Raw genomic sequence first — 105,612 nt, forward strand, 5'->3', positions numbered from 1 at the left:
CCACGCCGTGCGGAGCGGGGACGGCGACGATGCCGCCCGGGCCGCTGGGGGTCGCCGGAGCCGGCGTCCGCGCGGGCGCGGGGGCGGGCTGCGCGAGGTCGAGACCGGCCGCGCCGCGCCCCACCGCGGCACCCGTGAGCCCGGCGGCGAGCAGGTACAGGAAGCCCCGGCGGTCCACGCGCCGGACGCTAGGAGGGGGCCCCGGCGCGTCCCGGTCAGCGACACCAGCCCGCTCGCGTGCCCGCCACGCTCCGTGGCCTGCCGACTACGTCGCCGCGACGAGGCCCGCCTGCTCGATGAGCCGGGCCTGCTCGCGGCACCACGGGGACCAGGCGTCGCGCTCGGACTCCTCCTGCCGGCGCCGGAACTCGGCCCATCCGAGCAGCTCCCACTCGCCCACCTCGCGGGGATCGGGGTCGGGCGTGCCGGTGTAGCGGCCGAGGTAGACCGGGCAGACCTCGTTCTCCACCACGCCGCGGAACTCGGCGCGGTAGCGGTACCCGGGCAGCGCCGGGCGCAGGTCGGCCACCTGCAGCCCGAGCTCCTGGGACGCGCGGCGGGCGATCGCGGCGGCGTCGTCCTCCCCGGGACCGGGGTGGCCGCAGACGGTGTTGGTCCACATGCCGGGGAAGGTCTGCTTGTCCGCCGCACGGCGGGTGACCAGCAGCCGGCCGTCGTCGGCGAACAGGTAGGCCGAGAAGGCCCGGTGCAGCGGCGTCTCGCCGTGGTGCACCAGCGGCTTGGGCATGGTGCCGATGGGCGTCCCGTCGTCGTCGACGAGCACGATCAGCTCCGCTGCGGTCACCGTCACCGGCCCATCCTCCCCCGGTGCGCGGTTCCGGCACACCTCCCCCGGGCAGGGAAGGGGGCATGCGGCAGTTCCAGAACGACGGCCTCACCTTCGACGTCCAGGACGGCGGCCCGCCCGACGGCGAGCCCGTGGTGCTCCTCCACGGCTTCCCCCAGGACTGCACGGCCTTCGACCGGATGGCGCCGCTGCTGCACGACGCCGGCCTGCGCACCCTCGCGCTCGACCAGCGCGGCTACAGCCCCGGCGCCCGGCCGAGCGGGCGCGGTTCCTACCGGCTGCGCGCGGTCACCGGCGACGTCCTGGCGCTGCTCGACGCCGCCGGGCTGGAGAGCGCACACGTCGTCGGCCACGACTGGGGCGGCGCCGTGGCCTGGGCGCTGGGCGCCTGGCACCCCGACCGGGTGCGCACGCTGACGGCGCTGTCCACCCCGCACCCGGCCGCGGCCGGCCGGGCGGTGCTCACCAGCGACCAGGGGCTGCGCTCGTCGTACATGGCCGCCTTCCAGGTGCCGGTGGTGCCCGAGCGGCTGCTGCTCACCCGCGACGGCGCCGCGCTGCGCGGCGTCCTCGAGAACGGCGGCCTGCCCCCCGACGCCGTCGCCCGCTACGTCGACCGGATGCGCGAGCCGGGCGCGCTCTCGGCCGCGCTCGGCTGGTACCGGGCCATCCCGCTCGCCGCGCGGGACGGCGTCGGGCGGGTGTCCGTGCCGACCCTGCACGTGTGGAGCACCGGCGACGCCTTCCTCGGGCCGGCCGCCACCGCCATGACCCGTCGCCACGTCACCGGGCCCTACCGGCTCGAGGTGCTCGACGGCGTGCCGCACTGGATCCCGGAGCTGGCCGCCGAGCGCACCGCCGAGCTGGTGGTCGAGCACGTCCGGACGGCGGTCGGCGCCGCTCGCTGACCACCGCCGCGGAGGGTCACCTCGTCGGGACACGGCCCGACCCGCGCCGATCACGACCGCGAGCTGTCCCCCCGTGCGGTGGCCCCGGGGCCGCGGGGCATGGCCGACCGCCCGGGCGGGCACCCCTCCCGGGAACGTTCCGGAACAGGAGGAGCAGCCATGTCGACCACCACCACCCGCCGCCGCTGGCGCCTGGCCGCCGTCGGCCTCGCGCTCGCCCTCTCGCCGGTCACCGCCGCCTGCGGCTCCGACGTCGTCGACGACGGGGTGGAGCAGGAGGTCGAGGAGGGCGTGGACGAGGCCGAGCAGGAGGTCGAGGACGCCACCGACGGCGAGGACTCCGACGGATGACGGACGATGATGCAGAGACCTCTTTGCAAAGAGGTCTCTGCATCTTAGTCTGAGGGCGTGACCGAACTCCCGCCCGAAGCCGTCGTCGACGTCACCGACCCGCGGACGCTGCGCGCGCTGGCCCACCCGCTGCGCACCGGCCTGCTCGCCCTGCTGCGCTCGGAGGGCCCGTCGACGGCCTCCCGGCTGGGACAGCGGCTGGGCGAGAGCAGCGGCACCACCAGCTACCACCTGCGCCAGCTCGCCGCCCTCGGCTTCGTCGAGGAGGTGGCCGGCGAGGGGACCGCGCGGGAGCGTTGGTGGCGGGCCCGGCACCGCAGCACCCGCTGGCGCACCGAGGACCTCGTCGACCAGCCCGGCGGCCGCGAGGTCCTCGAGGAGCTCACCCACCAGTCGCTGGGGCGGCAGCGGCGTGTGCTCGCCGCGCACGCCGAGCAGCGGGAGTCGCTGGACGACGTCTGGCGCGACGCCGTCTCGCTCAACGACTGGGCGCTGCACCTGTCCCCCGCCGCCGTCCGGGAGCTGACCGAGGAGCTCAACGGGGTGCTGGCGCGCTGGCGCGCCGAGCGCGAGGAGCCGGGCGAGCCGCTCGTGCACGTCCTGCTCGACCTGTTCCCGCTGACCGAGGACCCGGCGTGAGGGCTCCGCTGTCGGTGCACTCGGCCGGCCGGCGGTTCGTCGGGCTCACCGCGCTGCGCTGGCTGCCGGTCGGCATCTCGGCGCCGGTCACGGTGCTGCTGGCCTCGTCGCGCGGGCTCTCCCCCGCCGACATCGGGCTGGTGCTGGCCGTCTACTCGGTGGTCACGCTGGTGCTGGAGCTGCCGACCGGCGGGCTCGCCGACGCGATCGGGCACCGGCCGGTCCTGGTCCTGTCCGGGCTGCTGGGCACCGCGTCGCTGCTCACGATGGCCGCCGCGGACTCCGTGCCGCTGTTCGCCCTGGCGTGGGGGCTGCAGGGCGCGTCGCGGGCACTGGACTCCGGCCCGCTGGAGGCCTGGTACGTCGACACCGTGCACGCCGCGGACCCCGACGCCGACCCGGCGTCGGGCCTGTCGCGAGCCGGCGCCGCCGACGGCCTGGGGCTGGCCCTGGGCGCCGCGCTCGGCGGGGCGCTGCCGCTGCTGGCCGAGGGCCGGGGCAGCGCCGCGCTCGTGCTGCCGCTGCTCCTGGCCGCGGCGCTGGTCGCGGTGTCGGTGGTCGCCGTCCTCGCGCTCGTCGTCCCCCTGCCGACGGCGACCTCGGGCGGGCTGCGCGCCCTGGCCGGCGGGGTCCGGGAGGTGCCGGTGGTGGTCCGCGACACCGTGCGGCTGGCCGCGCGGCACCGCGTCCTGCGCCGGCTGCTGGCCATCTCGTTCCTGACCGGCACGGCGCTGACCACCCTCGAGGTGCTGGGCCCGCTGTGGTTCGCCGAGCTCGGCGGCGGCCTCGACCGCGGGGCAGCGGTGTACGGGGTGGTCATGGCCGCCTCGTTCGCCGCCGCCGGGCTGGGCGCCCTGCTGGCACCCGCCGTCCGCCGGCTCGCCCGGGGCTCGGTGGCCTGGGCCAGCCTGGTCACCGCGGTGCTCGGCGCGCTCGCCGTCGCCGCGGTCGCGGTGGCCGGGCACGTGGCGGTCGCCGCCGCCGCGTTCGTCGTCTTCTACCTGGCCAACGGCGCCGGCTGGCCGCTGCGCCAGGCGCTGCTGCACGAACAGGTGAGCGCCCCCCAGCGGTCGACGACGGTGTCGGCCAAGTCGCTCGCGCTCATGGTCGGTGGCGGCCTCGGCAGCCTGCTGCTGCCCCGCCTGGCCGACGCCGCCGGCCTGCCGGCCGGCTTCCTCGCCGGGGCGGCCGCGCTGCTCCTCATCGCCGCGGTCTCCCTCGGGCTGCGCCCGCGGGACGAGGAGCTCGCGGCGCCGGACGCGGTGCCGGCGCCGGCGGTGCGCTGATGTGACGCACCCCGTCGGGTTGCGCACGGCCACCGGGGGTAGCGGCGGGACATGGCTGAGCTCCCCCAGGCGCATCTGCAGGGCCTCAAGGTCGCCGTCACCGGCGCGAGCGGCAACGTCGGCACCGCGCTCCTGCGGCGGCTGACCGCTCCCGGCAGCGGCGTGGCCGAGGTCCGCGGGCTGGCCCGCCGGGAGCCGCCGGACCGGGAGCCGTACTCGTCGGTCACCTGGTACACCGCCGACCTCGGGGACACCAGCAGCGAGCAGGCGCTGACCAACCTGCTCGAGGACGTCGACGCCGTCGTCCACCTGGCCTGGGTGCTGCAGCCGGGGCGGCGGTCCGACGAGCTGCGGAAGGCCAACGTCGACGGCACCCGCCGGGTCATGCGCGCCGCGGTGGCCGCCGGCGTGCAGCACGTGGTGCACATGTCCTCGCTGGGGGCCTACGCGGCGGGCGGCGGCGACCGTCCGGTCACCGAGGACTGGCCGGTGACCGGCATCCCGAGCTCGCAGTACAGCCGGCAGAAGTCCGAGGCCGAGCGGGTCGTGCGCGAGGTCGTCGGCCGGCGGTCCGACGTCACGCTGACCGTCGTCCGGCCGACGCTGGTGCTCCAGCCGGAGGCGGCCAGCGAGATCGGCCGCTACTTCCTCGGCCCGCTGGTGTTCGGCGCGGTGCGCCTGGTGCCCGGGCAGATCGCCTCCGTCCTGCCCCTGCCGCTGCCGTCGCTGCGGGTCGGCTTCGTCCACGCCGACGACCTCGCCGACGCGATCACCCGCATGCTCGACCGGCGCGTCCCGGGACCGTTCAACGTCTCCGCCGACCCGGCGCTCGACGCCGACGGGATCGCCCGCGCGCTGGGCACCACGCGGATCCCCGTCCCGGCGGTGCTGGTCCGGACCGGGCTGACGGCGGCCTTCCGCGCGCACGTCGTCCCCACCGAGCCCGGCTGGCTCGACCTGGGCCTCCGGTCGCCGGTGCTCGACACCACCCGCGCGCGCACGCAGCTGGACTGGCAGCCGGCCCACCGTGGGGACGACGTCCTGCGCCAGTTCGTCACCGCCCTCGGCCGCGGTGAGGGTGCGCCGGGGCCGCTGCTGTCCCCCACGGGCGGCCGCGAGTACGACCCGGCCGGCGACCCGGCCAACGTGCCGAACCGCCGTCCGGACTGAGCGGCTCTGCCCGGTCCGGGTTTCGTCACTCCGGCACCGGGCCGCAGCCGGGCGCCGTCGGACGCCGTGGCCGCGCGGGACCAGACGCCTCACCTGCAGATCCGCCGTCCACAGGACTTGCCCACTCAGCTGTTCGAACGTATGATCGAATCTGTGACGGAAACGCCGGCGGTCGACGAGCCCCCAGTGGGGTGGGCGTCGGGGCCGCTGGGTGAGGTCCAGGCCGCCGACCGGGAGGCGTCCCGGCAGACGGCGCGGCGCTACCGGGCGATCGCGGCCTTCGCCGCCACCCGTCCCGCCTCCGTCGACCGGCAGCCCGGGGAGCCCGGCTCCATGTCAGCCGAGCGGTGGGCGGCCCGGGCCGAGGTGCTGCGGCCGGTCAGCGAGTGGGCCGCGCACGAGTTGTCGATCGCGTTGGACCTCACCGCGCAACGCGCCGAGGAGGAGCTGGCGCGGTCGCTGACCCTGGTGCACCGGCTGCCCCGGGTGCTCGGTGCGCTGGAGTCCGGGTTGCTGCACGCCGGGCACCTGTGGTGCCTCCTCGAGCACGTGGCCCCGATCGCCGATGACGCGCTGCGCGCCCGCATGGAGGCCGAACTGCTCGCCTGGGTGGCCACCCGGCACCAGGTGACCACCCCGGCGCAGCTGGGCGACCGGGTGCGTCGCGTGGTCGCCCGGCACAACGCCCGCGACGCCGCCCGCGACCTGGACCGGGCACTCGAGCAGCGCGGCGTCACCGTCCGCCCGGATCGCACCGCCGGGATGAGTGTGGTCTCGGCGCTGCTGACCACCCCAGAGGCGCACGCCCTCGTCGCGACCCTGGGCGCCCACGCCGACGCGCTGCCCACCGATCCGGCGGACACGCGCACCCGCGGGCAGAAGATGGCCGACTGCCTGCTCGACCTGGTGCTCCGGCCCGGCGAGACCGGTCTGCCGCCGGTGCAGGTGGCGCTGACCGTGGTCGCCCCGGTCGGCGCACTGTTGGGCGGGGATCAGCCGTGTGAGGTCGACGGGCAGGTGGTGCCCGCCGAGCTGGTCCGCGCGCTGCTGGCCGCCCTCACCGGCTACCCGGTCGACGCCGCACCCGCCACCACCGGCCCTGCCGCGACCGACACCGAGCCGACCGACACCGCTCCTCCCGGCGGGCCGGCGCGTCCGGTCCTGAGCGAGGAAGAGGACTTCGCGCTGTGGTCGGAGGAGATGGAGCGCCGAGTGCTGGCCGGCGAGTTCGACGCCGAGCCGCCACCCTGCTACGTCGACGATGACCCGCCACCGGATCCCGGGCCGCCGCCGGCCGACTGCGCAGCACCGTTCGACGCGACCTCCGCCGCGCCCGTGCCCGATGGCTGGTGGGCCCGCGCCGACCGTGCCGTGGACGACGCCGGCACCGCGCTGCTCGGGCTCGAACGCGCGCTGGGCCACGCCCGCCGCACGGTGGCCACCGCGCAGCGCGCCGACGCCGCCGACGAGGCCGCCTGGGCGGCGAGTCCCGCCGGCCGGGTCACCGCCGCCAGTGACGTCCTCACTCAGCTCACCGCGGCTACCGACCAGGCCCGGGAGACGCTGGCCGCCCTGCTCGCCGCCACCGGCGGCGGCGGGCTGGACGACCGGCCCCGGATCGCGCTCACCGGCGCGGCCGGCGGTGCGCTGCTGGCCCTCACCGACCTGCCTGCCCTGCACCGCGCCCGCCAGAGCGGCACCGGCCTCGGCGCCCCTGCCGCCGGCGCCGGCTACCGGCCCGGCGCCGCCCTCGACCGGCACGTCCGCGCCCGCGACCGCCGCTGCCGCTTCCCCGGCTGCCGCCGCCGCGTGCCCCGCGGCGGCGAGCTCGACCACAGCGTTCCCTGGCCGGCCGGGCCCACCGCCGCGGCCAACCTCACCGGCTACTGCACCGGCCACCACCGCGGCAAGCACCAGGCCCCCGGCTGGCGACACACCCTCGCCGCCGACGGCACCCTCACCGTCACCACCTCGTCCGGCCTCACCGCCACCACCACCCCACCGCCGTACTAGAGGAACCCCGCCGGGCGCGGGGCCACCGCGTCCTGGAGGCCCGGGGGTCGCGTCGAACTCGGCTCCGAGTGGTGACACGTCCCAGAGCCGGCGTGGGCGGGAGCCGGCAGCGGCACCTCGATGCCGAGCCTCGGTCCACTCCCGGTCGCGCGTGAGTGGGCCGCGGCCGGGGCTGGGTCCGTCGCGCAGACGGATCGCGCTGGGGCGAGCGGTGACCGCCGCGCCATCGCCGGCCTCGGGGAGAGCACCTGACGACCGGCTCGAGCACGTCCTCGTTGACCACCTCGACGCCCGGTAGGAGAGTCCCGGCCCTCGGACGGGCACCAGCCCCGGCACCATCAGCCGGGCTCCTCGAGGAGTGGCACCATGCGCCGTTTCCGGTTCCTCCTGGTCCTCCTCCTCGCGCTCGCGGCGCCGATCGTCTCCGCTTCCGCTGCGGCCGCTCAGACCACCGTGTTCGTGAGCATGACCTTTGCGGAGCCGGTTCACCCGAACACGGACTGTCCGGCCTTCCCCGACTCCTCCTGCGGGTCCGGTCAGGTCATCCCGCTGGGCCGGGCGACGTCAGAGATCGTGTTCGGCGCCGGGTGCGGCGGGACCTGTGACATCCGGACCATCTACCTGGCCGATGGGACGATCATCCTCGAAGAGACGTCCAGCCCCGGCGAGTGCGTCGCGGAGCCGGCGTGCTTCCCCGGTCCGATCGAGGTGCGCCGCAGCACCCTCACGAGCGTCGTCATCGGGGGCACAGGGGCTTATGAGGGTGTGACGGGGACGCTGACAGGCACCGTCAGGTTCTCGATCAGCAACGCCCGGCCCGCCGGCGCGGCCATCGTCAAGCTCTCGGGCACCATCAGCTACTAGCCGGGCCAGGCCCGTCGACCGGCCTCCCGTGGAGCCCGAGAGTCCTTGCCGTGTCCCCGAGCGGGCGGCTGACGAACGCCATGGGCAGTCGCGACGCGGAGGATCTGCAGGAGGAACCCGTCCGCCGGCCGGCCCGGCGCCCGCGGGACCCTCAGCCCCGGCGTGTCCAGGCGCCGACGGTCCGGCCGGTGGCGGCGAAGACGTCGGCGGCCTGCTCGCTGCGCAGCGCGACGAACAGGCCCTCCGCCTCGGCCAGCACCACCTCGGGGCTGTCCTCGGCGACCAGCCGGGCGTGTGCGGTGGTTCGCCGGCCGTCGCTCTCACCCATCTCGGCGGTGAGCAGCAGCGGCACGCCGAGGTGCACCGGCCGGCGGTAGCGGACGGTCAGCGTGGCGGTCAGCCCGCCGCGGCCGGCCGCGCGGAGCGCGCGGGCCAGCACGTGGTCGAGCAGGGTGGCCACCACCCCGCCGTGCACCAGCCCGGGCGGCCCCTCGTGCGCCTTGCCCACGGTGACCCGGCCGGTGGCCCGCCCGTCGGGGCTGTCCGATGCCACCAGCGGCGGCGCCACCGGGCTGCCCGGCCCGTACACCGGGCTGTACCAGCGCTCCCCGGTCTCGGGGTCGTCGACGCGGGCGATCTCGTGCAGCTCCCGGCCGGTGGCCCGCAGCCGGGCGGCCAGCTCCCGCGCGGCGACCACGGCCGCCGCGAGCTCCTCCTCCCCCACCTCGGTGCGCAGGGCGGCGTCGACCAGCTCGCGCAGCGCCTCGCCCAGCTCCCCGACCGCCACCCGCCGCGCGGCCCGCGCCTCCGGGGACAGCGGCTCAGCCACGCGGCATGCCGGCCGCGCGCAGCAGCCCTCCACCGACGATGACCCGCTGCACCTCACTGGTGCCCTCGTACAACCGGTACAGCCGCGCGTCGCGGTAGAAGCGCTCGACGGGCGTGGTCCGCAGGTACCCCAGCCCGCCGTGCACCTGGACGGCGCGGTCGGTGGCCCGCCCCACCATCTCGCTGCACCACAGCTTCGCCGCCGACGGGCCGATCGAGGTGTCCTCACCGGAGTCGTACCGGGCGGCGACCTCGCGCACCATCGCCCGCCCGGCCAGCAGCTCGGCGTACATGTCGGCGATCAGCGCCTGCACCAGCTGGAACCGCCCGATCGGGGCACCGCCCTGCTTCGCCGTCGCCGCGTAGGCCACCGACTCGTCGAGCACCCGCTGCGCCATCCCCACGCACAGCGCCGCGATGTGCAGCCGGCCGCGGGAGAGCACGGTGAGCGCCTTGGAGTACCCGCGCCCCTCCTCGCCGACCAGCGCGTCGGCGGGCACGCGGACGCCGTCGAGGAAGACCTCCGAGGTCCAGGCGCCGGACTGCCCCATCTTCTTGTCGCGCGGGCCGAGCGTGACCCCCGGCGTCCGCGCGTCGACGACGAAGCTGGAGATGCCCCGGCCGCCCTCCTCCTGCGGGTCCGTCCGGGCGAAGACGACGAACAGGTCGGCCAGCGGCGCGTTGGTGATGTAGCGCTTGGCGCCGTCGAGCACCCACCCGTCGCCGTCGCGGCGGGCGCTGGTGCGCAGGCCCGCGGGGTCCGAGCCCGCCTCGGCCTCGGTCAGCGCGAACGAGCCGATGAGCTCACCGGAGGCCAGCCGCGGGAGGTAGGTCTTCTTCTGCTCCTCGCTGCCGAACCGCGCGATCACCTGCCCGGCGATGCCGTTGTTGGTGCCGAACAGCGAGCGGAAGGCCGGCGTCGTGTAGCCGAACTCGAAGGCCAGCTCGACGTCCTCCCGCATGTCCACGCCCAGCCCGCCGTACTCCTCGGGCAGTGCGTAGCCGAACAACCCCATGTCGGCCGCCGCCCCGCGCAGCTCCTCGGGGATGCGGTCGTCGAGGTCGATCTCCTCCTCGCGCGGCACCACCACCTCCCGCACGAGCCGGCGCACCGCGTCCCTGACGTAGGTGAAGTCCTCGGCGTCCACACCCTCATCGTGCCGTCCGCGACGAGAGCGCGGCGACCGGGACCGGCCTCCCCGGCAGGTGCGATGAGCGACCGTACGAGCACGCCCCGTTGTGGGGCGGGGTCGGCAGCACTACGGTCGGGGGCGGCGCCCGAACCAGCGGCGCCGCTGTCCCCCGGAGTCGCCGTGCACCTCTCCGTCGCCGTCGTGCCAGCCCCTGCGCAGGTCGTCGTCCGTCTCACCGGCGACGCCGGGCGCGCGACCCTCGACCGCCTGGCCTCGGCGCTGACCCGTGCCGCCGGGCACGGCACCGGCAGCGTCGTCGTCGACGTGGCCGGGGCCCGCTTCGCCGACGGCACCGCCCTGCAGGCCCTCGCCGGTTTCAGCGACACCCTCGCCGCGGCCGGCCGCCGCTGCCGGCTGGTCGGCGCGCCCGCCGCGGTGCGCCGGCAGGTCACCGAGGCGGGCCTCGCCGGCCGGCTCGAGCTCGACGGCCCGCTCACCGGGCAGGACCCCGTGCGGCCGCGTCCGCGACCGGACCGCGAGCCCCCGCCGGTGGCCTGGGTGCCGCCGGCGCGCGAGGAGCGGCGCCGTCCCCGGGCGGAACCGCCGTCGGTGCACGGCCCCGACGGCGCCGGGCGCCCCGTCACCCCGGTCGCCCTCGACCGCTGGCGCTGAGGCCTCCGGTACCGGAGGGTCGGCGGCAGCGGCCGCCGTCCCCGACGATGCTCCTGGCGGTGGGACCGGCCACCCCGTCAGGAGGAGACGGCATGGGCGAGATCGTGGTGCTGCGGCACGGCGCGACCGAGTGGAGCCGCAGCGGCCAGCACACCGGTGTCACCGACCTGCCGCTGCTGCCCGAGGGCGAGCAGCGGGCCCGCGACATCGCGCCGGCGCTCGCCCGGCGGGACCTGGTCGAGGTGTGGGTCAGCCCGCGGCAGCGTGCCCGGCGCACCGCCGAGCTGGCCGGCCTCACGCCCACCGCCGTCGACGAGGACCTCGTCGAGCTCGACTACGGCGGCTACGAGGGCCGGACCACCGCGGAGATCAGCGAGGAGCTGGGCCGGCAGTGGTCGGTCTGGCGGGACCCGGTCGTGCCCGGGGAGACCCCCGGCGAGACCCTGGAGGACGTCGGACGGCGGGTCGACCGCGTCCTGGAGCGGGCCCGGCCGCGGCTGGCCGACGGCGACGTCGCGCTGGTCGCCCACGGTCACGTGCTGCGCGTCCTGACCGCGCGCTGGCTCGGCCTGGAGCCGGCCGCGGGCGCGCTCTTCGCCCTGCCCGCCGGGGCCTACGGCGTCCTCGGCCACGAGCACGCCCGCCCGGTGCTCACGCGGTGGGGCCTGGACTGACCTCCGCCGGCTCGGACGCGCCGGCGGGCGCCTCGGGGCGGCCGAACAGCCAGCCCTGGCCGAGGTCGGCGCCCAGGGCGGTGACCTCCTCGGCGGCCTGCTCGGTCTCCACCCCCTCGGCCACCACGACCGCGCCGAGCCGGTGGGCGTGCCCCGCGACGGTGCGCACGACCGCGCGGGCGCCGTCGTCGGGCAGCGCGGAGACCAGTGCCCGGCCGAGCTTGACCACGTCGGGCCGGACGACGTCGAGCAGCGAGGCGCTCGACCACCCGGCGGCCACCTCGTCCAGCGCCACCCGCCAGCCCCGCGCGCGGTAGGCCTCCAGGACGGTGAGCAGGTGCCCGCGGTCGGCGACGGCGGCCCGCTCCCCCACCTCGAGCACCAGCTGCCGCGGCCGCAGTCCGGCCAGCTCCAGCGCCTCGGCCGTGCCGGCGAGGTCGTCGTCGGGCCGCAGCACCGACGTCGGGTGGGTGTTGACGAACAGGTCGGCGTCGCCCAGCCAGCCGGCCGTTCCGGCGATCGCGCACTCGCGACCGACCCGGTCCAGCCGCGGCAGCCACCCGGCGGAGTCGGCCACGAAGAACAGGTCGCCGCCGTCGACGGCGCGCCCGTCGGAGTCGCCGCGCAGCAGCGCCTCGTAGGCCACCACCGAGCGGTCGGCGAGGTCGACGATCGGCTGGTAGGCGGACCACAGCTCGGCCTCGGCCAGCACGCCGACCTCCGCGGTGACGCCCCGCCGGGCCAGCTCCTGGGCGAGGGTCGGCGCGGTCAGCAGCGCCCGCACCAGCGCCGTGTACTCGTTGGCCGGGTCGGTGGCCACCCGCACCGCCTCGGCCTCCGCGCCGGTCAGCGCCCGGGAGATGCGGTCGAAGAACAGCTCCACCCGCAGGCCGTCGTGCTCGTCGGCCAGGTCGAGCAGGCCGGGCGCGGCGAAGACCGACAGGCCCACCGCCCTGGCGACCGTCGCCACCGCCGGCAGCACGTGCTCGGCCGCGCTGGCCAGGAGGACCCGGGTCGCGGCCTCGGGCAGGTCCCACTCCTCGCGCCGGCGGGCCGCGCCGGTCGTGCTCACCACGCGCAGCAGGATGACCGACCCGGCCGGACGGCACGGGCAGGCGCGCGGGCGGCGCGAAGAGGTGGCCGCACCGCGCAGCGGAGCGCCGTCGAGGGGCCCCGGAGGTTCTAGGGTCCCTCCATGGCAGCTGCCCTCGTCACCGAGCAACCGGCACGCACGGGCCGCGGGGGCCGACCGCGCGACCCCAGCCGCGACGACGTCATCCGGGCCGCGATCCTGCGCCTGCTCGGCGACGTCGGCTACGGCGCCCTCACCATGGACGCGGTCGCGGCCGAGGCCGGCGTCGGCAAGGCCACCATCTACCGCCGGTGGCGCACCAAACAGGACCTCGTCATCGACACCGTCTCCGAGCTCAACCGGTCCTGGACCGTCGACGCCGACACCGGGTCGCTGGAGGGCGACCTGCGCCAGCTGGTGCACCGGATGGTCGAGATGATGGCCAGCCCGGTCGGTGCCGCCACCCGCTCGCTGCTGGCGGCGATGCAGCACGAGCCGGCACTGATCGAGGCCTTCCGCGAGGGCCCGATGGCGGTCTGGCGGCGGGCGTTCGCCGACATGTGGTCGCGGGCGCAGGTGCGCGGCGAGGTGGGTCCGGGCATGCCGCAGTCGATCCCGGCCGAGGCCTCCACCGCGCTGCTGGTGCAGCGCTGGCTGGTCACCCGGGAGCCGGTGGACACCGCCTACGCCGACGCCGTGCTCGAGCGGGTCGTCCTCCCGCTGGTCCGCCGGGAGGGCGCGGCCAGCCGGGAGAACTGAGCCCGCGGGGCGCCCGGGTCACCAGCCCAGCGTGCCCGGCTCACCCTTGAACGGCCCGACGACGTCGTCGGTGATCCAGCCGCCGTAGAAGTCGCCGGCCTGGGCGCGCACCTGCTCCCCGTCGACGGTGGCTCGGTCGACCCGGCTCGGGTAGAACGCCACCGCGCCGCGCAGGTGCTCGTACCCGGCGGTGGGCTGCTCGTAGGACCAGGCGACCGCCGGCCGGCGGGTCCCGTCGACGACGGCGTCCCAGTAGGTGGCCGCGCCCTTCCACTCGCACCACGACGACCCGGCCGCCCGCTCGAGCACCCCGGCGGCGACGTCCTCACGGGGCACGTAGTAGACCGGCGGGTGGCTGGTCTCGCAGACCCGGACCGCGCGGGTGGTGTCGGCGACGGCCCGCCCGCCGATCTCCACGACGACGCGGCGCGGGGTCACCTCGGCCGAGGGCGGTCGCGGGTAGTCCCACACCGACTCCTGGCCGGGGCCGACCGGGTCGCGCCGCGGCGGGCGCACGTCAGCGCGTGCGGCGCTGGACCGGCCGCTTCGCGGCCCTGCGGTGCCGGACCTTCTGGACGAGGACCAGCGACACCAGCAGGCCGAGGCCGCCCACGGTGGCCCGGCCGGCCGGCGACTGCAGGAACCGCACGACGGCGGCCTGGCCGTCGGCCCGCAGCCGGGTGGGCGACCCCCGGTAGGCCAGCGTGTCCAGGGTGGCCGCCAGCGACTCGCGGGCGGCGTCGATCTCCAGCTGGATCTCTCGGGGGTCGCGAGGAGGCACGGGCGACAGCCTGCCAGACGCGGCCCCGACCGGCCCGTTCCGGGAAACCGGGGCACCCGGCCGGGCGATGCGACCTAGACTCTGCGGCCACGCGGGAGTGGTGTAACGGCAGCCACGCCAGACTTAGGATCTGGTGCCTCCGGGCGTGCGGGTTCGACTCCCGCCTCCCGCACTCGACGACCTCCCCGGGGCCCCTTGCCCCGGGCGGTCGCCGGGAGGAGCCTGCGACCCCGTGGGCGTCTACGGCCGGTGCATCCGTCCCCGGCTCCTCGACCGGTCCCTGGGGCCGCGGCTGACCGGGCCGATCCGGGAGCGGACCTGCGCCGGGCTGACCGGCGACGTGCTCGAGATCGGGTACGGCTCGGGGCTCAACCAGCCCCACCTGCCGCCCGCGGTCACCGGCGTGTGGGCGGTCGAGCCGTCGGCCACGGCGCTGCGGATGTCCGAGGAACGACGCGCGGCGTCCCCGGTGCCGGTCGTGGTCGCCGGCGACGACGCCCGGTCCCTGCCGCTCCCCGACGACCGCTTCGACTCGGCGCTGTGCACCTGGGTCCTCTGCGGCATCCCCGACGCCGGCCGGGTGCTGGCGGAGGTGGCCCGGGTGCTCAAGCCCGGCGGCACCCTGCACCTCGTCGAACACGGGGCGGCCCCCGACCCCGGCGTCCTGCGCTGGCAGCGGCGCGGCAACCCGGTCAACCGGGTCCTGGCCGGCTGCTCGCTCGACACCGACGTGGCGGGGCTGCTGGCCGCCTCGCCGCTGACGGTCACCGAGCTGCGGACCTGGTACGAGGACGGCGTCCCGCGGGTCGCGGGCTCCATGTACGGCGGCCGGGCCGCCGCCTGACCGGTCGCGCGTCAGCCCACCGTGACGGTGAGGTCCACCTGCGGCGAGGGCAGCTCCGGGTCGTCGGCGTCGACCACCGCCACCAGCCGCACCGTCGGGCCCTCGACGCCGGTCAGCGCCAGCCCCTCGACCTTCGCGACCCGGCCCGCCACCTCCGGCACGGGTGCCACGTCGAGCACCCGGCCGCCCTCGGCGTGCACGAGGGCGGTGGCCACCACCGGGCCGTCGTCGACGGCGTTGGGGGTGTCCTCCGCGGCGGCCGAGAGCAGCTCGCGGCCGTCGGGCAGCGCGACGGCGTCGGTGACCGCCAGCCCGACGCCGGCCACCTCCCCGAGCTCCAGGACGTGCGTCGCGCCCAGCGGCACCGAGGCGGGGTCGGCCCGGCCGAGCAGGACCGCCACGAGCGCCTCGAGGGGGACCTCGACGGCGGCGTTGGCCACGCCCGCCACCCTGTTGCCGCGCTGGTACCAGCGCAGCACGTCGCCGGAGCGGCTCGCACCCTCGAGGTTGAGCTGCCCGGCCGGCACGGCGAGCCGCCGGCCGACCTCGGCGTACAGCGGCGCGAGGTCCGCGGCCCGCACGTCGAGCCGGTCGCCGTCGGCGGTGACCAGCACACCGCGCATCCGCCGCGGCCCCGACCCCGAGCCGAGCACCAGCACCGCCGGGCGCCCGTCGGCCTCCACCGGGCAGGCCACCTCCAGGTCGGGCTTGAGCGACTTCGTCCCCGCCGCCTCGGAGAAGCGGTCGTGCCCCTCGACCGGCGGCAGCAGCCGCACCGGCCTGGTACCGCCAGGGCGCTGCCAGGCCGCGTGCGTGGCGTCGTCCTGCACCACGAGCAGGCCGTCGCCCAGCGGTGCGATGCCCGACGCCGCGGTCACCGGCGTCCCGTCGTCGAACCGGAGCCCGCGCACCCCGGTGGTCTCCACCCGCATGCCGCACCGGTGCCCAGCGCCGCACCGGCCCACGCCGGCGGGGAGGCACAGATCACACGATCGCGTTCCCGCAGGTCGGCACGCCGGACTCCCGAGAAGGCACCTGCGGGGAGCCGGCGGGACACGTAGGGTCGGCCCGGTTGCCCGGTGCTACGACGAGGTCGCCGGGAGCCCTCTTCCCGCGCACGCCACGACCCCGTCGGAGCCCATGACCTCCCCACGCACCCGAGTCCTCCCGCGTCCCGGCCACGAGCCCGCCGACGAGGCCGCCGACAAGACCACCGACAAGGCCACCGACAAGGCCGCCGAGACGCCGCGGACGACCCTCTCCGTCAAGCAGGTGGTGGCCGGCGCCCTGGCGGCGGTGTCCGCCGCGGTGCTCGCCTCCTTCTTCGGCGTCGCCGGGACCGTCATCGGTGCCGCGCTCGTCAGCGTGGTGAGCACCGTCGGGTCGGCCCTCTACAGCGCCTCCCTCGACCGCACCAGCGCGCGGCTGCGGCGGACCCGCGGCACGCAGGACCCCGCGCCCGCCGCCGGCGACACCGCCACCCGCGAGCTGCCCCCCGCTCTCGACCCGCGCCGCGCGCCGGCCCGGCGCCGGCGCCCGCGCTGGTCCCGGGTCGCCGTGTACGCCGTCGCGGTCTTCGCCGTGGCCATGGCCGTCGTCACCGGCATCGAGCTGGTCGGCAAGCAGCCGGTCTCTGCGCTCGTCGGCGGCGACGACAGCTCGTCGTCGTCCACCACGATCGGTGAGATGTCGCCGGCGTCCTCGTCGCGGGACACCACGCCGTCCACCCCGGCGGAGACCGACCCGGCCGACGGCACGCCCACCGAGGCCCCGGCGTCGGAGACGCCGCAGCCCGGGGACGACGCCGACGGGTCCGCGACGCCGAGCGACGCGCCCGAGGAGTCGGCGCCGGCCACCGAGAGCGACTCCGGGGAGGACGGCTCCGGTGAGGACGGGACCGGGGAGACCGAGCCGACCGCCCCCGCGGAGCCCTCGGCGGAGGAGCCGCAGACCGGCTCGGACGCCGAGCCGCAGGCCGGCGCGGACACCGGGTCGGCCGCCGGGGCAGCCTCCGGCGGCTGACCCGGTCAGCCCCTCGACCGCCGCGGGACGAGCTTGAGCAGCGCCATCCCCGCGAAGACCAGCGTCACGCCGGCGACCACCCACGCCAGGGCGTTGAAGCCGGTGTAGGCCAGGGCGGTCGAGCCGCCCACGCCGCTGGCGGTCACGTAACCCGCCTTGCTGTACACGCGCACCTCCCTCCGGGGGGTCGGGCCGCCACCGGCGGCGGGGGTCAGGCCGCCGCCGGTGCGGCGACGTGGTGCCAGGTCGCCTCGCGGCGGCGGACGACGTCGACCAGCGAGCGGACGAAGACCGCCTGGATGAACAGGTCGTAGACCAGCTCCACCACCAGCGGCAGGGCCAGCAGCACCGCGCGCGGGCCGCCGCGGCGGACGGTCACCAGGCGCTCGGCGAGGAAGACCAGGCCCACCGCGCCCCAGAACGGGTCGAGGGTCAGGCCGCCGTCGCGGGCCAGGACCAGCACGGTGAGCAGCAGGTAGGCCTGGAAGGCGAGCACACCGAGACCGATGCCGACCTGCTGCCCCCAGTAGCGCAGCGTGACCCGGGTCAGGCCGTAGTGCCGCAGGTTCTCCAGCGCACCGCGCTGCCACCGCATCCGCTGCCGCCACAGGTCGCCCCAGGTCGGCATGATCTCGGTGACCACCGCGCACGCCGACGGGCTGGTCAGCCGCCAGCCGAGGGTCTTCAGCGCGAGGGTGAGCTCGTTGTCCTCGGTGAGGGCGAGCGTGTCGTACACCTGGCCGCGGGCGCCCGGCAGCGTGCTGCCGCGGGCGGCGGCGACCTCCCGCAGCGCCCGGACCCGGAACAGCGTCCCGGTCCCGGTGAGCACCATGACGCGGCCGGTGCGGGAGACGTCGCGGCTGTAGCGGAGGTACTCGTTGCGCTGCAGCTGGCCCAGCACCCGGCTGCCGGGGTGGCCGTAGAACAGCCCGCCGGCCGCGCCGATCCGCGGGGAGCTCTCCAGGCTGGCCGCGGCCGCCTCGATGAAGCGCGGGGCCAGCCTGGTGTCGGCGTCCATGACCAGCACGAAGTCGTCGTCGCGCAGGTCGGGTGAGGGGCCGGCCGGGACGTCGTCGTCCGCCGCCGTCCAGGTCGGCCGGCTGCGGCGGTCGGGTCCGCGCCGGGGGTCCTCGGAGGTCCCGCGGCGGTCGGTGCCGGCGGTGCGGCGGAAGCGCTGCACGATCGCCTGGTTGAGCGCGCCGGCCTTCTTGTCGGTGTTGCCGACCGTCTCGTAGACCTCGGCGCCGTGTGCCCGCGCGATCGCGGCGGTGTCGTCGGTGCAGTTGTCGGCGATGACCACCACCCGGTCGGGACGCCGGGTCTGCTGCCGCAGCGCGGTCAGGGTGACGCCGATGTTCGCGGCCTCGTCGTGCGCCGGGATCAGCACCACCAGGCGGGTGCTCGCCGTCCCGCTGTCCTCCGCCATGCCCGGTCCCTCCGACGTCGGTCGTCGGGATGGCTTCGGCAGCCGCCCGGCCGCGGTGGAGCCCGGCCGGGCGGGACCACCCGATCGGGTCAGGAGCCGACCAGCGCCCGGTGCAGGACGGCGACCAGTTCGGCGCGCGTGACGATCCCGGCCAGCCGGCCGTCCTCGTCGACCACCGGCAGGTGGCGCAGTCCGCGGTCGGCCATGAGGCCGACCAGCTCGGAGACGGGCGTGTCGACGCCGACGGTGGCCACCGGGCTGGTCATCACCTCCGCCACCGGGGTGAAGGCCACGATGTCGGTGTTGAACAGGTCGTGCACGGTGACGATCCCGACCACGCGGGCGTCGTCGGTGACCACCGGCAGCGCCTTGACCGCGTGCTGGTTCATCAGCATCCGCGCCCGGTAGAGGGTCTCCTGCGGCTGCACGGTGCGCACGTCGCGGGCCATGAGCGCGCCGACCCGCAGCTGCCCGAGCCGGCGGTCGAGCGCGTGCGCCTCGGCGTCGCGGACCAGCGCGAGGACGTCGCCGGGCATGACGTCGAGGCCGCGGTCGAGGCGGTCCATCGCGGCGCGGACGTCCTCGGTCTGCAGCCCGACCCGGCTGGTCGGCGGGGCGTCGGTGCCCGGCGGCGGGGGCGGGGGCTCGGGCACGTGCGGGTAGGGCCGGCCGGTGAGGTTGTTGACCAGCGTCGCGACCGCGAGCAGCACGACGGTGTCGACGCCGACCGGCCACAGCGCGAACGCCCAGCCGTGGTCGGCGACCGCGGCCGTGCCGACGGCGGCGAACAGCGCGCACGCCCCGCCCGGCGGGTGCACGCAGCGCAGCAGCATCATCACCGGGATCGCCACCCCGACGGCGACGGCGGCGGCCAGCGTGACGTCGTCGACCAGCTTCCCGGCGCCGACGCCGACGAGCGTGGACACCGTGTTGCCCGCGAGCACCGGCCACGGCTGGGCCAGCGGGCTGGCGGGCGCGGCGAACAGCAGGACGGCGGTGGCGCCCATCGGCGCGACGATCCACGGCAGGCCCGCGGGACCGCCCGGGACGGCGTGCGCGGTCGCCCCGGCCAGCGCGATGCCCAGCAGCGCCCCCAGGCCGCCGCGCAGCACCTCGGTGCGCCGGTAGCCGACCGGCCCCGGACGCAGCGCCCCGATCCACACCCGCCGGTCCACGTGTCCCCCGTTCCTGCCGCGGACGCCGCTGCCCGTCGCGGGCGGCACCCTACGTCGAGGGGGGACCTCCCGGGCCGCGTCCGAGCGCCGTGCGGCCGGTGGCGGTCAGCCGGGGGTGAGCAGCCGGGCGACCTCGGGGACCAGCGCGGCGAAGGCCTGCCCGCGGTGGCTGCGGGCGTCCTTCTCCGCGGGCTCCAGCTCGGCCGAGGTGACCTCGAGGCCGTCGGGCAGGAAGACCGGGTCGTAGCCGAAGCCGTTGCGCCCGCGCGGCTCGCGGACCACCCGGCCGCGCCACTGCCGCTCGAGCACCGACTCCGCGCCGCCCGGGGTGACCAGCGCGGCGGCGCAGACGAAGGCCGCGCCACGCCGCTCGTCGGGGACGTCGGCGATCTGGGCCAGCAGCAGCGCGGTGTTGGCGGCGTCGTCGCCGTGCCGGCCCGACCACCGCGCCGACAGCACTCCGGGCATGCCGTTGAGGGCGTCGACGGTGATGCCCGAGTCGTCGGCGACGGCGGGCAGGCCGGTGTACCGGACCGCCTCGCGGGCCTTGAGCAACGCGTTCTCGGTGAACGTCGCGCCGGTCTCGGGGGCCTCGGGGTACTCGGGGACGTCGCGCAGGCCGACCACCTCGACGCCGGGGACGGCGCTGGCCAGCAGCCGCTGCAGCTCGGCGAGCTTGCCGGCGTTGCGGGTGGCGAGCAGCAGGCGGGTGCTCATCGCGCGAGGGCCTCGGTCTGGACGCGGGTGAGCTCGGCGCACCCGGCGACGGCGAGGTCGAGCAGCCGGTCGAGGGTGGCCCGGTCGAACACCGCGCCCTCGGCGGTGCCCTGCACCTCGACGAACCCGCCGTCCCCGGTGCACACCACGTTCATGTCGGTGCCGGCCCGCACGTCCTCCTCGTAGGCCAGGTCCAGGCGGGGCTCGCCGTCGACGACGCCGACGCTGACCGCGGCGACCGACTGCACGATCGCGGTCTTCTTCGCCAGCTTCCTGCGGTCGCCCAGCCACGAGACGGCGTCGGCGAGGGCGACGTAGGCGCCGGTGATCGCCGCCGTCCGGGTGCCGCCGTCGGCCTGCAGGACGTCGCAGTCGATGGCGATGCTGTTCTCCCCCAGGGCGCCGAGGTCGACCGCGGCGCGCAGCGAGCGGCCGATGAGCCGGCTGATCTCGTGGGTGCGCCCGCCGATGCGGCCCCTGACCGACTCGCGGTCGCCGCGGGTGTGCGTGGCGCGCGGCAGCATCGCGTACTCCGCGGTCACCCAGCCCAGCCCCGACCCCTTGCGCCAGCGCGGGACGCCCTCGGTGACGCTGGCCGCGCACAGCACGCGGGTGCGGCCGAACTCGACGAGCACGGAGCCCTCGGCGTGGTCGAGCCAGTTGCGGGTGATGGTCACCGGACGGAGCTGGTCGGCCGCGCGGCCGTCGGGGCGGGTCACGGACGCCGAGCCTATCGACGCCGGCGGTGACCGCTCCCCCCTGTCGAGGTCGCGCGGTGCCGTCGAGGAGTGGGGCCCGGAGGGTCCCGCGACGAGGCGGCGGTCCGGCTCCACGGCGGCCGGGGAGGGCACGTGGCCGCGGTGTCGTCCGGTAGGACGACGATGTCGTCATGCGATCGGAGCTGCGGACGGTGCGGACCGGCGGGGAGCCGGTGGTGGTCGACCTGACCGGCGAGTGCGAGGAGTTCGTCCGGGACGAGGGCGACGGCCTGCTGCACGTGTTCGTCCCGCACGCCACGGCGGGGCTGGCGGTCATCGAGACCGGCGCGGGCAGCGACGACGACCTGCTCGCCCAGCTCGACGAACTGCTGCCGCGCGACGGCCGCTGGCGGCACCGGCACGGCAGTCCCGGGCACGGCCGCGACCACGTGCTGCCGGCGTTCGTGCCCCCGCACGCGACGGTGCCCGTCCTCGGGGGGCGGCTGCAGCTGGGCACCTGGCAACGCATCTGCCTGGTCGACCCCAACCGGGACAACCCGCAGCGGCAGGTGCGGCTGTCCTTCCTCCGCGGCTGACGCGCCCCCGCCTGTGACCCGCCGCCGGGGCACGGCAGGATGCCGGGCATGACCGAGACCGCGCCCGCACCCGTCCGCCTGGCGCCCGGTGACCCGGCGCCGGACTTCACGCTGCCCGACGCCGACGGCCGACCGGTCTCCCTCGCCGACCACCGCGGCCGCCGGGTGATCGTCTACTGCTACCCCGCGGCGCTGACGCCGGGCTGCACCACCCAGGCGGTCGACTTCACCGCCGCCGCCGGGGAGCTGGCCGAGGCGGGGCTCGACATCATCGGCATCTCGCCCGACCCGCCGGAGAAGCTGCAGCGCTTCCGGGAGGAGGAGGGCCTGGGCATCACCCTGGTGTCCGACCCGGACAAGCGGGTGCTCACCGCCTACGGGGCGTTCGGCACCAAGAAGATGTACGGCAAGGAGGTGCAGGGCGTGATCCGCTCGACCTTCGTGATCGACGCCGAGGGCCGGGTCGAGCGTGCCGCCTACAACGTCAAGGCCACCGGGCACGTCGCCAAGCTGCGCCGCGACCTCGGGCTGGCCTGAGCGCCGGCCGGCACGGGGACGCGCGCAGCGGGGACGGCTCAGGCCGTCCACGTGCCCGGGCGGGGCTGGCCGTGACGCCCGCCGTCCCAGCCCGGGTCCCAGGGGTAGCACCCCGGCGGTGAGGCCCACGTCAGCTGCAGCGCCGGAACCGAGTACTCCACCGGCCGCTGGTACCACCGGTTGGCCCCGAGGAGCACCTCGCCGGGGTTCGGGCACTCCTCGACCACGAGGTCCCAGCGGTCCCCGGCTCCCTCGAGCAGCTCGCCGGGGACCAGGGACCGGCCGCCGACGACCCCGCCGGCGACCGCGTCGAGCAGCGCGTGGGTGGCCGCGGCGCCCAGCCCGACGACCACCAGCTCCGGGTGGCCCAGCCCGAACAGCCCGATGGTGTAGCCGAAGGGTGGCTCGCCGGGCAGGTCACCGGGTCCCACGTACTGCACGGCGTAGCGGGCGCGGCGGATGACCGCGGCCAGGTGGGCGTCCTCCTGGTCGAGCCAGGCGGTGGTCTGGGGATCGGGCGTCATGCCGGCAGCCTGCGGCCGGGCACCGACAGGACGCCGCGGCGGTTCCCCGGCGGTGGACGGCGGGACCGGCTGTGGACGGCGGCGCCCGGATCGTCGGCCCCTCAGTCCTCGGCGGCCCGCTTCGCCCGCGCCCGCCGCTTGCCCTCGTGCATGGCGGCCACCCGCGCGACCGGGATGGTGTGCCCCTCGCTGACCACGTCGGACGGCAGCTCCTGCGGGTCGGGCAGCAGCGCCGTCCACGGGTCGCCGTCGCCCAGCCACTGCGGCGCCGTCCGCACGGTGACGTCGCCCGGCCGGATCGCGGCGAGCTCCTCCCAGGCGACCGGTGCCGACACCGGCAGGCCCGGGCGGAGGCGGGGGCTGTAGGCGGCCACGATCGTCGAGGAGCCCGAGCGGGTGGAGTCGAGGAAGACCCGGCCGTGCCGGTCCTCCTTGATGTAGGCGGTGGTGGCCAGGTCGGGGTCGAGCGCGGCCGCGCGGGCGGCCAGCGCGCGGGTCGCGGCGGCGGCGTCCTCGGGTCCCACGCCGCGCACCGGGACGACGACGTGCACCCCCTTCGACCCGCTGGTCTTGACGGCCCCGGCGAGGCCCGCGTCGGCCAGCGCCCGCCGCACCAGGTCCGCGGCGCGCACCACCACGTCGAACCCGGCACCCTCCGGCGGGTCGAGGTCGAGCACGATGCCGGTCGGCTCGGTCTCGGCGCCGGCCCGGAAGAAGGGCACGTGGAACTCCACCGCCCGCTGGTTGGCCAGCCACAGCAGCGTGCGGCGGTCGTCGCAGAGCACCTGGTGTACCTCGCGGTGGGCGCCGAACGACCAGACCGGGACGGTGCGCACCCACTCGGGTGCGCCCTTGGCGACGTTGCGCTGCATGAACGGCTCCTGGCCCGGCCGCACGCGCTTGACCGACAGCGGCCGGCCGGCCAGCTGGGGCACGAGCCGGTCGGCGAACGCGTCGAGGTGCTCGACCAGGTCGCCCTTGGTGACCTCGAGCCCGTCGCCCAGCGGCGCGTCGAGGCTGGTCAGCCGGACGCCGTCCCGTTCGTCGTCGACCACCGGCCCACCGTGCCGGTCGACGCGGCGCCGGGCAAGCGCGGACCGGCCAGCGTGCGCATCCCGCCGTCCTCCCTCACCGCAGGGCGTCCTCCCCCGCGGTGGGACGTGAGGGAGGACGCCCGACGATCAGGTCACCTGATCCCGGCGCACCCCGCGCGTCAGACGTCGTAGGTGGCGCCCGGGCGCACCAGCTCGGCGGCGGGGAACACCGACCGGGCGGCGGCCAGCTGTGCGGCCGGGTCCACCCACGCCGGGACGTGCGTGACCAGCAGCCGGCGCACCCGCGCGGCGGCCGCGGCCGCCCCGGCCTCCCGGCCGGTCAGGTGCAGGTCCGGCGGCAGCCCGTCCTGCTCGGGGTGGGCGGCCTCGGCCAGCAGCACGTCCGCGCCGTACGCCAGGTCGACGACGGCCTGCGACGGCCCGGTGTCGCCGGTGTAGACCAGCGAGGAGCCGTGCGCGGTGAGCCGGATGGCGTGGCACTCGACGGGGTGCGCGGTGCGCGCGGTCTGCACCCGGAACGGCCCGAGCACGGCCGAGACCGGGGTGACGGCGAAGTCGAAGACGTCGGTCAGCGGGGCGCCGCCGGCGTCGTAGATCCTCGCCAGCCGCTCGGGCGCGCCCGCGGGGGCGATCAGCGGTACCCGCCGGCCCGAGGCACGGCCCGAGTAGCGGTGCCAGACCACGAACGGGGCCACGTCGAGGCAGTGGTCGGCGTGCAGGTGGGTGAGGAAGACCGCGTCGACGGTGTCGGGATCGGCCAGCGCCTGCAGCGGCCCGAACGCGCCGCTGCCGAGGTCGAGCAGCAGCCGGAAGCCGTCGTGCTCGACGAGGTAGCAGGAGGCCGCCGACGCGGGACCGGGTCCGCTGCCCGAGCAGCCGACCACCGTGAGCCTCACTCCACACTCTCCCGCCCGACGGGTCCCCGGCGTGCTCGCCATGGCGGGGGCCAGGCTAGCCGCCGGGCTCGAGCAGGCGGTCCGCGGGCACCGACAGGACGCCGTCGGCCCAGGACAGCCCGGTGAGGTCGGCGACGACGGCGTCGGCACCGGCACCGAGCGCCCGCGCGCCGATGCCCAGGGACCCGCGCGCCCGCGGCCCGGCCCGCGGCGATGCCGGCCGGGCTGTCCTCGACCACGACGGTCTCCTCCGGCGGCACGCCCATCAGGCGGGCGCCGAGCAGGTAGCCCTCGGGATCGGGCTTGCCGGTGCGCACGTCGTGTCCGGTGACCAGGACCCCGGGCAGCGGCAGCCCGGCTGCGGCCAGCCGGGCTGCCGCCAGAGCCGGCGTGCCGGAGGTGACCACGCCCCACACGCCGGCCGGCAGCGACGCCAGCAGGTCGGCCGCGCCCGCGACAGCGGGCACCTCCCCGGCGTCCTCGAGCTCGTAGCGGTCGATCAGCGCCGACGCGACGGCCCGCCGCTCCTCGGGCAGCAGCGCGGCGACGGTGTCGGCGGCGCGACGGCCGTGGACGACGGCCAGCACCTCCCCCGGCACCAGGTCGTGCTCGAGCGCCCACCGCGACCACGAGGTGGTGACCGCGGCGTCGGAGTCGACGAGCACGCCGTCGTTGTCGAACAGCAGCCCGCGGGCGGGCAGCGTCATGCCCAGAGCTGGCCCTCCAGCGCCGCGGTGGCCTCCTCCAGCGTGCCCGCGTAGGCGCCGGTGGACAGGTACTTCCAGCCGCCGTCGCAGACGATGAACACGATGTCGGCCCGGCGCCCGGCGGCGACCTCGCGGTCGGCGACGCCCAGGGCGGCGTGCAGGATCGCCCCGGTCGAGATGCCGGCGAAGATGCCCTCGCGCTCGACCAACTGGCGGGTGCGGTGCAGGGCGTCCTCGGGTCCCACGGAGAACCGCGAGTCGAGCAGCTCGGGGTCGTAGAGCTCGGGGATGAACCCCTCGTCGATGTTGCGCAGCCCATAGACCAGCTCGCCGTAGCGCGGCTCGGCGGCGATCACCTGGACGCCGGGCTTGTGCTCGCGGAAGTAGCGCGAGCAGCCCATGAGCGTGCCGGTGGTGCCCAGGCCCGCGACGAAGTGGGTGATCGAGGGCAGGTCGGCGAGGATCTCCGGCGCGGTGCCGGTGTAGTGCGCCTCGGCGTTGGCCGGGTTGCCGTACTGGTAGAGCATCACCCAGTCGTCGTGCTCGGCGGCCAGTTCCTTGGCCATCGCCACGGCCTGGTTGGAACCGCCCGCGGCCGGCGAGCTGATGATCTGCGCCCCGTACATCTGCAACAGCTGCCGGCGCTCGACCGAGGTGTTCTCCGGCATGACGCACACCAGCCGGTAGCCGCGCTGCCGGGCCACCATCGCCAGCGAGATGCCGGTGTTGCCGCTGGTGGGCTCGAGGATGGTGTCGCCCGGCGCGAGCTTCCCCTCCTTCTCCGCCGCCTCGATCATCGAGATCGCGGCGCGGTCCTTGATCGACCCGGTCGGGTTGTGGTCCTCGAGCTTGGCCCACAGCCGCACGTCGGGGGTCGGCGACAGGTGCGGCAGCCCCACGAGCGGGGTGCCGCCGAGCGAGTCGACGAGGGAGGCGAAGCGGGCCATGCCAGAGCTCTTCCGGGAGATCGGGAGGGACGGGGGGATGCGGCGTCAGCAGCCGCCGGCGACCGCCGGGAGGATGGTGACCTGGTCGCCGTCCTTGACCTGGGTGTCGAGGGCGCCGGTGAACCGCACGTCCTCGTCGTTGACGTAGACGTTGACGAAGCGGTGCAGCTTGCCCTCCTCGGTCACCAGGCGGCCCTTGAGGCCGGGGTGCTTGGCGTCGAGGTCGTCGACGAGGGCGGCCAGGGTGTCCCCGCTGCCCTCGACGGTCTTGTTGCCGCCGGTGTGGGTGCGCAGGATGGTCGGGATCCGGACCTCGATGGCCATGGCGTGCGGTTCTCCTCGGGAGGACGGGGACGTGCGGGGACGCTCGGTGAGCGTGTCTGTGGCGGGCAACGCCCGCTGGTGACGGGCCATTCCGCGGTCGGCCCCGTCCAGGGCACCGCCCCGAGCTCGCGAGGGGTGGGGAGGACGGGGTCCCTTTTCAGTCGTAGACGACGGTGGTCGGCGAGTGGCCGAACAGGTAGGACTCGACGACCTCGACGTCCTCCTCGCTCACCTCGCCGTCGACGATGCGGAAGCTGCGGAACTCCACGTCGTCGCCCTCGAGCCCGGTCCGGCCGCCGTGGTGCCGGGTGGAGACGAGCACGTAGTGCGCGTTCGGCTCGGAGGCGTAGCTGACGTCGGTGCGCGACGGGTGGGCCTCGGTGGCGGTGTGCGAGTGGTAGATGACCACCGGCTCCTCACCCCGGTCGTCCATCTCCCGGTACAGGCGCAGCAGGTCGGCCGAGTCGAACTCGTAGAACGTGGGTGACCGGGCGGCGTTGAGCATCGGGATGAACCGCTCGGGGCGGTCGCTGCCCTCGGGTCCGGCGACGACGCCACAGGCCTCGTCCGGGTGGTCCTCCCGGGCGTGGGCCACGATGGCGTCGTAGGTCGCGCGGTCGATGCGCAGCACGGATCCAGTCTAGGCGGCGCCGCGGAGGGCCCCGGCGACGGTGGCCCGACCGGGGCCGACACCCCCCGTTCGCCGACCGATAACGTGCCGACCCGTGCTGCTCGAGCTGCTCATCGTCGCCGGTCTGCTGCTCGTCGCACTGCCGGCGCTGTGGCTGGGCGTCCGCGGGCTGACGCTGCGCACCGGGCACTACAGCAGCGACGTCTCCGCCGACCGCGCCTCGCTCGTGCTGCTGGTCACCCTCCGCCTGCTGGTGCTGCTGCTGGTGTTCGCCCTCACCGCGGTCACGCTCGTGTCCGCCGTCGGGGCGATCGTCCGCGACCTGGAGCTGCCCGGCCTGGTGCCGGTGTTCTTCCTGCTCGACCTGCTGCTGGCCGTGCTGGTGCTGCTCACCTTCGGGCGTCGCGGACGGCGGCGACCGCGTCGACCAGCGACCCCTGCAGCCCGGTGAGCCAGTAGTAGACGGCCAGCTGCTGGCCCTCGTCGCCGGTCGGGTCCTCCGGTGGCTCGGTCTCCTCGGTGACGCCGATCCGCTCCCCCAGCGCCAGCCGCAGGTCGTTGGTGGTCCGCAGCCACGCACCGGCCTGCTCGGGGTCCAGGCGCACCTCCCCGCCGCCGTCGGGCAGGGTCGCGCGGACGGCGGCCAGGTCGTCGGTCTTGCCGCTGCGCAGCGCCGCCTCGGTGAGCTCCCGGTAGTCGGCGGCCAGCCCGGGGTCGCTGCGGTGGCCCGCGGGCAGCAGGCGGGTCATCACCGGGTCGCCCTCGACGTCGTCGGGGTCCGCGGCGAGCAGCTGCTCGAGCTGGTCGAGCAGCAGCCCGAGGACGCCGGACTCGGCCGCCTCCAGCCGGGCGACGACGTCGCCGCCCTTCCTCCGGAACGGCCTCATGCGTCCTGCTGGTAGGTGGCCCACAGCCCGTAGGCGTGCAGCCGGCTGGTGTCGTGCTCCATGCGCTCCCGCGGCCCGGAGCTGACCACCGCCCTGCCGTCGTTGTGCACCTGCAGCATGAGGGTGGTCGCCGTCGGCTCGTCGTAGCCGAACAGCTCCCGCAGCACGTGGGTGACGTAGGTCATGAGGTTGACGGGGTCGTTCCAGACGATGGTCACCCACGGACGGTCGAGGTCCTCGACCTCGTCGACCGTCGGCTCGGTCGTCCGGCTCGGGGCGAGTGGTCCGGCCACGCGACCACCATAGGACGGCCGGACCCGGTCATCCCGGGTGAGGTCGCGGCGGCCGACCTAGGCTCCCGTCCCATGCCGACGGGTCCCGCGCTGTTCACCGACCGGTACGAGCTGACGATGGTCGCCGCCGCGCTGGCCGACGGCACCGCCTCCCGCGACTGCGTCTTCGAGGTCTTCGCCCGGCGGCTGCCGCACGGCCGGCGCTACGGCGTCGTCGCCGGCACCGGCCGGCTGCTCGAGCTGCTCCCCCGGTTCCGGTTCGGCGACGCCGAGCTCGCGACCCTGCGGGAACAGGGGCTCAGCGACACCCGGCTGCTGGACTGGCTGGCCGACTTCCGCTTCTCCGGCGACGTCGACGGCTATGCCGAGGGCGAGCTGTTCTTCCCCGGGTCGCCGGTGCTCACCGTGCGCGCGCCCTTCGCCGAGGGCGTGCTGCTCGAGACGCTGGTGCTCTCGGTGCTCAACCACGACAGCGCGATCGCCTCGGCGGCCGCGCGCATGGTGGCCGCCGCCTGCGAGCGGCCGTGCATCGAGATGGGCTCGCGGCGCACGCACGAGCAGGCCGCCGTGGCGGCGGCCCGGGCCGCCCACCTGGTCGGCTTCGTCTCCACGTCGAACCTGGAGGCCGGCCGGCGCTACGGCGTGCCGACGACGGGCACCAGCGCGCACGCCTTCACCCTGCTGCACGACGACGAGGCCGCTGCCTTCCGCGCGCAGGTCGACACCCTCGGCGTCGGCACCACGCTGCTGGTGGACACCTACGACGTCGTCCAGGGCATCCGCACCGCCGTCGAGGTGGCCGGGCCCGGGCTCGGCGCCATCCGGCTGGACTCCGGCGACCTGCCCACGCTGGCCACCGCCGCCCGGCAGCAGCTCGACGAGCTCGGCGCCGAGCGGACCCGGATCCTCGTGACCAGCGACCTCGACGAGTTCGCGATCTCCGGGCTCATGGCCGCACCGGTCGACGGCTACGGCGTGGGCACCGCGCTGGTCACCGGCTCGGGGGCGCCGACGGCGGGGATGGTCTACAAGCTGGTCGAGCGCGACGGTGTACCGGTGGCCAAGCGCTCGGAGGGCAAGAACTCCACCGGCGGGCGCAAGTCCGCCCTCCGCCGGCACGACGCCGACGGCACGGCCGTGGCCGAGGTGGTCAGCAGCGGGCCGATCGAGCCGCGCGAGGGCGACCGGTCGCTGGTGGTCCCGCTGGTGCGCGCCGGTGCGGTGGTGGCGCCGTCGTCGCCGACCGACGTGCTGTCGGCGGCCGCCGCACACCACCGGCGGGTGCGCGAGGCGCTGCCGGCCGAGGCGTGGGCGCTCTCCCGCGGGGAACCGGTGCTGGAGACGGTGAGCTCGTGATCGGGGGTCCGCGGTGAGGCGCGCGCTGCTGGTGGTGGACGTGCAGAACGACTTCTGCGAGGGAGGCAGCCTGGCCGTGTCGGGCTGCGGCGTGGTGGCCGCTGCGATCACGGAGCACGTCCGGTCCGGCGGTTACGCGCACGTGGTCGCCACCCGCGACCACCACGTCGACCCCGGCGGCCACTTCTCCGACGAGCCGGACTACCTCGACACCTGGCCGGCGCACTGCGTGGTCGGCACCGGGGGCGTGGAGCTGCACCCGGCGCTGGACCGGGCGCTGCTGGAGGCGGTCTTCGACAAGGGCGAGTACGCGGCGGCCTACTCCGGCTTCGAGGGCCGGGCCGACGGCGTCGCGCTGGCCGACTGGCTGCGCGAGCGCGGGGTGGACGCCGTGGACATCGCCGGCCTGACCACCGACCACTGCGTGCGGGCGACCGCACTCGACGCCGTCGCCCAGGGCTTCGCCGCCAGGGTGCTGCTGCACCTGACCGCCGGCGTCGCCGAGGCCTCCACCACCGCCGCGCTCGAGCAGCTCCGCACCGCCGGCGTCGAGCTGGAGGGCGAGGTCCACCGCCCCGCGAGGTGAGCCGCCCCACGAGGTGAGCCGACCCGCGCAGGACGGCGGGTCGACCGCGGGGCCGGAGGCTCCCGGTCGGGACGTCGTGGCAGGGCTCAGCGCAGCGATCGGCCTCGGTGCAGGGGCCCGCGCCGAGCGTGCGAGGCGTGGGGGGTACCGAGGTCCTTCCAGGCACGTGGCCGCGGTGTCGGCCGGTAGGCCGACAGGTCACAGGGCGTCGAGGACCTCGTCCCGGGTGAAGCCGAGGACCTGCAGGACGGCGTCGAGGTAGGGCTGGTTCAGCGCGGCGTGCGCCTGCTCGCGCACCACCGGCTTGGCGTTGAAGGCGATGCCCAGACCCGCGGCGTTGAGCATGTCCAGGTCGTTGGCGCCGTCACCGACGGCGACCGTCTGCTCCAGCGGGATGCCGTGCTCGGCGGCGAAGCGGGCCAGCGCGCGGGCCTTGCCGGGGCGGTCGACGATCTCGCCGACCAGCCCCCCGGTCAGCCGGCCGTCGGCCACCTCGAGGGTGTTGGCCGCGGCGAAGTCGAGACCCAGGGACTCCGCCAGCGGGTCGGTGACCTGCGTGAAACCGCCGCTGACGATCCCGCAGCGGAACCCCAGCCGCTGCAGCGTGCGGATCAGCGTGCGCGCCCCCGGGGTGAGCTCGAGGTGCTCGCGGACCTCGTCGAGCACCTCCACGGGCAGCCCCGCCAGCGTGGCCACCCGCGCGCGCAGCGACTCGGCGAAGTCCAGCTCGCCGTTCATCGCGGCGGCGGTGATGCGGGCCACCTCGGCGGCCCGGCCGGCGCGGGCGGCCAGCTCGTCGATGACCTCGCCGCGGACCAGCGTCGAGTCGACGTCGAGGACGATCAGCCGCTTGCTGCGCCGGGCCAGCCCCACCTGCTCGACCGCGATGTCGGCGCCGGTGGTGCTGGCGACGACGGCGAGCGCGGTGCGCAGCGCGGTCGCCTCCGCACCGGAGACGGTCAGCTCCAGGCTCGTGACGGGGTAGTCGGAGAGCCGCCGGATCGCGTCGATGTTGCCGCCGACGCCGGCGATGGCGGTGGCCGCTCCGGCGACCGCGCCCGGCGGCACCGGGCGCCCCAGCAGGATGACGTGGTGCGGCCGGCCCGGGCGGGCGTCGTCGGGACGCCGGTCGGAGGCCGACTCGACCGCCACCCGCACCCCGGTGGCCGCGGCGACGTCGGCGCCCAGCCGGGACAGGCCGGCGAGGAACGCCGGCTCGTCGAGCGGGCCACCGGCCGGGCCCTCGACCGGCGCGGCGCCGACGACGACGCCGAGCACCAGGTGGCCGTGCACGACGACCTGCTCGACGTCGACCACCTCCACCGGCGGGACGCCCGCGCTCCCGTCGGCCAGCGCGCCGAAGAGCCGGGCGGTCACCCCCGGCCGGTCGGCGCCGGTGACCGTGAGCAGCGCGCGGGGCCCCTCCCCGACGGGCTGCGGCGAGACACGGGGCGCGGGGTCGAGCGACACGGCGGCCATCGTGCCGCACCGCCCCGTCCGCTCCGGCGACCGGTGCGGAGCCCGACCCCGGACGCGGCGATGCCCCGCCGGCCCGAGGCCGGCGGGGCATCGCCGAGAGGTGCTGTCGCGCTGGACTCAGAAGGGGTCGGGGTCGTTCGGGCCCTGCCGGGGTCCGGTCCCGCCGGCCAGCTCGCTGACACCGCCGTAGGGCTCGTGCCGCTTGCCGACGTGGGCCTCGCGCTGCAGCCGCTCGATGAGGTGCGGGTAGTGCGCCTCGAACGCCGGGCGCTCCGACCGGATCTTCGGGATCTCGGTGAAGTTGTGCCGCGGCGGCGGCGAGGACGTGGCCCACTCGAGCGAGTTGCCGTGGCCCCACGGGTCGTCGCGCAGCGCCAGCCGACCGTACTTCCACGACTTCACCACGTTGTAGAAGAACGGGATGGTGCTCGCGCCGAGGATGAACGAACCGATGGTCGAGATCACGTGCAGCGTGGTGAACCCGTCGGTGGGCAGGTAGTCGACGTACCGCCGCGGCATGCCCTCGGTGCCCAGCCAGTGCTGCACCAGGAACGTGGCGTGGAAGCCGATGAAGGTCAGCCAGAAGTGCAGCTTGCCCAGCCGCTCGTCCATCATCCGGCCGGCCATCTTCGGGAACCAGAAGTAGATGCCGGCGTAGGCGGCGAACACCACGGTGCCGAAGACGACGTAGTGGAAGTGGGCGACGACGAAGTAGCTGTCGTTGACGTGCCAGTCCAGCGGCGGGCTGGCCAGCAGCACACCGGTGAGCCCGCCGAGCAGGAAGGTGACCAGGAAGCCGATCGAGAACAGCATCGGCGTCTCGAACGTCAGCTGGCCGCGCCACATGGTGCCGATCCAGTTGAAGAACTTGATGCCGGTGGGGACGGCGATCAGGTAGGTCAGGAAGGCGAAGAACGGCAGCAGCACCGCGCCGGTGGCGTACATGTGGTGCGCCCACACCGTCAGCGACAGGCCACCGATGAGCAGTGTCGCGCCGACCATGCCCTTGTAGCCGAACAGCGGCTTGCGCGAGAACACCGGGATGACCTCGGTGATGATGCCGAAGAACGGCAGCGCGATGATGTAGACCTCGGGGTGGCCGAAGAACCAGAACAGGTGCTGCCACAGCATCGGGCCGCCGTTCTCGTCGGAGAAGACGAGGGCGCCGAGGTTGCGGTCGGCCAGCATGCCCAGCAGGGCGGCGGTGAGGATCGGGAAGGCCAGCAGCACCAGCAGGCTGGTGACCAGCGTGTTCCAGGTGAAGATGGGCATCCGGAACAGGGTCATGCCCGGCGCCCGCAGGCAGACGATCGTGGCGGTGAAGTTGACCGCGCCGAGGATGGTGCCCAGACCGCTGACCGCCAGGCCGGTGAACCACATGTTCACGCCGGCGCCGGGGGTGTGCACCACGTCGGAGAGCGGGGCGTAGGCGTACCAGCCGAAGTCGGCGGCACCGCCGGGGGTGAGGAAGCCCGAGACCGCGATCAGGCTGCCGAAGAAGAACAGCCAGAAGGAGAAGGCGTTCAGCCGCGGGAAAGCGACGTCGGGCGCACCGATCTGCAGCGGCATGATCAGGTTCGAGAACGCGAAGAACAGCGGCGTCGCGAACATCAGCAGCATGACCGTGCCGTGCATGGTCACCAGCTGGTTGTACTGCTCCGGCGAGAGGAACTGCAGGCCGGGCTGCCCCAGTTCGCCACGGATCAGCATGGCCATGAAGCCACCCACGACGAACCAGGCGAACGAGGTGGCCATGTACATCAGGCCGATGGTCTTGTGGTCCGTGGTCCGCAGCAGGTTCGAGAGCCGCGCACCCCGCTGGACCTCGCGAGCCGGGCTCGGCCGGCTCACGATCGGTGCAGGCGCGATCGTCACGGCCGCAGCTTAGACCGTGCACGCCGGGTGCGTCGGGGCCCACCGGTGGGCGCGCCGGTGCCCGGGGGCCCGGGCCAGGGCACGCCCGGATCACATCATGATCACTCCGGGTTTCCGCCCTGCTCAGAGGGGGAACAGGACCGTCTGGCCCTGGAGATCCCAGGAACCCCGGCCGCCTCGGCCAGCCCTCGTGGGAGGTCCACCGTGGAGATCCTCTGGAACATCATCGTGCTGATCGTCGTCGGCGCCATCGCCGGCTTCATCGCACGTGCCGTCGTCCCCGGCAAGCAGTCGATGAGCGTCGGCATGACGATCGTCCTCGGCATCATCGGCTCGTTCGTCGGCAACCTGCTCGGGAGCCTGATCAGCGGCCGCGGCTTCGAGCTCGGCACCGCCGGGATCATCGGCTCGATCGTCGGCGCGATCATCGTGCTGCTGGTCTACGTGTTCGCCACCCGGGGACGCACCCGCTCGCGCATCTGACCGGGCGAGGGGCTCCCGACCCCTGGGGGCTCCACGCCCGGTGGTGCGGTGTGCGGAGGGGCCCGGCCGTCTCGGCCGGGCCCCTCCGTCGTGCGCGGGGGGTCAGACCGTCCAGGTGGTGACGTCGACGGCCAGGGTGACCCGCACGCGCGGCGGCAGACCGGCGACCGCCTCGGCCAGCTGCCCGGGCGACAGGTGCCGGGCGTGCGGTCCCATGCCCACCACCGCCGCCACGGCCCGGTGGTCGAGCTCGAGCTCCTCGCGGTGCGCTCCCGCCCCGGCCGGCGCCAGGTGCGGCTCCAGCGACCCCGCCAGCCGCGCGGCCTTGTCGGGGTCGACCCGCAGCAGCCCGAGCGGCCCCACCAGCTCGGCGAGGTGGTCCGGGCCCGGGGTGGCCACCACCAGCCGGCCCCCGGGCCGCAGTACCCGGGCGGTCTCGGGACCGTTCCGCGGGGCGAAGGCGACCAGCACCCGGTCGACGGCGCCGTCGCGCACGGGCAGTCGCGCCCAGGTGTCGGCGACGACGGCGAGCGCGCGCGGTGAGGCGCCGGCCGCGCGGCGCGCCGCGTAGCGCGAGGAGTCGAGCACCACCCCGACGGCGTCCGGCAGCCGCTCGAGCACCCCCGCCAGGTGGTGGCCGGTGCCGCCGCCGAGGTCGAGCACGGAGCCGACCGGCCCCCCGCCCGCGGCGACCGCGTCGGCCAGCACGCGGGTCAGCCCGGCGTAGGTGCCGGCCGTCAGCACCTCGGCCCGGTCGGCCACCATCTGCGCGCTGTCGCCCGAGGGCGGCGTGTGTCCCGGTGGCAGCAGCGTCACGTGCCCCTGCCGCGCCCGGTCGAAGGCGTGCCCGGCCGGGCAGCGCACGCCGGTGTCGCCGGGCAGCGCCGACAGCGGCGCCCCGCACACCGGGCAGGCCAGCAGCGCGACCGCCCGCGGTGGCCAGGGCCGCCGGGTCACCGGGGGACGGGGTGCAGGGTCACCCGCGTGAGGACCCCGCCGTCGGCGACAGCGGTCAGGAAGGTGCCGTGCGGCTGCCGGCGGCGGTCGGTGGGCGAGCCGGGGTTGAGCAGCCGCAGGCCGGCCGGGGTGCCGGCGGCCGGGGCCACGGTGTCCCACGGGATGTGGCTGTGGCCGAAGAACAGCACGTCGGTGTCCGGGAACCGGGCGGCGCAGCGGCGCTCGCGGCCCTTCGCGTCACCGGTCTCGTGGACGACGGCGACGCGCAGCCCCTCCACCTCGGCGCGGGCGACCTCGGGCAGCCGCTCGCGGAGGGGCCCGTGGTCGTTGTTGCCGTGGACGGCGAGCAGCCGCCGCGCCCGCGCCTCGAACCGGTCGAGCAGGGCGACGTCGACCCAGTCGCCGGCGTGCACGACGAGGTCCGCCGCGTCGATGGCGGCCCACAGGGAATGAGGTAGGTCACGTGCACGCCTGGGCCAGTGCGTGTCGGCCGTCACCACCAGCGAGAGGGGCACCATCCCATCGTCGCAGGGCGTTACGTTGCGTCCCGGCCGACGACCTCGGCCGCCTCCCGCTCGAGTCCCCGAGGACCCCCATGACCCACCCGTCCACTCCCCCGCGCCCGGACGCCGCGGCGGCGGAGCCCTACGAGAAGCGCTGGCTGGCCCTCGGCGTCATCGCGATGACCGTGCTGCTGGTCATCCTCGACGCGACGATCGTCAACATCGCGTTGCCCGCCGTCTCCGCGCCGGAGTCCGAGGGCGGGCTGGACATCAGCGCCGCCACCCAGCAGTGGATCGTCACCGCCTACACCCTGACCTTCGGTGGCTTCCTCCTCCTCGGCGGCCGCATCGCCGACTTCTGGGGACGCAAGCGCACCTACCTCGTCGGCGCGGGCGGTTTCGCCCTCGCTTCGGCGCTCGGTGGCATCGCGCAGAACGAGGCGATGCTCTTCGGTGCCCGGGCGCTGCAGGGCGTCTTCGGGGCTCTGCTCGCGCCCGCGTCGCTCGCACTGATCACCGTGCTGTTCACCGACGCCCGGGAGCGGGCCAAGGCCTTCGCCGTCTACGGCGCCATCGCCGCCGGTGGGTCGGCGGTCGGCCTGCTGCTCGGCGGGGTGCTCACCGAGTACGCCGACTGGCGCTGGTGCTTCTGGGTGAACCTGCCGGTCGCCCTGCTGGCCGTCGTCCTGGCCGTCCCGATCGTCCCGGAGAGCAAGGCCCCCGGGGACACGAGGTACGACATCCCCGGTGCCGTGCTGGTGACCCTCGGCCTGGCGTCGATCGTGTACGGGTTCACCCGGGTCGCGGAGGCCTCGCAGACCAACGCCGCGGAGGCGGCGGCCGCCAACGCGGCGGCCGCGGCACAGGGCGGCACGACGTTCGCCGCGCCCGAGAGCGGTTGGACCGACGGGCCCGCGTGGGTGTTCATCGTCGGCGGACTGGTGCTGGTCGTCCTCTTCGTGCTGCTGGAGCTGCGCACCCGCAACCCGCTGCTGCCGATGCGGATCGTCCTCGACCGCAACCGCGGCGGGGCCTACCTCACCTCGACGCTGGTGGGCGCCGGGCTGATCGGCGCCTTCTTCTTCCTGAGCCTGTACTTCCAGCAGGTGCTCGGCTACGAGCCGGTCATCGCCGGTCTGGCCTCACTCCCGACGACACTGGGCATCCTGGTCTCCGCAGGCGCGGCCAGCGCGCTGACCCCGCGGACCGGGCCCAAGCCGCTGATGGTGCTCGGCGGTCTGCTGGCCGCGGCCGGGCTGTTCACGCTGTCGTTCGTCGGGCTCGACACGAGCTTCTGGACGCTGCCCTTCCCCGGCCAGCTGCTGCTGGGACTCGGCTTGGGCTTCACGTTCGTGCCGCTGTCCAACCTGGCGCTCGTGGGCGCCGGGGAGCACGACGCAGGCGCCGCCAGCGCGGTGCTCAACGCCACCCAGCAGGTGGGCGCCTCGATCGGCACCGCGGTCCTCGCCTCGCTGTCGGTGGGCGCGATCAGCGCCTACACCGCCGACGCGCTGACCTCCGGCGCCAACCCGCAGGACCCGGCCGTCGGCCTGCAGGGGCAGGTCGAGGGCTACACGACGGCGTTCACCTGGGCCGCCGCCCTGCTGGTCGCCGGCTCGGTCGTGGCCGCGCTGCTGATCAAGGCGACCAAGGACGACATCCCGGCCGGCGACGCCGTCGTCCACGTCGGGTGAGCCACTGAACCGCGGACACCGCCCGCGTCCCCACCCGGGGACGCGGGCGGTGTCGCGTCAGGAGCCGGGCCGTGTGGCCATCGCCCGGAGCCGGGCGTTGTAGGCCTCGAGCTCGGCGTCGTCGGTGCGCGCGGCGACCCGGTCGATGCGGCGGCCGCGGCGCTCCTCCGAGCCCATCCAGCTGTACAGGACGACGACGAGGACGAAGACCGTCGGCAGCTCGCCGAAGGACCAGGCGATGCTGCCGGCGGTGTTCTGGTCGGCGAGCGGGTCCACGCCCCAGCCGGCGGGCGGGTCGGCGAAGGTCCGCACCACCAGCGACGACGACATCATGACCGCGACGCCGAAGAAGGCGTGCAGCGGCATCGGGATGAGCAGCTCGAGCATCCGGCCGGCGTGGCCGACCTGCCGGGGCCACGGGTCCTGCGCCAGGATCGGCCCGAAGAACAGCAGCCCGGTCACGGTGAAGTGGGCGAGCATGAACTGGTGCCCGAGCGGGTCGCCCATGAGGGCGTCGAACACGGGCGTGAAGTAGACGCCGTAGAGGCTGACCAGGAACAGCGGCAGCGTGAACAGCGGGTGTGAGACGAAGCGGGCGACTCTGCTGTGCAGGGCGTCGAGCAGCAGCGCCCGCGGCACCCCGGCCAGTCCCCTCCCCCGCGGCAGCGACCGCAGCGCGAGGGTGACCGGGCGGCCGAGCAGCAGGAGCAGCGGCGCGACCATCGACAGCACCATGTGCTGGGCCATGTGCACGCTGAACAGCACCATGCCGTAGCCGTTCAGCCACGTCCCGGTGACGGCGAACAGCGACAGGCAGCCGGCCACCCACGTCGCGGTCCGCCACCACGGCCAGGCCACGCCCGAGCGCCGCAGCCGGACCACGCCGACCAGGTAGACCACGAGCCCGAGCAGGGCGAGCACCGGCAGCACCGACCAGGCATCGAGGTGCGGCAGGAACAGCCGTCCCCACGTGGGCGGCTCGCTGGGCACCCACATGCCCGAGTGGTGCCCGTGCTCCACCTGTACCTCCGGTCCTCCGCGGTCGACCACCCCACTGTCCCACCTGGTGAGAGGATGGAACGGCCACCCTCCAGGGTCCCGCGCCGAGCCTTGCCAGGCGTGGGGGGAAGGTGGTCCTTCCTCAGTCGTGGACGGGGGCCTCGTGGCCGGCGTGCGCCTCGGCCTCGATCTGGAAGGTGCAGTGCGGGACGTCGAAGTGGTCGCCCAGGCAGGCGCACAGCGCGTCGAGGACCCGCCCGCCGTGCCCGTCGGCCAGCACCTCGTCGGTGACCACGACGTGCGCCGAGAGCACCGGCAGGCCGGAGGTGATCGTCCAGGCGTGCAGGTCGTGGACGCCGATGACGCCCTCGACCCCGAGCAGGTGGGCGCGGACCCGGTCGAGGTCGACGTCGCGCGGGGCGGCCTCGAGCAGCACGTCGAGGGACTCCCGCAGCAGCGCCCAGGCCCGCGGCAGCACCAGGCAGCCGACCAGCAGCGCGGCGACGGTGTCGGCCGGCGTCCACCCGGTCAGGGCGACGACGCCCCCGGCGACCAGGACCGCCACCGAGCCGAGCGCGTCGCCGAGCACCTCGAGGTGGGCGCCGCGGACCGCGAGCGACCCGCGGCGCCGGTGCAGCAGCGCCAGCCCCACGAGGTTGGCCAGCAGGCCGGCGGCGGCGACGGCGAGCACCACCGCGGAGTCGATCTCGGGCGGGTCGCCGATCCGGCGGACGGCCTCGACCACGACGACGACGGCGACCCCGGTGAGCAGCAGCCCGTTGGCGACGGAGGCCAGGATCTCCACCCGCTGCCAGCCGAACGTGCGCCGGCCGCGGGCCGGGCGCTGGGCCAGGGTGACCGCGCCGAGGGCCAGACCGATCCCGAGCGCGTCGGTGACCATGTGGCCGGCGTCGGCGAGCAGCGCCAGCGACCCGGACACCAGCGCGCCGACGACCTCGGCCCCGGCCACCGCGAGGGTGAGCGCGAGGACCAGCGCGAGCCGACCACGGGACGCGCCTGCGGCGGTGCCGTGGCCGTGTGCGTGCCCGGCTCCCATCGGCGCCACCTCCCCTCCCCCGGCAGTGTCCCCGCACGAGCACCCCCCCTGCCCGGACCTGCCGGGAGGGGGCGTGTCGAGGGGGCCTCGCTCAGATGGCGACGCCGCGCTCCCGCAGCCACGGGAGCGGGTCGATCTTCTGCCCGTCGATGCCGCCGACGTGCACCTCGAAGTGCAGGTGCGGCCCGGTGGACTGACCGCGGTTGCCCAGCAGCGCGATGGTGTCGCCGGCGCGGACCACCTGGCCGGGCTGGACGAGGATCTCCTCCATGTGCCCGTAGACGGTGACGTCGCCGTTGTCGTGCTGGATGTAGACCACGTTGCCGTAGCCGCTGGCCGGGCCGGCCTCGAGGACGACGCCGTCGGCCGCCGCGTACTCCGGCGTGAGCATGGGGGCGGCCAGGTCGATGCCGGCGTGCAGCTTGCCCCAGCGCGCGCCGAAGCCGCTGGTGAGCCGGCCGCCCTCCACCGGCAGGACCGCCTCGGGCCGGGCGGCCTCCGCCGCCGCGGCGGCGGCCGCCTCCGCGGCGACCCGCTCCGCCTCCGCCTGCGCCTGGGCGGCTGCGGCCTCCTCGGTCTCGCGCGCGGTGCGGCTGGCGGCCAGCTCGCCGAGCAGGGCGGCGTCGGAGCGCAGCTCGGCGGCTCCGGCGGCCGCGGCGGACTCCTCGCGGTCCAGGCCGAGCTCCTGGGCGACGCTCACCGAGGAGCTCACCGGCTCGGTGCCGACGGCCTGGGCTGCCCGGTCACCGGTGGCGGAGGTGCCGAGACCGACCGCGCCGACGAGCGCGGCGGCCAGGTAGAAGGCCGGGCGGCGGCGCGGCGGCCGGAGCCGGCGGAGGGTCCGGCGCCGGGTGTGACCGCCGGCCACGGCGGGCCGGCCGTCCTCGGGCGCGGCGGCCTCGGACTCGGCGGTCCCGGACTCGGCGGTCCCGGACCCGGCCGTCTCGGGCCCGGACTCCTCGCGGGGGACGACGACGGCGGCCAGGGCCTGCGCGTCGGCGGCCTCGACGAGCTCCGTGGTGTCGGCGACGGCGGTCACCGGCTCGGCCGCGAGGACCTCCTCGACGACGTCGGCGGGCGCCGGGACGCGGTCGTCGACGACCGTGTTGCCGCTGACGACGACCGTGCGGACCTCGAGGCCGGTGGCAGTGGAGCCGGCCGCGACGCCGGAGCGCGGGCGTGATGTGGGCCGGGGGCGGGCGGAACGGGTGGCGGTGCTCTTCCCGGCCGGCGACGTCTCCCCCTGACGCCGTTCCGGGGCCGTCCGCTGGGCCTTCCCGGCCGGGGCGCGTCGCCGGGAGGGCGATGCCGCTGTGGCCTGTCGGGAGGGCCGGCCCGCGGGGTCGTGCGGGGTCCCTCCGTCGGAGAGGCGGTCGGGGTGGCGCTCGGACATACACCTGGCTCTCGTCGGGGACGGGGTCGTCGTGCGGTGCCCGGGGGAGCGGGCGGGGCCCATGTAAACACGCCGTGATGGTTTCGTGATCTGAGTCGAGGGGTATCGAAACTCGGTTCGGTGGCATGGGTCACGCAGTCACACAGATGTCGTTCGACGCAGCGTCAACTGTTTCTCTACGCAGGGTGAGAGACGCGCCGCTGAGGCCACACGACCAGCGCGACGAGCCTCACGTGGGGCAGGAGCCCGTGCGGAACCCCTTGACGAGGAGCTGAGGAGCCCACTCATGCGCGCAGTCACCTGGCACGGACGTGCCGACGTACAGGTCGACACCGTCCCCGACCCGTCGATCCAGGAGGACACCGACGTCGTCGTCGAGATCACCTCCAGCGGGATCTGCGGGTCGGACCTGCACCTGATCGAGGTGATGGCGCCGTTCATGTCCAAGGGCGACGTCATGGGCCACGAGCCGATGGGGGTCGTCCGCGAGGTCGGGTCCGCGGTGACCGCCGTCAAGCCGGGCGACCGCGTCGTCGTGCCGTTCAACATCTCCTGCAACACCTGCTGGATGTGCTCGCAGGGCCTGCAGTCGCAGTGCGAGACCACGCAGAACCGCGACCAGGGCTTCGGTGCCTCGCTGTTCGGCTACACCAAGCTCTACGGGCAGGTCCCCGGCGGCCAGGCGGAGTACCTGCGGGTGCCCTTCGGCAACACGCTGCCCATCAAGGTCCCCGACGGGCCGGCCGACGACCGGTTCGTCTACCTCTCCGACGTGCTGCCGACGTCCTGGCAGGCGGTGCAGTACGCCGCGACGCCGCCCGGCGGCACCCTGCTGGTGCTGGGGCTGGGACCCATCGGTGACATGTGCACCCGGATCGCCGCCCACCTCGGCGTCCGGGCCGTCGGGGTCGACGTCGTCCCCGAGCGGCTCGCCCGCGCCACCGCCCGCGGCACCGAGGTGATCCGCACCACCGACCAGGACGACGTCGTCGCCGAGATCCGCGACCGCACCGACGGCCGCGGCGCCGACGCGGTCATCGACGCCGTCGGCATGGAGGCGCACGGCTCCCCGCTGGCGCAGATCGCCCAGAAGGCCTCCGCCGTCGTCCCGGACGCGATCATGGCGCCGGTGATGAAGGTCGCCGGCATCGACCGGCTGGCGGCGCTGAACACGGCCATCGAGGCGGTCCGGCGCGGCGGGACCATCTCGCTGTCGGGCGTCTACGGCGGGGCCACCGACCCGATGCCGCTGTCGAAGATGTTCGACAAGCAGATCCAGCTGCGGATGGGCCAGGCCAACGTGTGGCGCTGGGTGCCCGACATCCTCCCGCTGCTGGTCGAGGGCGACCCGCTCGGCGTCGACGACTTCGCCACCCACCGGGTGCCGCTGGAGCAGGCACCGCAGGCCTACGCCGACTTCCGCGAGAAGAAGGACGGCGCGGTGAAGGTGCTCCTGCAGCCCTGACCGGTCCTGTGACCGGACCCACCGGCCGCGCGGGGCATGTCCCGCGCGGCCGGTTCCTTGTCCCCGGGTAGGACCCGCACGGACGACGACGTCCGCACGTTCCCGCTCGCCCGCCGTCGTCCCCCTGGAGTCCTCCCGTGCCCCGCGGCCTGCTCGCCCTCGCCATCGGCGCCTTCGGCATCGGCACCACCGAGTTCGTCGTCATGGGCATGCTGCCCGAGATCGCCGACGGTCTCGGGGTGTCGGTGTCGGCGGTGGGCCTGCTCATCTCCGCCTACGCGGTCGGCGTCGTCCTCGGTGCCCCGACGCTCACCGCGCTCGGGGTCCGCTTCTCGCCCCGGCAGACGCTGGTCGCGCTGATGGGCGTGTTCGTCGTGGGCAACGCCCTGTCGGCGCTCGCCCCGACCTACGAGACCCTGGTCGCCGCCCGGGTGGTCACCGCGCTGGCGCACGGCTCGTTCTTCGGCGTCGGCGCGGTGGCGGCCCGCCGCCTGGTGCCACCGGAGCGCGCGACGCAGGCCATCTCGCTGATGATCACCGGCCTGACGCTGGCCAACGTCGTCGGGGTGCCGCTGGGCACCTTCGTCGCCCAGCAGCTGAGCTGGCGGCTCGTCCTCGGCGCCATCGCCGGGATCGGGCTGGTCACCATCGCCGGGCTGCTGGCCTGGCTGCCGGCCGGGACCGGGGAGCGCGGCGACCTGCGCTCGGAGCTGGCCGCCTTCCGCCGCGGTCAGGTGTGGCTGGTCCTGACCCTGACGATGGTCGGGTTCGCCGCGCTGTTCGCCGTCTACAGCTACGTCAGCCCCATCCTGACCGAGCTGGCCGGCCTGCCCGAGGGCTGGGTGACCCCGGTGCTGGCCCTGTTCGGCGTCGGCACGACCGTCGGCACGCTGGCTGGCGGGCGGCTGGGCGACCGCTTCGGGTTCTCCTTCGTCGCCGCCGGCCTGCTGGTCACCGCCGTGCTGCTGGGGGCGTTCGCGCTGCTCGCCCGCACGCCCGCCGCGGCGATCGCCCTGCTGGTGCTCTTCGGCACCGTGGCCTTCGCGATGGGCCCGGTCGTCCAGAACGGCGTCATCGAGGCGGCCCGGGTGCGCGGCGGCAGCCTGGTGTCCGCGGCCAACCAGGCGGCGTTCAACGTGGCCAACGCGCTCGGAGCGGCCCTCGGCGCGCTCGTCCTGTCCCTCGACCTCGGCTACACCGCGCCGATGTGGGTCGGGGCGGGGCTGGCGCTGGTCGGCAGCGGCCTGGCGCTGGCGGTCCGGCGGGCCGACCGCCGCGAGCGCGCGCGGGTGACCGCCGACGTCCGGCGGTGGCGCCAGGAGGTGGGCGACCGGCTCGACCGGGCCGCCTGAGCACCGCGGGTCGGGCGGCGCCGACCGGGTAGGACGGGGCCATGACGGTCTTCCACGCCGAGAGGTCAGGGCAGTTCCCGCTGGGGGACCGCACGGTCAACCGGATCGGCCTCGGCGCGATGCGGCTGGCCGGTCCCGACGCCCTCGGCCCGCCCGCGGACCGGGACGCCGCCGTCGCCCTGCTGCGCCGGGCCGTGGAGCTCGGCGTCGACCACGTCGCGACCAGCGGCTCCTACGGCCCGCACGTCACCAACGAGGTCGTCCGCGAGGCGCTGCACCCGTACCCGGAACAACTGACGATCGTCACCGCGGTGGGCACCCGGCGGACCCCGGACGGCGCGTGGCACGAGGCGCTCACCCCGGAGGAGCTGCGCTCGGCCGTGCAGGACGACCTCGACCACCTCGGTGCCGACGTCCTCGACGTCGTGGTCCTGCGGATGCCCGGCTCCGCCGGGCCCGTGGAGCGCTCGCTGGCCGAGCCGTTCGGGGCGCTGGCGCAGCTGCAGCAGGAGGGTCTGGTCCGCCACCTGGGCGTCTCCCACGTGACGACGCAGCAGTTCGCCGAGGCGCGGGCGATCGCGCCGGTGGTGTGCGTGCACAACCGCTACGACCTGCTGCACCGCGACGACGACCCGATGGTCGACGCGCTGGCCCGCGAGGGCGTCGCCTTCGTGCCCTGCGCCCCGCTCGGCGGGTCCCCGCCGCTGCGCACGGCGGCGCTGGAGACCGTGGCCCGGCGGCTGGAGACCACGCCGGAGCAGGTGGCGCTGGCGTGGCTGCTGGTCCGCTCCCCCAACCTGCTGCTCGTCCCGGGCACCTCGTCGGTGGCGCACCTGGAGGAGGACCTGCAGGCCGCGGCACGGGTGCTCGGGCCGGCCGAGACGGAGGAGCTCGACCGGATCGGCGGCACCGGCGAGCCCGACGTCGACCTCTGACCGCTCAGGTCCGCCCGGCGGGCTGCGCGACCGGGCCGAGCACCCGGTCGAGGTGCGCGTTGCCGAGCACGCCGGCGGGGTCGAGCCGGGCCCGCAGCGCGGTGAACTCGCCGAACCGCGGGTAGCGGCCGGCCAGCGCGGCCGCGTCCAGGCCGTGCTGCTTGCCCCAGTGCGGCCGGCCGCCGACCTCGGCGGCGATCGCCTCGAACGCCGAGAACCAGCCCCCCGAGCGGTCGCGGGCCGGCACGTGGACGGCGACGTACGCGGTGTCCCGCCCGGACGCGGTCGACAGGGGGACGTCGTCGGCGGCAGCGACCCGCACCTCGACGGGGAACGGGATGCGCCACGGCCCGGCGTCGACCACCCGGCGCAGCTCGGCGAGCACCTCCGGGGCGGCCGCCCGCGGGACGGCGTACTCCATCTCGCGGAACCGGACCCGCCGGCGGGCGACGAACACCCGGTGGGCGAGGTCGGTGTGGGGGCGCCTGCTGAAGGCGCCGGCCGAGAGGCGGGCGAGGGGCGGGACCAGCGCGGGCACCCGGCGACCGGCCGCGACGACGGCGGCGAACCCGGCGTTGGCCAGCACCTCGCCGTCCCACAGCGCCCGCGCCCGGGACGGCGGCGCCAGCTCCGACAGTGGCACCCGGGTGTTGCACTTGGTCACGCACCGGTCGGTGTGCGGGAACCAGTAGAACTCGACGTGGTCGGTCGAGGTCATGACCTCGTCGAAGGCGGCCAGCAGGTCCGGCAGCCGCGCCGGGCCCTCCTCGGCCCGCAGGGCGAAGGCGGGCACGGCCTGCAGCGTCACCGTGCTCAGCACGCCCAGCGCGCCGAGCCCCACGCGGGCGGCGGAGAAGACGTCGGGGTGCTCGGCCGGTGAGCAGCGCAGCACGGCGCCCTCGGCGGTGACCAGCTCGAGCGCCCGCAGCTGGGTGGCCAGGCCGCCGAAGCGGGCGCCGGTGCCGTGCGTGCCGGTGGACACCGCGCCGGCCACGGTCTGCCGGTCGACGTCGCCGAGGTTGGTCAGCGCCCAGCCGCGCCTGGCGAGCTCGGCGTCCAGCCGGTGCAGCGGCATGCCGGCCTGCACGGTGACCAGGCCGGCGTCGTCGACGTCGACCAGCGCGGCGTGCCGGCGCAGGCTCAGCGCGACGTCCTCGGGCCGGCCGATGCCGCTGAACGAGTGGCCGCTGCCCAGTGCGGTCACGCGGCGGCCCGCGGCGCCGGCCGCCCGCAGCTCCGCGGCGATCGCCTCCGTGCCGGCCGGGGTGACGACGGTGAGCCCGGTCGCCCGCTGGTCGCCCGCCCAGTTGCGCCAGGTACCCGTGCGCCGGCTGCCCGCCACGTCGTCCTCCTCCGGTGTCCGCGGCAGTGTGTCCGCCCCGGCTCCACCCGTCGAGGGCCTTGCCCCGCTCCGCTCCCGCCCGGGAGGCTCCGGTGCCGTGACCGCCCCGGCGCGGGCCCGGCTCGACGCCGCGACCGCCGACCTCGACCCGCCGCTCGCCGTCCTCGACCTCGACGCCCTCGACGCCAACGCCGCCGCGCTGGTCCGCCGGGCGGGCCGGCGGCCGGTGCGGGTGGCGAGCAAGTCCGTGCGCAGCCGCGCGGTGCTGCGGCGGGTGCTGGCGCGGCCGGGCTTCGCGGGCGTGCTGGCCTACTCGCTGGCCGAGGCGCTGTGGCTGGCCGGCGGCGAGGACCCGGTGTGCGAGGACGTCGTCGTCGGCTACCCCTCGGCCGACCGGGCCGCGCTGCGCCGGCTGGTGGCCGACCCGGTGCTCGCCGCCCGGGTGACGCTGGTGGTCGACTCCCCCGCCCAGCTCGACCTCGTCGACGCCGTCGCCGCCCCCGGGACCCGCCCGCCGGTGCGGGTGTGCCTCGACCTCGACGCCTCGCTGCGCGCCGGCGGCGGGCGGGTCCACCTCGGCGTGCGCCGGTCGCCGATGCACGACCCGGCCGGCGCCGCGGCGCTGGCCCGCACGGTGCACGGCCGGGCCGGGTTCACGCTGGTGGGGCTGATGGCCTACGAGGCGCAGGTGGCCGGGGTCCCCGACGCCCCGCCCGGGCGGCCGGTGCGCGCCCTGGCGGTGCGCGGGGTGCAGGCGCTGTCGATGCGGGAGCTGGTGCGGCGGCGGGCCGCGATGGTGGCCGCCGTGTCGGCGGTGGCGCCGCTCGAGTTCGTCAACGGCGGCGGCACCGGCAGCCTGGAGCGCACCGCGGCCGACCCGTCGGTGACCGAGGTGGCCGCCGGGTCGGGGCTCTACCAGCCGACGCTCTTCGACGGCTACCGCGCCGTCCGCGGCCAGCCGGCCCTGCTGTTCGCGCTGCCGGTCACCCGCCGCCCGGCACCCGGGATCGTCACCGTGGCGGCGGGGGGCTGGATCGCGTCCGGCCCGCCCGGCCCCGACCGCTCCCCGCGCCCGGTGCACCCGGCGGGGCTGCGGCTGCTCGGCACCGAGGGCGCCGGTGAGGTGCAGACGCCGCTGCGGGGTCCGGGCGCCGGTGGGCTCGCGGTCGGCGACCGGGTGTGGTTCCGGCACGCCAAGGCCGGCGAGCCGTGCGAGCACGTCGACGTCCTGCACACGCTGGCCGGCGACCGGCTGACCGGCGCCGTCCCGACGTACCGGGGCGAGGGCCGCGCGTTCGGCTGACGCCGCGGGTGGCCCTCCGTGTCGATCATCGGATGCGTGCACGCGACACGGCCGGACACGCCGCCCGGCCGTGCACACGTCCGATGATCACCGCCCGGAGCCTGCGTGACGCCCGGGCGTTCAGTCGGCGTCGTTGGCCAGCAGGGCGCGGGCCTCGGCGGCCTCGTCCTCGGTGAACCCGCCCGAGCCCTCGGGGTGGTGGACCTGGGTGTCGATCCACCGGCGGTGCGCCTCCCACGCCGACTGGCGGGTGGCGCCGAGCGCCCGGCCGATCTGCGCCCACGACGCGCCGGTGGCCCGCGCCGTGCGCACCGTGAGCTGCCGGCCCTGGGCGGCCCGGCGGGCGATGACCTCACCCAGGGCCAGCAGCTCCAGCGCCTCCGCCCGGGTGAGCGGGCGCGGGCCGGCCGGGTCGTCGGGGTCGGCCAGCGAGTCGCGGGCCCGCAGTTCGTCGTACCGCCGGACGGCGCTGGCGAGGGTGTGCTGCCGCTCGAGGTCGTCGACGTCCATGCCCCAGCATCCGTCAGGCTGCCCTGACTGTCCAGGCAGCCTGACAGCGGTCAGCGGGCGCGGACGACCCGGGTCTCGTCGAACACCGGGTCGGCCGACTCGTACACCCGGCCGTCGGCGCCGAAGACCAGGAACCGGTCGAACGAGCGCGCGAACCACCGGTCGTGGGTCACCGCGAGCACGGTGCCGTCGAAGGCGGCCAGTGCCTCCTCCAGCGACTCCGCCGAGAGCACGTCGAGGTTGTCCGTGGGCTCGTCGAGGAGCAGCAGCGTGGCGCCCGACAGCTCCAGCACCAGGATCTGGAACCGCGCCTGCTGCCCGCCCGACATCGTGCGGAACGGCTGGTCGGCGGAGTCGGTGAGCCCGTAGCGGCGCAGCACCGCCATCGCCCGGCCGCGGTCGACGCCCGGCCGGCCCGGCTCGCCGTGCCAGAGCAGGTCCACCGGCGTGCGGTCGAGCCACTCGGGGTGCGCGTGGGTCTGGGCGAAGAAGCCGGGGACGACGCGGGCGCCGAGCCGCCAGGACCCGGTGTGCGCGACGTCCTGGCCGGCCAGCAGCCGCAGGAAGTGCGACTTGCCCGCGCCGTTCGCGCCCAGCACCGCCACCCGGTCGCCGTACCAGACCTCCAGGTCGAACGGCTGCATCAGCCCGGTCAGCTCCAGCTGCTCGGCCATGACGGCGCGCTGCCCGGTGCGGCCGCCGCGCAGCCGCATGGCCACCTTCTGCTCCGGCGGCCGGTCCGGCGGCGGGCCCGCGGCCTCGAACCTCGCCAGCCGCGTCTGCATGGCGCGGTAGCGCGAGGCCATGTCCGGCGAGTTGGCCGCCTGCTGCTGCAGCGTGCGGACCAGGTCGACCAGCCGCTGGTGCTCCTCGTCCCAACGCAGCCGCAGCTCGGCCATCCGCTCGTGCCGCGCCGCGCGGGCCTCCGGGTAGGTCGTGAAGCCGCCACCGTGCACCCACGCGGTCCCGCCCTCGACGGTGACCACCCGGTCGGCGACCCGCGCGAGCAGCTCGCGGTCGTGGCTGACGAACAGCACCGTCTTGCGGGTCTCGAGCAGCCGCTCCTCCAGCCAGCGCTTGCCGGGGACGTCGAGGTAGTTGTCCGGCTCGTCGAGCAGCAGCACCTGCTCGGGCCCGCGGAGCAGCGCCTCGAGCGCCAGCCGCTTCTGCTCGCCGCCCGACAGCGTGGACAGCTCCCGGTACTTGCACCGGTCGTAGGGCACGCCGAGCGCCGCGACGGTCACGGTGTCCCAGGTGACCTCGGCGTCGTAGCCGCCGGCGTCGCCCCACTGCGCGAGCGCGTCGGCGTAGGCCAGCTGCGCGGGCTCGTCGTCGGTCTCCATGAGGGTCAGCTCGGCGGCCTCCACGGCGTGCCAGGCCTCGCGCACGGCCGGGGCGGACAGGTCGACGAGGAAGCGCTGCACGGTGGTGTCGTCGCGGACCGAGCCGATGAACTGCCGCATGACGCCCAGGCCGCCGCTGCGGACGACCGCCCCGGCCTCGGGCAGGAGGTCCCCGGCGACGATCCGCAGCAGCGTCGTCTTCCCGGCGCCGTTCTCCCCGACCAGCGCCGCGCGGGCGCCGTCCCCCACGCGGAAGGAGACGTCGTCCAGCAGCACCCGGCCGTCCGGCAGCGTGTGCCGGACCCCGCTCACGTCGACGGAACCCACCCGGTCATCGTCGGCGACGGGGCAAGCGCATTCAGCCGACGGCTCTCAGCGGACCGATTCCAGGCGGGTGCGCGCCAGCCGCTCGACCAGCTCGGGCAGCGCGGTGACGGGGACGCCGCTGAGGTCGCGGCGGCAGGACGCCACGACCGAGCCCACGACGTGCGGTCGGACCCGCGGACGGAACTCCTCCACGAGACGGGCGACCGCCTCGACGACGGACGTGTCGACGGCGGGAGCGTGCTCGGTGCTCGCGGTCATGCGCAGGCGCGCCCTCTCATCCGTTGTGGTTCCGTTACTCCCCGTGGGACCAGACTGGCCCTCCTGTCCCAGGGGCACCAGGGACCAAGGTCCACCCGGCGGCGATCAGATCGAGAAGTAGGCGTTGTCGCCGGCCGCGGTGACCGCCGCGGCGTCGCGCACCAGCGCGCTCAGCTCCCCGGCGTCGACGCGGTCGAGCGAGGTGAACCGGACGCAGCTGCGACCGCACGAGACCCTCCCCAGCCGCTCGGCGCGTGTCTCGGGGAGGTACTCCCCGTCGACGACGGCGCAGACGTACAGCGACAGGTGCCGCTTCTGCGCTGCGAGGGCGACCAGCGGCCACGACGTCGTCTCCTTCGCCGACCGCGGCCGGTAGGGCATCAGCCCGTAGCCGAGCACCCGCCCGGAGCCCGCGGGCACGAGCTGCCGGTCGAGCCCGGGCGCGGCCTCCCGCACGAGCGCGTCGACGCGGCGCAGCTCGTCGGCCCGCGGACCGGCCGCGGCGAACCACTCCTCGATCGGGTCGGTCACGGCAGACCTCCTCACTGCAGGACGAGGCTGAGCACGGTGGCGCCCGCGGCCACCACCAGCGCGACGACGACGACGACGGCCACCAGCCGCCGTCGCCGCTCGGCTCCCGGACCGCCGGCCCCGCCCATCCCCATCACGCCCGCGACGCTACCGGCCGGAGCCGAGGGATCGGCCCGGTCGCCGTCCCCACAGCAGGGTGTCCAGGGCGGTGCCGGCCGGGGTCTCCCGGCGCACCTGCTCGAGCCGGTCGACGTCGAGCAGCCCGGCCACCGGCGCCAGCCGGGCGGCGCTGTGCAGGATCGCGGGGTCCTGCGGCCCGCCGACGCCGTGCGCGAGGTTGTCGACGTCGTGGCCGAGCAGCAGGAACCGCCCGCCGGGCCGCAGCCAGCCGACGGCGCGCCGCAGCAGGTCGGTCATCGCCGGGTCCGGCAGGTGCAGGTAGGCGACCAGCACGAGGTCGGCCGAGCCGGGCGGCGCCGACCAGGTGGTCACGTCGGCGGTCACCCAGGTGACCCGGTCGGCGCCGGGCTGGGCCTGCCCGCGGGCCAGCCCGGTGGCGGAGAAGTCGACGGCGGTGGCGCGCCAGCCCAGCCGCGCCAGCCACAGCGCGTGCCGCCCCTCCCCCGCGGCCAGGTCGACCGCGTCGCCCGGCGGAAGGTCCCCCACGAGCTCGGCGACCAGCGGGTTGGGCTCCCCCGACCACTGCTGCCGCTCGGCGTAGCGCGCGTCCCAGTCCTCCGCCTGCACGGGCGGCAGTCTGTCAGCGCCGCGGGTGCGGGCGGTGCGGGCGCGGGCCACGCTGGCACGGGTGGACACCGTCCGGCTGGTCCCGTTCGAGCCGGAACACCTGCCCGGGGTGCTGCCGTGGTTCGACGACGCGGAGACCCGGCGCCGGCTGGGCGGGCGGGACTGGCCCGCCCGGGAGCTGGCGCTGCGCAGCACGGTGTGGACCGACGAGTTCCGCGGCCGGCGGGTGCTGCGCTCGTGCGCCTTCGTCGCCCTCGACGGCGACGGCGTGGTCGTCGCGCAGGTCGGCGGCGACGTCTACGACCGTTGGACGGAGTGGGACCCGGCGGCCGAGCGGGTCCTGTCCACCGACCCCCGGCGCACGATGGGCGCGGCCTACGTCGTCGCCCCGTCCCGCCGCGGCCGCGGGATCGGCGCCGCCACGCTGCGGGCCCTGGTCGCCGCACCTGCGACCGCCGACGTCGAGCAGTTCGTCCTCGGCATCGAGCCGGACGACACCGCCAGCCTGTGCGCGGCGGCCGCCGCCGGGTTCACGCCGCTGACCACCGAGCCCGACGCGGAGGACATGGTCCACCTGCACCTCGTGCGCTGACCGCGCCGGTGCGTCGGTGCCCCGTGGCAGGGTCGCGCCATGACGACGCCGTCGGTCCCGCTGAGCGAGGTCGCGCTGCTGCGGCTGGTGGCCCAGCGGGTGGCCGGCCCGCCGTTCCCCGACGCCGCGGCCGCCGTCCGCGGGCTGCTCGCCGTCCAGGGGCAGGACTGGCCGGGCGCGGTGACCTCGGTGGCGCTGCGCACCGCCGACCGGTCGCGGGCCGGGGTCGAGGCGGCGCTCGAGACCGGCGCCGTCGTCCGCTCGTGGCCGATGCGCGGCACCCTGCACCTCACCGCCGCCGAGGACCTGCACTGGATGCTCGACCTGCTCGGCGCCCGCCCGCTCGCGGGCGCGGCCAGGCGGCGGGCGGTCGTCGGGCTCACCGAGGCCGACCTGGAGCGCTCGCGGGCGACGGCGGTGGCCGCGCTCACCGGCGGGCGGCTGGGCCGGCGGGAATTGCTGGCCATGCTGGCCGACGGCGGCTGCGACGTCGCGGGCCAGAAGGGCTACCACACGCTCTGGTACCTCGCGCAGACCGGGACGCTGGTCCTCGGCCCGCCCGAGGGCGGCGACCAGGCGTTCGTGCTGCTCGACGAGTGGGTGCCGCGCCCCCGGCGGCTCACCGGCGAGGAGGCCTGGGGGGAGCTGGTGATGCGCTTCTTCACCGGGCACGGGCCGGCCACCGTCGCCGACCTGGTCCGCTGGGCGGGGACGACGGTGCGGGACGTCCGGGCGGGCCTCGCGCTGGTGCGCGACCGGCTGGCGGCGGTCGACGTCGACGGCACCGAGATGCTGATGGACCCCGAGACCCCCGACCGGCTGGCCGCCTGCCGCGCCGAGGCGGAGGACGTGCACCTGCTGCCCGGCTTCGACGAGGTGGTGCTGGGCTACGCCGACCGCACCTGCACCGTGCCCGCCGAGCACGCCGACCGGATCGTCCCAGGCGGCAACGGCGTCTTCCGCCCCACCGTGGTCACCGGCGGCTCCGCGGTCGGCACGTGGCGGTGGACGGGCACGGGGGCGAAGCGTGCGGTGACCGCCGAGCCGTTCACCGCCTTCCCCGACGGCGTCGCCGAGCGGGTGCCGGAGCTGGCCGCGCGGCTGCCCTGAGGACGCCGTACCGCCCGCGTTCCCCGTGCGTTGCGGGCGCTGCAGGACCAGCGGTGCCCGAAGAAGCCCGGCAAGGCGCACCCCATGCGGTTCCACGACCGGCGCGCGGATTCCACGCCGACTCCTGCGGTGCTGCGCGCACTCCTGCGGTGCTGCGACACCGCAGGAGTGTCGAGAACACCGCAGGAGCGCCGCCGGATGTCCGCAGGAGCGCCGCCCTCGACCCCGGCAAGGCGCACGCGGTCGCGGTCGCGGGCGACCGGCCGCCGCAGCAGGGTGGGCGCATGCAGTACACGCGGCTGGGCGCCACCGGCCTGGAGGTCTCGCGGATCTGCCTCGGGATGATGAGCTTCGGCGAGCCGGAGCGCGGGATGACCCCGTGGAGCCTGCCCGAGGACGAGGCGATGCCGCTCATCCGCCGCGCCCTCGAGGCCGGCGTGACCTTCCTCGACACCGCCAACGTCTACTCGGCCGGCTCCAGCGAGGAGATCACCGGGCGGGCGATCCGCGCGTTCACCAGCCGCGACGACGTCGTCCTGGCCACCAAGGTGCACGGCCGGATGCGCCCGGGCCCCAACGGCGGCGGGCTGTCCCGCGTGGCCGTCCTGCGCGAGCTCGAGGCGAGCCTGCGGCGGCTGCAGGTCGACCACGTCGACCTCTACCAGATCCACCGCTGGGACCCGCACACGCCGGTCGAGGAGACGCTCGAGGCGCTGGACGCCTGCGTCCGCTCGGGCAAGGTCCGCTACCTGGGCGCGAGCAGCATGTGGGCCTGGCAGTTCGCCAAGGCGCTGTTCACCGCCGGCGAGCACGGCTGGCACCGGTTCGTGTCGATGCAGGACCACTACAACCTGCTCAACCGCGAGGAGGAGCGGGAGATGCTGCCGCTGTGCGCCGACCAGGGCATCGGCGTGGTCCCGTGGAGCCCGCTGGCCCGCGGCCGGCTCACCCGCGACTGGGACGAGACGACGCACCGCTCGCGCAACGACGCCTTCGGCAACCGCCTCTACGACGAGCGCAGCGACCGCGCGGTCGTCGAGCGGGTGGCCGAGGTGGCCCGCGAGCGCGGCGTCCCGCGGGCGCAGGTGGCGCTGGCCTGGCTGCTCGCCAAGCCGGTCGTGACCGCGCCGATCGTCGGTGTCACGCAGGTCGGGCACCTCGACGACGCCGTCGCCGCCGTCGACCTGCACCTGACCGACGACGAGGTCGCCCGCCTCGAGGAGCCCTACACCCCGCACGCCGTCGCCGGCTTCTGAGCCGCCGGCGACGGCGCGGGAGCGTCAGGCCAGCCGGCCGGCCAGCTCCTCGAGGTCGTCGAGGACCAGGCCGGCGCCGAGCGGGCCGAGGCCGAGGAACCAGCGGTCGTCGTCGACGGCGAAGGACCGCCCCTCGGCGACCGCGGGGATCGACTGCCACAGCGGCCCGCCGGTGACCTGCGCGGCCGCCGTCGCCCCCGCCTCGCCGTAGGCGCCGTGGAACAGCAGGTCGCCGTCGGCCTGCGTCACCTGCTCGGGCGAGACCTCGACGAAGGTCTCGGCGGTGCGCTGCACCTCCGGCCGGGCGAAGCCGACGTCGGCCAGCACCGACCCGATGAACGACCCCTCGCCGTAGAGCCGGACGAGCGTGCCGTCGAGGAACCGGGCGACGCTGACCTCCGTCGCCGCCGGGTCCCCGTACAGGGCGCCGACCTCCGCGGCCCGGGCGGTGTAGGCGTCGAGCAGCTCCCGGGCCTGCTCCTCGCGGCCGAGCGCCTCGCCGGCCAGCAGCAGGTTCTCCTGCCAGCTCTCCCCGATCGTCTCGGCGAAGACGGTGGGGGCGATGCCCGCCAGCTGCTCGTAGACGTCGGCGTGCCGCACGGAGTTGGACAGGATGAGGTCGGGCTCGAGCGCCGCGATGGCCTCCAGGTCCGGCTCGGCGATGGTGCCCACGGCGGCGATGTCGGCGGGGTCGACACCGGCCGCCGTGACGAACCCGGGCAGCTCGTCGCTGACGTCGGTGCGGACCGCGCCGACCGGCGGAACGCCCAGCGCCAGGGTGGCGTCGAGCTCGCCGGTGTCCAGGACGACGACCCGCTCGGGGGTGCCGGCGACCTCGGTCTGGCCCATGGCGTGCTCGATCGTGCGCGTCTCCTCGGCGGGCGCCGCCTCGCCTCCCGCCGCGGCCTCCGTCGACCCGCACCCGCTGAGCACCGTCACCGCCAGCACCGCGCCGGCCACCCGACCGCGTCCCGTCCGTCCCCAGAGCACCACTGCCCTCCTCCCGGCGCCGGACCGTCCGGCACCGAGGCGACCTTAGGGCAGCCTCACCTAAGGCTCGTCACCGCTTCCGTTCCACGACGAACACGGGGATCACCCGGTCGGTCCGGCGCTGGTAGTCGGCGTAGGCCGGGTAGGCGGCCACGGCCCGCTCCCACCACTGCGCCCGTTCCTCACCGGTGACCTCCCGGGCCACGCCGTCCCATGGCTCCGGGCCGTCCTGCACGGTCACCTGGTCGGGGTGCTCGCGCAGGTTGGCCACCCAGGCCGGGTCCCTCGGCGCGCCGCCCTGGGAGCCGACCATCGCGTAGGCGCCCTCGTGCTCCACGCGCATGAGCGGCTGCTTGCGCACCTTCCCCGTCCGCGCGCCCCGGGTGGAGAAGACCACCACCGGCAGCCCGGTGTCGCGCAGCGTGTTCGCCTCCCGGCCACCGGTCGCCTCGTAGCGCTCCACCTGGTCGCGGACCCAGCCCTGCGTGCTCGGCTCGTACTCCCCCTCGAGTGGCATGCCCCGACGGTAGGACCGATCACTCTCCGACGCCCGGACGGTCCCTCCTCGCGAGACCCCGACCGACAGGAGGCCCCGTGGGCCGGCTCGTGATCACGCAGAACACCACCCTCGACGGCGTCGTGGAGGCCACCGGCGGCTGGTTCGCCCCGCAGGACGACGGCGCCGACGCCTCCGACCAGCTCGACGTCGTCCGCGGGCACATGGCCGGGCAGTCGGTCCTCCTCCTCGGCCGGCGCACCTTCGAGGACATGCGCGGCTTCTGGCCGCGGCAGACCGGGGACACCACCGGCATCGCGGCACACCTCGACACGGTGGAGAAGGCCGTCGTCTCGCGCACGCTGACCGAGCCGGGCTGGGCGGAGACCACCGTGCTGTCCGGCGACCCGGTCGATGAGGTCCGCCGGCTGGTCGCCGGCCGCGACGGCGAGATCGGCGTCACCGGCAGCATCACCCTCTGCCACGCCCTGGTCCGCGCCGGGCTCGTCGACGAGTACCGGCTGTTCGTCTTCCCGCGGGTCCTCGGCTGCGGCCGGCGGCTGTTCCCCGAGGGCACCGACGTCCGGCTCACCGCCACCGGCAGCCGCACCTTCCGCTCCGGCGTCACGCTGCTGACCTACCGGTCGGCGTGAGGGCGGCTCAGCGGGCGTCGATGGTGTGCGGGACGAAGAAGCTGAGGTTGTCGGTGATCAGCCCGTCGCTCTCCCGGATGCCGAGGCCGGCGGGCTCGCCGTCGACCACCCAGGCGCCGAGCACCGGGTGGTGCGGGCCGTCGACGCCGGCGAAGTCGGGTAGCGGCGCGAACTCCTGGACGACGAACCCCTCGGTGCCGTAGCGGCCCGGCAGCGCCGTCACCACCTGCCCGTCGCGCACGATCTGCACGTTGGCGCCCTCGCGGCCCCACAGCGGCTTGCGCACGTAGTCCCGCCAGCTCGAAGGCATCTCGTCGGCGAAGTAGGCCGGCAGCAGCAGCTCGGAGAGCACGGGGTCGCCGCCGAAGAGCCGCCACAGCACCGGCAGCAGCGCCTTGGTGCTCCACAGCATCTTGTAGACCGGCTCGATCCACGTCGTGCCGCCGGGCCGCGCGGCGTCGGCGAGGACGGCGGCGCCGAACTCGTCGTCGACCAGCCACTCCCAGGGGTAGAGCTTGAAGACGACGTCGAGGTGGCGGCCGGCGGGGTCGTAGAAGCGCCCGTCGCCGGAGTCCAGGGCGATGTCCTCGACGACGAGCTCGACGGCCTCGTAGCCGGCCTGCACCACGGTGTCCATGAGGTAGGCGACGGTCATCCGGTCCTCGCCCGAGGCGTCCGCGCTGCTCCAGGCGAGGTGTACCCGCGGGCGCAGCCCGGTGCGCCGCTCCCAGCGGGTGAGGTTGCGCTGCCAGGCGGCGACCAGCTTCTCGTGCAGCGCGTTCCACTGGTCGCGGCCCTGCCCGGTGAACAGGTGCCAGTTCCACTGGGTGACCGCCGACTCGACCAGCCCGGTCGGGGTGTCGGCGTTGAACTCCAGCAGCCGGGGCGGCCCGGAGCCGTCGTAGCGCAGGTCGAAGCGGCCGTAGACGCTCGGCGGCTCGGACTCCCAGGTGGCGCGGATGCCCGACCGGGCGATGAGCGGGATGCCCATCCGGTCGAACAGGTCGTGCTCGATCACGTGGTCGCCGGCGGCCACGCACATCTCGAACAGCTGGGCGACCCACCCCTCGAGCCGGGAGACCTCGTCGGAGGTGAAGTCGTAGTACGGGCCCTCGCGCCAGTAGCTGCGCACCTCACCGCCCGGGGTGGTGGTGCGGTTGAAGACCAGCCCCTGCGCCTCGATCTCGGCCTCCCAGCCGGGCCGGACGACGCCGCTCTCGACGCGCCGCACGCCCCGCGCCTCAGGAGCCCGAGCTGCCGGTGCCGGCGGTGCCCGAGCCGATGCCGCCTGCCACGCGGGTGCCGGCCACCACCGCGCCGGCGGCCGGCAGGCCGTAGCGCTGGCGGGCGACGGTGTCGCGCGGGTCGACGCGGGTGCCGCCCGCGGGCAGCACCGTGCCCACGGGCAGGCCGGTGCGGAAGGCGCCGAGGTAGAGGAAGAACAGGCCCGGGCCGCGGTAGTCGTCGTCGCAGTAGTCGTCGTCGACGATCTCGCCGTCCTCGTCGGTGCAGTAGGCGACCTGCTCGTCGGCCTCGTCGCTGCCGCAGCCGGCGAGGAACCCGGTGGCGGCGGTGGCGAGCACCGTCGTCGTCAGCGCGCTGCGCACCCGGTTCGAGAACGCCATGGACCCCTCCCGCGTCGGTGGACGCCCCGACCCTAGGCGGGTCGGGCCCGCGCACGGCCGCCGGGCGGCGCGGACGGTCCTGTGCCGCTACGGTCCGGGCACCGACGCCGTCGTCCCCGGGGAGGCGCGATGACCGCCAGGGAACCCGCCGAGATCGCCCGTGTCGCCAGCCAGACCGGGGCGAAGAAGGTGCACCGCAGCTGGGACCGGGTGCTGGTCAGCTCCTTCCTCGCCGGCGCCTACATCTCCTTCGGGGCGCTGGTCGCGATCACCGTCTCCTCCGGGCTGGACGCCGACACCTGGGGCACGCTGCCCACCCTGTTCATGGGCGCGGCGTTCACCCTCGGCCTGGTGCTGGTGCTGATCGCCGGCTCCGACCTGGCCACCGGCAACATGATGCTGGTCCCGCTGAGCGCGATGAACGGCAAGATCACCGTCGCCGACGTGGTCCGGAACGTGACGCTGGTGCTGGGCGGCAACCTGCTCGGCGCGCTGTTCGTGGCCTACTTCCTCGCCGTCTCCACCGGCGTCATCGGCGACCCGGACAGCACCGGCAGCGCCGGGCTGACCTTCGCGCGGCTGGCGGAGATCTCCGAGGGCAAGACCTCCCACACCGCGTGGGAGGTCTTCCTGCGCGGGGTCGGCTGCAACTGGCTGGTCTGCCTCGCGGTGTGGATGTCGCTGTCGGCCACGAGCGTCGCGGGCAAGATCCTCGCCGTCTTCTTCCCGGTCATGGCCTTCGTCGCGATGGGCTTCGACCACGTCGTCGCCAACATGTTCTTCCTGCCGGCCGCGCAGTTCGCCGGCGTCGAGGGCGCGAACTGGGGCGACACCCTGACCAACTGGCTGCTGGCGGGCCTGGGCAACCTGGTCGGCGCGGTCGTCTTCGTCGGGACGTCGTACTGGTACCTGTTCCTGCGGGAGGACCGCGACGCCGCCCCGCGCACCGGAGCGGAGCCGGCCGAGCGCGCCTGAGCGGCGGCGTCGCCGCTGAGCCGCTCCCCGGTCGCGGTGCCCGGGAGCCGGTGGCACGGTCGAGCGATGCGGTACAGGGAGGGTGGGCGGCTCGACACGTCGTCGGTCCAGGACCGGCGCGGACGCGGCGGGCTCGGCGGCGGGCGCGGGATCGCCGTGGGCGGCGGCGGGCTCGGGCTGGTCGGCATCCTCGTGATCGTGCTGATCCAGGTGCTCGGCGGCGGGAGCGGCGGCGCCGGTGCCGGGCTCGGGGCGCTCTCGGGCGGCCTGGCCGAGGGCGAGACGGCCGACAACACCGCGCTCGAGCAGTCCTGCGACGACAGCGGCGACGCGAACGAGTCGGTCGAGTGCGCCGTCGTCGCCGACATCGACTCGATCCAGGACTACTGGTCCCTGACGCTGGGCGACCGGTACGTGCCCACCGACACGGTCTTCTTCTCCGGCCAGGTGCAGACCCGGTGCGGCGGGGCGACCAGCGGCTCGGGACCGTTCTACTGCCCGGCCGACCAGCTCGTGTACATCGACCTGACCTTCTTCGACACCCTGCGCACCCAGTTCGGCGCCCAGGGCGGGCTGTTCGTCAACGCCTACGTCATCGCCCACGAGTACGGCCACCACGTGCAGAACCTGCTCGGGATCAACCAGCAGGTGACCCCGGGCGAGACCGGGCCCACGAGCGGCACGGTGCGCCTGGAGCTGCAGGCCGACTGCTTCGCCGGGGCGTGGGCGAACCACGCCGAGACGGTGCCCGACGAGTCCGGCGCCCCGCTGATCGAGGAGATCACCCAGGCCGACATCGACGCGGCACTGGACGCGGCGGGGCGGATCGGCGACGACTTCATCCAGGAGAACCTGGGCGGTGGCACGGTCGACCAGGACGCGTTCACCCACGGCTCCTCCGAGCAGCGCCGGCGCTGGTTCACCACCGGCTACGAGACCGGCGACCCGGCGCAGTGCGACACCTTCGCCACCGACGACCTGGGCTGAGCCGGTGACCGGGACCCTGCGGACCGGCCGCGACGGCGCGGTCGCCTCCCTCACCATCGACCGTCCCGAGAAGCGCAACGCGCTCACCGCGGACATGTGGGCGGCGCTGCCGGGCATCCTGGCCGGGCTGGCCGACGACGCGGAGGTGCGGGTCCTCGTCGTCACCGGGACCGGGCCCGTCTTCTGCGCCGGCGCCGACATCGCCGACCTGCTCGGCGGGCCCGACGCCGGCGACCCGATGGCGCACGTCCGCGAGGCCAACCTCGCCGCGCAGGCCGCGCTGCGCGACTTCCCGAAGCCGACGATCGCGATGATCCGCGGCTACTGCATCGGCGGCGGGGTGGAGCTGGCCACCTGCTGCGACCTGCGGTTCACCGACCCGACCGGTGTCTTCGGGGTGACCCCGGCGAAGGTGGGCATCGTCTTCACCCCGACGTCGACCCGCCAGCTCGTGCGGCTGGTGGGACCGGCGACGGCCCGCTACCTGCTCTACTCCGGCGAGCTGGTCGACGCCGAGACCGCGCTGCGCACCGGCCTGGTCGACCGGCTGCTGCCCGCCGGTGACCTCGCCGGCGAGGTGCGGCGCTTCGCCGAGGTGCTGGCCACCCGCTCGGCGCTGACCCAGCGGGCGGCCAAGGAGATCACCGCCGCGCTCGCCGACCGGGACGACGAGGACCGGGTCGAGGAGCTCGCCGGCCGCTGGTACCGGGAGACCGCGGCCGCGGGCGAGCTCGCCGAGGGCGTCGCCGCCTTCACCGAGCGCCGCGCCCCACGCTTCCCCTGGGGCGGCTGACCCCCCGGGGGTGCCTCTGTCGCGATGAAGGCACCCCTGGTCAGGCGACGCCGAGCCCGACCTCCTCGGCCTCGACGGCGGCGTTCCACTCGCGCTTCTCGGCCTGCCAGCGGTCCTCGGTGCTGCCCAGCCGCCAGTAGCCCAACACCGACATCCGCTCCCGCGGCACGCCGAGCCCGGACCGGACGAAGCGGCGCAGCTCGCGGACGGCACCGGCCTCACCGTGCACGAACACGTGGACGTCGCCCTCGGGCAGGTCGGCCCCGACGACGGCGGCCACCAGCGCGACCCCGGGCGCAGGGCCCCGGCGCACCCAGGTCACCCGCACGCCCGGACCACCGGGCAGCGGCTGCTCCTCCTCCGGCCCGGCGACCTCGACGAAGACCTCCGCGCGAGCGTCGGCGGGCAGCGTGCCGAGCGCGGCGGCGATCGCCGGCAGCGCCGTCTCGTCGCCGGCCAGCAGGTGCCACCCGGCGTCGGCGGCGGGGGTGTACGCGCCGCCGGGGCCGAACATCTGCAGCGTGTCGCCCGGCCGTGCGGCCAGGGCCCACGGCCCGGCCACGCCCTCGTCGCCGTGGACGACGAAGTCGATGGTCAGCTCGCCGGCCGCGGCGTCCCAGGAGCGCACCGTGTACGTGCGGGTCGAGGGCCACTGCTCGCGGGGCAGCCGCTCCTGCACCTCGTCGAGGTCGAAGGGCGCGGCGTAGGGCGCCCCGGCGGGCGGGAAGAGCAGCTTGACGTAGGAGTCGGTGTGCTGCGGGGCGAACCCGGCCAGCCCGTCCCCGCCCAGGACGACGCGGACGACGTGCGGCGTCGGCCGGGTGGTGCGCACCACGGTGCCGGTGCGGGGCGTGCGCCGGCGGCGCGGGTTCTGGTCGGCCACAGGCCCTCCTCGGATCAGGAAAGGCTCACCTTACCTGCGTCCGGTGGGCGGCCCGGCCCGGTTTCCGTACCCCGCCGTCCGGGTAGCCGGTGGCCTGCGGGAACGACGCCGTCCCCGGCGCCGTCACCGGACGCGCCGCTGGTCCCGACGGCGCCCGACCGCACTTCCCCACGGCTCACCGGCCGGCACCCGCACGGGTGCCGGCCTGGCTCCACCCGCACACGACCGGGCGACGGTCGTCGCCCGGCGATGTGTGCGTGATCCATTCCCGGGTAGCGAACCGCCGACCGAGATCCACTCAGGAGGAACGATGACCCACTCCATCGACGCTCCCCTCCCGCCGCCGCCCAGCTCGGGCGCGACCGGCTACGGGGACACGAGTACGACCTCGACGACCACCACGACGACCACCGGGTCGCCGTCCACCACCGACGTCGCGAAGGACGAGGCCCGCAACGTCGGCGAGACCGCCAAGCAGGCCGGCAGCCAGGTCGCCTCGACCGCCGCCGACCAGGCGAAGAACGTGGTCTCGGAGACGAAGTACCAGGCCCAGGGCCTGGTCGACCAGGGCCGCACCCAGGTGCGCCAGCAGGTGGTCTCCCAGCAGCAGAAGGCCGGGCAGAGCCTGTCCAGCCTCGCCGAGCAGCTGCGCGGCATGGTGCAGGGCAACGCGCCGGCACCGGGCCCCGCCCGCGACCTGATCGAGCAGGGCGCCGGCCGGGTCGAGGAGTTCGCCCGGATGCTGCAGAACCGCGAGCCGGGCGACCTGCTCGAGGACGTCCGCAGCTTCGCGCGCCGCCGTCCCGGCAGCTTCCTGCTCGGCGCGGCCCTCGCCGGTGTCCTCGCCGGCCGGCTGACCAGCGGGGTCAAGGCCGCGCACAGCGACGGTTCCTCCTCGGGTGGCCGGCAGCAGGGCACGACGACCTACGGCACCAGCAACTACGTCGACCCGGCGCCGACCTACTCCGGCTACGAGACGACGACCACCTACGAGACGACCACCTCGGGCGGCTACGGGACCACCGGCGGGTACGGCGAGACGCCGTCGACCACCGGCACCCCGCTGCCGCCCCCGCCGTACGGGACGACGCCGCCGGCCGGCGGGGTCGTGCCCCCGACGACGCCCGCCGGCTGGGACGACCCGACCCGCCGTCCGGGCACGGGGGTCTGAGCCATGTCCTCCCCGTACTCCGGCGCGACGCCGGTGAGCGGCCAGTCGGGCTACCCGCCGGAGCCCCCGCAGGCCAACTACGCCGTCCCGCCCACCTACGACCAGGGCCAGGGCAGCAGCGCCTACACCGACCAGTCCTACGGTGCCTCGACGGGCGCGCACGCCGGGGACCTCGGCACCCCGACCACCGAGGCCGGCCGGCCCGACGTCGACGGCGTCTCGGTCGGCCAGCTGATCGGCGAGGTCACCAAGGACTTCTCGGTGCTCATGCGCCAGGAGCTCGAGCTGGCCAAGGCCGAGATGCGGGTCGAGGCGAAGAAGGCCGGCCAGGGCGCGGGCATGTTCGGCGCCGCGGGCCTCGCCGGGCTGATGACGGTGGTCTTCCTCAGCATCGCGCTGTGGTGGGCGCTGTCGCACCTGGTGGGCCACAGCTGGTCGGCGCTGATCGTGGCCGTCCTCTGGGGGATCATCGGCGCGGTCGCCTTCTCCATGGGCCGCAAGAAGTTCCGGCAGGTCAACCCGAAGCCCGAACGGACCGTGGACACCCTCCAGCAGGTCCCCGGCGCCCTCAAGCCCAACTGACCCGCGGGCCTGCGGGCCCCCCACCTCTCTGGAGCAGACATGACCAGCAGTGACCCGGAAGTCATCCGGCGGCAGATCGAGGAGACGCGGCGCGAGCTGAGCTACGACGTCGACGCCCTCAACGAGAAGGTCAACCCGGCCCGCGTCGTCGACCGGCGCATGAGCGCGGCCAAGGGCCGTTTCTCGCGCGCCAAGGACGCCGTCATGGGCTCGGCCCACCACGGCCGGTCCTCGGCCGGCGGCGCGGCGCACAACGCGATGGGCTCCGTGCAGGGGACTGCGTCCAACGTGGCCGGCAGCGTGCAGGGCACGGCGCAGAACGTGGCCGGCTCGGTGCAGGGTGCCGCGTCCAGCGCGGCGGGCACCGTGCAGGACGCCGCCTCGCAGGCGGCCTCGGCGGTGCAGCAGGCGCCCGACGCGGTGATCCGCCAGACGCAGGGCAACCCCCTCGCGGCCGGCCTCATCGCCTTCGGCGTCGGCTGGCTGGTGAGCAGCCTGCTGCCGGCCACGCAGAAGGAGCAGGAGCTGGCCCAGCAGGCCGAGGCCGCGGTCCGCGAGCACAAGGACCAGCTCCTCGCCCCGGCCAAGCAGGCCGCGCAGGAGGTCGGCGAGCAGCTGAAGCCGGCCGCCCAGCAGGCCGTCCAGGAGGTCAAGGGCACCGCCCAGGACGCCGCCCAGACGGTCAAGCAGGAGGGCCAGTCGGCCGCGCAGGACGTGCAGGGCCAGGCCCAGCAGTCGCGCGAGTCCGTGCAGAGCCAGGCGACCAGCTCCTAGCCGCATCCCGCACCACCTGCAGCGCCCCGCCGGGTCCGCCCGGCGGGGCGCTGCCGCGTCCGGGCCCTCCCCTGGCCGGGTGACCCCGCCGCGCGCCGGCTGCAGCCGCACCCCGGGCGGGCCGACCCCTCCCCCGTGACCGGGACGGGGGCCGAGCTCGCCGCGCTGCGCGCGCGGGTGGCCGAGCTCGAGGCCGAGCGGGCCGCGCTCGCCGCGCTGGTCGCCGACCGCGGCGAGGAGCTCGCCGTCGCCACCCGGATGCTGCGCGCCCGGGCCGCCACGATGACCGGCGTCGTCGACGCGATCACCCGGCACTCGGTCGTGGGCACCGACCGCGACGGCGTCGTCCGCGTCTGGAACCCCGGTGCCGAGCGGCTGCTCGGCCTACCGCGTGCCGACGTCGTCCGGCGGCGTCGGATCACCGACTTCCACGACCCCGCCGAGCTCGCCGGCGGCGGGCTGTCCGCGCTGGTGGGCGCCGCCGCCGAGCGGGGCAGCGACGTCCGCTACTGGACCTACGTCGCCGCCGACGGCACCCGCCGCACGGTGTCGGTGGCGGTCACCCCGCGGACCGACGACGACGGCTCCGACGGCTGGACCTTCGTCGGCACCGACGTGTCCGAGGCCCGCGCGGCCGAGCGGCTCAAGGACCAGTTCGTGGCGCTGGTCAGCCACGAACTGCGCACCCCGCTGACCTCGGTGCTGGGCTACCTCGAGCTCGTCCTCGACGACCCCGCGCTCGGCGCCGGCCCGCGCCGGCACCTGGGCGTCGTCGCGCGCAACGCCGCCCGGCTCGAGCGGCTGGTCGGCGACCTGCTGTTCACCGCCCAGGTCGACGCCGGCCGGTTCCCGCTCGTGCCCGGCGAGGTCGACCTCGGCGCCCTGGTGCGCGCCGCGGAGGAGTCCGCGCGGGTCACCGCGGCCGCCGCGGGCGTGACCCTGACCGCACGTGCCCCGGCGGCCGGCCCGGTCGTGCCCGGCGACGCCGTGCGGTTGGGCCAGGCGCTGGACAACCTGGTGTCCAACGCGGTCAAGTTCACCCCCCGCGGCGGGCGGGTCCACATCGGCGTCGAGCAAGCGCGTCCTGAGGTGCGGGTGGCCGTCACCGACACCGGCGTCGGCATCCCCGCCGCCGAGCAGGCCGGCCTGGGCACCCGCTTCGCCCGCGCGTCGAACGTGCGCCGGTCGGTACCCGGCGCGGGGCTGGGCCTGGCGATCACCCGGGCCATCGCCACCGCGCACGGCGGCCGGCTGGAGCTGGTCAGCACCGAGGGCCGCGGCACCACGGCCACGCTGGTCCTGCCCCGCTGAGCACACCGGTCTTGCGCCGATCGTGCGGGGGTCGCGCGCCGGCGATGCGCAGGCGGTGGCAGGCTCCCCGGCGTGAGCACGGAGCACGGCGCGACCGCAGGACGGACCACGATCGTCACCGACGGCGACCTGCCCGCCCGCCTGCTGGCCTTCCTCGAGGACCGCGCCACGGCCGCGCCGGCCGGGCCCGACCTCGCCGCCGTCGCGCCCCCCGCCGTCGGCCCCGCCCTGGTGCAGCGGCTGCGCGCCGCGCACGCCGACGCGCTGCCGGGCCGGCTGGCCGCCATCGACCGCGCCGCCCGCGCCGGGGACGCCCGCGCCCTCGCCGCCGACGCCGGCGCGCTGGCCGGCAGCAGCGCGCAGCTGGGCGACCCCGCCGTCGCCCGGCTGTCCGGGGCCATCGCCCGCCAGGCCCGCCGCGGCGTCGTCGCCCGCGCCCTGGTGACCGAGCTCGCCGAGGCCGCCGGCACCGTGCCGGCGCCGCGCGACGGTCAGGCCACCAGCCGGTAGCCCACCCCGCGGACGGTCCGGATCTCGGCCGCCGACAGCCCGGCGGCCTGCAGCTTGCGGCGCAGGTTGGACATGTGCGCCTCGACCAGGCGCAGGCTGCCGGCCCAGTCGGTACGCCACACCTCGCGCAGCAGCGTCTCGCGCTGCAGCACCCGGCCCGGCCGCGCCGCCAGCGCCGCGAGCAGGTCGAACTCGGTGCGGGTCAGGTCGACGACGGCGCCGTCGACGCGCACCTCGCGGCTGTCCTCGTCGACCTCGAGGTCGGCGAGCCGGACGACGGCGTCGGCCACCGGCGGGGCCACCGGGACCGCCCGCGGACGGCGCAGCATCGCCTGCACCCGGGCGACCAGCTCGCGCGGGGAGAACGGCTTGGCCATGTAGCCGTCCGCGCCGACGGCCAGGCCGACGAGCAGGTCGACCTCCTCCGCCCGCGCGGTCAGCATCAGGACGTAGCAGCCGCTCCCGGCGCGCAGCTGCCGGCAGACCTCGGTGCCGTCCCCGTCGGGCAACCCCAGGTCGAGGACCACGAGGTCGGGGGCGCGCCGGCGCACCTCGGCCAGGCACTCGGCGGCGGAGCCGACGGCGCGGACGTCGAGCCCGGCCCCGGCGAGCACGGTCGCGACCAGCTCGCGGATCTCCGCGGTGTCCTCCACGACGAGCACCGACTGCGCGGCCACCGCACCCCTCCCTCGCGCGGGCGGTGGTCCCGCCCGTCCGGGAGGTCATCGGCCGGCCGGCCCGCCCGTGCAGCCGGGGAGCACGGGCTCGCCCGGCCGAGTGAGCAGTCGTCGCCGATCGACCCGGCGTGTCGGCGCGGGTCGCCGACCGCAACTGCCCACTCGGGCCGCCGCGATCAGACGAAGGCGCTCACCCCGGTCAGCGCGCGGCCGACGATGAGGCTGTTGATCTCGCGGGTCCCCTCGTAGGAGTACAGCGCCTCCGCGTCGGCGAAGTACCGCACGACGTCGTTCTCGAGCAGGATCCCGTTGCCGCCGAACAGCTCGCGGGCCAGCGCCACGGTCTCGCGGGCGCGGGCGGTGACGAAGGACTTGGCCAGCGCCGCCTGCTCGTCGCGGAAGACGCCCTCCTCCTGCAGCTGCGACACCCGCACCGCCATGCCCAGGCTCGCGGTCACGTTGCCGGCCATGCGGGCGAGCAGGTCCTGCACCAGCTGGAACCCGGCGATCGGGCGGCCGAACTGCGAGCGCTCCTTGGCATAGGCGACGGCCGCCTCGAACGCGCCCATCTGGCAGCCCACCGCCGACCACGCGACGCCGCCGCGGGTGAGCTTGAGCACCCGGTTGACGTCCTTGAACGAGTTGCCGTGCTCGAGCTTGTTCGCCGCCGGGACGCGGCACCCGTCGAACACGATGTCGGCGTTCTGCACGGTGCGCAGCGCGTACTTGCCCTCCATCTTCGACGGGGTGAAGCCGGGGGTGCCCTTCTCGACGACGAACGTCTTGACCTGGTCGTCGGCGACGTCGCGGGCGAACACGACCACGACGTCGGCGAAGGTGCCGTTGCCGATCCAGCGCTTGGCGCCGTCGATCACCCACTCGTCGCCGTCGCGGCGGGCGGTCGTCTCCAGCCCGCGGGCGACGTCGGAACCGCCGTGCGGCTCGGTGAGGGCGAAGGCGCCGATCCGGTGCAGCGCCACCATGTCGGGCACCCAGCGGGCGCGCTGCTCGTCGGAGCCCAGCAGCACGATCGAGCCCATGGACAGGCCGTTGTGCACGCCGAGGAAGGTGGCCATCGAGGGGTCGACCCGCGCGGTCTCCAGGGCGATGAACCCGGTGAACAGCCGGGAGGCGCGCGGTCGGTGCTCGAGGTCGTAGCTGCGCCCGACCATGCCCGCCTCGGCGAAGCGGGGCACCAGGTCCATGGGGAACTCCGCCGCCGCCCACGCGTCGTTGACCCGCGGGCGGACCTCCTCGTTGAGGAAGCGCCGGATGCCGGTCAGCTCCTTGCGCTCGTCGTCGGTCAGCAGCGTCTCGTAGCCGTAGAGGTCGCCGGGCAGGTCGTCGGTCATCACGGGTCCTCCGTCGTCGGGTCGCCCTCACCTACCCGCGCGCCGGGGCGCGCAACTCGACCGCGGCCGTCGCGTACGGCGCGGTCGGCGCCTCCGCGGTCGCGGTGACCGCGAGTCCCCGCTCCCCCGCGAGGCGGGCGACGGCGGTGGTCACCCCCTCGCGGTCCTCCGGGCGCATGACCGAGAAGCCGACGACGACCCGCCCGCCGGGGGCGAGCACGCGCGCCACGACGTCCCACTCGGGGGCGGGCGCCGTCCAGAACGCCCGGACGTCGACGGCGACGACGGCGTCGAACCGCCCGCCCCCGAGATCGGCGGCGGGCAGCGGCGCGGCCAGCACGCGGACCCGGCCGGCGTCGACGGCGGCACGGTTCCGCCGGGTCGCCGCCTCGGCCATCCGCGCCGACCGGTCGACGGCGACCACCTCGCCCGCCCCGACGGCCGAGGCCAGCGCGGTGACCAGGACGCCGTGCCCGCACCCGACCTCGAGCACCCGCTCCCCCGGCGCCGCGGCCACCACGCCCGCGACGAACGCCAGCCGGTCCGACGCCGTCCGCGTGGTCACACGTGCGCCTGTCCGGTGGACGCGCTGGTCCCGCCGTCGACCGCCAGCACCGCGCCCGTCACGTACCGGGCGCCCTCCGAGGCGAGGAACAGCACCGCCGGCGCGATGTCCTCGGGCTCACCCGGCCGGCCCAGGGCGATGCGGTTGCGGAAGGGCGCGAGCGACTCCTCGTCCCGGGGCGCGTCCGCGTTGAACTCGGTGAAGGTGAAGGCGGGCGCGACGGCGTTGAGCCGCACGCCGCGCGGGCCCCAGTCCAGCGCCAGCGACCGGACGAAGTTGGTGACCGCGGCCTTGGTGGCGTTGTAGCCGGCCTGCCCCCAGTCGCCCCGCAGGCCGGACACCGACGAGACGGCCACGAGGGTGCCGCCGGACTCCGCGAGGCGGGGCAGCGCGGCCTTGGCGAGGTGGAAGAAGGCGTCGACGTTGGTGGCGCGCATCTGCTCCCACGCGTCGTCGGCGAGGTCGGTGACCTCCCCGCTCGCGTAGCCGGCCGCGTTGCTCACCACGACGTCGAGCCGGCCGAACCGGCCGACGACGTCGGCGACGAGCTGCCGCACCTGGGCGCGGTCGGAGACGTCGGCGGGCAGCGCCGCCCCGCGCTCGGCGGGGACACCGTCGAGGGCGGACTCCAGCGGCTCCCGCCGCCGGCCGGTGACCACGACCGTGGCGCCGGCGTCGAGGAAGGCCCGGGTGATCGCCAGGCCGATGCCCGTGCCGCCGCCGGTGACGAGGACGACCGAGCCGGTGAAGTCGAAGGTCGCAGAGCCGCTCATGCCCCGCGCCCTACCCGGCACCGTGGACGGGGAACGACGATCAGCCCCGCTGGCGCCGGCGGCGGCCGCCGAAGGCCTGCTTGACCCGGCGCCAGCGGTTGGGCGTGTGCTCCGCGTCGAGCAGCTCGGTCTCGGCCAGCAGCCGCTCCACCGGGGCGAGGTCCGGGGGCTCGAAGGGCACCAGCGACCGGCCGGTGGGCCGCATCAGCGAGTCGATGGCGCGCACCAGCGAGCCGCCGGAGCGCTCGACGGCGGCGGCCACCTCCTCGGGGTCCACGCCCAGGTGCTCGCCGAGCAGCCGGTGCCGCATGCCCAGGACCGCCGCCCGCAGCTCCGCCTCGCGCGGGTCGCCGGTGCGGGCCTCGACCGACACGTCGCACTCGGTGTCCAGGCCCATCGACCGGTTGTTGAGGTTGGACGAGCCGATCCGCAGCAGCCGGTCGTCGAGCACGGTGACCTTGGCGTGCACGTACACCGGCTCCCGCTCCTCGGTGACCGGGACCAGCAGCCGGAACCGGTCGTGCCGGTCGGCCTCCCGGACCAGCGCGAGCAGCTTGGCCCGGGCGGTGTCCATCGCCTTGGTCTCCAGCCAGCTCTCGGCCGACCGCGGGTTGAGCACGACGAACTCCGGGCCGTCGTCCTCACCCAGCCGGTCGGCGATCGCCTCGGCGATCCGGCGGTTGGCGAAGTACTGCGTCTCGATGTAGACGGCGCGCCGGGCGGCGGCGATCACCGCCAGCCACAGCAGCTCGATCTCGTGGACCAGCTCGGCGCCGCCGTGCTCGGGCCGGGTGCGGGAGACGGCGAGGTCGACGTCGGTGAGGAGGGTCTCGACGTCGGGCCAGCAGGGCTCGACGTCGGCCACCGGCTCGAGGTGCTCGCCGGTGCCGCTCTCCCAGCGCTCCCGGGCCAGGTCGCCGATGGCACGGGCCGCCGGGCCGGACACCAGGCTGGTCACGTCGTGCCAGGCCCCGCGCAGCCGGGTCGTGTGCGGCCGGTGGCGCAGCGGGTTCCGGTCCCGGTGCTCGGAGGTGTCCCAGCGGTCGGCGGTGACGTCGATGCCGCCGGCGAAGGCCAGGCAGTCGTCGATGACGACGATCTTCTGGTGGTGGGCACCGCCGATCGGGTGGTGGGTGTCGATGCTGAACCGCAGCCGGTCGGGGGTGCGGCGGTTGAGCAGCACGATCGGCGCCATCCGCCGGTTGAGCGCCACGATCATGCCGAGGTCCCACTGCAGGACGCCGATCTCCAGGTCCGGGTTGGCGCGCACCGCCCGCTCGAGCACCCGCCCCAGCCGGTCCTCGCGGGCGGGGCCGGGGCTGCGGGGGTCCAGGCGGATGCGGGGGTCGAAGTCCCAGCCGATGAAGAGCACCCGCCGCTCGGCGCGCAGCACCGCCCGCTTGAGGGTGGCGAAGTAGTCGGCGGCGTCGACGAAGACGGCGAACCGGTCGGCCCGCTCGATCCGCCAGCACGTCTCGCCGGGGACCAGCAGCGTGTCGTCGGAGGGGGCGGGGACGGGCGCCGGGACGGCGGGGGCCGGGGACGTCGGCCCGGCGGCGTCGGCGCTCTCGATCACCAGGGCAGTCTGCCGACCTGTGCAAGCACCGTGCGCGGTCAGCGCGCCGCCGTCATCCGATCGGTGCCGGCCGGGCCACCCGGCCGGCCGGGTCAGGTCACGGGACGACGTCGGGGACGATGTTCTGGTCGTCCTTCGGCGGCCGCACGTAGTCGTCGGTGTTCGGCGGCCGCGGGGGCAGCGTGGGCGGGTCGGGGGTGAGGTCCTCGTAGGGCACCTGGCCGAGCAGGTGCGTGATCACGTTGATGCGGGCGCGCTTCTTCACGTCGGCCTCGACGACCCACCACGGCGCCTCGGGGATGTCCGTGGCGGCGAACATGGCGTCCTTCGCGCGGGAGAAGTCGACCCAGCGGTTGCGGGCCTCGAGGTCCATCGGGCTGAGCTTCCAGCGCTTGGTCGGGTCCTTCAACCGGGCCTGGAACCGCTTCTCCTGCTCGGTGTCGCTGACCGAGAACCAGTACTTGACCAGGATGGTCCCGCTGCGGACCAGCATCCGCTCGAACTCCGGGCAGGAGCGCAGGAACTCCTCGTACTCCTCGTCGGTGCAGAAGCCCATGACCCGCTCCACGCCGGCGCGGTTGTACCAGGACCGGTCGAACAGGACCATCTCGCCGCGGGTCGGCAGGTGCGGGACGTAGCGCTGGAAGTACCACTGCCCCCGCTCGCGCTCGGTGGGCGCGGCGAGCGCGACGACGCGGGCGGCCCGCGGGTTGAGCGTCTCGGTGATGCGCTGGATGGCCCCGCCCTTGCCGGCGGCGTCGCGGCCCTCGAAGACGACGACGACCCGCAGTCCCCGGGCGCGGATGAACTCCTGCTGCTTGACCAGCTCCACCTGCAGGCGGGCGATCTCGCGCTCGTACCAGGCGGTGTCGACCTTGCCCGTCGACTGCGGCGCCTCCTCGACCGAGGGGCCCGATCGCTTCTTCGAGGTCATGCAGGGCAGCATCGACCTGCGGTGTGACCTGGGCAACACGTCGGTGCCGTATCCCGGTCCCCGGGCCGGGACGGTGCCCGTCCCCGGGTCCGAGCGGCTAGGTTGCCCAGCATGCCGCTCGTCTTCCACTGGGGCGGACCACGCCACGGCGAGGTCGACGACGTACGGCCCGAGCTCCTCGCGTCGTCGGTGCTGGTCTACGACGGCCCCCGGTGGTTCGGGGTCTACGAGCGCTACCAGCCCGTGCAGGTGCGGGACACCCCCGAGGGACCCGCCGAGGTGTGGGTCGTCCGCGAGTAGCGGTCGGTTCCGTGCTCACCCTCCTGCGCCGCCGCCTCACCGAGGAGGAGGCCACCGAGGTCGCGACCTGGGCCTACCCACCGCCGTTCGACCTCTACGACTCCGACCCGCGGAACCCGCACCTGTTCACCGCCCGGACCGCGGACAGCGAGGGCTACCACCCGGCGGTCGACGAGGACGGCCGGGTGCTGCCCTTCGCGGTGGTCGGCCCCGAGGCACGGGTGCGCGGACAGCAGCCGGTCCCGGGCACCGTCGACGTCGGCATGGGCGTGCACCCGGACGTCACGGGCCGGGGCCTGGGGACGCACCTCGTCGCCCAGGTCGTGGCCCTGGCCCGCGACCTCGGGGCCGCGTCGGCCGTCCGCGCCGCCGTCGCCACCTTCGACGAGCGGTCGCTCGCCCTGTGCCGGTCGGCCGGGTTCCGCCCCGTCAAGGACTTCACCGGGCCCGGGGACCGGCCGTTCCGCGAGCTCGTGCTCACCCTGGACGGCGGGCACCGGTCGGGTTGAGCCGCCAGAGCCGGTAGGTCCACGGCAGGTCGTAGAGGAGGACGTACGCGGTGTAGGGGGCCAGGGCGCGACGGGACGGGGCGTCCCCGGCCACCGATCGCTGCAGGGCCAGGACGGGCACGGTGAAGGCGCACAGGCCGACGACGCCGGCGCGGGTGCTCCGCCGGCCGAAGAAGACCCCGTTCCAGGCCTCGTTCCCGGCGAGGACCGCCAGGCTCCACGCGGTGCTCCGGGTGTCGCGACGGTCGATGCTCCGGGCCAGCACGTAGCCGATGACCCCGTAGTAGAGGGCGCCGACGACCAGGAACGCCGGCAGCGGCAGCTGCCCCCGCGGAGCGGTGAGACCCCGGAACCAGGCCATCGCCGCCCTGCCGACGAAGGCGTTCCCGGCCACCGCGGCCACGGCGGTGCAGGCGCTCGCCTGCAGGACGGAGCGCCTCCGCACCCGGGGCGTGCGGGCTCCCGTGCCGCTGCGGTCGGCGGCGCTGCGGGCGGACCGGAGGACGTCCACGGTGGTCTCCTCGAGGGCGGGAACGGCGGGTGTGGAGTGGCTCGGTGGCGGTGCGCTCAGTCCCGGCGGCGCATCGCGGCGATCCCGGCCTGCCAGGCCTGCTCGGTCATCCCGTCATCGGGGAACCGGCCGGTCAGCTCGAGCAGGACCATGCCGTGGATGAACCCCCACGCCGCGCGGGCCCGGGCGGGGCTGCCGGTGGCCCGGTGGAGGGGCGCGGCGGTGCGCTCCTCCAGCCCCGGGGGGAGGTCGGCGCGCGGCAGCGGGCGGTCGGTCATCAGCCGGTACAGGTGCGGGTGCGCCCGGGCGAAGGCGCGGTAGGCCGCGACGAAGGCGGCGAGGGGCTCGGCCGCGCCGTCGGTGGCCGCCTCGAACGCGGCGGCGGCCTCCTCGAAGCCCGCGACGGTGATGGCGACCTCCAGGGCCTCCTTCCCCGGCACGTGCTTGTAGAGGGACGGGGCCCGGATCCCGAGCACCTCGGCGACCCGGCGCATGGTCAGCGCGTCCGGCCCCTCCCGCTCCAGGACCCCACGGGCGACGGCCACGATCTCGCGGGCACGCGGGGAGAGCGGGTCAGCCACGAGGCTGCGACGCGGCTCGCTCGGCCCGGGTCCTGAGCGCCTCGTTCATGGCCAGGAACGCGGGCAGCGTGCCCCGGTGCAGCGACGCGGCCAGGAACGGGACGAGGACGCCGCTGAAGTCCTCCTGCTGCACGAGCCGGGTGCCGCTCCCTCGCGGCTCCAGCGTGAAGGTGTGCTCGGCGTCCATGAGGCCGGGCACGCCCAGCCGGCCGCGCCACCGCAGGCGCCGTGCGACGTCGACCTCGACCAGCCGGGGCCGCAGGGTCACCGCCCGGCCGCCGGCCGGCTGCATCCTCAGGGTCAGCCGCTCCCCCGGGGCCACCGCTCCCTCGGCGCGCACGATGAACGGGTTCCACGCCGGGTATCCGGCGAGGTCGGTGAGCACGTCCCACACCTGCTGCGGTGTCGCCTCGATGTCGACGTCGGCGGACAGTCGCTCGGCCATGACACCCTCCTCATTCAGCTAACGACGTCAGCCAGTGTGGCTAACGTCGTTAGCCACGTCAAGACCGACGTTCCCGCCCCGCCGTCCGTGGGTAGTTCTGTCTCGCCCCGGGGAGGAGTACCCCGGCACGAGACGCCGGTCGGCGACCCTCGACCCGCCGCCGACCGGCGTCGTGACCGGGGATCCCGAGTGTCCAGCGAACGAGTGACGTGGGAGACCTGCCCGCGCTGCGGCCGATCGGCCGCCGTGGGCTGGGTGGACGGAGTGGCCGTCGGGTTCGACTGCCCCCGCGGGTGCCGGCCACCGGCGCAGGGGATCGGCGACCTCGCTCGGCCGTTCCCTGGACCCCCCGCACCGCCGGGGACGCCGGCCCGCCGCGCGCGGTGAGCCGGGTCGGCGCGCGAACCCGACGGGCGCCGCGACGGCCAGCTGCCGACCACGACGCGGCCGGAGACGACGAGGGGACTCCGGCCCCCTGCGGCCGCGGCAGAGCCGCATCCGCGGACCGGCCCCCGGCCACGGGTGTGGTCGGGGGCCGGTCGTGCAGTGCACCTGGTTCAGCCGCGTGGTCCTGGTGCGCGTCGGGTGACCACCACGTCGAAGGTCATCGGGTTGGACGTGTTCCCGGCCGCGTCGGTCGCCGTGCAGGTGACCTCCGTGGTGCCGATCGGGAACCGGGACCCCGAGGGCGGCGTGCACGTCGCCGTCACTGCGCCGTCCCGGGTGTCACCGGCGGTGACCGTGTACGAGACCTTCGCGCCGGCGGCGCCCGACGAGGTCGCGGAGACCGGGTCGTGACCGGCGACGCGCGGGGCCAGCTGGTCGGACGGGCGCTCCGCGAGCTGCGACGGGTCGACGATCCCCCAGTACGCCGGGGTCACCTGCAGGTCGTCGTCGAAGGGCAGCGGCGCCTCCCACGGCCGGGCGGCCGGCCACGTCCGCAGCCAGCTGCGGGCGTTGCTGATGCCCCAGAAGGTCACCGACTCGATGGAGTCCGAGTGGCTGCGGAGCACGTCGAACAGGTCGCGGTAGTAGTACCCGTTCTCGGCCTCGGCCTCGTCCTGGTCGGCCATCCCGGGGCGGTGCTGGGGCGTGGTGCCGCTGCTGACGTCGGCGCCGTGGTTCTCGGCCGAGGTGCTGATGTCCAGCTCGGTGATGACCTGCAGCAGGGAGGGGTCGAGCTGCTCGACGGCGGTCAGCGAGTCGTCGAGCCACTGCACCGGGCGGGCGAAGTCCATGTGCGCCTGGTGGCCCACCCCGTCGATCGGCACGCCCCGCTCCTGCAGGGCGGCGATCAGCGACAGGTAGTCCGCCCGCTTCGTCGGCATCTCGGTGTTGTAGTCGTTGATGAACAGCTCGGCCTGCGGGAAGTACCTGTCGGCGAAGCGGAAGGCGTCGTCGACGAACGTCTCGCCCAGCACCTGGAACCAGCGGCTGTCGCGCATGTCGTGCGGGTTGGCGTTGTCGCTGTCGTTGATGACCTCGTTGACGACGTCCCAGGCCCAGATCGGGCTGTTCCCGTCGGGGTAGCGGGCGTTGACGTGGTCGGCGATCGCCTTGATGTGCGCCTCCATGCGGGCGCGCAGCAGGGCCTGGTCCGCGGGGCTGTTCGTCAGGTCGCGGTCGCCGTCCTTGAAGAACCAGTCCGGGGTCTGGGAGTGCCACGCGAGCACGTGCCCGTACACCTGGACGCCGGTGGCGTCGGCGTGGTCGAGCAGGGCGTCGAGGTCGCCGAAGGTGAAGGTCCCCTCGGTGGGCTGGATCTCGGCGGGCTTGCCGTCGTTCTCCGGGGTGAAGGCGTTGAAGTGCCGCTGCACCAGCTGCGACGCCCGGCCCACCGTCTCCCGCTGGTCGATGGCGACGCCGACGTGCTCGAAGCCCTGGCTCCCGAGGACGTCCTTGAGGGCCGGCACGTCCTGGACGGGCGTCTCGGTGAACTCGGCGACCGAGACGTCGTCGATGAGGAAGCTGACGTTCGCGTCGCCCTCGACGTAGAGCTGCGCCGTGTCGATCGGCGCGCCGAGGGTGTACCGGCCGGTGATCTCCGTCCACGCGTCGGAGGTGACGACGGCGCTGGCGCCCGGCACGTTGTCGTAGCCGGTGGCGGCGCCGGCGCGGTCGCGCTGGATCGAGGCCTTCAGGGACGCCGACGTCGCCGACTGCCCAGGAGCCAGCTTCGCCCAGAGCGAGATCTGCACGGTCCTGCCGACGGCCAGGCTCTCGGTGACGTCGAGGGTCGGCCCCTGCCACCCCTGCAACCGGTTGGTGGTCAGCAGGCTGGTGGTGCCGCCGTGCGCGTCGGACGTCGTGGTGGCGACCTGCGCGTCACCGCGCGGGCCCCAGCCCTGCAGGCCGCTCTCGAAGTCGCTGCTGACGGGCTGGATGGTGCCCGGCTCACTCGGCGCCGCGGCCTCGCCGACGACCGTGACGTCGTCGACGTAGAAGCTCTGCGTGGGGTCCGGGCTCTCGAGGTACAGCTCGAGCTCGGTGTTGTCCGTCGCGTGGGTGTACTCGCCCGTGACCAGGGTCCAGTCGGCGTCGCTCACCGCGACCTGCCAGGCGACCGTCTCGTAGGCGGTCGCGCCGCCGCTGACCCGCTTCACGCTCAGGGTCACCTGGTCGCTGCCGGAACCTGCCGGCAGCCGCACCCAGGCCGCGACCTCGTAGGTGCCGGCCGGCATGAACGGCAGGGCGTTGACGCCGGGACCCTGCCAGGCCTGGGTGCGGCCGCTGGAGAGGAGGCTGTGCGCACCGGTGCGGGCCACGTCGGTGGTCACGGCCGCGGAGGAGCCGCGGCCGTACCAGCCGCTGGTCCCGTCCTCGAAGCCGGTCTCGTGCACCGTCGCCGGAGCGGCGGCGGCCGAGGGCGCCAGGCCCACCCCCAGCGGTGCGAGCAGGCCCAGGACGGTCGTCCCGGCCGCGAGGCGTCGTCGGCTCATCGCGTCGTGGTTCTCCTCGGGGAGGGGCGCCGGGCAGGCGCGAGAAGGTCCGGAAGTGGTGCAGGAACTTCCGGAAACTATCGGTTCCGAGTGAAGCACCTCACATGAGGCGTGGTCAACAGTCGCGAGACGCCGATCCCGGAACGGAGCGGTAGGCGGAGACGCCGGCGGGTGCGCGCGCCTCGCCGGCGGTCCCCGCCTGCCCTGGATCCGAGGCTCGAGGACCTCTGCGCTGCCGGTGCGTGCCGCTCGAGTCGCGAGGCCGCCGACCGCACGGGCGCCCTGCCGCTGATGACACCGGCGCCAACCGGAACCGGAGACGACCCAGGCCGCTCCCCCGAGGGAGAGCGGCCTGGTCGACCGCGTCGGCCGTCACCCCGGCGCTATCCCTGCTGCCCCAGGTTGGTCACCAGGTTCACCGCCACGGCGATCACCACGGTGCCGAACAGGTAGGACAGCAGGGCGTGCCCGAGGGCGACCTTGCGGATCGACGTGTCCTCGACCTGGGTGTCCGGCATCGCGAAGCTCATCCCGACGGTGAACGCGACGTAGGCGAAGTCGCTGTAGGCAGGCGGCTCCCGCTGGCCGAAGTCGATGCCGCCGTCGCCACCCGAGTAGTAGTGGCGCGCGAACTTGAGGGCGAAGACCGTGTTGACCAGCGCCCACGACAGGATCACCACGAGGACGCCGAGCACCACGGTGGCGACCCCGACGGCGTCCCCGGAGCTGGACCGGACGAGGGCCTCCACGACGGCGGCGAGGCTGGCCACCGCTGCACCCAGCACGGCCGTGTCCGTGACCCGGGTCTGCCCCTCCTCCTCGGCCAGCCGTTTGGTCCCCTCAGCGTCGCGCGGCCAGCTGATCCGCCACACCCAGAACAGCAGGCCGCCGGCGGCCACGGCCCAGCCGACGAGGACCGCGAGCTCGGGGACACCGGCGACCGTGGTCAGTCCGCCCGCGACGAGGCCGCCGCCGAGACAGATCAGCAGGCGGCGCCACGACAGGATCGTCGGCCGTGGGCCCGCCTCCACCGCCGTCGTGCGTGGTGCGGCGCTCAACGGGTCGCCCCGCACCGGACCGGCGGGGGCCCGGCGCCGGTCCACCGTCCGGCTCGGCGCCGGGCCCCGTGGCGGTTCACCCGGCGTTCCCTCAGCCACGCGGACGGAACACCGCACGGACGCACCCGTCCTCCTTCTCCTTGAACATCCGGTAGCCCTTCGGCCCGTCGTCGAGAGGCATCACGTGGGTGGCGAGGTGCTCGGTCCGCACCTCGTCCCGGCTCATGCGCTCGAGGATCTCCGGGATGTAGCGGTGCCCGTGCTGCTGGGCGCCGCGCAGGGTCAGCGCCTTGTTCATCACCGCCCCCATCGGGAACTTGTCCACGAGGCCCCCGAACACCCCCAGCGCGAACACCGTCCCGCCCTTGCGGCAGGCGTAGATGGCCTCCCGGAGGGCGGTCGGCCGGTCCGACTGCAGCCGCAACTGCTGCTTGACCTGGTCGTAGAGGTACTGAGGGCCGTTGCTGTGCGCCTCCATACCCACCGCCTCGATGCAGACGTCCGGACCGCGCCCGCCGGACATCTCCCGCAGTTCCGCGGGGACGTCGACCTCCTCGTAGTCGAGGGTCTCCGCCCCGACGTGCGTGCGGACCTGGTCGAGCCGGTTGTCGTACCGGTCGATGACGACGACCCGCTCGGCGCCCATCAGCATGGCCGCGCGGGCGGCCATCTGGCCCACGCCGCCGGCCCCCCACACCGCCACGACGTCTCCCGGCCGGACCTCCGCCTGGTGCGCTCCGGTCCAGCCGGTGGGGGCCGCGTCGGAGGCGAACAGCGCCCGCTCGTCGGAGACGCCGTCGGGGATGGTGAAGGCGCCCTGGTCGGCGTAGGGCACCCGGATGTAGGGGGCGTGGCTGCCCGCCCAGCCGCCCATCGCGTGCGAGTAGCCGAAGCAGCCGCCGATGGACTGGCCCCACAGCGCCTCGGTGATCCCCGGGTTCGGATTGCCGTTGTCGCAGAGCGACCACAGCTCCTGCTTGCAGTACCAGCACTGCCCGCAGCCGATGAACGAAGCCACCACCACCCGGTCACCGACCCGGTGCTTCGTCACCCCGGGACCGACCTCGGCGACCGTGCCCATGAACTCGTGCCCGAGCACGTCCCCCGCACGCATGGCGGGGATGTAGCCGCCCAGCAGGTGCAGGTCGGAGCCGCAGGTCACCGACAGGCCGACCTCGAGGATGACGTCGTGGTCGTTGAGGATCGTGGGCTCGGGGACGTCCTCGACGCCGATCTCGTTGACCCCGCGCCAGGTCACCGCCTTCACCGCACACCTGCCTTGGGCGCCATCCGGGTCCACGCCTCCAGGAGCACGCCGCCGGGGGTCGCCGTCCGCCTGCCGTGCGGCGCCGGGTCCACCGCGAGCACCTCACCCACCTCGATGAGCTGCTTGGCGCGGCGCAGCGCGGACCGCAGGTCGGCCTGCGGGTCGCTGCCGCTCAGCCGGCCGAGGGCGGTGCCCGGCGGCGGCCGGTCGCGCAGCCGGGCCGCCAGCTCCGTGCCCTTGCCGTCCGCGGCGGGGCGGACGCGGACCTCGATCCGGTCGCCGAGCTCGGCCAGCGGGGCGGGCAGCCGCGCGGTGTCGACGTCGGGCGGCTCGCGGAACACGGTCACCACGAGCCACCCGGACGCCGGCCGGCCCGCGCCGGCCGGCCGGGCAGTGGACGGGTCGATGGCCGACCGCACCTGGCGGACGACGCTCCCGCCGGCGCGGGCGGCGAGGGACGCCACGTTCCCGATGGACGAGGTCATGCCCGACCTCCCGCGGCGGCGGCCTGCGGGGCCCGCGCGAACTCCTGCACGATGCGTTCGCAGAAGGCCGGCAGGTCGTCGGGCGACCGGCTCGTCGTGATGTTGCCGTCGGTGACGACCTGCTCGTCGACCACCTCGGCCCCGGCGTTGCGCAGGTCGGTGCGCACGCTCGGCCACGAGGTCAGCCGGCGGCCGCGCGCGACGTCGGCCTCGACGAAGTTCCACGGGCCGTGGCAGATCGAGGCGACCGGCTTCCCCGACTGGACGAAGTGCCGGACGAACTGCACCGCGGCGGGTTCCATCCGCAGCTTGTCCGGGTTCACCGTCCCGCCCGGCAGGAGCAGCGCCTCGTAGTCGTCGACCGACGCCGCGCCGACCAGCTGGTCCACCGCGAAGGTGCCGGCGTCCTCGAGGTCGTGGTCACGCGCCTGGATCTCCCCGCTGGTGATGGAGACGACGACGGTGCGGGCGCCGGCGTCCTCCAGTGCGCGACGGGGCTGCTCCAGCTCGACACGCTCCACCCCGTCGGCCGCCAGGATCGCGACCCGCCGTCCGTTCAGCTCCCCGGCCACGTCAGCTCCCCGCCATCGCCGGGTGCAGGACGACCTTCGTCCAGCCGTCGTCCCGCTTGTCGAAGTGCTCGTAGGCCTCCGGCGCGCGGTCGAGGGGCAGCTCGTGGCTCACGATGAACGACGGCTCGGCCTTGCCGCCGGCGATGAGGTCGCGCAGCTGCCGGTTGTACTTCTTGACCGGCGCCTGGCCGCTGCCGATGTGCTGGCCCTTGAACCAGAACATGCCGAAGTCGAAGGCGAGCTTGCCCTGCTTCGCCAGCTCGTCGCTGGCGCCGGGGTCCTGCGGCACGTAGACGCCGACGGTGCCGATCGTCCCGGTGAAGCGCACCGAGGCGACCAGCCGGTTCATCGTCAGGTTGGCCTGCTCCTGGCCGTCGGGCTCGTGCGCCTGGTAGCCGACGCACTCGCAGCCGTTGTCCGCGCCCAGCCCCATCGTCTCGTCGAGGACGGCCTGCACCGGGTCGACCTTCGAGTCGTCGATGGCGATCGCGCCGATCGACTCGGCCAGCTTGAGCCGGTCGGGGTGCCGGTCGACGACCATCACCTTGCCGGCCCCCCGGATGGTGGCCGAGAGAGCGGCCATCAGCCCGACCGGGCCGGCGCCGTAGACGACCGTCTGGTCGCCGGGCTCCACACCGGCCATCTCGGTGGCGTGGTAGCCGGTCGGGAAGATGTCGGCGAGCATCACGTAGTCGGTCTGGCGCTCCTCGGCGTCCTCACCCAGCCGCAGGCAGTTGAAGTCACCCCAGGGCACGCGCAGCAGCTCCGCCTGCCCACCGGCCCAGGGGCCCATGTCGGCGAAGCCGTAGGCGGCGCCGGCCATCTTCGGCTCCGGCTGCGCGGTCAGGCAGTAGTTCGTGAGCTGCCGCTCGCAGTTCTTGCAGTGCCCGCAGGCGATGTTGAACGGCAGGACGACCCAGTCCCCCACCCGCACCTTGTCGACCCCGTCGCCGACCTCGACCACCTGGCCCAGGTTCTCGTGCCCGAACCAGCGGCCGGTCTCGAAGTCGGTCCGGCCCTCGTACATGTGCAGGTCCGAGCCGCAGATGTTCGCCGAGGTGATCCGCACCAGGACGTCGGTCGGTCGCTCGATCCGCGCGTCCGGTACGTCCTTGACGCTGACCTGCCGGGGCCCGTCGTACACGACTGCCTTCACGCTGCCTCCTCGTCAGGGTGGTCCCGTGCCCGGCTCGGGTCGGGACCTCGATTGCACCCGGCGCGGCGGGGTGTCCGGTATCGGCAGACATGCCGATCCCGGGCCGGTCGACGTCCACCCGGGGGCGCGGATCGGTCGCTCTGCCGATGCCGGACGCCGGAACGCGCCCGCACCCTGGCGTCCGTCGCAGGAGAGGTCCACGGGGTGCAGGCGACGACGCACCGGCCCATCCGCACACCGGTCGCACAGCAGGAGGGCGAGGACACGATGACCGTCGACCCGTCAGGTGAGGCGCCGGCCGCGCCCGTGCACCGCCTCGCCGTCCTGGCCGAACTCGACCAGCTGCACGCGCGGGTCCGATCGGCGGAGGACAGGGCGGCCAACCTGGAGCAGGCGGTGGCCACCAACCGGCAGATCGGCATCGCGATCGGCATCCTGATGTGCCAGCGCCAGCTCACGGCCGATCAGGCCTTCGCGATGCTCGTGACGCACAGCCAGAACAGCAGCGTCAAGGTGCGGGTGCTGGCCGAGACGGTGATCTACACGGGGAGTCTGTGAGCCGTGATGAGCGGGAGCGAGCCGCAGCTCCACCGGGTGTGGTCGGAGGTCGCGGGCGTCGTCGCGTCGTCCGCCACCGTGCGGGAACGGGCTGCGGAGCACCTGCAGGAGCTCCGGCGGATCCTGCCCTTCGACACCGGCTGGCTCGCCCTACGCGACCCCGAGCGGCAGACCCACGTCCCGCTGGCCACCACCGGTCCGGCCGAGGCACTGGTCGCCTACTTCCGCCGTCCGGAGGCCGACGAGGAGGTGGACCTGCTGGGCCTCAACCGGCACCGTCCGCCGATGCTGGCCAGCGAGATCCCGAGCCCCCTGTCCGAGGTCCGCGCGTGGGCCGACCACCTGCTCCCGGCGGGTTTCCGCCAGGGTCTGGCGGCCCCGCTGGTCACGACGGACGGCCGGCACGTCGGCTTCCTCAGCCTGCTCTCCGCCGATCCGTCGCGGCCGGGGGAGGCCGACCGCCGGGTCGTCGCGGCCGTCACCAGGGTGATCGCCGACGACCTGGACCGGACCCGGGACATCGCCGAGACCGCCCGGATCGTCGGGACCGCCGGCGCCGGCGCCGTCCTCACCCGCGGGGGCGACGTCCTGCCGCTGCCAGGTCTGCCCGACGACCGCCTGTTGGCGCCGGGGTCACCGATCCTCGGGGTCGCCGCTGACGAGCTGGCCGTCGGCGGCGCGTACACCTCGTTCCTCGCCCCGGCACCGGGGACCGGCGGCGAGCAGCTGATCCGGGTCACCGCGCTCGACGTCGCCCGGCCGGACCTCGACCACCTCTCCGCCGCGGTGCTCCTGTGCCCACCGGGCGACCTGCGCGGCCTCACCGCTCTGGACCTCCGCGTCCTGGGCCTCGTGGTCGAGGGCGTCACCGACATCCCGGCCCTCGCGCGGTCACTCCACGTGGCCGCGGACGCGGTGGCCGACTCCCTGGGGCGGAGCCTGGTCGCCCTGGGGACCAGCGACCTCACGGCCGCCGCGGTGCGCGCCCTGCGCGGCGGGTTGCGCATCCCGCCCGAGGTGACCGGAGCGACCTGAGCCGATCCGTCGCCAGGCGATCACGTCCTGCCCCAGGGGGGCATCGTCTCGGTCATCGGCGTGTACGGCAGGTCGGTCGACGAGTTCCGGCCGGCTCCTCGATGAACCGCTCCCTGACGCCGGAGACCGGGCAGTGCCACGTCCAGCGGTACGTGCGCCCACTGCTCGAGCGCATCGAGCGCAGGGAGATCGACTCCACCCGGGTGATCACCCACCGCCTGCCGCTCACCGAGGCGCCGCACGGCTACGACGTCTCCAAGGGGAAGCAGGATCGCTGCGAGGAGGTGGTCCTCAGGACCTGACCGCGACGTGCCGCCGGCCGTCGCCGGGAGGACGGACCGGTTCGACGAGCGTCTGCGGGCCCCCGGATGACTCGACGAGGAAGTCGACGAGCTTGCGGACGGCGGGGGTGGCCGGTTCCCGCCAGACCGCCTCCAGGTCCCACCGCAACACCGGATCGAGGGACCGGACCGCGACCCCCTCGACCCCCAGGTGATCGACGAGCCGGAGGATGCTCAGGGCGACGCCGGTGCCGGCTGAGACCGCGCGCAGCAGCGCCTGCGGCGCGTTCAGCAGGTCGGGTTCGATGACGACCTGGTCGTGCGCGGCCCCTGCGGGGAACAGGTGGTCCACGGTGCGGTCCCAGATCCCGTCGAACGGCTCCCGCGGGAACATGACCAGCACCTCGCCGGCCAGCGCGGCCACCGGCACCGCTGCCGCGCCGCTCAAGGCGTGCGCGAGAGGGAGGACGACGCCGAAGACCACCGACCCCAGCACCACGCCGGCCAGATCCCGTTGCGCATGGGACCGGCTCCAGACGATGGCCGCGTCCGCCCTGCCCTGGCGGACGGCCTCGACGGCGTCGTCCCCGCGGGCGGAGCTCACCGACACCTCGATCCCGTCGATGGCCAGCGCGGCGTGCCGCAGCGGGCCGTCGAGGACGAGGTCGGCCATGGTGGCCACCCGCAGGGTCAGTCGCTCGCGGGAGTCCGTTGTGGCGACGCGCACGTCCGCCAGCGCCCGGTCCACCTCGGCCAGGATGATCCGGGCCCGCACGACCAGGACGACGCCGGCACGGGTCAGCCGCGCCGCTTGCGGGGTGCGCTCGAACAACGGGACCCGGAGCTCCCGCTCCAGCGCGCGGATCTGCTGCGAGAGCGACGGAGCAGCCATGTGGAGCCGTTGCGCCGCCCGACTGAAGCGGCCCTCCTCGGCCACCGCCAGGAAGTAGCGCAGTTGGCGCAACTCCATGGTTGATCTTACCGCGGGAACCGCGCCGTCCACGAGGCTGGTAGCGGTGGCGATGACTCCGACCACCGAGGTTTCCGGTCACGGGGTCACGGGTTGCTCCCCGAGTCGGGTCGGTGTGTACAGCTGCAGCCCGGCCAGCCTCGTCCAGGGCCGCGGCCGTCCTCGACGGCTCCGTCCGACCGCGCAGGCCCTGGACCGGTGGAGCGACATGACCGAGGCCACGGCTCTCCGCCTCGCGGAGATCGCCGCCACTACGGGACTGCTCACGGAACGCGCCCAGGCGTTGCTGCACGAGCTGAGCCGCCAGATCTCCTTCGACGCCTCATGGGTGACGCTGGCCGACCCCCTGGGCAACGGCTACTCCTCCTTGGCCAGCACCTCGCTGGACCGGAGCACCGTCCGGTACCTCAGCGGTCCGGCGACGGCGCACGACATCGAGGTGACCGGAGCCTGTCGCGCCCGCCCACCGCTGAGCCCGTCGGACCTCCCCCGTTCCGCCAAGGACCTGCCGACCTGGGCCGAGCGCCTCACCCCCGCCGGCTGTCACGAGGCCCTCAGCGTGGGACTGTTCGTACCGGGGCAGCGCCACGTCGGGTTCCTGGCGCTGCCCTCCGCCGACACCCGGCCTCCGCCGGAGGCCGTCCGGCGCCGACTGGCGCAGTTCGCCCCCATCCTCGCCCGCGGCATCGACCCGATGGACTCGCTGCTCACCGCCGCACGCATGGTCCAGGGTGCCGCGGCCGACGTGGTGCTCTGCAGGAACGGTGGCACCGCCCCGTTCCCGGGTCTCGGCGACGACGCGCTGCTCGCGGGAGGCTCTGCCGTCCTGGACGCCGCCCGCGCGGCCGTCCGGAGCGGCCAGGTGTACACGTCCTTCCTGTGGCCGCGCGGTGGCCGGCACGCCCCGGACGGCCATGTCCGCGTGACGGTCCTGACGGACACGGACGACGAGCCCCACGTGCTGTCGGGGATGGTGCTGCTCTCCCCGGGCGGCGACCTGCGCGGGCTCACGCCCCGGGAGCTGGAGGTCCTCGGGCTGCTGGTCGAGGGGTACACCACCCAGGAGATCGCCCGGTCCCTCGTGGTGGCGCCCCGGACGGTCGCCGCGCACCTGGAGCACGAACCTCGGCGGAGGACCCCCGGCCAGAGCACGGGACGGTCCAGGCCACGTGGGCGCCGGAGGAGACGGCCGACGGGGTCCGGTCCCGACCCGCCAGGCGACCGACGGGCGTCGGCCGGTCTGCCGATCTCGGCCGGCGGCTCCGGTTCCGACGGCGGCTCGGGGTACCCCCACGGCATGGACGGCGGAACCATCCCCCCGCAGGACGACGCACCCGCGGCTGCAGCTGCCGACGAGGTCGACACCCGGCTCCCGGACGACCCGCGGGTACCCCAGCCCGACGACGCGGATCCGACGGTGAGCAAGGAACTCGGCGGCGCGGCTCCGGCCGTCGGCCCTGGGCGCTCGCGCGAGGAACCCGGCCGGGACCCGGACGGCTCTCGGCCGGGTGCAGACGACTAGCGGCCGACCGGACGACCCGGTCCCCGCAGCGGCCCCCGCCACGGAGACGCGGGGCAGTCGTCCACGTCCGGCGCGTCCGTCGTGAACAGCCTGCCGACGTGCGGTCGAGCCGCCCGCCCCTCCCCCGGGCGGGTCCCTGGGCCGAGGAGCGGAGCCGTCGCCGCGTCGCCTCCCCGCGCGGGCGACCCCGTGTCGGCCACGGGAGCCGGAGGCCGGATCGGTCGATCGACCGATGTCCCCGCGCCGCGACCGGTCCTAACGTCTGAGCCGCGGTCGGACGACGGGATCCCCACGACCGGCGCGCGGCGGCGTCTCCGGACGACGGTGCGGGGGCGGTCGCACCCGGGGAGTTCGACGACCTCCTCTCGCAGCTGCCGCAGGAGCCGGGAGCTGGTCGGGCCGCTGCCTGGACCCGCCGCCCGGGCAGCGGCCGGCGACCGGAGGAGCAGGACGGCAGCAGGTCAGGAGGAGCCCGGTGGTCCAGTACGCGACGTTGATCCAGGCCGCGGGAGCGCAGGCCGGCGCAGCCGACACCGAGGAGGCCCGGCGGGCCGTGGAAGCGGTCGTCGCCGCCGTGGCGGCCTCGCTGGACGAGCCGGACCGCGACCGGCTGGCCGCGGTCCTGCCCGGCTCCCTCCGGGGTGCCGTCGAGGTCCGGGGCCCGGGTCGGCACCCCGACAGCGGCGCCGCCCTCGTCTCCGCGGTGAGCGCGGGGTCCGGATGCCCGGCTGAGCGGGCCCGCTTCTACACCCAGGCGGTCCTGTCGACGCTGGCCGCTTCCGAGCCGGAGGTCGCCGGCGTCCTCGCCCGGCGACTGCCGGACGGTGAGGAGCTGTTCTCACCGATCGACCAGGGCGTTCCGCCCCGCGGTTCCGGGGTGCCGATCGGACTGACCCCGCGACTGCTCGAGCAGGACGAGATCGACCGCGCACTGGCCGCCCTGGAGGGCTGGGAGGGCGACGGACACCGCCTGCGGCGCACCGTCGTGCTCCCGCCCGAGCGCCAGCGACCCCTGCGCGACGCCGTCGCCCGCGCCGAGCAGGACATGACCCACCACGCGCGCGTCGAGCAACTGCAGGACACGCTCACCTTCGAGGTCTGGACACACTCCCTCGACCGCGTGACCGACATGGACCTCGAGCTCGCCCGGCGGATCGACGCGGCCATCGCCGCGGTCGGGTCCTCCGGCTGACCCCCGGCCCGCTCTCGGAACGTCACTGTCCGGCCAGCCGTCCCACGAGCCCGAGGAACTCGTGGAGCCCACTGCGTGATCACCGACGTCGAACGACCTGGACGAACGACCTGGATGGAGGAGTCGTGAGCGAATCAGAGCTGGAGGAGACCGGGACCGGGGAGGCCGCCAAGCGCATCGGTCAGGCGCCGACGACCACGGACGTGACCGATCCGGAGCGATCCTCCCGGAACACCGCCGCCGGCTCGGGTTCCGAGCCGGGCGAGGGCCCCGTCCAACCGGACGCCGACGAGGGGGTGGACCCCTCGGCCAGCATCGAGCCCCACAACGAGGGGCTCGTCTGACCATGGCGGCCCCGCAGTCGGCGACTGCGGGGCCGCCGTCCTGCTCAGCACCGGCCGAGCACCGCCATCGCCTGCGCCGCCATCCGGGCCCCCGGAACCCCGGGAAACGGGCCTGCGCCGGCGGGCGGGGCACCCACCTGCTGCGGCTCGTGAGGCAGGCCCTCGTGATCGGCTCGTCGGCCGGTCCTACAGGACGTCGAGCGGGACCTTGCCGGACGACGGCGGGAAGATCCGGTCGAGCTGGTCCAGCTCCGCCTGGCTGGAGCCGATCTCCAGCGCCGCGCGGTCGTCGATGACGTGCGCGCGGGTCGAGGCCTTGGCGACGGCGAACACGTCGGGCAGCCGCAGCACCCACGCGATGGCCAGCTGGGCCGGGGTGACCCCCTTCTCCGCAGCCAGGTCCCGCACGGCCCGGTGCTCGAGGAGCCTGCCGTGGTCGACGGGCGAGTACGCCATCAGGGGCATGCTCCTGCCGCGGCACCAGGGGATCAGGTCGTACTCGGGGCCGCGCCGGGCGAGGTCGTAGAGCACCTGGTCGGTCTGGACCCGGTTGTCGCCGGGAAGCCCGACCAGCTGGTCGAGGTCGGGGACGTCGACGTTGCTCACGCCCCAGGAGCGGATCAGCCCGCGGGAGACCAGCGACTCGAACGCGGCGACGGTCTCCTCGACCGGGACCCGGCCGCGCCAGTGCAGCAGGTACAGGTCCAGGCGGTCGGTGCCCAGTCGGCGCAGGCTCCGCTGGCAGGCGTCCACCGTGCCCTGGCGCGTGGCGTGGTGCGGCAGCACCTTGCTGACCAGGAAGACGTCGTCCCGCCGGCCGGCGATCGCCCGGCCGGCGAGTTCCTCGGCGGCGCCGTCCCCGTACATCTCGACGGTGTCGACCAGCGTCAGGCCGATGTCGATGCCCGTGCGGAGGGCGTCCAGCTGGATGTCGTTCCTGCTGGGGTCCTCACCGAGGTACCGGGTGCCCATGCCGAGGGCCGGGGCGGCGGTGCCGTCGGGCAGGGTCACGGTGCGCATCGTGGATGCGGTCATGGGAGCTCCTCCACGGCCGGTCCTGCCGATCCCGCCCGGCAGGCGGCGACGCAGCGGAAACCGCTCCCGGCCGCCACGAGCCAGTCGCAGCTCGTGGTCAGGGCAGCGGCCGTGACCGGTTCACCGACCGGCCGCACCGCCACGTCGCGCACGCCGCCGCGTCGGCCCGGCCCCACCGGACCTGCCCGGCGGCGTCCACCCGGAGCAGTTCGCGGGCGCCGTCGTCGCACACCGGTCCCACCCCGCATCGCGCGGGGCGGGACCGGGCGGGCGCGGCCGTCCCCGGCTCAGTGCACCTGCCGGTGCCCGTCGGACCCGACGCGCGCCAGCGACCTCGACACGCTCCGGGCGCCGGCGTAGACCGCTCCCGCAGCGGCGATCCACGGGCCACCGACGATCACCGGGTCGAGCACCTGGTGCTTGAGGTCCGTGCGGTGCTGCCCGACCCGCGACCGCAGGCCGTGGTGGGTGAACTCGGCCTTCACCCCTGTCTCGGTGATCGGGTTGTCCGGGTGCAGCGTGAGGAACGACTTCAGGTGGTGCTCCCAGGCGTCCACGCGGTCGCCGAGGACCAGCAGCAGCCAGTGCGCGACCCGTCCCTCGCTGTAGCGGTAGGCGTAGCGACGGATGGCGCCCGAGACGCCGGACAGTGGCTGGGCGGTGCCGAAGACCGGGGTGAGCATCCCGTGCTCGACGGAGCGTTCCCGCGGGTACTTCTCCGGCTGCCGCTCGGGGAACTCCCAGTGGGCGCCGGTGAAGTCCTCCTGGAACTGCAGCTTCGGCACCGACGGCCGGTCCTTGGGGTCGAGGTCGACTCCCCAGCCGGGGATGCGCTTGCGCAGCTCGTCGGGCGACTCGGCGAGCGGCGGCTTGTGCGGTGTGTAGGTCATCGAGGTTCTCCTGTCGCTCAGGCCGCGGTCGGGACGACGAGGGGCTTGATGATCCCGTCGAGCTTGGCCGAGAAGATGTGGTAGCCCTCGGCGATGTGCTCGAGCGGGATCCGGTGGGTGACCAGCTCGCTGGGCTTGAGGTAGCCGTTGCGCACGTGCTCGAACAGCCGCGGCCACTGCCGCTTGACCGGGGCCTGGTTGGTGTGGATCGTCAGCCCCTTGTTCATCGCGTCGCCGAACTTGACGGCGCTGAACAGCGGGCCGTAGGCGCCCATCACCGAGATCGTCCCGCCCTTGCGGACGGAGTCGATCGCCCAGTTCAGTGCCACCGGGGAGCCGCCCTGCAGCTTGAGCTTGGACGAGGTGACGTGCTGGATGACGTTGCCGTCGGCCTCCGCACCCACGGCGTCGATGGCGACGTCGGCCCCGAGCCAGTCGGTCGTCTTCTTCATCTCCAGGACGATGTCGCCGTACTCGGTGAAGTTGTAGGTCTCGGCATGGGCGAAGGTGCGGGCCTTCTCGAGCCGGTGGTCGAGGTGGTCGATGACGATGACCCGGCCGGCGCCCATCAGCCAGGCTGATTTCGCCGCCACCAGTCCGACGGGTCCGGCGCCGAAGACGATGACGACGTCACCCTCGACGATGTCGCCGAGCTGCGCGCCGAAGTAGCCGGTCGCCGTGGCGTCGGTGAGCAGGACCGCGTCCTCGTCGGCCATCCAGTCCGGGATCTTCGACGGGCCGACGTCGGCGAAGGGGACCCGGACGAACTCGGCCTGGCCGCCGTCGTAGCCGCCGGTCGTGTGGGAGTAGCCGTAGATGCCGCCGACGGCGGTGGCGTTCGGGTTGACGTTGTGGCAGTTGGAGTACAGACCGCGGGCGCAGTACCAGCAGGTGCCGCAGAAGATGTTGAACGGCACCATCACCCGGTCGCCGACGGCGAGGTTCTGCACGGACGACCCGACCTCGTCGACGACGCCGATGAACTCGTGGCCGAAGGTGTGACCGATCCGGGTGTCCGGCATCATGCCGTGGTAGAGGTGCAGGTCGGAGCCGCAGATGGCGGCCAGCTGCACCCGGACGATGGCGTCGTTGGGGTGCTCGATCGCCGGCCGTTTCTTCTCCTCGGCCCTGACCTTGTAGGGACCTCGGTACACCATTGCTCGCATGGGATCCCCTCCTGGGGCGCGGGCCCCGGCTCGGGAGAGCGCCACGGGGCGCCCAGCGGCCGGCTCTGCTCACCGGCCCCCCCGACTCTGCGTCGGCCGTCCCACCGGGGCCACTCCAACCCGGGCTCCACGCGGGGCTCCGCCGGAAGATCGGCAGATCTACCGATGCCCGCCGTCCCCCCGTCCCCGCTGCGTCCTCCGGGTGCTCGCGGTTGCCCGCCGGATCACTGCACGGCACCCCGCTCGAGGGCCACGCCGCCGTCGTCCCCGCGGGCCCCCAGGTCGGCGCCCTGCCGGACCAGCTCCGCCTGCACGGCGGCGATCGCCACCTGCCGGGGTGCCCGGCCCCCGGCCGCCGCGAGCGCCGCACAGACCCCGGCGGCCTGTCCGGTGGCCATGGCTGTGGGCGTGACCCGGTAGGAGGAGTGGGCCTCGTGGGTGCCGGAGATGCAGCGTCCTGCTGTCAGGAGGTCGTCGACGTCCCGTGGCAGCAGGCAGCGGAGGGGGACGTCGTACGCGTCCCCGGGAGGCACCGACCGGAGCACGGTGCCCCGGCCACTGGGGTTGTGGATGTCGACCGGGTAGGTGCCGCGCGCTATCACGTCGTCGAACTTCCGTGCGCTCAGGATGTCCTCGCCCGTGAGCACGTAGTCGCCGAGGATCCGCCGCGTCTCCCGGACGCCGACCTGCACCCCGCTCTGGGCGACGTAGGAGTCGGCGAAGCCGGGCACGTAGTCCCGGAGGAAGGCCGCGATCTGGGACATCTGCCGGTGGCTGACCGCCTCGGCGCGGGTGAGGTCGAAGACGTCGGTGCCGAAGACCTGCGTGACCCGTGTCGAGTTCACGGCGACCTCACCCGGGTGCGCCGAGTTGAAGAAGAGGACGTCCTCGCGGGGCAGGTCCAGGTCGCCCGCAGCGGTCGCTTCCTCCACCAGGTCCCAGAGCCCGTGGACGCTGCGCCACTGGTCGGGGTGGTCGGCGACGTAGCGCTCGAAGGGTCCCGGGTCGAAGCCCACGACACGGAACATCAGCGTCATCGGCTGCACCAGCCCGTCGCTCTCGCGTCCGATCTCGAACGGCGCTCCCGCGGCCGCGGCGACGTCGCCGTCGCCCGTGCAGTCGACCGTCACGCGGGCGGTCACGACGACCGGCCCGGACTTGGTCTCGAACACCACCTCGCCGGCCCGGCCCGGCGTCCGGACCCCGCTGGCGAAGGCGTGCAGCACGTACCGGACACCGGCGGCGTCGAGCAGGTCCAGGGCCACCTGTTTGAAGACCTCGGGGTCGAAGGGGACGGTGTACCCGGTGTCCGGCGACGGCAGCACCGCGCCGTCGGCCTGCACCAGCCGGTCGATGACCTCGATGTGCTTGCCCGCGACGACGGGCTCACCCTCGCCGTGGTCGGTGGGGAACAGGCCCACGTCACCCAGCCGCGGCGGCTGCGGACGGCGGGTGTGGAAGGACATCCACGGCATCACGAGCGCCGCCGTCGCGTTGCCGCCGAGGAACCCGTACCGCTCGACGAGGACGACGTCGGCACCGGCGTCGGCAGCCGCCAGCGCAGCTCCGATGCCGGCTGGCCCGCCTCCGACGACGAGGACGTCGGCCTCAGCCGCCTGCAACGCTGAGCGCGGGGGCAACGTCAACCGCTCCCCTGCGACCGGCCGGGTCAACGGCGGCACGCTGGACTCCCTCCTGCTCGATGGACCGGCCTGCGATCGCGGGCGTCGACGGCCCCGCCAGGACGTCGAGGACGTGCCACAGCGGGGCGGCCGACCGGGGCTTGAGCCTCTCGATCCGGGCCTGCACCTGCTCGGCGGTCGCCTGGCGCTCGTCCCAGAGCCGGTCGACGGCCGCCAGCAGCGGACCCACGGCATCCCGGTCGAGGCTGCCCGGCGTCTCGATGCCCAGTGTCCGCGCGAAGTCGGCCACCTTGCCGGCGTACGGCAGCGGCAGGAAGGGCACCCCGGAGAGAGCGGCGAAGACCAGGAAGTGCAGCCGCATGCCGACCGCGAAGTCCATGTGCTGCATCAGGCCGAGGATCTCGCAGGGCCCGTACGTGCCGTGGAGGACCCGCGCGCGGTCGGGAGCCGTCATGCGGGCGAGCACCGCATGGCTCTCGCGGACGTCGCCGCGCTCCATGGGGACGAACACCACCTGGCCGCCGTAGCGGTGCACCGCGAAGTCGGCGACCGCGGCCAGGGTGGCGTGATAGGCGTCCACAGCGAGATCCGGTGCCGCTCGCCCTGGTTCCCGTACGGACATGGCGATCAACCGTCCCGAGGTGTCCACCCCGTCGCGGACCAGTTCGTCGGCCGGGAAGGGAGCGGGGCTCAGCAGCAGTGCTGGGTCGGCCACCACCTCGATGGGCCGCTCGATGCCGACCTCCTCCAGGACCCGCTTGCTCTCCTCGTCGCGCACGGTCACCCGGGTCATCGCCGAGACCACCTCGCGTACGGCGCCGCGGTCCTCGGCCGTCGTGAGTGGCCCGGCGCCGAGGGCGTACCCGACCGTGGGCACGCCGTTCCGGTGGGCCGTCCGCACGTGCCGGAGGTACTCCCTGGCCTCCGTGTCGTACAGCAGCCCGCCGCCACCGAGGACGAGGACGTCGAGCGCGGCGATCTCCTCGTTCACGGCGTCGCACCGACCCTGGCGGGCGTCGATCACCCGATCGGCCAGGTGTGCGTCGCGGGTGTGCGCCGCGTCGCGGGAGAACACCACGACCTCGGCGAAGGGCGCGGCCTCTCGCAGGCCGGCGAGTATCGAGGTCAGGATCGCCTCGTCGCCGAGGTTGAGCCCGCCGTAGGAGCCGAGCAGTCCGATGGTCGCCATCCAGGTTCTCCTGTCGATGTGTCGCCGGTGAGTGCGGGAAGTGGGGAACGCCGACGGCGCGACGCGCATCAGGAGCGCCGTCGGTGGTGAGGACCGACCGGCTGCGGTGGCCCTCGGAGGCGTGTTGCGCTGCAGGACGGAGGCTCGAGGGCGGGATGCCCGACGGCGAGGGTCGTGGTCCGTGGTCGCCGAACCCGCCAGTGGCCGGCGGGGAGGGGATCGCCGGCCCGATGACCCCTACCGCACCGCCTCAGGTCGACGTGACCACGTCGAGCGCGGCGGTCTCCGGGGCGATGGGGAGGGGCGGCTGGGTGCCCACGGCTCAGGTGACCTCCCCCGTGGAGTCCGGGACCTCGTGACAGGCCTCGCTGGGACCGTCCCCGTCTGGTTTACGGAACGGCGTGTACTCCCAGGATCCCCTCGGCGACCCGGGGCACACTCGGCAGAACGACCGATCCTGGTGCCCGGTACTCCTCCACTCCTCGGCTACGGGGCGGGACCCAGTGCGACCAGCGCCTCCGGCAGGTCGTCCACGACCACGGCGTCGGTACCGGCGGACACCAGCAACCGGGCCGACGCGATCTGCGGGCACCACACGAGGAGTTGCCGGCGGCAGCGGTGGAGCCGGGACAGCAGGTCCGCCAGGGCCCCCGGGTCGATCTGCCCACCGGCCGTCCCATCCCACAACGAGCCGACGTGGAGGGCCAGCACCTCGACGTCCATGTGGGCGCAGGCCGCGACTGCCATCTCCACGGGGAACCCGTGCCAGGTCAGCAGTCCGAGGGGCACCTTCGGCGCCGTCGCACGCAGGAGCCCCAGGGCTGCCGGGTCGAACGAGGAGACCATGAGCGGCCGCCGCGTCGCCTCCGCCGCCACGACCGGCGCGAGGATGCCTGCGCTGGTGTGCCCGGGTGACCGCAGACAGTCCTCCATCGAGGACTTGAGGTCCAGGTTGAGCCCCACCTGGCGAGGGAGATCGTCCAGCAGGGTGCGGAGACGCAGCGTGCCGCGCCGGTCGGCCTCCGCCCCCGTGACGTCGTCGAGCCGGGTGCCGTCCGGGTACACGGCGTCGTGCGCCACCACCAGGACGTCGTCGGCCAGGCGCCGGACATCGGCTTCCACCCATCGCGCCCCGCTGCGCACGGCGGCGGCGAAGGAGCCGAGGGTGTTCTGCTGATGCCCGTCGACGACGCCGCAGCCGAGCCCGCGGTGCCCGATGACGGCAGGCCCCTCCCCGAAGACGTCCGGGGGCACGGGTCGTGCCCGGCCGGCCGTGGTCACGGGTCCACTGCGAGGTGGGCGCAGGGGCACCGTCTCGTCCGGAGGGGTCACCGGCCACAGCCCGCGAGACTCCGGCGGAAGGCGCAGCCGCCCCGTGACGCGAGATGGAGCACGCGGTCATCTCCTCCTGTGGCGTGGACGCGACCGCCGGCGTACCTGGCACGGCGTGCAGGTGCGGAGGTGCTCCGGGAACGCCCGTCCCGTCGGGCAGCCGCTCTCCCAGGATGGCCGGGCCGGTGCCCGGGCGCCGTCGGCACAACTGCCCATCTTCGGCCCCGAGCGGCCGCCCGGAGCAGGTACGACGGGCTGATCGCGCGTCGGTCCGCCCGGCGACGTGTCCGCCTGGCGGGCGCGGGTACCCCGCTCACCGCCGAGCAGCCGGCCAGGTGAGAGCAACCCCGTGACGGCTCTGATCGAGGCTTCCGCCGCCAGGGGATCTCCGTCATCTCTCCGCCATCGAGCACCAGGGGACGACATGCCCACCAGACGCAGGCTCGAGGGCCGCACGATCGCTGCCCTCGCGGCCGACGGCTTCGAGAAGGTCGAGCTGGTCGTTCCGCTGCGGGCCCTGAAGGCGGCCGGCGCCGAGGTGGACGTCGTGTCCCTGCGGCGCGGACGCATCCGCGGGGTGAACCTGCACATGCCGGCCAGCCGGGTCCGCGTGGACAGGACGGTCGACGAAGCCGATCCCGGCGACTACGACGGCCTGCTGTTGCCGGGTGGGTTCATCAACCCCGACCTCCTCCGGCAGTCCGCCCCGGCACGGGAGTTCGTCCGCGCGTTCGCCGCGAGCGACAAGCCCATCGCCACCCTCTGCCACGGACCGTGGGTACTCGCGTCAGCGGGACTCGTGGACGGACGGACCCTCACCTCCTGGCCCGGGATCCGCGACGACCTGGTGAACGCCGGTGCCACCTGGCTCGACCAGGAACTCGTCCGGGACGGGAACCTCACCACCAGCAGAGGGCCCCAGGACATGGCCGCCTTCATCCCCGGGATGCTCGATGCCTTCGCGACGACGTCGCCGGAGCCGGCGACGACGGCACGGCGTCGTGAGTCCGACCGGCAGCGCGAGGCGCCCGTCGGCTGGGCCATCGCCGCGCTGCGATGGTCGCCGAAACCGTCGGCCGCCGCCGTGATGGGCATCGGCCTGGCTGCCGCCGCCCAGCGCGCCCTGTCCGGCCCGACCGCGCAGACCGGGAGGACCCGCACGGCAGGTCGAGCTCGGTGACGTCCGCGATCGCGGCGGCTGAGGGAGGAGCTGAGCCGGTGCCGTTACACGACCCACGCCGGTGCTCCGCAGTGCAGCCGCGTCGCTGGCTCCGTTAGCCGGTGCCTCAGACCACTGCGGCTCTTTCGTCATCGTGAACGGGACTACTCGGTCCCGCTCCGCGGTAACCGGGCACCCGGGGACAGACGTCGGCACCGTTGAACAGACAGCGCGCCTTGCCGAGGCTGCGGTCCCGGGAGCGCAGATGACCGAGCCCGCAGGCCTCGAACTGGCCGAGATCGCCGACTCGACCAGTCCCCCCTCCGAGCGCACGCAGGAGATGCTGGAGAAGCTGCGCCGCATCGTGCCGTGCGACGCCGCGTGGCTGGCCACTGCCGATCCGATGAGCAGCTACACGTGCGTGGCGAGCACCGGCCTCGACGAGAGCACGTTGCGCTACCTGAGCGGTTCCACTGCGGCGCATGACATCGAGGTGACCCACACCGACCCCGCGCACCTGCCGCTGAGCTCTTCCGACCTGCCCTACCCGGCCGCAGACCTGCCGACCTGGGCCGAGTGCCTCCTCCCCGCGGGCTTCCACGAGTCCCTGGGCGTCGCCCTGTTCGACGGGAGTCGGCGCCACGTCGGTCACCTGGCGCTGCTCTTCCGCAGCACGCAGCCGCCACCCCTGGCCCTGCGGCGCCGGCTGCACCAGTTGACGCCCGTCCTGGCGCGCGGGTCGGACCCGTTGCGCTCGCTGACCGCGGCGGCGCGGCTGGTGCGGGGGGCGGCCGCCGGTGCGGTGCTGTGCCACGACGGCGCCACCCGGCCGCTGCCCGGCCTCGACGGCGACGCACTGCTCGCCCAGGGATCGCCCGTCGTCACCGTCGCGCGCTGGTGCATCGACGACGGCCGGGTGTTCGCGTCCTTCCTGTGGCCCCGCGGAGGACGCCATGCCCCGGACGGGCACGTCCGCGTGACCGTCCTGGCCGCTCCCGGCGAGGCATCGGCACGCCTGCTCGGAACGGTCGTCCTCTCCCCCGTGACCCACCTGCGGGGGCTGACGCCGCGCGAGCTCGAGGTCCTCGGGTTGCTGGTCGACGGGTGTACCAACCAGCAGATCGCCCGCGCGCTGGTCGTGGCCCCGCGTACGGTCGCTGCCCACCTCGAGCACATCCTCGTGAAGCTCGATGCGCCCACGAGGACGCTCGCCGCGGTGCGGGCCGAGCGCGAGGGCCTCTACGTGCCGCTGATCCCGTCGCCCTGCCGGGCCTGAATCGGGCGTTCTGCCGATGGAGCAGCCCCGTCTGCCTCGGTTCCATGGGAGGACCTGGCGGTCCACGAGGTCGCCGGGTCCAGCACGTCCGCATCCGTCCACCCGGAGGGAGACCATGACCGCGTACGAGTCGTGCATCGGGGCGGCGCGCCCGCAGGCATCCATCGCATGAGCACGATGCGGCTCCGGCACTTCGTCCGCACGAGCATGTGGCTGCTGCCGATCAGCTGCCTGGCCGCCGGCGTCCTCGTCGTCGCCGGGACGCTGGCCGTGGACCGGGCCACGGACTACCGGCTCGTCCCGCAGAGCCTGACGGGGACGCCGTCCGACGCGCAGACGATCCTGTCCTCGTTCGCCACCGCGATGGTGTCGCTGACGACCCTCGTCCTGACGGTCACGCTGGTGGCGGTCCAGCTGGCGATGGGCCAGTTCTCACCGCGCATCGTGGGGGCGCTGCTCAACGACCGGTTCAACCAGCTGGCGATCGGCTTGTTCGGCGCCAGCTTCCTGGTGTCCGTGCTGACGCTCCGCGAGATCCGTGGCTCCGACACCGGCACGGTGCCCGGCCTGTCGATGCTGCTGTGTTACGTCCTGGTGCTCGCGAGCATCGTCGTGCTGGTCCTGTTCGTCCACCACGCCGGGCAGGGCCTTCGCGTCGCCGGGCTCATCGACCTCGTCGGCGACCGGAGCCGCGAGCTCATCGTCCGCGAGCACGGGAACTCGCCCGTCGTCACCGGTGGCACGGACGAGATGGTCGCCGCAGATACCGGCAACCTCATCGCCGTCGACCGCGCCGCGCTGGTCGCGGCCGCCCGGCGTGCGGACTCCGTGCTGGAGCTCGTCCCCGTCGTCGGGGACTTCGTCATCGGCGGCGCGCCCCTGTTCCGGGTGCAGCCGGACGGCCGGTCGCCGGTGAGCGCCGACGGCCCCCCGGCCGGTCGGCTCCGGGCCACCGACGTCACCCGCCACGTCCTCCTCTCCCCGGAGCGCGTGCACACCGAGGACCTCGCCTACGGGTTCCGCAAGCTCGTCGACATCGCCGTGCGGTCGATCGCACAGCCGTTCAACGACCCCACGACGACGGTCCAGGCGCTGCACCGGCTGCACGACCTGCTGCGCCAGATCGCCGCTCGCCCCCTGCCCTGCGGTGAACACCGCGACGAGGACGGCGTGGTGCGCCTGCTCGAGCGGACCGTCAGCTGGGACGGCTACGTCCGGCTGGCCTTCGACGAGATCCGCCTGGCCGGGGCGTCGGAGCCGCAGGTGACCCGCAAGATGTGCGCGGCGCTGGCCGACCTCAAGAGCGTGGCACCGCCCGACCGGCAGGAACCGCTGGACCGCCAGCTCCGGCTCCTGCACGCCGCCGTCCGGCGCGCCCACGAGGACGAGGAGGACGTCGTCGCAGCGCTCACCCCGGACACCGAGGGCATCGGGTCGGGGGCCGACGTCACCGCCGCGCCACCATCCCGGGCGGCTCGCGCACCGTACTGAGCCGGCCACGTGCCGGCCCGACCATCGTCGGGGTCAGGAGCCGGACCTCCGCTTCGACGCGGTGCTGTCCAGGTCGGCCCGCGAGAGCAGCGGGAGCCGCCATCGTGGCCGGCCCCGCGAGGCGGCCGACCGCATGGGCGCCGTGCTGCTCGTGACGCCGGCGTCACACTGCAACCAGAGACGACTCAGGCCGCCCTCCCGGGGGAGGACGGCCTGGTCGTCGGGGTGGAGCTGAGGGGACTCGAACCCCTGACCCCCACACTGCCAGTGTGGTGCGCTACCAGCTGCGCCACAGCCCCGCTCGCGGCCCCGGCCGGTGTCGTCCGGACCGAGGAGAACTGTACATCGCCGCCCGGACCCGGCTGCGACGGGGGTGGCCGCGCGTCGCGCCCGCGGGGGGCTCAGATCTCGACGCCGCGCTCGGCCAGCCAGTCGACGGGATCGACCCGGCGGCCGTCCATGCCGCCCTCGTGCACCTCGAAGTGCAGGTGCGGTCCGGTCGACTGCCCGCGGTTGCCCAGCAGCGCGATCGTCTCGCCGGCCTCCACGTACTGCCCCGGCTCGACGAGGATCTCCTCCATGTGGCCGTACACGGTGACGTCGCCGTTCTCGTGGAGGACGTAGACGGCCAGGCCGAACCCGCTGGCCGCGCCGGCCCGCACGACGACGCCGTCGGCCGCCGCGTACTCCGGCGTCCCGATGGGGGCGGCCAGGTCGATGCCGTAGTGGAAGGTGCCCCAGCGCGAGCCGAAGCCGCTGGTGAAGCGGGCGCCGTCGACCGGCAGCACCGTCTTGGGCCGGGCCGCCTCGGCGGCGGCCTCCGCGGCCGCGGCCTCCGCGGCGGCGCGCTCGGCGCGCGAGGCGGCCACCTCCTGCAGCCGCAGCTGCGCCTCGGCCTCGGTGATGGAGGCCATCGGCATGACCTCGACCGCCTCGTCACCGGTGGCCAGCTCCATCTGGGCGCCGAGCACGGAGGTCTGCCCGGCGGCCGCCTCCGGCGAGCCGGGCACCCCCACGACCGCGGCACCGACGGCGCCCGCCACCAGTGCCGCGATGAGCAGGTACGGACGGCGGTCGCGCAGACCGGAGCGCGGGCGGGCGGGGGCGGGCGGGACGGCGTCGAGGTCGGGCTCGGTGACGGCGTCCGTTGCCGGCTCGGCGGGCTCTCCCGATCCCGCCGGCAGCACCGTGGTCACGAGCGCAGCCGGGTCGGGGCGGACGACGACGTCGTGACCGGCCGTGCGCGGCGCGGGCAGGACGGCCGCTCCCGGTGCGGACGTCCGGTCGGCGGGGCGAACCGGGGGGAAGCCGCGCAGCGTGGACACGGGACGGTCCGCGGCGGGCCGGTGGGCACCGGTGCGGGGGCCGGGGAGATCCGGGTGGGAGTCGCTGGCGGGGCGGGTCAGCAGACCCGCGTCACTCCGGTGGCTGGCCAAGTACCTACCCCGCTCGTGGGAAGCGGCCCCCGTGGGCCCGATCAGGTGGTGACGATCCAAACACACCGTGACTGCTTCGTGACCCTCCGCCCGGCGTGTCGTCGGATGACGCGCCGTGTGCGCTGAGTCACGACCCGCTCGGGCGTTTGGTGGCCCACTGCAGAGGGAAGTTCCTGCCTCCGGCGTGGAGAAGCTCGCGCCGGTCCGACGACCACCGCCGGGCCGACGCCTCCGCCGACGCCTGCGTGCCCGCCACGCCGGTGCCCGGAGTGACACGCCGATGGACGTCGCCGCAGCCGACGGCCGCCGCCCCCCAGGGCGGCAGTCGTACCGGGCGGCGTGATCCCATGATCCGTTCCCCGGCGCGGTCCGCAGGCACCCCTGACGGCGGTGCGACCGGTCGCGCCCCGGCACGACCACCGACAGGAAGGACCGATGCCTCGATGGCGCAGCCCGAGCGTCCTCCGTGGGGATCCCCGCGGAGCCCGGCGGCACCCGCGGAGCCGGCGGTGGCACCCGTCGTCCGCATCCGGCCGCTGACCGCCGCCACGCTCGAGCAGCACGGGTCCCGGCTCACCGTCCCCACCTACGACCGCGCGGCGCTCGTCCCCGCCGTCGTGCACCTGAGCGTCGGCGGCTTCTCGCGCGCCCACCAGCTCACCTACTTCGACGAGGTCGCCGAGCGCCGCATCTCCAGCGGCTGGGGCGTCGTCGGGGTCGGACTGCGGCACCGGCTCATGCAGGAGGCGCTGGCCCCGCAGGACAACCTCTACACCGTCGTGGAGCGCAGCCCCGACGGCGAGCGGGCCCGGGTCGTCGGCGTCCTCACCGACTACCTGTTCGCCCCGGACGCGCCGGCTGCCGTGCTCGACCGGCTGGCCGACCCGCGCACCCGGGTGGTCACCATGACCATCACCGACGCCGGCTACCTGCTCGACCCGCACACCGGGGCCTTCACCCCCGACGACGACGTCCGGCACGACCTCGCCTCCCCGGGCACGCCGCGGACGGTCTTCGGCTTCCTCGTCGAGGCCCTCGACCGCCGCCGGCGCGCCGGCACCGCGCCGTTCACCGTCCTCTCATGCGACAACCTGCACCGCAACGGCGACGCCACGCGCACCGCGGTGGTCGGCTTCGCCGCGCGTCGCGACGAGGTGCTCGCCCGCTGGATCACCGACCGCGTCGCCTTCCCCAGCAGCATGGTCGACCGCATCACCCCGCAGACCGCCCCCGAGGAGCGCGCGGCGGTGGCCCGCCGGTACGGCGTCGACGACCGCTGGCCGGTCGTCACCGAGCCGTTCTCGCAGTGGGTCGTCGAGGACGCCTTCTGCAACGGCCGCCCGCCGCTGGACCGGGTGGGCGTGCGGTTCGTCCGCGACGTCACCGACCACGAGCTCATGAAGACCCGGCTGCTCAACGCCACCCACTCGGCGCTGGGCTACCTCGGCACACTGGCCGGCCACGACCGGATCGACGTCCTCATGGGCGACCCCGTCTTCGCCGCCTACGCCCGCCACCTCATGGACGACGAGGTCACGCCGCTCATCCCCTGCCCCGAGGGGATCGACCTCGACGAGTACAAGGCCACGCTGGTGCAGCGGTTCGCCAACCCCGCCATCGCCGACCGGCTGTCCCGGCTGTGCCGCCGGGGCTCGACCAAGCTGCCGCAGCACCTGCTGCCCTCGCTGCGCCAGGCCCTGGCCGAGGGGCGCCCGCACGGCCTGCTGACCCTCGCGCTGGCCGGCTGGATCGGCTACCTGCAGCGGACCGACGACGCCGGGAGGCCGCTGCCGGTCGAGGACGACCACGGTCCGCGCCTGCAGGCCCTCGCCCTGGCCGGCGGCACCGACCCGGGCCCGCTGCTGGCCGAGCGGTCCGTCCTCGGCGACCTGGGGTCGGTCCCCGGGTTCCCCGAGGAGCTCTCGGCCGTCCTGCGGCGGCTCGCGCACGACGGCGCCCGCGCCACCGTCGCCGCCGCCACGGCCGTCTCCGCCCGCACCGCCGCGAGCGATCGGTGACCCCGCCCCGCGCGGGCGGGGCGGCCACGGCAGTCCTCCCCCGGGACGTCGTGGCCGGCCTCACCGCCCTGCTCTGCGACGCCGACGGCAACCTCTTCCCCTCCGAGGAGCCGGCCTTCGTGGCCTCGGCCGAGGTGACCAACCGCTTCCTCGCCGACCTCGGTGACGCGCGCCGGTTCACCCCGGAGGAGCTGCGGCTGGCCACCACCGGCATGAACTTCCGGACGACGTCGCGGCGGCTGGCCGCGGAGGCCGGCCGGCCCGAGGTCGACGTCGAGCCGTGGGTGACCGAGGAGAAGCGCGCGGTCACCGCGTACCTCGGCGAGCACCTGCGCCCGCACGAGCCGACCACCGCCGCCCTCACCGCCCTCGCCCCGCACCTGCGGCTCGCCGCGGTGAGCTCGAGCGCCCTGGCCCGGCTGGCCGCCTGCTTCACCGCCACCGCCCTCGACGAGCTGATCCCGCCGGCGGTGCGGTTCAGCGCCGAGGACTCGCTGCCGACACCGACCAGCAAGCCCGACCCGGCCGTCTACCTGCACGCCTGCGCGCAGCTGGGCATCGCGCCGGGGCAGGGTCTCGCCGTCGAGGACTCCGTCCCCGGCGCCCTGTCGGCGGTGCGCGCCGGCTGCCCGACCGTCGGCAACCTGCTGTTCGTCCAGCCCGCGGAGCGCGCCGACCGCGAGGCCGCGCTGCGCGAGGCAGGGGTGCTGGCCGTCGTCTCGTCCTGGCAGGAGCTCGCCGACACGCTGCTGCCCGTCCTGACCGGAGGTGGTCGATGAGGATCGTCTACACCAGCTTCCGCGGCCTGTTCTCCGACAGCCCGCGCGCGATCTACGAGGCCCTGGCGGCGCGCGGCGACGACGTCACGCACACCTGGCTGACCGCGCCCGTCGCCGAGGGCGCGTTCCCCGCCGGCGTCGGGACCGTCCCGTTCGGCAGCCCGGAGAGCATCGCGGCGCTCGAGGCCGCCGACGTCGTCGTCTCCAACGACCACGTGCCACTGGACTGGGAGAAGCGGCCGGACGCCTTCTACCTGCAGACCTGGCACGGCACCCCGCTCAAGCGGATCCACAACGACGTCTTCTGGGCGCCGGAGGGCCGGCTGGCCTACCTCGAGCACGACATCGCCCGCTGGGACGCGATGCTCTCGCCCAACGCGTACAGCACGGCCCGCTTCCGCCAGGCGTTCGGCTTCCGCGGGCCGGTCCACGAGACCGGCTACCCGCGCAACGACCTGCTCTCCAGCCCGCGGCGCGACGAGGTGCGGGCGGCGGTGCGGTCCGCACTCGGCATCGGAGCCGACACCCGGGTCGTCCTCTACACCCCGACCTGGCGCGACGACCTGGTGTTCGAGGGGAAGGGCGAGCGCGACTTCGACTTCCCCGTCGACCTCGGGGACTTCACGAAGCGGCTGGGCGAGGACCACGTGCTCCTGCTGCGGCTGCACAACATGGTCTCCAGCCGCCTCGAGGCCATCGAGGGACTGCCGGTGCGCGACGTCTCGTCCTACCCCGACATCCGCGACCTGTACCTGGCGGCCGACGTGCTGGTCACCGACTACTCGTCGACGATGTTCGACTTCGCGATCACCGGCCGGCCGGTCCTGCTCTTCCCCTACGACCTGGCCGAGTACCGCGACCGGCTGCGCGGCTTCTACGTCGACCTGGAGGAGATCGCGCCCGGGCCGCTGCTGTCGAGCAGCGCCGAGCTCGTCAAGGCCATCGCCGACCTCGACGCCGTCGCCGCGGCGCACGCCGACCGGTACCGGTCGTTCCGGGAGACCTACACCTCCCTCGAGGACGGGCACGCCACCGAGCGCGTCCTCGACCTGTTCTTCCCGCCGGGCGGCACCTCCGCCGGCGCGGCACCCACGACCCGAGGAGGGGACGACAGTGCGCACCGCTGACCTCACGCAGACCACTCCGGCACGCGGCTTCACCACGCGCGCCGCGCGCCCGGCGCTCCGGCCCGATCCCCGCCCCGTCCAGGTCGTCGTCCTGGCCGCCGGGATGGGCACCCGCCTGGGCCGCCCCCTGCCCAAGCCGCTGACGCCGCTGCACGACGGGCGCAGCATCCTGCAGCGCCAGCTCGACACCCTCGGGCAGGTGCTCGGCCCGGCGGTCGACGTCACCGCCGTCGTCGGCTTCCAGTGCGAGCAGGTCATGCAGGCCGTGCCCGACCTCCGGTTCGCCTACAACCCGCACTACGCGCGGACCAACACCAGCAAGAGCCTGCTGCGCGGGCTGCGGGCGACCGGTCCCGGCGGGGTGCTGTGGCTCAACGGCGACGTCGTCTTCGACGCCGCGGTGCTCGAGGCGGTGGTACCGGCGCTGGAGGCGGACCAGAGCTTCGTCTGTGTCGACACCTCGGTGGTGGGCGACGAGGAGGTCAAGTACACTCTCGACGCCCAGGGCTGGATCGACGGGCTGTCGAAGACGGTGCAGGGCGGTCTGGGCGAGGCCGTGGGCATCAACCACGTCTCCTCGGCGGACAAGGCCGTCCTGATCGAGCACCTGGAGGCCTGCGGCGACCAGGACTACTTCGAGCGGGGCATGGAGACCGCCGTCGCCGAGGCCGGCCTGCGGTTCCGGCCGCTGGACATCTCGCGCTGGACCGCGGTCGAGGTGGACTTCGAGGCCGACCTCGACCGGGCGAACGCGATGCTTGCCGCCCGCAGCCACCTGCACCCGGTGCCCGACGGCACCGTGTAGACCCTCTCCGGGCATAGGAAGCAATCCGCACGTTCTGCGGCTCAGGACGTGGGGATTGCTTCCAATGCCGGGAGGGGCCTTCGTTCAGCCGGTCGGCTGGGGCTCCGGCGCGGGGCGGGCGGGCTCCGGGTCGCGGAAGCGCCGGACGGCGCCCAGCCCGGCGACGACCAGCCCCGCTCCCCCGGCCACCAGGACGGCGACGGCGGCCCGCGCGAGGACCGCGGGACCGGCGCCGGCCACGTTGGCGCTCCACAGCACGTCGACGTCGGGCAGGCCCTGCACCAGCAGCAGCCAGCCGAGGACCAGCGCGCACAGGCCCGCCACCACCCCCCGGCCGCGGCGGGCGGAGACCACGCCGAACGCCGCGACCAGCGCCGCGGTGACCGCCGGCAGCAGCGCCGAGACCACGGCCGCGGCGTGCGAGGACACCGTCACCGCGGGCTCCGGCGTGGCCGCGGCGTGCCACAGCGCCGCGGCGGCCCCGGCGGCCAGCGCCCAGCCCAGCGGCCCCGGCGTGCGTCCCGCCAGCCCGGCCGCGGCGACGGCGGCGAACAGCCCGGCGTACAGCGACCAGACCAGCAGCGGCGAGGGCGGCGGCTCCCAGGTGAGCTCGCCGCGCACGGTCACCGCGGTGTCGCCGTGCCGCATCGGCACCGTCCAGTCGAAGACGGTGTGCGCGTGCCCCGGGTCGGCCGCGACCGCCGGCGGGAGCTGCTCCTCGCTCATCCAGTGCGTGCGGTGGTCGTGCCACGTGTACTGCGGCTCGGTGGACACCTGCACCCACTCGGGCTCGGCCTGCGGGTCGGCGTCGGCGGGCAGGGTCACCCGGCCGAAGCGGTCCAGGTTGATGGAGGTGGCCGGGCTGTGCGCGTTGCGCCAGACGCCGTCGGGACCGATGCGCAGGTAGGGCTCGTCGGAGTAGCCGGGCACCGTCACCTCGGCGGCGGTGGTGTTGACCAGCTCGAGGGCGTCGCCGAAGTCCAGCACCCGCACCGACACCCCGGGCACGGCCGGCTCCACGGCGGTCACCCGGCCGTCGAAGTCGCTGCCGGCCGCCTCCCCGCCGACGTGCGCGGCCGCCGGGCCGGCGAGGCCGAGTGCGGCGAGCACGCCGAGGACGACGACGAGCAGCCGGGCGGGGGGGGGGGGGGGGCGGGGGGGGGGGGGGGGGGCGGGCGGCGGGGGGGGGGGGGGGGGGGGGGGGGGGGGGGGGGTGGGGGGGGG

General features: G+C 75.2%; 115 protein-coding genes and 2 tRNA genes (1 of these 117 only partly in view). 51 read left to right on the plus strand and 66 right to left on the minus strand.

All coding sequences use genetic code 11. The annotated features are described in order from the left end of the window. Positions 1-178 carry the beginning of a polysaccharide deacetylase family protein gene (locus ACI78U_RS01310; RefSeq protein WP_456873475.1) on the minus strand. 605 nt of this gene lie to the left of the window's left edge, so 178 of the gene's 783 nt are visible here — the first part of the coding sequence; its start codon is at positions 176-178; its stop codon lies beyond the left edge, outside the window. Between the two features lie 87 nt (positions 179-265). Next, positions 266-811 (minus strand): isopentenyl-diphosphate Delta-isomerase, encoded by a 546-nt coding sequence (gene idi / locus ACI78U_RS01315; protein WP_456873476.1) that lies wholly within the window; start codon positions 809-811, stop codon positions 266-268. Positions 812-870: 59 nt separating this feature from the next. Here idi and ACI78U_RS01320 point away from each other — a divergent pair, with 59 nt between their 5' ends. The 7 genes from ACI78U_RS01320 (at position 871) to ACI78U_RS01350 (ending at position 8,039) form a co-directional block, all read left to right on the plus strand. After that, the gene (locus tag ACI78U_RS01320) at positions 871-1,716 is read left to right on the plus strand and encodes an alpha/beta fold hydrolase (RefSeq protein ID WP_456873477.1); all 846 of its coding nucleotides are present in this window, start codon (positions 871-873) and stop codon (positions 1,714-1,716) included. A 159-nt stretch (positions 1,717-1,875) separates the two neighbouring features. Continuing rightward, entirely contained in the window at positions 1,876-2,067 is a 192-nt protein-coding gene (locus ACI78U_RS01325) for a hypothetical protein (RefSeq protein WP_456873478.1), read from the plus strand. Between the two features lie 57 nt (positions 2,068-2,124). After that, the gene (locus ACI78U_RS01330; RefSeq protein WP_456873479.1) at positions 2,125-2,706 is read left to right on the plus strand and encodes a helix-turn-helix domain-containing protein; all 582 of its coding nucleotides are present in this window, start codon (positions 2,125-2,127) and stop codon (positions 2,704-2,706) included. Then, the gene (locus ACI78U_RS01335) at positions 2,703-3,992 is read left to right on the plus strand and encodes an MFS transporter (protein WP_456873480.1); all 1,290 of its coding nucleotides are present in this window, start codon (positions 2,703-2,705) and stop codon (positions 3,990-3,992) included. Before ACI78U_RS01330 ends, ACI78U_RS01335 begins: the two co-directional genes overlap by 4 nt. Before the next feature lie 51 nt (positions 3,993-4,043). Next, positions 4,044-5,162, plus strand: a complete 1,119-nt coding sequence (locus tag ACI78U_RS01340; RefSeq protein WP_456873481.1) for an NAD-dependent epimerase/dehydratase family protein — start codon at positions 4,044-4,046, stop codon at positions 5,160-5,162. 153 nt (positions 5,163-5,315) lie between these two features. Further along, positions 5,316-7,175, plus strand: coding sequence for a DUF222 domain-containing protein (locus ACI78U_RS01345; RefSeq protein WP_456873482.1), 1,860 nt, complete (start codon positions 5,316-5,318; stop codon positions 7,173-7,175). 366 nt (positions 7,176-7,541) lie between these two features. Continuing rightward, positions 7,542-8,039, plus strand: coding sequence for a hypothetical protein (locus tag ACI78U_RS01350; protein WP_456873483.1), 498 nt, complete (start codon positions 7,542-7,544; stop codon positions 8,037-8,039). Positions 8,040-8,190: 151 nt separating this feature from the next. Here the strand turns inward: ACI78U_RS01350 and ACI78U_RS01355 are convergent, their stop codons facing one another. Beyond that, positions 8,191-8,868, minus strand: coding sequence for a PaaI family thioesterase (locus tag ACI78U_RS01355; RefSeq protein ID WP_456873484.1), 678 nt, complete (start codon positions 8,866-8,868; stop codon positions 8,191-8,193). Next, positions 8,861-10,015, minus strand: a complete 1,155-nt coding sequence (locus tag ACI78U_RS01360; RefSeq protein ID WP_456873485.1) for an acyl-CoA dehydrogenase family protein — start codon at positions 10,013-10,015, stop codon at positions 8,861-8,863. The genes ACI78U_RS01355 and ACI78U_RS01360 overlap by 8 nt, the downstream gene beginning before the upstream one ends. 186 nt (positions 10,016-10,201) lie before the next feature. Here ACI78U_RS01360 and ACI78U_RS01365 point away from each other — a divergent pair, with 186 nt between their 5' ends. Together ACI78U_RS01365 and ACI78U_RS01370 are read left to right on the plus strand one after the other, a co-directional pair. Then, a complete protein-coding gene (locus ACI78U_RS01365; RefSeq protein WP_456873486.1) occupies positions 10,202-10,672 on the plus strand; it encodes an STAS domain-containing protein in 471 nt (156 codons plus the stop codon). Positions 10,673-10,764: 92 nt separating this feature from the next. Next, positions 10,765-11,346, plus strand: coding sequence for a histidine phosphatase family protein (locus ACI78U_RS01370; protein ID WP_456873487.1), 582 nt, complete (start codon positions 10,765-10,767; stop codon positions 11,344-11,346). Here ACI78U_RS01370 and ACI78U_RS01375 read toward each other — a convergent pair. Further along, complete coding sequence (locus tag ACI78U_RS01375) at positions 11,324-12,421, minus strand: EAL domain-containing protein (protein WP_456873488.1); 1,098 nt, start codon at positions 12,419-12,421, stop codon at positions 11,324-11,326. The genes ACI78U_RS01370 and ACI78U_RS01375 overlap by 23 nt on opposite strands. A gap of 120 nt (positions 12,422-12,541) precedes the next feature. Here ACI78U_RS01375 and ACI78U_RS01380 point away from each other — a divergent pair, with 120 nt between their 5' ends. Then, positions 12,542-13,177 (plus strand): TetR/AcrR family transcriptional regulator, encoded by a 636-nt coding sequence (locus ACI78U_RS01380; protein WP_456873489.1) that lies wholly within the window; start codon positions 12,542-12,544, stop codon positions 13,175-13,177. An 18-nt stretch (positions 13,178-13,195) separates the two neighbouring features. On the opposite strand, the gene ACI78U_RS01385 is transcribed toward ACI78U_RS01380, so the two are convergent. Both ACI78U_RS01385 and ACI78U_RS01390 read right to left on the minus strand, forming a co-directional pair. Beyond that, positions 13,196-13,693: a DUF427 domain-containing protein gene (locus ACI78U_RS01385; protein ID WP_456873490.1), complete on the minus strand. Its 498-nt coding sequence runs from the start codon at positions 13,691-13,693 to the stop codon at positions 13,196-13,198. Position 13,694: 1 nt separating this feature from the next. After that, positions 13,695-13,958, minus strand: a complete 264-nt coding sequence (locus ACI78U_RS01390) for a DUF3618 domain-containing protein (protein ID WP_456873491.1) — start codon at positions 13,956-13,958, stop codon at positions 13,695-13,697. A 91-nt stretch (positions 13,959-14,049) separates the two neighbouring features. Between ACI78U_RS01390 and ACI78U_RS01395 the strand changes: the two genes are divergently transcribed. Beyond that, positions 14,050-14,130: transfer RNA gene (locus tag ACI78U_RS01395), tRNA-Leu, on the plus strand. A 60-nt stretch (positions 14,131-14,190) separates the two neighbouring features. After that, positions 14,191-14,802 carry a class I SAM-dependent methyltransferase gene (locus ACI78U_RS01400; RefSeq protein ID WP_456873492.1) on the plus strand — a complete coding sequence of 204 codons (612 nt, stop codon included), beginning with the start codon at positions 14,191-14,193 and terminating at the stop codon, positions 14,800-14,802. An 11-nt stretch (positions 14,803-14,813) separates the two neighbouring features. Here ACI78U_RS01400 and ACI78U_RS01405 read toward each other — a convergent pair whose 3' ends face one another. Next, a complete protein-coding gene (locus tag ACI78U_RS01405) occupies positions 14,814-15,734 on the minus strand; it encodes a DUF6910 family protein (protein WP_456873493.1) in 921 nt (306 codons plus the stop codon). Between the two features lie 208 nt (positions 15,735-15,942). Here ACI78U_RS01405 and ACI78U_RS01410 point away from each other — a divergent pair, with 208 nt between their 5' ends. Then, positions 15,943-16,824, plus strand: a complete 882-nt coding sequence (locus ACI78U_RS01410; protein WP_456873494.1) for a hypothetical protein — start codon at positions 15,943-15,945, stop codon at positions 16,822-16,824. 5 nt (positions 16,825-16,829) lie between these two features. Here ACI78U_RS01410 and ACI78U_RS01415 read toward each other — a convergent pair whose 3' ends face one another. From ACI78U_RS01415 to rph, 5 genes are all read right to left on the minus strand, one after another. Beyond that, positions 16,830-16,991: a hypothetical protein gene (locus ACI78U_RS01415; protein ID WP_176450154.1), complete on the minus strand. Its 162-nt coding sequence runs from the start codon at positions 16,989-16,991 to the stop codon at positions 16,830-16,832. 44 nt (positions 16,992-17,035) lie between these two features. Continuing rightward, positions 17,036-18,250: a glycosyltransferase gene (locus ACI78U_RS01420; RefSeq protein WP_456873495.1), complete on the minus strand. Its 1,215-nt coding sequence runs from the start codon at positions 18,248-18,250 to the stop codon at positions 17,036-17,038. Positions 18,251-18,339: 89 nt separating this feature from the next. After that, the gene (locus ACI78U_RS01425) at positions 18,340-19,425 is read right to left on the minus strand and encodes an HPP family protein (protein ID WP_456873496.1); all 1,086 of its coding nucleotides are present in this window, start codon (positions 19,423-19,425) and stop codon (positions 18,340-18,342) included. A gap of 105 nt (positions 19,426-19,530) precedes the next feature. Beyond that, positions 19,531-20,142 (minus strand): RdgB/HAM1 family non-canonical purine NTP pyrophosphatase, encoded by a 612-nt coding sequence (gene rdgB, locus ACI78U_RS01430; RefSeq protein ID WP_456873497.1) that lies wholly within the window; start codon positions 20,140-20,142, stop codon positions 19,531-19,533. Continuing rightward, positions 20,139-20,861: a ribonuclease PH gene (gene rph / locus ACI78U_RS01435; RefSeq protein WP_456873498.1), complete on the minus strand. Its 723-nt coding sequence runs from the start codon at positions 20,859-20,861 to the stop codon at positions 20,139-20,141. Before rph ends, rdgB begins: the two co-directional genes overlap by 4 nt. 170 nt (positions 20,862-21,031) lie before the next feature. On the opposite strand from rph, the gene ACI78U_RS01440 reads away from it, so the two are divergent. Beyond that, a complete protein-coding gene (locus tag ACI78U_RS01440) occupies positions 21,032-21,436 on the plus strand; it encodes a YjbQ family protein (protein WP_456873499.1) in 405 nt (134 codons plus the stop codon). Between the two features lie 48 nt (positions 21,437-21,484). Beyond that, the gene (bcp, locus tag ACI78U_RS01445; protein WP_456873500.1) at positions 21,485-21,973 is read left to right on the plus strand and encodes a thioredoxin-dependent thiol peroxidase; all 489 of its coding nucleotides are present in this window, start codon (positions 21,485-21,487) and stop codon (positions 21,971-21,973) included. A 38-nt stretch (positions 21,974-22,011) separates the two neighbouring features. Here bcp and ACI78U_RS01450 read toward each other — a convergent pair whose 3' ends face one another. The 7 genes from ACI78U_RS01450 to ACI78U_RS01480 form a co-directional block, all read right to left on the minus strand. Then, positions 22,012-22,497, minus strand: coding sequence for a DUF4262 domain-containing protein (locus ACI78U_RS01450; RefSeq protein WP_456873501.1), 486 nt, complete (start codon positions 22,495-22,497; stop codon positions 22,012-22,014). A gap of 101 nt (positions 22,498-22,598) precedes the next feature. Next, the gene (locus ACI78U_RS01455; RefSeq protein WP_456873502.1) at positions 22,599-23,552 is read right to left on the minus strand and encodes a DNA polymerase domain-containing protein; all 954 of its coding nucleotides are present in this window, start codon (positions 23,550-23,552) and stop codon (positions 22,599-22,601) included. Positions 23,553-23,710: 158 nt separating this feature from the next. Next, positions 23,711-24,448, minus strand: coding sequence for an MBL fold metallo-hydrolase (locus ACI78U_RS01460; protein ID WP_456873503.1), 738 nt, complete (start codon positions 24,446-24,448; stop codon positions 23,711-23,713). Continuing rightward, positions 24,445-25,155 carry an HAD-IA family hydrolase gene (locus tag ACI78U_RS01465; protein WP_456873504.1) on the minus strand — a complete coding sequence of 237 codons (711 nt, stop codon included), beginning with the start codon at positions 25,153-25,155 and terminating at the stop codon, positions 24,445-24,447. Before ACI78U_RS01465 ends, ACI78U_RS01460 begins: the two co-directional genes overlap by 4 nt. Next, a complete protein-coding gene (locus tag ACI78U_RS01470; protein ID WP_456873505.1) occupies positions 25,152-26,102 on the minus strand; it encodes a PLP-dependent cysteine synthase family protein in 951 nt (316 codons plus the stop codon). The genes ACI78U_RS01465 and ACI78U_RS01470 overlap by 4 nt, the downstream gene beginning before the upstream one ends. A gap of 45 nt (positions 26,103-26,147) precedes the next feature. Next, positions 26,148-26,426, minus strand: coding sequence for a ubiquitin-like small modifier protein 1 (locus ACI78U_RS01475; RefSeq protein ID WP_456873506.1), 279 nt, complete (start codon positions 26,424-26,426; stop codon positions 26,148-26,150). A gap of 157 nt (positions 26,427-26,583) precedes the next feature. Next, positions 26,584-27,057 carry a Mov34/MPN/PAD-1 family protein gene (locus ACI78U_RS01480; protein WP_456873507.1) on the minus strand — a complete coding sequence of 158 codons (474 nt, stop codon included), beginning with the start codon at positions 27,055-27,057 and terminating at the stop codon, positions 26,584-26,586. Positions 27,058-27,151: 94 nt separating this feature from the next. Between ACI78U_RS01480 and ACI78U_RS01485 the strand changes: the two genes are divergently transcribed. Further along, positions 27,152-27,508: a hypothetical protein gene (locus tag ACI78U_RS01485; RefSeq protein ID WP_456873508.1), complete on the plus strand. Its 357-nt coding sequence runs from the start codon at positions 27,152-27,154 to the stop codon at positions 27,506-27,508. Here the strand turns inward: ACI78U_RS01485 and ACI78U_RS01490 are convergent. Both ACI78U_RS01490 and clpS read right to left on the minus strand, forming a co-directional pair. Further along, complete coding sequence (locus ACI78U_RS01490) at positions 27,447-27,944, minus strand: DUF2017 family protein (protein ID WP_456873509.1); 498 nt, start codon at positions 27,942-27,944, stop codon at positions 27,447-27,449. The two genes, ACI78U_RS01485 and ACI78U_RS01490, sit on opposite strands and share 62 nt — an antisense overlap. Further along, positions 27,941-28,237 carry an ATP-dependent Clp protease adapter ClpS gene (gene clpS, locus ACI78U_RS01495; protein WP_456873510.1) on the minus strand — a complete coding sequence of 99 codons (297 nt, stop codon included), beginning with the start codon at positions 28,235-28,237 and terminating at the stop codon, positions 27,941-27,943. The genes ACI78U_RS01490 and clpS overlap by 4 nt, the downstream gene beginning before the upstream one ends. A gap of 72 nt (positions 28,238-28,309) precedes the next feature. On the opposite strand from clpS, the gene ACI78U_RS01500 reads away from it, so the two are divergent. Then, complete coding sequence (locus ACI78U_RS01500) at positions 28,310-29,593, plus strand: nicotinate phosphoribosyltransferase (protein WP_456873511.1); 1,284 nt, start codon at positions 28,310-28,312, stop codon at positions 29,591-29,593. A gap of 13 nt (positions 29,594-29,606) precedes the next feature. Next, positions 29,607-30,179 (plus strand): isochorismatase family protein, encoded by a 573-nt coding sequence (locus tag ACI78U_RS01505; RefSeq protein WP_456873512.1) that lies wholly within the window; start codon positions 29,607-29,609, stop codon positions 30,177-30,179. A gap of 198 nt (positions 30,180-30,377) precedes the next feature. Here ACI78U_RS01505 and serB read toward each other — a convergent pair whose 3' ends face one another. Together serB and ctaD are read right to left on the minus strand one after the other, a co-directional pair. Then, a complete protein-coding gene (gene serB / locus ACI78U_RS01510; protein WP_456873513.1) occupies positions 30,378-31,649 on the minus strand; it encodes a phosphoserine phosphatase SerB in 1,272 nt (423 codons plus the stop codon). A 126-nt stretch (positions 31,650-31,775) separates the two neighbouring features. Then, positions 31,776-33,533: an aa3-type cytochrome oxidase subunit I gene (gene ctaD, locus ACI78U_RS01515; RefSeq protein ID WP_456873514.1), complete on the minus strand. Its 1,758-nt coding sequence runs from the start codon at positions 33,531-33,533 to the stop codon at positions 31,776-31,778. Positions 33,534-33,737: 204 nt separating this feature from the next. Between ctaD and ACI78U_RS01520 the strand changes: the two genes are divergently transcribed. Beyond that, the gene (locus ACI78U_RS01520; protein ID WP_456873515.1) at positions 33,738-34,016 is read left to right on the plus strand and encodes a GlsB/YeaQ/YmgE family stress response membrane protein; all 279 of its coding nucleotides are present in this window, start codon (positions 33,738-33,740) and stop codon (positions 34,014-34,016) included. A gap of 102 nt (positions 34,017-34,118) precedes the next feature. On the opposite strand, the gene ACI78U_RS01525 is transcribed toward ACI78U_RS01520, so the two are convergent. Continuing rightward, entirely contained in the window at positions 34,119-34,973 is an 855-nt protein-coding gene (locus ACI78U_RS01525; RefSeq protein ID WP_456873516.1) for a putative RNA methyltransferase, read from the minus strand. Beyond that, a complete protein-coding gene (locus tag ACI78U_RS01530; RefSeq protein WP_456873517.1) occupies positions 34,970-35,491 on the minus strand; it encodes a metallophosphoesterase family protein in 522 nt (173 codons plus the stop codon). Before ACI78U_RS01530 ends, ACI78U_RS01525 begins: the two co-directional genes overlap by 4 nt. A gap of 77 nt (positions 35,492-35,568) precedes the next feature. Here ACI78U_RS01530 and ACI78U_RS01535 point away from each other — a divergent pair, with 77 nt between their 5' ends. Next, positions 35,569-37,170 (plus strand): MFS transporter, encoded by a 1,602-nt coding sequence (locus ACI78U_RS01535; RefSeq protein ID WP_456873518.1) that lies wholly within the window; start codon positions 35,569-35,571, stop codon positions 37,168-37,170. A 57-nt stretch (positions 37,171-37,227) separates the two neighbouring features. On the opposite strand, the gene ACI78U_RS01540 is transcribed toward ACI78U_RS01535, so the two are convergent. The 3 genes from ACI78U_RS01540 to ACI78U_RS01550 form a co-directional block, all read right to left on the minus strand. Then, complete coding sequence (locus tag ACI78U_RS01540; protein ID WP_456873519.1) at positions 37,228-38,190, minus strand: cytochrome c oxidase assembly protein; 963 nt, start codon at positions 38,188-38,190, stop codon at positions 37,228-37,230. A 121-nt stretch (positions 38,191-38,311) separates the two neighbouring features. Next, complete coding sequence (locus tag ACI78U_RS01545; RefSeq protein WP_456873520.1) at positions 38,312-39,226, minus strand: cation diffusion facilitator family transporter; 915 nt, start codon at positions 39,224-39,226, stop codon at positions 38,312-38,314. Positions 39,227-39,317: 91 nt separating this feature from the next. Beyond that, positions 39,318-40,619 carry a peptidoglycan DD-metalloendopeptidase family protein gene (locus tag ACI78U_RS01550; RefSeq protein WP_456873521.1) on the minus strand — a complete coding sequence of 434 codons (1,302 nt, stop codon included), beginning with the start codon at positions 40,617-40,619 and terminating at the stop codon, positions 39,318-39,320. Between the two features lie 286 nt (positions 40,620-40,905). Between ACI78U_RS01550 and ACI78U_RS01555 the strand changes: the two genes are divergently transcribed. The 3 genes from ACI78U_RS01555 (at position 40,906) to ACI78U_RS01565 (ending at position 44,371) form a co-directional block, all read left to right on the plus strand. Next, the gene (locus tag ACI78U_RS01555) at positions 40,906-42,084 is read left to right on the plus strand and encodes an alcohol dehydrogenase catalytic domain-containing protein (RefSeq protein ID WP_456873522.1); all 1,179 of its coding nucleotides are present in this window, start codon (positions 40,906-40,908) and stop codon (positions 42,082-42,084) included. A 137-nt stretch (positions 42,085-42,221) separates the two neighbouring features. Then, positions 42,222-43,436, plus strand: coding sequence for an MFS transporter (locus ACI78U_RS01560; protein WP_456873523.1), 1,215 nt, complete (start codon positions 42,222-42,224; stop codon positions 43,434-43,436). 41 nt (positions 43,437-43,477) lie between these two features. Next, entirely contained in the window at positions 43,478-44,371 is an 894-nt protein-coding gene (locus tag ACI78U_RS01565) for an oxidoreductase (protein ID WP_456873524.1), read from the plus strand. A gap of 4 nt (positions 44,372-44,375) precedes the next feature. Here ACI78U_RS01565 and ACI78U_RS01570 read toward each other — a convergent pair whose 3' ends face one another. Next, entirely contained in the window at positions 44,376-45,713 is a 1,338-nt protein-coding gene (locus ACI78U_RS01570; protein ID WP_456873525.1) for a D-arabinono-1,4-lactone oxidase, read from the minus strand. A gap of 97 nt (positions 45,714-45,810) precedes the next feature. Between ACI78U_RS01570 and ACI78U_RS01575 the strand changes: the two genes are divergently transcribed. Continuing rightward, a complete protein-coding gene (locus ACI78U_RS01575) occupies positions 45,811-47,016 on the plus strand; it encodes an alanine racemase (protein ID WP_456873526.1) in 1,206 nt (401 codons plus the stop codon). Between the two features lie 120 nt (positions 47,017-47,136). On the opposite strand, the gene ACI78U_RS01580 is transcribed toward ACI78U_RS01575, so the two are convergent. The 6 genes from ACI78U_RS01580 to ACI78U_RS01605 all read right to left on the minus strand — a co-directional run bounded on the left by ACI78U_RS01580 (position 47,137) and on the right by ACI78U_RS01605 (position 50,732). Continuing rightward, positions 47,137-47,526 (minus strand): hypothetical protein, encoded by a 390-nt coding sequence (locus ACI78U_RS01580; protein WP_456873527.1) that lies wholly within the window; start codon positions 47,524-47,526, stop codon positions 47,137-47,139. Positions 47,527-47,576: 50 nt separating this feature from the next. Beyond that, entirely contained in the window at positions 47,577-49,196 is a 1,620-nt protein-coding gene (locus ACI78U_RS01585; protein ID WP_456873528.1) for an ABC-F family ATP-binding cassette domain-containing protein, read from the minus strand. A gap of 45 nt (positions 49,197-49,241) precedes the next feature. Next, on the minus strand, positions 49,242-49,454 hold the full coding sequence (locus ACI78U_RS01590) for a three-helix bundle dimerization domain-containing protein (protein WP_456873529.1): 213 nt from the start codon (positions 49,452-49,454) through the stop codon (positions 49,242-49,244). A gap of 105 nt (positions 49,455-49,559) precedes the next feature. After that, the gene (locus ACI78U_RS01595) at positions 49,560-49,985 is read right to left on the minus strand and encodes a DUF1801 domain-containing protein (RefSeq protein WP_456873530.1); all 426 of its coding nucleotides are present in this window, start codon (positions 49,983-49,985) and stop codon (positions 49,560-49,562) included. 11 nt (positions 49,986-49,996) lie between these two features. Then, on the minus strand, positions 49,997-50,122 hold the full coding sequence (locus tag ACI78U_RS01600) for a hypothetical protein (RefSeq protein ID WP_456873531.1): 126 nt from the start codon (positions 50,120-50,122) through the stop codon (positions 49,997-49,999). A gap of 10 nt (positions 50,123-50,132) precedes the next feature. Beyond that, positions 50,133-50,732, minus strand: coding sequence for a class I SAM-dependent methyltransferase (locus ACI78U_RS01605; protein WP_456873532.1), 600 nt, complete (start codon positions 50,730-50,732; stop codon positions 50,133-50,135). A gap of 61 nt (positions 50,733-50,793) precedes the next feature. On the opposite strand from ACI78U_RS01605, the gene ACI78U_RS01610 reads away from it, so the two are divergent. The 3 genes from ACI78U_RS01610 (at position 50,794) to ACI78U_RS01620 (ending at position 53,690) form a co-directional block, all read left to right on the plus strand. Further along, entirely contained in the window at positions 50,794-51,324 is a 531-nt protein-coding gene (locus ACI78U_RS01610; protein ID WP_456873533.1) for a GNAT family N-acetyltransferase, read from the plus strand. Positions 51,325-51,363: 39 nt separating this feature from the next. Beyond that, on the plus strand, positions 51,364-52,434 hold the full coding sequence (locus tag ACI78U_RS01615) for a winged helix DNA-binding domain-containing protein (RefSeq protein ID WP_456873534.1): 1,071 nt from the start codon (positions 51,364-51,366) through the stop codon (positions 52,432-52,434). A gap of 284 nt (positions 52,435-52,718) precedes the next feature. Then, positions 52,719-53,690, plus strand: coding sequence for an aldo/keto reductase (locus tag ACI78U_RS01620; protein WP_456873535.1), 972 nt, complete (start codon positions 52,719-52,721; stop codon positions 53,688-53,690). Between the two features lie 24 nt (positions 53,691-53,714). On the opposite strand, the gene ACI78U_RS01625 is transcribed toward ACI78U_RS01620, so the two are convergent. Beyond that, entirely contained in the window at positions 53,715-54,680 is a 966-nt protein-coding gene (locus ACI78U_RS01625; protein WP_456873536.1) for an ABC transporter substrate-binding protein, read from the minus strand. A gap of 70 nt (positions 54,681-54,750) precedes the next feature. Next, positions 54,751-55,197, minus strand: a complete 447-nt coding sequence (locus tag ACI78U_RS01630) for a nitroreductase family deazaflavin-dependent oxidoreductase (protein ID WP_456873537.1) — start codon at positions 55,195-55,197, stop codon at positions 54,751-54,753. 77 nt (positions 55,198-55,274) lie between these two features. Between ACI78U_RS01630 and ACI78U_RS01635 the strand changes: the two genes are divergently transcribed. After that, entirely contained in the window at positions 55,275-55,829 is a 555-nt protein-coding gene (locus ACI78U_RS01635; RefSeq protein WP_456873538.1) for a dihydrofolate reductase family protein, read from the plus strand. Between the two features lie 7 nt (positions 55,830-55,836). Here the strand turns inward: ACI78U_RS01635 and ACI78U_RS01640 are convergent, their stop codons facing one another. Both ACI78U_RS01640 and ACI78U_RS01645 read right to left on the minus strand, forming a co-directional pair. Beyond that, complete coding sequence (locus tag ACI78U_RS01640) at positions 55,837-57,060, minus strand: glutathionylspermidine synthase family protein (protein ID WP_456873539.1); 1,224 nt, start codon at positions 57,058-57,060, stop codon at positions 55,837-55,839. A gap of 10 nt (positions 57,061-57,070) precedes the next feature. After that, on the minus strand, positions 57,071-57,454 hold the full coding sequence (locus ACI78U_RS01645; RefSeq protein WP_456873540.1) for a hypothetical protein: 384 nt from the start codon (positions 57,452-57,454) through the stop codon (positions 57,071-57,073). A 129-nt stretch (positions 57,455-57,583) separates the two neighbouring features. Here ACI78U_RS01645 and ACI78U_RS01650 point away from each other — a divergent pair, with 129 nt between their 5' ends. From ACI78U_RS01650 to ACI78U_RS01660, 3 genes are all read left to right on the plus strand, one after another. Continuing rightward, a complete protein-coding gene (locus ACI78U_RS01650; protein WP_456873541.1) occupies positions 57,584-58,429 on the plus strand; it encodes a formate/nitrite transporter family protein in 846 nt (281 codons plus the stop codon). 66 nt (positions 58,430-58,495) lie between these two features. After that, positions 58,496-59,416 (plus strand): KPN_02809 family neutral zinc metallopeptidase, encoded by a 921-nt coding sequence (gene ypfJ / locus ACI78U_RS01655; protein WP_456873542.1) that lies wholly within the window; start codon positions 58,496-58,498, stop codon positions 59,414-59,416. 4 nt (positions 59,417-59,420) lie between these two features. Next, the gene (locus ACI78U_RS01660) at positions 59,421-60,209 is read left to right on the plus strand and encodes an enoyl-CoA hydratase/isomerase family protein (RefSeq protein ID WP_456873543.1); all 789 of its coding nucleotides are present in this window, start codon (positions 59,421-59,423) and stop codon (positions 60,207-60,209) included. 40 nt (positions 60,210-60,249) lie between these two features. Here the strand turns inward: ACI78U_RS01660 and ACI78U_RS01665 are convergent, their stop codons facing one another. Then, entirely contained in the window at positions 60,250-61,092 is an 843-nt protein-coding gene (locus ACI78U_RS01665; protein WP_456873544.1) for a siderophore-interacting protein, read from the minus strand. Positions 61,093-61,402: 310 nt separating this feature from the next. On the opposite strand from ACI78U_RS01665, the gene ACI78U_RS01670 reads away from it, so the two are divergent. The 5 genes from ACI78U_RS01670 (at position 61,403) to ACI78U_RS01690 (ending at position 65,440) form a co-directional block, all read left to right on the plus strand. Then, the gene (locus ACI78U_RS01670; protein WP_456873545.1) at positions 61,403-62,263 is read left to right on the plus strand and encodes a hypothetical protein; all 861 of its coding nucleotides are present in this window, start codon (positions 61,403-61,405) and stop codon (positions 62,261-62,263) included. Between the two features lie 3 nt (positions 62,264-62,266). Continuing rightward, on the plus strand, positions 62,267-62,845 hold the full coding sequence (locus ACI78U_RS01675) for a phage holin family protein (protein WP_456873546.1): 579 nt from the start codon (positions 62,267-62,269) through the stop codon (positions 62,843-62,845). Positions 62,846-62,884: 39 nt separating this feature from the next. Then, positions 62,885-63,619 carry a DUF3618 domain-containing protein gene (locus ACI78U_RS01680; protein WP_456873547.1) on the plus strand — a complete coding sequence of 245 codons (735 nt, stop codon included), beginning with the start codon at positions 62,885-62,887 and terminating at the stop codon, positions 63,617-63,619. 135 nt (positions 63,620-63,754) lie between these two features. Further along, positions 63,755-64,930 (plus strand): sensor histidine kinase, encoded by a 1,176-nt coding sequence (locus ACI78U_RS01685; RefSeq protein ID WP_456873548.1) that lies wholly within the window; start codon positions 63,755-63,757, stop codon positions 64,928-64,930. Positions 64,931-65,002: 72 nt separating this feature from the next. Next, a complete protein-coding gene (locus ACI78U_RS01690) occupies positions 65,003-65,440 on the plus strand; it encodes a hypothetical protein (RefSeq protein WP_456873549.1) in 438 nt (145 codons plus the stop codon). Here ACI78U_RS01690 and ACI78U_RS01695 read toward each other — a convergent pair. The 6 genes from ACI78U_RS01695 to ppk2 form a co-directional block, all read right to left on the minus strand. After that, a complete protein-coding gene (locus ACI78U_RS01695; RefSeq protein ID WP_456873550.1) occupies positions 65,422-66,117 on the minus strand; it encodes a response regulator in 696 nt (231 codons plus the stop codon). The two genes, ACI78U_RS01690 and ACI78U_RS01695, sit on opposite strands and share 19 nt — an antisense overlap. 176 nt (positions 66,118-66,293) lie before the next feature. Next, positions 66,294-67,469 (minus strand): acyl-CoA dehydrogenase family protein, encoded by a 1,176-nt coding sequence (locus ACI78U_RS01700; RefSeq protein WP_456873551.1) that lies wholly within the window; start codon positions 67,467-67,469, stop codon positions 66,294-66,296. Positions 67,470-67,500: 31 nt separating this feature from the next. Beyond that, the gene (locus ACI78U_RS01705; protein ID WP_456873552.1) at positions 67,501-68,034 is read right to left on the minus strand and encodes an SAM-dependent methyltransferase; all 534 of its coding nucleotides are present in this window, start codon (positions 68,032-68,034) and stop codon (positions 67,501-67,503) included. Then, the gene (locus ACI78U_RS01710) at positions 68,031-68,807 is read right to left on the minus strand and encodes an SDR family NAD(P)-dependent oxidoreductase (protein ID WP_456873553.1); all 777 of its coding nucleotides are present in this window, start codon (positions 68,805-68,807) and stop codon (positions 68,031-68,033) included. The genes ACI78U_RS01705 and ACI78U_RS01710 overlap by 4 nt, the downstream gene beginning before the upstream one ends. 40 nt (positions 68,808-68,847) lie before the next feature. Further along, positions 68,848-70,383: a phospholipase D-like domain-containing protein gene (locus ACI78U_RS01715; protein ID WP_456873554.1), complete on the minus strand. Its 1,536-nt coding sequence runs from the start codon at positions 70,381-70,383 to the stop codon at positions 68,848-68,850. Positions 70,384-70,480: 97 nt separating this feature from the next. After that, on the minus strand, positions 70,481-71,317 hold the full coding sequence (gene ppk2, locus ACI78U_RS01720; RefSeq protein ID WP_456873555.1) for a polyphosphate kinase 2: 837 nt from the start codon (positions 71,315-71,317) through the stop codon (positions 70,481-70,483). Positions 71,318-71,428: 111 nt separating this feature from the next. Between ppk2 and ACI78U_RS01725 the strand changes: the two genes are divergently transcribed. Both ACI78U_RS01725 and ACI78U_RS01730 read left to right on the plus strand, forming a co-directional pair. Next, positions 71,429-71,617 (plus strand): hypothetical protein, encoded by a 189-nt coding sequence (locus ACI78U_RS01725; RefSeq protein ID WP_456873556.1) that lies wholly within the window; start codon positions 71,429-71,431, stop codon positions 71,615-71,617. An 11-nt stretch (positions 71,618-71,628) separates the two neighbouring features. Then, positions 71,629-72,126: an N-acetyltransferase family protein gene (locus tag ACI78U_RS01730; protein WP_456873557.1), complete on the plus strand. Its 498-nt coding sequence runs from the start codon at positions 71,629-71,631 to the stop codon at positions 72,124-72,126. Here the strand turns inward: ACI78U_RS01730 and ACI78U_RS01735 are convergent. The 9 genes from ACI78U_RS01735 to ACI78U_RS01775 all read right to left on the minus strand — a co-directional run bounded on the left by ACI78U_RS01735 (position 72,095) and on the right by ACI78U_RS01775 (position 81,140). Beyond that, positions 72,095-72,637: a TspO/MBR family protein gene (locus tag ACI78U_RS01735; protein WP_456873558.1), complete on the minus strand. Its 543-nt coding sequence runs from the start codon at positions 72,635-72,637 to the stop codon at positions 72,095-72,097. The two genes, ACI78U_RS01730 and ACI78U_RS01735, sit on opposite strands and share 32 nt — an antisense overlap. 56 nt (positions 72,638-72,693) lie before the next feature. Then, the gene (locus ACI78U_RS01740; RefSeq protein ID WP_456873559.1) at positions 72,694-73,218 is read right to left on the minus strand and encodes a TetR/AcrR family transcriptional regulator; all 525 of its coding nucleotides are present in this window, start codon (positions 73,216-73,218) and stop codon (positions 72,694-72,696) included. Continuing rightward, entirely contained in the window at positions 73,211-73,663 is a 453-nt protein-coding gene (locus tag ACI78U_RS01745; protein WP_456873560.1) for an SRPBCC family protein, read from the minus strand. Before ACI78U_RS01745 ends, ACI78U_RS01740 begins: the two co-directional genes overlap by 8 nt. A 557-nt stretch (positions 73,664-74,220) precedes the next feature. Beyond that, the gene (locus ACI78U_RS01750; RefSeq protein WP_456873561.1) at positions 74,221-76,602 is read right to left on the minus strand and encodes an endo-1,4-beta-xylanase; all 2,382 of its coding nucleotides are present in this window, start codon (positions 76,600-76,602) and stop codon (positions 74,221-74,223) included. Positions 76,603-76,985: 383 nt separating this feature from the next. Beyond that, positions 76,986-77,660, minus strand: a complete 675-nt coding sequence (locus ACI78U_RS01755; protein ID WP_456873562.1) for a DUF1345 domain-containing protein — start codon at positions 77,658-77,660, stop codon at positions 76,986-76,988. Between the two features lie 91 nt (positions 77,661-77,751). Next, positions 77,752-78,927 (minus strand): zinc-dependent alcohol dehydrogenase, encoded by a 1,176-nt coding sequence (locus ACI78U_RS01760; protein WP_456873563.1) that lies wholly within the window; start codon positions 78,925-78,927, stop codon positions 77,752-77,754. Further along, the gene (locus tag ACI78U_RS01765; protein WP_456873564.1) at positions 78,924-79,412 is read right to left on the minus strand and encodes a hypothetical protein; all 489 of its coding nucleotides are present in this window, start codon (positions 79,410-79,412) and stop codon (positions 78,924-78,926) included. Before ACI78U_RS01765 ends, ACI78U_RS01760 begins: the two co-directional genes overlap by 4 nt. Beyond that, complete coding sequence (locus ACI78U_RS01770; RefSeq protein ID WP_456873565.1) at positions 79,409-79,984, minus strand: type 1 glutamine amidotransferase domain-containing protein; 576 nt, start codon at positions 79,982-79,984, stop codon at positions 79,409-79,411. The genes ACI78U_RS01765 and ACI78U_RS01770 overlap by 4 nt, the downstream gene beginning before the upstream one ends. Before the next feature lies 1 nt (position 79,985). Continuing rightward, a complete protein-coding gene (locus ACI78U_RS01775) occupies positions 79,986-81,140 on the minus strand; it encodes a glutathione-independent formaldehyde dehydrogenase (RefSeq protein WP_456873566.1) in 1,155 nt (384 codons plus the stop codon). A gap of 204 nt (positions 81,141-81,344) precedes the next feature. Here ACI78U_RS01775 and ACI78U_RS01780 point away from each other — a divergent pair, with 204 nt between their 5' ends. The 3 genes from ACI78U_RS01780 (at position 81,345) to ACI78U_RS01790 (ending at position 83,035) form a co-directional block, all read left to right on the plus strand. Continuing rightward, positions 81,345-81,698 carry an ANTAR domain-containing protein gene (locus tag ACI78U_RS01780; protein ID WP_456873567.1) on the plus strand — a complete coding sequence of 118 codons (354 nt, stop codon included), beginning with the start codon at positions 81,345-81,347 and terminating at the stop codon, positions 81,696-81,698. A 6-nt stretch (positions 81,699-81,704) separates the two neighbouring features. Continuing rightward, positions 81,705-82,733, plus strand: a complete 1,029-nt coding sequence (locus ACI78U_RS01785; protein WP_456873568.1) for a GAF domain-containing protein — start codon at positions 81,705-81,707, stop codon at positions 82,731-82,733. 101 nt (positions 82,734-82,834) lie between these two features. Beyond that, entirely contained in the window at positions 82,835-83,035 is a 201-nt protein-coding gene (locus ACI78U_RS01790) for a hypothetical protein (RefSeq protein WP_456873569.1), read from the plus strand. On the opposite strand, the gene ACI78U_RS01795 is transcribed toward ACI78U_RS01790, so the two are convergent. Then, complete coding sequence (locus ACI78U_RS01795) at positions 83,025-83,984, minus strand: LysR family transcriptional regulator (RefSeq protein ID WP_456873570.1); 960 nt, start codon at positions 83,982-83,984, stop codon at positions 83,025-83,027. The genes ACI78U_RS01790 and ACI78U_RS01795 overlap by 11 nt on opposite strands. A 208-nt stretch (positions 83,985-84,192) precedes the next feature. On the opposite strand from ACI78U_RS01795, the gene ACI78U_RS01800 reads away from it, so the two are divergent. The 3 genes from ACI78U_RS01800 (at position 84,193) to ACI78U_RS01810 (ending at position 87,042) form a co-directional block, all read left to right on the plus strand. Next, positions 84,193-85,506: a helix-turn-helix transcriptional regulator gene (locus ACI78U_RS01800; protein WP_456873571.1), complete on the plus strand. Its 1,314-nt coding sequence runs from the start codon at positions 84,193-84,195 to the stop codon at positions 85,504-85,506. A gap of 475 nt (positions 85,507-85,981) precedes the next feature. Then, positions 85,982-86,698 carry a 4a-hydroxytetrahydrobiopterin dehydratase gene (locus tag ACI78U_RS01805; RefSeq protein WP_456873572.1) on the plus strand — a complete coding sequence of 239 codons (717 nt, stop codon included), beginning with the start codon at positions 85,982-85,984 and terminating at the stop codon, positions 86,696-86,698. A 125-nt stretch (positions 86,699-86,823) separates the two neighbouring features. Further along, positions 86,824-87,042: a hypothetical protein gene (locus ACI78U_RS01810; protein WP_456873573.1), complete on the plus strand. Its 219-nt coding sequence runs from the start codon at positions 86,824-86,826 to the stop codon at positions 87,040-87,042. A gap of 186 nt (positions 87,043-87,228) precedes the next feature. Here ACI78U_RS01810 and ACI78U_RS01815 read toward each other — a convergent pair whose 3' ends face one another. The 6 genes from ACI78U_RS01815 to ACI78U_RS01840 all read right to left on the minus strand — a co-directional run bounded on the left by ACI78U_RS01815 (position 87,229) and on the right by ACI78U_RS01840 (position 94,219). After that, positions 87,229-88,077 carry an aldo/keto reductase gene (locus ACI78U_RS01815; RefSeq protein WP_456873574.1) on the minus strand — a complete coding sequence of 283 codons (849 nt, stop codon included), beginning with the start codon at positions 88,075-88,077 and terminating at the stop codon, positions 87,229-87,231. Positions 88,078-88,364: 287 nt separating this feature from the next. After that, the gene (locus tag ACI78U_RS01820) at positions 88,365-88,967 is read right to left on the minus strand and encodes a hypothetical protein (RefSeq protein ID WP_456873575.1); all 603 of its coding nucleotides are present in this window, start codon (positions 88,965-88,967) and stop codon (positions 88,365-88,367) included. Positions 88,968-88,984: 17 nt separating this feature from the next. Beyond that, entirely contained in the window at positions 88,985-90,124 is a 1,140-nt protein-coding gene (locus ACI78U_RS01825) for a zinc-dependent alcohol dehydrogenase (RefSeq protein WP_456873576.1), read from the minus strand. A gap of 233 nt (positions 90,125-90,357) precedes the next feature. Continuing rightward, on the minus strand, positions 90,358-91,773 hold the full coding sequence (locus ACI78U_RS01830; RefSeq protein ID WP_456873577.1) for an FAD-dependent oxidoreductase: 1,416 nt from the start codon (positions 91,771-91,773) through the stop codon (positions 90,358-90,360). Then, positions 91,742-92,965: a polysaccharide pyruvyl transferase family protein gene (locus ACI78U_RS01835; RefSeq protein ID WP_456873578.1), complete on the minus strand. Its 1,224-nt coding sequence runs from the start codon at positions 92,963-92,965 to the stop codon at positions 91,742-91,744. The genes ACI78U_RS01830 and ACI78U_RS01835 overlap by 32 nt, the downstream gene beginning before the upstream one ends. A gap of 486 nt (positions 92,966-93,451) precedes the next feature. After that, entirely contained in the window at positions 93,452-94,219 is a 768-nt protein-coding gene (locus ACI78U_RS01840) for a glycerophosphodiester phosphodiesterase (RefSeq protein ID WP_456873579.1), read from the minus strand. Positions 94,220-94,646: 427 nt separating this feature from the next. On the opposite strand from ACI78U_RS01840, the gene ACI78U_RS01845 reads away from it, so the two are divergent. The 3 genes from ACI78U_RS01845 to ACI78U_RS01855 all read left to right on the plus strand — a co-directional run bounded on the left by ACI78U_RS01845 (position 94,647) and on the right by ACI78U_RS01855 (position 98,223). Then, positions 94,647-95,477, plus strand: a complete 831-nt coding sequence (locus tag ACI78U_RS01845; protein ID WP_456873580.1) for a type 1 glutamine amidotransferase domain-containing protein — start codon at positions 94,647-94,649, stop codon at positions 95,475-95,477. 244 nt (positions 95,478-95,721) lie between these two features. Continuing rightward, positions 95,722-96,732: a response regulator transcription factor gene (locus ACI78U_RS01850; RefSeq protein ID WP_456873581.1), complete on the plus strand. Its 1,011-nt coding sequence runs from the start codon at positions 95,722-95,724 to the stop codon at positions 96,730-96,732. A 168-nt stretch (positions 96,733-96,900) separates the two neighbouring features. After that, positions 96,901-98,223 carry a DUF2254 domain-containing protein gene (locus ACI78U_RS01855; protein WP_456873582.1) on the plus strand — a complete coding sequence of 441 codons (1,323 nt, stop codon included), beginning with the start codon at positions 96,901-96,903 and terminating at the stop codon, positions 98,221-98,223. 226 nt (positions 98,224-98,449) lie between these two features. On the opposite strand, the gene ACI78U_RS01860 is transcribed toward ACI78U_RS01855, so the two are convergent. Continuing rightward, positions 98,450-98,522 (minus strand) — tRNA-Ala (locus tag ACI78U_RS01860). Positions 98,523-98,624: 102 nt separating this feature from the next. Beyond that, entirely contained in the window at positions 98,625-99,548 is a 924-nt protein-coding gene (locus ACI78U_RS01865; RefSeq protein WP_456873583.1) for a M23 family metallopeptidase, read from the minus strand. A 620-nt stretch (positions 99,549-100,168) separates the two neighbouring features. Here ACI78U_RS01865 and ACI78U_RS01870 point away from each other — a divergent pair. From ACI78U_RS01870 to ACI78U_RS01885, 4 genes are read left to right on the plus strand one after another with little or no spacing between them, the layout of a single operon-like run. Beyond that, positions 100,169-101,677 (plus strand): mannitol dehydrogenase family protein, encoded by a 1,509-nt coding sequence (locus tag ACI78U_RS01870; protein WP_456873584.1) that lies wholly within the window; start codon positions 100,169-100,171, stop codon positions 101,675-101,677. After that, the gene (locus tag ACI78U_RS01875) at positions 101,674-102,456 is read left to right on the plus strand and encodes an HAD family hydrolase (RefSeq protein ID WP_456873585.1); all 783 of its coding nucleotides are present in this window, start codon (positions 101,674-101,676) and stop codon (positions 102,454-102,456) included. Before ACI78U_RS01870 ends, ACI78U_RS01875 begins: the two co-directional genes overlap by 4 nt. Continuing rightward, positions 102,453-103,583 (plus strand): CDP-glycerol glycerophosphotransferase family protein, encoded by a 1,131-nt coding sequence (locus ACI78U_RS01880; RefSeq protein WP_456873586.1) that lies wholly within the window; start codon positions 102,453-102,455, stop codon positions 103,581-103,583. Before ACI78U_RS01875 ends, ACI78U_RS01880 begins: the two co-directional genes overlap by 4 nt. Continuing rightward, complete coding sequence (locus ACI78U_RS01885) at positions 103,570-104,388, plus strand: phosphocholine cytidylyltransferase family protein (protein ID WP_456873587.1); 819 nt, start codon at positions 103,570-103,572, stop codon at positions 104,386-104,388. The genes ACI78U_RS01880 and ACI78U_RS01885 overlap by 14 nt, the downstream gene beginning before the upstream one ends. Before the next feature lie 84 nt (positions 104,389-104,472). Here ACI78U_RS01885 and ACI78U_RS01890 read toward each other — a convergent pair whose 3' ends face one another. Beyond that, positions 104,473-105,498, minus strand: coding sequence for a hypothetical protein (locus ACI78U_RS01890; RefSeq protein ID WP_456873588.1), 1,026 nt, complete (start codon positions 105,496-105,498; stop codon positions 104,473-104,475). Positions 105,499-105,612: the final 114 nt, after the last annotated feature.

The sequence above is a fragment of the Geodermatophilus sp. SYSU D00710 genome, assembly GCF_054050195.1.

Coding starts and splice junctions, on each gene's coding strand:
- ACI78U_RS01815 (WP_456873574.1), bottom strand. CDS start 88,077: ATGACCGCATCCACGATGCGCACCGTGACCCTGCCCGACGGCACCGCC.
- ACI78U_RS01475 (WP_456873506.1), bottom strand. CDS start 26,426: ATGGCCATCGAGGTCCGGATCCCGACCATCCTGCGCACCCACACCGGC.
- ACI78U_RS01680 (WP_456873547.1), top strand. CDS start 62,885: ATGACCAGCAGTGACCCGGAAGTCATCCGGCGGCAGATCGAGGAGACG.
- ACI78U_RS01785 (WP_456873568.1), top strand. CDS start 81,705: ATGAGCGGGAGCGAGCCGCAGCTCCACCGGGTGTGGTCGGAGGTCGCG.
- ACI78U_RS01835 (WP_456873578.1), bottom strand. CDS start 92,965: ATGGCGACCATCGGACTGCTCGGCTCCTACGGCGGGCTCAACCTCGGC.
- ACI78U_RS01420 (WP_456873495.1), bottom strand. CDS start 18,250: ATGGCGGAGGACAGCGGGACGGCGAGCACCCGCCTGGTGGTGCTGATC.
- ACI78U_RS01545 (WP_456873520.1), bottom strand. CDS start 39,226: ATGGGAGCCGGGCACGCACACGGCCACGGCACCGCCGCAGGCGCGTCC.
- ACI78U_RS01590 (WP_456873529.1), bottom strand. CDS start 49,454: ATGACCGCGAGCACCGAGCACGCTCCCGCCGTCGACACGTCCGTCGTC.
- ACI78U_RS01820 (WP_456873575.1), bottom strand. CDS start 88,967: ATGACCTACACACCGCACAAGCCGCCGCTCGCCGAGTCGCCCGACGAG.
- ACI78U_RS01490 (WP_456873509.1), bottom strand. CDS start 27,944: ATGAGGCCGTTCCGGAGGAAGGGCGGCGACGTCGTCGCCCGGCTGGAG.
- ACI78U_RS01440 (WP_456873499.1), top strand. CDS start 21,032: ATGCGATCGGAGCTGCGGACGGTGCGGACCGGCGGGGAGCCGGTGGTG.
- ACI78U_RS01630 (WP_456873537.1), bottom strand. CDS start 55,197: ATGCCACTCGAGGGGGAGTACGAGCCGAGCACGCAGGGCTGGGTCCGC.
- ACI78U_RS01795 (WP_456873570.1), bottom strand. CDS start 83,984: ATGGAGTTGCGCCAACTGCGCTACTTCCTGGCGGTGGCCGAGGAGGGC.
- ACI78U_RS01670 (WP_456873545.1), top strand. CDS start 61,403: ATGACCCACTCCATCGACGCTCCCCTCCCGCCGCCGCCCAGCTCGGGC.
- ACI78U_RS01530 (WP_456873517.1), bottom strand. CDS start 35,491: ATGGTGCCCCTCTCGCTGGTGGTGACGGCCGACACGCACTGGCCCAGG.
- ACI78U_RS01450 (WP_456873501.1), bottom strand. CDS start 22,497: ATGACGCCCGATCCCCAGACCACCGCCTGGCTCGACCAGGAGGACGCC.
- bcp (WP_456873500.1), top strand. CDS start 21,485: ATGACCGAGACCGCGCCCGCACCCGTCCGCCTGGCGCCCGGTGACCCG.
- ppk2 (WP_456873555.1), bottom strand. CDS start 71,317: ATGACCTCGAAGAAGCGATCGGGCCCCTCGGTCGAGGAGGCGCCGCAG.
- ACI78U_RS01470 (WP_456873505.1), bottom strand. CDS start 26,102: ATGGCCCGCTTCGCCTCCCTCGTCGACTCGCTCGGCGGCACCCCGCTC.
- ACI78U_RS01550 (WP_456873521.1), bottom strand. CDS start 40,619: ATGTCCGAGCGCCACCCCGACCGCCTCTCCGACGGAGGGACCCCGCAC.
- ACI78U_RS01855 (WP_456873582.1), top strand. CDS start 96,901: ATGAGCACGATGCGGCTCCGGCACTTCGTCCGCACGAGCATGTGGCTG.
- ACI78U_RS01725 (WP_456873556.1), top strand. CDS start 71,429: ATGCCGCTCGTCTTCCACTGGGGCGGACCACGCCACGGCGAGGTCGAC.
- ACI78U_RS01340 (WP_456873481.1), top strand. CDS start 4,044: ATGGCTGAGCTCCCCCAGGCGCATCTGCAGGGCCTCAAGGTCGCCGTC.
- ACI78U_RS01850 (WP_456873581.1), top strand. CDS start 95,722: ATGACCGAGCCCGCAGGCCTCGAACTGGCCGAGATCGCCGACTCGACC.
- ACI78U_RS01615 (WP_456873534.1), top strand. CDS start 51,364: ATGACGACGCCGTCGGTCCCGCTGAGCGAGGTCGCGCTGCTGCGGCTG.
- ACI78U_RS01745 (WP_456873560.1), bottom strand. CDS start 73,663: ATGGCCGAGCGACTGTCCGCCGACGTCGACATCGAGGCGACACCGCAG.
- ACI78U_RS01750 (WP_456873561.1), bottom strand. CDS start 76,602: ATGAGCCGACGACGCCTCGCGGCCGGGACGACCGTCCTGGGCCTGCTC.
- ACI78U_RS01350 (WP_456873483.1), top strand. CDS start 7,542: ATGCGCCGTTTCCGGTTCCTCCTGGTCCTCCTCCTCGCGCTCGCGGCG.
- ACI78U_RS01465 (WP_456873504.1), bottom strand. CDS start 25,155: ATGACGCTGCCCGCCCGCGGGCTGCTGTTCGACAACGACGGCGTGCTC.
- ACI78U_RS01320 (WP_456873477.1), top strand. CDS start 871: ATGCGGCAGTTCCAGAACGACGGCCTCACCTTCGACGTCCAGGACGGC.
- ACI78U_RS01800 (WP_456873571.1), top strand. CDS start 84,193: ATGACCGAGGCCACGGCTCTCCGCCTCGCGGAGATCGCCGCCACTACG.
- ACI78U_RS01580 (WP_456873527.1), bottom strand. CDS start 47,526: ATGGACGTCGACGACCTCGAGCGGCAGCACACCCTCGCCAGCGCCGTC.
- ACI78U_RS01535 (WP_456873518.1), top strand. CDS start 35,569: ATGACCCACCCGTCCACTCCCCCGCGCCCGGACGCCGCGGCGGCGGAG.
- ACI78U_RS01565 (WP_456873524.1), top strand. CDS start 43,478: ATGACGGTCTTCCACGCCGAGAGGTCAGGGCAGTTCCCGCTGGGGGAC.
- ACI78U_RS01675 (WP_456873546.1), top strand. CDS start 62,267: ATGTCCTCCCCGTACTCCGGCGCGACGCCGGTGAGCGGCCAGTCGGGC.
- ACI78U_RS01500 (WP_456873511.1), top strand. CDS start 28,310: ATGCCGACGGGTCCCGCGCTGTTCACCGACCGGTACGAGCTGACGATG.
- ACI78U_RS01650 (WP_456873541.1), top strand. CDS start 57,584: ATGACCGCCAGGGAACCCGCCGAGATCGCCCGTGTCGCCAGCCAGACC.
- ACI78U_RS01880 (WP_456873586.1), top strand. CDS start 102,453: ATGAGGATCGTCTACACCAGCTTCCGCGGCCTGTTCTCCGACAGCCCG.
- ACI78U_RS01790 (WP_456873569.1), top strand. CDS start 82,835: ATGAACCGCTCCCTGACGCCGGAGACCGGGCAGTGCCACGTCCAGCGG.
- ACI78U_RS01620 (WP_456873535.1), top strand. CDS start 52,719: ATGCAGTACACGCGGCTGGGCGCCACCGGCCTGGAGGTCTCGCGGATC.
- ACI78U_RS01700 (WP_456873551.1), bottom strand. CDS start 67,469: ATGACCGACGACCTGCCCGGCGACCTCTACGGCTACGAGACGCTGCTG.
- ACI78U_RS01710 (WP_456873553.1), bottom strand. CDS start 68,807: ATGAGCGGCTCTGCGACCTTCGACTTCACCGGCTCGGTCGTCCTCGTC.
- ACI78U_RS01765 (WP_456873564.1), bottom strand. CDS start 79,412: ATGACCTCGTCCATCGGGAACGTGGCGTCCCTCGCCGCCCGCGCCGGC.
- ACI78U_RS01825 (WP_456873576.1), bottom strand. CDS start 90,124: ATGGTGTACCGAGGTCCCTACAAGGTCAGGGCCGAGGAGAAGAAACGG.
- ACI78U_RS01405 (WP_456873493.1), bottom strand. CDS start 15,734: ATGCGGGTGGAGACCACCGGGGTGCGCGGGCTCCGGTTCGACGACGGG.
- ACI78U_RS01645 (WP_456873540.1), bottom strand. CDS start 57,454: ATGGCGTTCTCGAACCGGGTGCGCAGCGCGCTGACGACGACGGTGCTC.
- ACI78U_RS01370 (WP_456873487.1), top strand. CDS start 10,765: ATGGGCGAGATCGTGGTGCTGCGGCACGGCGCGACCGAGTGGAGCCGC.
- ACI78U_RS01325 (WP_456873478.1), top strand. CDS start 1,876: ATGTCGACCACCACCACCCGCCGCCGCTGGCGCCTGGCCGCCGTCGGC.
- ypfJ (WP_456873542.1), top strand. CDS start 58,496: ATGCGGTACAGGGAGGGTGGGCGGCTCGACACGTCGTCGGTCCAGGAC.
- ACI78U_RS01410 (WP_456873494.1), top strand. CDS start 15,943: ATGACCTCCCCACGCACCCGAGTCCTCCCGCGTCCCGGCCACGAGCCC.
- ACI78U_RS01555 (WP_456873522.1), top strand. CDS start 40,906: ATGCGCGCAGTCACCTGGCACGGACGTGCCGACGTACAGGTCGACACC.
- ACI78U_RS01380 (WP_456873489.1), top strand. CDS start 12,542: ATGGCAGCTGCCCTCGTCACCGAGCAACCGGCACGCACGGGCCGCGGG.
- rdgB (WP_456873497.1), bottom strand. CDS start 20,142: ATGAGCACCCGCCTGCTGCTCGCCACCCGCAACGCCGGCAAGCTCGCC.